The following is a 115,343-nucleotide window of genomic DNA, read 5'->3' on the forward strand; positions in this document are numbered from 1 at the left end:
ATGCTATAGTCCTGCTTCAATTCTTGCACCAATTCCTCGATTTTCAACGTTGAGATCGGGTCAAGTGCTGAAGTCGGTTCATCCATCAAAATCACATCCGGTTCAATCGCCAATGCGCGGGCAATACAAATCCGCTGCTGCTGGCCGCCTGATATGCTATAAGCATTTTCAGTCAAACGGTCTTTTACTTCATCCCAAATAGCTGCGCCGCGCAAACTTTTTTCAACAATTTCATCAAGAATTTTTTTGTTTTTAATGCCATGGATCCGAGGCCCATAAGCGATATTGTCATAAATTGATTTCGGGAACGGATTCGGCTTCTGGAAAACCATGCCGACTCTTGTCCGCAATTCCTCTACCCCGTAGTCCGAATCGAAAATGTTGCGGTCGCGGTACAGGATTTCTCCAGATGTCTTCACTGTCGGCACAAGTTCCACCATACGGTTCAAGGTTTTGATATAGGTAGATTTCCCACAGCCTGATGGCCCGATAATCGCTGTAACTTCATTCTCTTTGATATCCAGGTCAATATTTTTCAACGCATGCTTTTCACCATACCATAAATTCAATTGCTTAGTCAGATATACGGATTTTTTGTTGTCAACCTCTTTAGAGCTTAACCCGTTCCGCGCTTTCTGTATGCTTACTGTTGTCATTGTGAATCCCCTTCCGCATAAATAAAATTAATAACGTTTCTGGAATTTATTTCTGATCAAAGCTGCTACTGTATTCATTAACAGAAGGACAACCATCAATACGATGATTCCCGCGGCCGCTACAACTTGGAATTCCTGCTGCGGTCGGCTTGACCAGTCATAGATCTGCATTGGCAAGGCGGTGAACGTATCCATAACTCCTGATGGCAGGAACTGAATAATGACCGGGATTCCTATAACGATCAGCGGAGCTGTTTCCCCGATTGCACGGGACAAAGCAAGTATGCTCCCTGTTAGTATACCCGGAATTGCTGCCGGTAAAATCACTTTAACGATTGTCTGCCATTTTGTTGCTCCCATGCCGTAAGATGCATCACGCAATTCCCCTGGAATCGAACGAATGGCTTCCTGGGCCGCTACGATGATAACCGGCAAAATCAATAAACTCATTGTAAATCCGGCAGCGAGAACGCTGTTGCCCAGAGATAAGGCACGGACAAAAATAGTTAATCCAAGCAAACCGAATACTACTGAAGGAACACCCGCTAAATTTGAAATGTTCATGCGGATAAAATCGGTCATTCGGTTTTTCTTTGCATACTCTTCCAAATAAATCGCAGATCCAACACCCAGAATGATCGATGTCGGAGCGACAACAGCCATTAGCCATAAAGAACCGACCAGCGCTGCTTTAATACCGGCTTTTTCCGGGAAACGGGAAGCAAAGTTGGTTAGGAATTCCAGCGACAAATGGCTGGCTCCTTGTGTGACGATCCGGTAAAGAAGTATCGCCAGAACCAATAAGGATACTAAAGTCGCCAACATGAAAATGCCTTTGAAAATTGTGTTGACTGCATTTCTTCCATTCATTCGTTTAAGGACTAGTTTTTGATCAATATATCTCATATTAATACTCCTCTCTGAAACGTTTTGAAACGTATCCCGCGAGGATATTCATAGCCATCGTAAAGACGAAAAGTGTAAATCCTACTGCGTAAATGGAATAGTAAATGGTCGTGCCATATCCGGCATCCCCTTTTGAAACTTGGACAATATACGATGTCATTGTCTGGATGGAACCGGTAAAATCTCCGTCCATTCGAGGCGTAGATCCTGCTGCCAACGAAACGATCATCGTTTCTCCAATTGCCCGGGAGATGGCAAGTACAACTGAAGCCATGATTCCGGATAATGCAGCAGGCATTGTCACTTTCATCGCCACTTCAAATTTAGTAGAGCCCATTGCTAATGCACCTTCACGAATTTGTTTCGGTACAGAACTCATGGCATCTTCTGATAAAGAAGCAATCATAGGAATGATCATAATCCCAACCACAATCCCCGGTGATATGGCATTGAAGATCTTAATTTCTGGGAAAAAGCTTTGCAATACAGGTGTGACAAATGTTAACGCGAAGAAGCCGTAAACAATCGTTGGAATGCCGGCAAGAATTTCCAATACCGGTTTTACGATACGACGAACATTTTCGCTGGCGTATTCACTCAAGTAAACTGCAGCTCCGATACCGATTGGCACTGCAACGATAATCGCGATCAATGTTACTTTCAACGTACCGATGATTAATGGCCAAATGCCAAACTGAGCATCTTTATTGGAAAATGGCAGCCATGTTGTGCCGAATAAGAAATCGGTAATTGGCACTCGTGTAAAGAAAGTGATGGTTTCGATAATCAATGTTAAAACAATACCGATTGTTGTCAGTACGGATACTGATGCAATCAAAAATAAAATAATGGGAATGATTTTTTCAATTATTTTTTTGTTCTTTTTACCTTTCGACTGCGCGATCATTTCTTGCACCGATTGACGCATATAGAATCCCCTTTCAACCGCAAAAGGCGAGCAGCGGCTGCTCACCCTTAGATTTGAACTTCAAAAATTATTTTTTCAATGCCTCTAAATCTGCCAAGCCTTTTTCATAATCTGCTTCAGGAAGAGCTACATAGCCGACTGCTTCTGCCATTTCCCCTGCATTTTCCATTGTGTATTTCATGAAATCATAAACTGCTGGATCTTCAGCAACTGCTTTATTGCTTACATATGTGAAGAGTGGGCGTGACAATGGAGCATATTCCCCAGATTCAATTGTTTCGTTTGTCGGTTCAACTCCACCGATTTTCACAGCTTTTAATGTATCTTGGTTAGCCACGTAATAAGCATAACCGAAGAATCCGATGGCATTTGGATCAGCCTGGATTCCTTGCACCAAAACGTTGTCATCTTCCGACAATGTTGCAGAGCTTACTAAATCTTCATCTTCAAGAATAACTTCGTTGAAATAATCGAATGTTCCTGAGTCAGTTCCCGGTGAGTAGAAGATTACTTCTTCATCCGGCCATTCAGGGTTGATGTCCGACCATTTTTTAGTTGTTCCGTCTTCAACCCATAGTTTTTTCAGGTCTTCGACTGTTAAATCTTCCACCCAGTCATTTTCCTTGCTGACTACTACTGTCAACCCGTCAAATGCCAATTGGAGTTCTGTATAGTCAATGCCCGCTTCTTTAAGCTTGGCTGCTTCTTCTTCTTTAATAGGACGTGATGCATTTGAGAAAGCTGTCTCTCCTTGGATGAACTTTTCAAATCCTCCACCAGTACCAGAAACACCTACTGTTACTTGAACATTTGGCTGAACTCCTGCATATTCTTCTACAATTCCTTCCATGATCGGAGCTACTGTAGATGAACCATCGCCTGATACAGACCCTTCTATTTGTGCAGTTTCTTCTCCTGCAGTTTGTGATGACGTTTCTTCTTCGCCATTTCCACATGCTCCAAGAACTAAAGCCGTACCCAGGATAGTTGATGCCAATGCATATTTCCAGATTCTCATTTTGCAGTTCCTCCTAATGTATGTTTGCTTTACACTCTTCACTATAAAGCGGAATTATTGAGGACATATAAAGCAATTGTTAAGAGATTGTAAAGAGGTGATTTTTATCAAAAAATATTATTAAATATTTCATAACACTCGCTGAATTCTTGCAAGAAGTCAGAAAAATAGCCCAAAGCTGAACGCTTTAGGCCTAACCGGAAATTTTCTCCGGTACTAAACTCACAACTACATCGCTGTACTCTTCCTGCCAAATAAAAAAACGGAAACCAGTCATAAGCTGGCGTCCGTTTCTCTTATTGTGCTTCCTCTTCTTCCACTTCTGTGGCATTAAAAGGCGGCAGTATTTCACTCGTTGAATCATTCGTCTTCGAGTTGGTTATTTCAAAATATTTATCAGCTGCAGCCCGTGCGATTTCATTATTCGCTTTTGGCACTCCACGTGCACTGGTGGTGACATAAGGGATAACAACAGCATAAGCAATTTCAGGATTTTCAAACGGGGCAAATCCGACATGTGCAATATTAATGGCATACTTTCCATGGAACGGATGCCCTTTATCATAATAGGTCACCTCTGCCGTTCCGGTTTTCCCAGCCGCTTCATACTTGGCATCACTGAAATAAGCTCTTGCTGATCCATATGCACCCGAGTAAACACGTCTCATCCCTTCTTTGACTTGGTTAATTTCTTCTTGGGTATTGTTGATCCGGTTTAGCACTTGCGGTTCTACAGTCGTTGCGATCGGCCCCAAGGTCATTCCATCTTCAGAAGCTTGGCGGATTTCCTTTACAAGATGCGGTTTTACCCGGTATCCGTCATTGGCTATAGTGGCAATGTATTGTGCTAATTGCAGCGGTGTATAGGTGTCGTACTGCCCTATCGCTAAATCCAGCAAAGAGCCGCCGTTTGAAGACCCGCCGGTATAGCCGGTTGCTTCATTGGGCAAATCAATGCCTGTTTTTACGCCTAAACCAAATTGGGCATATGAATTTCGCATCGCTGTAAAGCTTTCTTCCGGAATTTTAATGCCTCTATTGTATTCGTAAGTGGCTCCAGCAATGCGCAGCGCAATTTTAAACATATACACGTTTGATGAACGCTCGATCGCCTGCAGATCGCTCATTGGAATGCGATTGAATAAAGTCGTATTGAAAACCGAATTTTTTTGTGCTGTGCCCGCAATTTTTAACGGTTCATCAATCATCACTTCGTTCAGCTCAACGGCATCATGTTCATAACCGGCCAGTAAAGTGGCCCCTTTAATAGTAGAGCCCATTTCATGGCTGGCTGTAAATGCGCCGAATGCATTATCGTTTACCACCGTTTTGCCGTTTCGGTCAGTCCCCAATCTTTTGCCCACCAGTGAAATAATATCCCCGTTTTTTGGATCCATCATGACTAGATAAGCATCTTTCACTAATTGGGAATTCGGGCCTTTTTTCAATTCAAGCAATTTATCAGCAACAATTTTTTCCATAGCACTTTGAATTTCACTGTCAATCGTCAAAATTAAATCTTTTCCCGGTTTCCCTTCATCGACAGGAACCGTGTCAATGACCCGGCCGCGGCCATCGGTGATGTTTTTGACCATCGATTTTTGTCCCTGCAGGACTTCTTCGTATTCCTGCTCCAGGAAACTGGTGCCGACCCGGTCATTGCGTGAATAATCCCTTGCCAGATAATAATCCAACTTGTTTGCGGGAATCCCTTGTTCCGGTGTAGTCGTGCTTCCGAGAATCGTCAAGTCACTGGATTTGACGCGCTTCCAGTCTGTTACGGTATTGACGCCTTTTAGTTTCGGGTCCGTCAGGCGTTCCGAAACACGGGCAAATTCTTCATCGGTGACGTTCTCATTTTTGATGATCTGAGGTGACAAAGCATAACCCGAAGTCATTTCCCGGTAGATCGCCAAAATTTCAAGTTCTTCCGGAGTTAAACTGTTCAACTCTTCATCCGTGATTTTTTCCCGGATCAAGGCGTCGAGTTTTCGCTGCTTTTCTTTTTCATCGATGTCTTCATTTTCTATCGCTTGTCTTTCTTCATCTGTCACTTTTGCAGTTGCTTCTTCATTATGCAGCATTATATAGAAATCCTGCTTGTCCCGCAATGTCACTTTATCCAATTCTTTTTCAATCAATTTTGCTAGTTCAGAAGCAACTTCCAGCATCTCTTCCCGCTTGGTTGTCTGCATCTTAGTATATGTAATGGCATTGACTGGATTATTATCAACTTGAACACGGCCTTCACTGTCAAAAATGCGGCCTCTTGGCACACTCGTGTTTACCGGAACTTCTTCTGTTCTGGCTAATGCACGAGTGAAATCCTCGCCTTTTACAATTTGCAGATAGCCGAGACGCAGGATCAATACCGAGAATAATAGGAAGATGGAGAAAAAGAGGATATTCATCCGAAAGACGGTATGTGACTTTAATTTTGCTTTTGCCAGAGAAACACGTCTTTTCTGGGGGGTATTCATTGTTTGCGCACTCCTTCCACCAAATAACCATTTGTAAGTATATCATCGAACATAAAAAAACACACACTTTTTCAGACGAAAAAGTGTGTGTAAGGTTTCATATGTTTTTAATTATTTTGCTGCTTCGAAGCGTTTAGAAACTTCTTCCCAGTTGACTACGTTCCAGAATGCCGCAAGATAGTCAGGGCGTTTGTTTTGATATTTCAAGTAGTAAGCATGCTCCCATACGTCTACTCCTAGAATTGGCGTTTGCCCTTCCATAAGAGGAGAATCCTGGTTAGCAGTGGAAGTCACTTCCAGCTCACCGTTGTTGACAACCAGCCAAGCCCAGCCAGAACCGAAACGTGTTTTGCCAGCGTTTTCGAATTTGGTCTTGAACTCATCAAAGCTGCCGAATTTGCTGTTGATTGCTTCAGCAAGTGCGCCAGATGGAGCACCCGTGCCATTTGGCGTTAGCAATTGCCAGAACAATGAGTGGTTAGCGTGTCCGCCGCCGTTGTTGCGTACTGCTGTGCGGATGTCTTCAGGGACAGCTTGTAAATCAGAAATCAGCTCTTCAACTGATTTTGAAGCAAGGTCTTGGTGGCCTTCTAATGCCGCGTTTACGTTCGTTACATACGTGTTGTGATGTTTCGTGTGGTGAATGTTCATCGTTTCTTTGTCGATGTGTGGTTCAAGTGCGTCATACGCGTAAGGTAATTCTGGTAATTCATATGCCATGGTCAAATTCCTCCTTGAGTCTATTGTTCTACTGTCTTAGCGTAACAAAGTTTTCAAAACCTTACAATTAATATGCACGGTTTGACGACTTAATCAGACTTTCGTCTGATTTAAACCAGGAAAAAGAATAAAGCGACCATAATAATCTGGATAATCCCTTTTGTAAAAACAGAAGTGATAAACCCAACTACCGATCCAATCCCTGATCTGATTGATTGCTTGATGGTCGAACGATTGAAAATCAGTTCCGCGACAATTGCTCCTAAAAATGGTCCAACCAAAATGCCTACAATCGGAATAACAAACGGTCCTATGATCAAACCGATCGTGCTGCCCCACAATCCCGCTTTTGATCCGCCAAACTTTTTCACTCCAAAAGCATTCGCCAATGCGTCTGCTCCAAACAACAGAATAACAAACAGTGATTGAATTACCCAAAACCACCACGGCAAGTCACTGAAATCAAAAAATAAACCATACATCAGAAATCCGCCAAATATGAACAGCACCGCCGGTATGATCGGATACACAAGCCCGATAAAGCCGATGACAAAAAACAGGATAATGACAATCCAGCCGATTACTTCCATCTTTCAGCCTCCTAAATAAAAACTCCCTTTCATCGTGCCTTACATTTTAAAAAATGTAAAGCATGATGAAAGGGAGAGATTTTTATCCCGATAGAAAACGGTCAACCGGAGATGAATTTTTATCTGGTACTATGGAAAGACTTCTTTATGAACGATTGCCCAGGATCGCTTCAGCAATATTCACTGAATGGTCCCCGATGCGTTCCAAGTTACTGATCATATCAACATAGACGATTCCTGCTTGCGCTGAACAAAGACCTTCATTCAAACGCATAATGTGCTTTTTACGGAATTTGCGCTCCATTTTGTCGATCAAGTCTTCTTGTGCCGCTACTTCTCTAGCTAATTCGTGGCTATTGTGGTCCAGAGCATTAAGTGCTTTTTCTACCGTAGCAATGGTCAATGTGAACATTTCAGTCAAATCATCCATTGCATCTCCAGTAATTTTCACTCGATTATTTTCCTGGTAATCAACCAATTCAATAATATTCTCGAAATGGTCACCGATCCGTTCAATGTCGCGGACAGTTTCCATGAGCATCGTATGGCGTGTGGAATCCATTGCTGACAAGGATTCTGCTGAAATCAACACTAAGTAATCCGTGATTTTCTGGTCCAGGTTATTAATAGCATCTTCTATTTGATATCCTGTTTCAGCATGCTTCTTGCTCTTTGTTTTCAAGTATTCATAAGTTTCCTGAAGTCCTTGGACAGAAAATGCACCCATCCGCAACACTTCTTCTTTTGCCTGTCCAAGCGCAATCGAAGGAGACTGTTCGATAAAATGAACATCCAAATGCTTCGGCTTGAATTCAATTGTTACATCCTGGCCTGGGATTGCTTTAGTAACCACGTAAGCCCAAAGCCCGATTAATGGGAATTGGATGATCGTGTTGACTACGTTAAATGTACCGTGAGCAAATGCTATCTGCATTTTCGGTTCCAAATTCAACAATTCTGCAATCCATGACACATATGCTGTAAATGGCGTCAAGAGAATCAAGAAAATAATAGATCCAATCACGTTAAATAGAACGTGGACAGCTGCAGCACGGCGTGCAGCAATTGATGCTCCTAGTGACGCAAGTACTGCAGTGATCGTTGTACCAATGTTATCACCGAATAATACTGGCAATGAAGCTCCTAAAGATAATATATTCTCATCATATAAACCTTGCAGAATCGCAACTGTCGCGCTGGAACTTTGGACGATTAATGTAAATACCGTTCCTACAACTACTCCGAGAATTGGCAATTCACTTAAACTGATCGTTAAGTCGATAAAGGCTGCTGACTCCCGAAGCGGCTTCATGCCGTCACTCATAAGTTCTAGGCCGAAGAAAAGTCCACCAAACCCGAAGATAACTTGTCCCATATTCTGGATATGATTTTTCTTGAAGAAGAAAATCAAAAGTGCACCTAATGCCATTATTGGCAGTGCATAAGCACCGACATCTAATCCGATGATAAACGCTGTAATGGTGGTACCAATATTGGCTCCCATAATAACGCCGATTGCTTGCCGAAGCGTCATAAATCCTGCACTTACTAGACCGACAACAATGACGGTCGTCCCTGAACTTGATTGGATCAAGACAGTTACGACGATACCGACGAGTACCCCCATGAACGGATTGGTCGTAAAGCGGTCCAAAATGCCGCGCAATTTATCTCCTGCAGCTTTTTGCAATGCATCTCCCATATACTTGATTGAAAATAGGAAGATCCCCAACCCGCCAAAGAAAGTAAAGAGCATTTCTTGCCAGTTCGTTTCCACGATGTTCATTCAACTCCTAAATTTACAATTTCACACCTAACCTATTATGAAGACTTTGATAAGCGATTGTAAATACCTTTAATAAAAATTTACATTCCCGTAACAAAGCGTTCTTTTTTAGCCGCTTTTGCATGGTACGATACTTATATAGCTTGAAAGGAAGATTGCTGTGAACATATTTCAATTATTCAAAGCAAGTTTGATGGAACCTAAAAAACAGGCAGCCGTCCGTATTATGACCATCGGAAAAATCCTGCGCTATGTTTTTGCGCTGATTTTGTTGATGACTTTTGTTTCTTTTATCGAACTGGCAACTGGCCTTGGCGACACAGCCAGTGATATGGAAGGACTTTTGGATTTTGTCCAAGAAATTCAGTTCCTGTTGTATCCTTTTGCCTTTATATTTTTGTTTGTATCAACCACGCTTTACCATTTTGTGAAAATCAGCCTTTTCGCATTGATCGGTGTGGCATTGATCCGCCTGAAAAAACGCAAAGGCGAGTACCGCCATCTTTGGCGTACAGCTGCATTAGCGGTCACGGGTCCGACACTTTTGTCGTTTGCCCTCAGCTTTTTCGGTGTTTCGATTTGGATTACATTGGCACTGAGTTTGGTAACAATCCTGTATTTGCATTTGGCGACCAATTATTATCCGAAGCAGCCGCCTGCCAAAAATAAGCCGGCATGACCGTTATTCTTGTCTTTTCCAATAGGAGACTGCTAAAATGGCTATAGGTAAGGGAATATACTAATATTTGAACTAGTTATAGAAATGGGAACTGGCTGCGAAGCAGCAACCATCCCAAAAAGGAGAGAATTTTAATGAGTGAAAGTATTCACCGTACGAAAACACGCCCCGTTAAAGTCGGAGACCTGACAGTTGGCGGAAGCAATGAATTATTCATTCAAAGTATGGCGACAACAAAAACCCATGATGTGGAAGCGACAGTGGCTGAAATCCTGCGCCTTGAAGAAGCGGGCTGCCAAATCGTCCGTGTAGCTTGCCCGGATGAGCGAGCTGCTTATTCAATCGGTGAGATCAAAAAACGCATCAATATCCCGCTTGTTGTTGATATCCATTTTGATTATAAATTGGCATTGATCGCCATTGAGCAAGGAGCGGACAAAATCCGCATCAACCCAGGCAATATCGGACGCCGCGAAAAAGTGGAAGCGGTCGTCAATGCTGCGAAAGCGAAAGGCATTCCGATCCGCATCGGCGTTAACGCCGGTTCTCTTGAACGCAAAATCCTTGAAAAATACGGATACCCAACTGCAGACGGCATGGTTGAAAGTGCCCTTCATCACATCAAAATCCTTGAAGACTTAGACTTCCACGACATCATCGTTTCAATGAAAGCATCGGATGTCAGCCTGGCAATCGAAGCATACGAAAAAGCTTCCAAAGCTTTCGATTACCCTCTGCATTTAGGAATCACTGAATCGGGTACTCTGTTTACTGGTACGGTGAAAAGTTCTGCCGGCCTAGGTGCCCTTCTTGCAAAAGGACTTGGCAACACATTGCGCATCTCGTTAAGCGCGGACCCTGTTGAAGAAATAAAAGTCGCACGCGAATTATTGAAAGTGTTCGGTTTGTCCTCAAACGCAGCTACCTTGATTTCCTGCCCGACTTGCGGGCGCATCGAAATCGATTTAATCAGTATCGCCAACGAAGTGGAAGAATACATCTCCCATATTAAAGCGCCAATCAAAGTAGCGGTGCTCGGCTGTGCGGTAAACGGACCGGGCGAAGCACGTGAAGCGGATATCGGCATTGCAGGTGCCCGCGGTGAAGGTTTGCTGTTCATGCACGGAAAAACAGTACGTAAAGTGCCTGAAGAAACAATGGTAGATGAACTGAAAGTGGAAATTGATAAACTTGCACAAGAATACTTTGACAAACAAGCTGCTGAAAAAGCAGAACAAGAAGCTCTTGAACAACAAGCATAAGGTTGTGAAGCTATGAGATACCGCTTTGGCATCGATATCGATGGAACCGTCACGTCCCCGACGTCGCTGATCCCTCATATCAATGAAGCATTCAACAGTACATTAACGCTCGACGATATAAAAGAATACGATTTGACTGCAGCGCTTCCCCATTTGCCGCAAGGTGAGTTTTACAATTGGTTCCGTGACTCGGAAGCGAAGATCTACGCCGCTTCCCCAGTTTCGGAAAACGCTAAAAACATACTGGACAAATGGAAAGACCAGTACGAACTGTATTTTATATCGGCACGCGGTGAAAACGTCCGGGACATCACATTCGATTGGTTTGCGGAACACGCTATTGCTTATGACCATATCGAATTGATCGGCACACATAAAAAAATCGAAACGGCAAAAAGACATAATGTGCATCTGTTTTTTGAAGACAAGCACGACAACGCCGTTGAAATTTCAGAAGAACTTGATATACCGGTATTGTTATTTGATACACCTTATAACCGCCAGCCCATTCCAAAAAACGTGATCCGCGTTTACAATTGGCTCGAAGCGGAACATTGGGTGAAAAATGAATTTGCACTTCAAAACAGCTTGAATATGAAATAATAACGAAAAAAGCCAACAGCAAAGATTGCTGTTGGCTTTTTTTGCGGCTAACCTCTCTCTTTTTCTGATACGGTTTCATTGAAATGCCGATGTATTTGCGCTTAAATGATTTTATTTGCGTTCAGTCAAGTTTATTTGCGTTCAAATAGTTTTATTTGCGTTCAATCCAGGTTTATTTGTGTTCATCATTTTTCGGCAAAAATAAAAACGCAAGCAGAAGAATATCTGCCTGCGTTTCCGCTTTTCTTTGTCCAGCTGCAACGGCCAGCTCCTCGGGTCATAAGCCGCTCCGGCTGTGTGGCTGTAATGACGCCATTTCACCGCTTCGTCTTATACCAGTCGGAGCTGAACGGCCGTTTCCGCTTTTCTGTCCAGTTACGATGCCTAGTCCCTCGAGGTCGCTTCGGCCTTACAGCAAATGGCTAAAACCCGCCATTTACTGCAACCCCTCCAGCGCTTGTCGGGACTACATAGGCACCTTCACTTTCCTTTGTCCGGCTGCAACGACCAGCTCCTCGGGTTATAAGCCGCCTCGGCTGTGTGGCTGTAATGACGCCACTTCGCCGATTCGTCTTATACCAGTTGGAGCTGAACGGCCGTTTCCGCTTTTCTACTTACACGCCGGGCATTTCCCGTAGATTTCAAATTTATGATTAGCGATTTCGTATGCAGGCAGTGCTGCACCCAACATATCCATCGGGCATACCGGAATTTCTTTGATTTTGCCGCAGTCCATGCAAATGAAATGGTGGTGGTGATGGTCACTTTCGCATTGCATGCGGAAATGGCGTTCACCGGACAACTCGGTTTCTTCCAGAATGCCAAGTGAAACAAAAGTTGCCAGATTGCGGTACACCGTATCAAAACTCATGCTTGGATAATCTTTTTGCATTACGTCCAACAGGTCGCGGGCCGTCAAATAGCGTTCATCATTTGAAAAAAGCTCCAAAATCTGCGTCCGTTTGGATGTTTCCTTATAGCCGTTTTCCTTTAATATCTCCCATGCTTTTGAGATGTTCATGCAACTGCCCCCTTTTTCATTGAAACAGAGATCTTTTTATAGCCAATGACGATTAACAGCAATAAAATCGATGTCACAACAATGGTGCCTCCAGGTGCCAAATTAAAATAGAAAGCCGTTACAAGTCCGGTAATCACCGAGATTTCGCCGAAAAGAATCGATAGCCAAATCGTCTGCTTGAAGCTTTTTGAAACGCGCATCGCTGCAGCTACCGGAATGGTCATCAGCGATGAGACCAATAAAATCCCTACAATCCGCATCGATCCGGAGATGACCAGTGCCGTCACGATCATAAAGAGAAAATGAATCCATTTAGCCGGCAAGCCGGAAGCTTTTGCGTACTCATCATCAAACGACAAGACAAACAGCTCTTTGAAAAACAACAAGATGAACAGCAGCACGACGACGGCGATGCCAGAAACGATCATCAAATCTTCTCTGCTGACTGCGGATACCGAACCAAAAAGGTAACCGAACAAATCATTCGAAAAGCCTTGTGCCAATGAAATAAAAATAGCGCCGAAGCCGATCCCGGCGGAAAGAATAATTGGAATCGCAAGTTCTTCGTAATGTTTGTACAAACTTCTCAGCCGCTCAATTAAAATAGAACCGCCGACCGACGCTGCAATTCCGAGAAACAGCGGATTCAATAAAGCAAACGCAGCGACACTTTGGCTTAAGTACAAACTTCCTGCGATACCGGCTAATGTTACATGGCTTAACGCATCGGCAATCAGGGATAAACGGCGCACCACGATGAAAACGCCGAGGAGCGGTGCAATCACCCCGATAATAACTCCGGATGCAAAAGCGTTTTGCAGAAACTCATACGTAAAAATAGCATTAATCATTGGTATGGACTCCTCCAATATGGTGAATTTTCCGGACGGAATGGCCATACCAGGCTTCGCGCTGTGCATCACTCATCGTATGGAGCTGTTCTTTAAATCCATGGAAATGGATGGTCTGGTTCAAACACGCCACATGTGTAATTTTATCCGTCACTGTATCGACATCATGCGTCACTAGAACAAGTGTAATGCCTTTGTCACGGTTCAGCGACGCCAGCATATTGTAAAATGACTGGACGTTCTGGTGGTCAATGCCGACAGTCGGCTCATCCAGAATCAGCACTTTCGGTTTGGCCACTAAAGCGCGGGCGATAAAAATCCGCTGCTGCTGCCCGCCGGACAACTCGCTGACGCTCCGGCCAGTGAAAGATTCCATGCCGACCGCTACCAAAGCATGATGTACTTCTTCTTTGTAATTTTTCGGCAGCCGATGAAACAATCCGGTCTTTTTCGCAAGGCCGCCTGCCACGATTTCTTCAACGGTCGCTGGAAATCCCGAATTGAAGGAATTCGATTTTTGCGAGACATACCCGATCCATTCCCGGTTTTTAAAGTTTTTCGAGTCCTCACCGAACAGCTCAATGGTGCCTTTTGTCGGCTTGATCAAACCGAGCATAATTTTCAACAACGTTGATTTTCCGGAGCCATTCGGTCCAAGAATCGCCAAAAAATCCCCTTTTTCCACTTTAAGTGAAATATTCTCCAGAGCTTTCGTTTGTTCATATTCAAAACTGATATCTTTAATGTTGATTAATGGCGCGTCCATAAAGCCGCCTCTTTTCTAATTAATAATGATTACGATTTACAACCATTAGAAAAGTATAGATGACTTCGGACTCGTTGTAAATAGAAAAAACTCGAATGCTCTCAATCTCAATAACGTGTGCAGCAATATCTCTCAAACTTCCCATAAAATCAGGTGCAGGATTAAACGGCAAATAAAACTCCCCAGAAACGAGAAGACTGCAGGCATCCCGCGGGCGCCTGCAGCCTAAACTCCCTCGTTATTAAAGCGGAGCTTTCAATTCTTCTATTACGCCTGGAGTGAATATCCCTCTTTTGAACATTTCGATTTCAAAAGCGTAAGGCGGTTTTTTGTTTTTTGCATCGGCGCCGACATAAGGCGTTTCCAGGATTTTAGGCACATGCATTAAATCGGGATGGTGGACAATCCCATTCAACGCTTCAAAGCCAATTTCCCCAAACCCGATATTTTCATGGCGGTCTTTTCCAGCCCCGCGGATGTTCTTGCTGTCGTTGATGTGCAGCACTTGCAGGCGCTCGATGCCAACAAGGCGGTCAAACTCTTCCAGCACTCCGTCAAAATCTTCTTTGATATTGTAGCCTGCATCATGCGTATGGCAAGTATCGAAACAAACAGACAGCCGCTCATTATGGGTGACGCCGTTGATGATGGCAGCGATCTCCTCAAAGCTCCTGCCGCATTCAGTGCCTTTTCCAGCCATTGTTTCCAATGCAATATTAACCGGGAAATCCTGCGTCAGCACTTCGTTCAAGCCTTCGATGATTTTTGCAATGCCAGCTTCAGTTCCCGCTCCCACATGTGCACCAGGATGCAAAACAATCTGTTTGGCCCCCAATGCTGCTGTGCGTTCAATTTCTTTTTGCAGAAATTCCACTCCAAGCCCGAAAGTTTCAGGTTTTAAGGAATTGCCGATATTGATAATATAAGGGGCATGGACAATGATATTCGACAGATTATTCGCAGCCATATGCGCTTGCCCCGCTTCAATATTCAGCTCTTCGATTGGTTTGCGGCGCGTGTTCTGCGGCGCACCGGTATAAATCATGAAAGTGCTGGCACCGTAGGAACTGGCTTCCTCACTGGCTGCCAGCAGCATTTTCTTGCCGCTCATTGATACATGTGATCCTAATAACATGAAAAAAACTCCTTACTTTTTGCGGTTTTTGCGGCGTTCCACTTTTTTGATTTCGTCCATTTTCCACTTCATTTTCTTTTTATATCCCGGTTTAACTGCTTTCGGCTTATGGACCATTGTCTTGGCCTTAGCATCGGCTTCGTTCTGTGTTCTAACTCGGGTTTTACGGCTGTGGCGCTCTTTCAAATCGACAAACTCACCTTTGACGATGTCTTTTTGCTGGAACGGAATGCCCATTTTTTCAACGCGGACGACTGCATCTTCTTCTTCCGGGTTGAAAATCGTAATGGCCAAGCCTTTCATTCCTGCACGTGCCGTACGGCCAACACGGTGGACAAAGAATTCCAGGTCTTCCGGAAACTCGTAGTTGATGACGTGGCTGACACCTTGGATATCAATTCCGCGAGCCGCTAAATCCGTTGCAACGATATATTGGTATTCCAAATCGCGGATTTGTTTCATCATTTTCACACGTTCCCGCGGCGCAAGGTCACCGTGCACGCGTCCGACGCGAATGCCGGCTTTCCCCAGTTCTCCTGCTACATAATCGGCGTTGGTCTTCGTATTGACAAAGATAATGGCCAAATACGGATTGATGATGCCCATAATTTCTTTCAGGCGTTCCACTTTGCGTTTGCTTCGTGCCGGCACCAGATAGAAATCCAAGCCTTCTGCAGTCGGGCGTTTATCACCAATTTTAATGTGGATTGGAGATTCCATGTATTTTTTCAGGAATGGCTTCAATTTCTCAGGAATCGTGGCGGAGAAAACGTACATCTCAAGCTTGTCCTGCATTTTGCCTGCTACTTGGTCGATTTCTTCAATAAATCCGAGGTCGAAAGCTAAATCTGCTTCATCTACAACGAGGATTTTGCCAGTGTGGACCAAAAGCGCGTTTTCTTTTACTAAATCTCTCAAACGCCCTGGCGTACCGATGACGATATGCGGCTGTGTCTTCAGTTTATTGATCGAACGCTGTTTGTCCGTACCGCCGATAAAGCTTTTCACTTCGATGTCTGATCCTTCGACAAGCTTTACCATTTCCGCGTAGATTTGAGCTCCCAGTTCACGTGTCGGCGCGCAGATCACAGCCTGTACTTCCTGTTTGCTCGTATCGATGCGCTCGGCGATCGGGATGATAAAACTATGTGTCTTCCCTGTACCTGTATGGGATTGTCCGATTGCAGAGCTGCCTTTCAATATATGAGGCATGATTTCTCTTTGAATCGGTGTCGGTTCTGTAAATCCTAGTTTTTCTACCGCTTCTAGTATAAACGGCTTTAAGTTAAAATCACTAAATTTTGTCATGGGATTGAATCCCCTCCTTATGCTCTTGACATTATAGCATGAAATTGGCTTTTCCGTATTGCAACTTTTGTAAAGCTGGGCCGTCTCCGTTATAATGAAAGTATGTTTTTGAAAGGAGTGCGGTTATGAAAGTAATGAAAATATCTCCAAGAGGGTACTGCTATGGAGTGGTTGACGCAATGGTTATTGCAAAAAATGCGGCAATGGACGAAACCTTGCCCCGCCCTATCTATATACTGGGCATGATTGTGCACAATAAGCACGTAACGGATGCATTCGAAGCGGATGGCATCATTACATTGGATGGCAAAAACCGGCTTGAAATTCTGGAGAAAGTCGAATCAGGAACCGTCATTTTTACAGCGCATGGTGTCTCTCCTCAAGTGCGTGAACTGGCAAAACGGAAAGGCCTTGTATCCATTGATGCAACTTGCCCGGATGTTACGGTTACCCATGACTTGATCCGTGAAAAGACCGCAGAAGGCTACCAAATTGTCTATATCGGCAAAAGCGGCCACCCGGAACCGGAAGGCGCAATTGGTGTCGCTCCTGATATGGTCCATTTAGTGGAAACGGTTGAAGACGTCAATAAGCTGGAGCTGGATTCCGAAAAAATCATTGTTACCAACCAAACAACGATGAGCCAATGGGACGTTGTTGAGATGATGAAGCGGCTGAAAGAAAAATTCCCGCATTCAGAAGTCCATAAAGAAATTTGCCTTGCTACGCAAGTGCGGCAAGAAGCGGTCGCTACTCAAGCAACAGAGGCTGACTTGCTGATCGTCATCGGGGACCCGATGAGCAATAACTCGAACCGCCTCGCTCAAGTTTCCCAGGATATCGCGGGCACTCCTGCCTACCGGATTTCCGACTTGTCCGAGTTGAAACTGGAATGGCTGGAAGGCATAGAAACTGTGGCAATCACCGCTGGCGCATCAACACCGACGCCGATCGTCAAAGAAGTGATGACATTCCTTGATAAATACGATCCGGAAGACCCAACGACGCATGATTTGGCTCGCAGTGTACCACTCAATAAAATACTGCCAAAAATTAAGCACCCTAAACCTTCTGATCGTATTGAACCGTATCCGGTCAATGAATAAATAGACTCTAGTATATTACCGGATTGGGCATATACTTAAATACAAAACCATACACCATTTGTCCCTGCCTCCGACGACAAGTAAACCGTGAGCTTTCTAAAAAAGTCTCGCGGTTTTTTTGTACATTACATCTTTAATATGGAGTGGATAAGATGAAAAAAATTGCGGTTATCGGTTCCGGAGGCTCCGGCAAATCGACTTTTTCAAGAAAACTGGCTGAAAAACTATCCATTGAAGTATTCCATCTCGATGCGGTGTTATGGAAACCCGATTGGGAAGCTGTTACAAAAGAACAGCAAAAGATGATCCAGCATCAATTGATCGCCAAACCTCAATGGATTATCGACGGAAACTATAATGGAACTCTCGATATTCGCCTTCGGGCGGCTGACTGTATCATTTTCATGGATCTCCCCCGTTCGATTTGCCTGTACCGTGTTCTTTTGCGCATGGTGCTGTACCGCAACAAGCAACGGCCGGATGTGGCTACAGGCTGTGAAGAGCGTTTTAATTTCAGTTTTTTAAAGTGGGTGTGGATGTATCCGATTAACAAACGGCCGGGTGTTATGAAAAAACTTAAACAGTATCATGGGAAAAAAGAAATTATTATCTTAAAATCCCCTAAAGAAGCTCAGCAATTCTTAGACAATATAAAAAGCGAGAGCACCGTTACAATTCCGTAGCCGGTGCACTCGCTTTTTTATTTATTTCATTTAAAACGGAAAGGCTCTGTATGCACTTCCGAAGGCAAGAATTCACATTGCCAATTCTGCTGGTTCGACATATGGTTGACGACGCCTTTGATCATGACTTTTTCAACATGATGGCCCGGGTCGACGACCGCCAGATCCATCGCTTCCGCGTCTTGTGCTACATGGAAATACAAATCGCCTGTGACATAGACATCTGCACCAGAACGTTTGGCTGCCTGAATGTATTTATTGCCATCGCCTCCAAGGACTGCCACTTTCCGGACTTTTTTGGAAAGATCCCCAACAACGCGTGCAGCCGGGACATCGAGCCGTTCTTTGACCCATTCCGTGAACTCGCCCAAAGCCATCTCGGAAGGCAAGTTTCCGACACGCCCGAGGCCCATCGCTTCTTCTTTGTTCTCCAGTGTAAACACATCATAAGCCACTTCTTCGTATGGATGAGCGGCAATCATCGCTTTGATGGCACGGTCTTTCTCGTACTTCCGGATGACCACTTCAATTTTTGATTCTGCTGTGACTTCCATCTTGCCTGCTTCGCCGATATACGGTTCGGCGGCATCGGTCGGGCGAAATCTGCCGGTGCCGGACAATGTATAGCTGCAGAATTCATAATCCCCGATGGCTCCCGCACCTGCTTTTCCAAGCGCCTCGCGCACTTGTTCTTCATGGCTTTCCGGCACAAATACCGCGATTTTAACCAGTTCCGCTTCGTATGTAGGGACCAGCACTTTGGTTTCTGCGAGGCCAAGTGCCTCTGCCAACAAATCATTGACACCGCCTTTAGCGACATCCAGATTGGTATGGGCAGCATATACCGCAATATCATGCTTGATCAGTTTTTCGATCATTCGCCCCTGCGGAAAATCCGTCTGCAGGTTTTTCATCGGACGGTAAATCGGAGGGTGATGGGCAATAATCAAACCAGCGCCTTTTTCAATTGCCTCATCCACCACTTGTTCATTAACGTCCAGCGTGACCAGCACCCGTTCTACTTTTTTGTTCAGCGTTCCGACATGCAAGCCGATGGGGTCGCCTTCCATCGCCAGGAACTTCGGTGACCATTTTTCAAACTCTTCGATGATTTGCTGCCCATTAGGAATTTTCACGATTCAGCACCTCTTCAACCAGTTTTATTTTTTCCACCAATTCGTTTTTCTTTTCGACAATTTCCAACGTCTGTTCCGTCGATTCGATTGAAGCAATGATATTTGTCCACTGCGCACTTTCTCTTTGCCATTTTTCCTGGAAAGCTTCGTGCCTTTCTTTCATAAGCATTGGCCCCATCAGCAGTTCAGCTGGCGTAAATGTTACGGGATAGCGGCTTGGTTCAAGCACGATAATTTCATAAATTTTATTATTTTCCTTGATGATTTCTTCTTCAATAACCGTCCACTGGTTGGCTGCCGCCCATTCACGTATTGCCATCGCATGGACATTTGGCTGAAGAATCAAACGCTGGATTCCTGCTAACCGGTCTTTCCCTTGGTCCAAAATAGAAACAATCAAAGGGCCGCCCATGCCGGCAATGGTCACAGCGGTTATTCCGTCTTCCGGGCGGATCGCTTCTAATCCGCTTGCCAGCCGGACGGCAATTCTATCCTCCAGCTGTTCCTGGATGACTTGCTTTTTCGCTGATTCAAAGGGGCCTTTTACGACTTCCCCGGCAACAGCCCGCAAAGCTAATCCTTGTGAAACCAAATAGCAAGGCAAATACGCATGGTCACTGCCAATATCAGCAACCACCGAACCTTGCGGCACATGGCTTGCTACCCGTGTCAGCCGAGTTGATAATTGTTGAGCATTCATTGAAATCCTCCTAACTTAGAAAAGCGGAAATGGCCATTAAGGTCCCTTAGAGCTAACTTAAGCCCTGAGAACTTGGCTATTGCAGCTGGAAATGAAAAGCGCAGAAGCCTTGTTCAGACAAGTTGCCTTCGTAGACCAACCCTAGAGCGACTCGAGGGTTGAGGCGCCTGTGCTGGATATCTAAAGAAAAACCCTTAGCTCTTGGTGAACTAAGGGTTTTAAATACTATTCGAGCGAAAGTATCCACTCCGCCATTGCTGGGATGTTCTCGCCTTCAACAAGACCACCTGGCATTGCGCCTTTACCATTTGCAATAATATCTTCAAGTCCTGCTTGGTCCAATTGAGTATCTACTAATGATGGCCCTACTCCGCCTTCATAGCTTGAACCGTGGCATGAAACACAGCTTTGCTGTGCTTGCGCTTCAGGATCGAACTCAGCTGATTCAGTGCTGCCACCGTCTTCGCCTTGTGCTTCTCCGCCTGCGCCTTCTTCTTCTGCATGCTCTTCAGCAATTTCAGCTTCGTTATTGACGCCTTCTAATGATAAGAAGAAAATCAGACCAATACCGAACGCCATGATTAAGATATAAGGTACAATTGCATTTTTTTGCATCCGTTACCCCTCCCTCTTTAAGTTCTGCTTTATGATATTGTTCGTATCATTCATTATTGTACTGTATTATTAGCAAAACGAAAAGCCATATCGGGCAACTTTTAATCGTTTGTGACAAATTCAGCAACTTAACTAACAGCCGATTTGACGAGCGATGACCATTCGCTGTATTTCTGACGTGCCTTCGCCGATTTCAAGCAGTTTTGCATCCCGCATATAGCGTTCCACTTCGTATTCTTTCATATAGCCGTATCCGCCATGGATCTGAATGGCTTCATCCGCCACTTCCATTGAAATCTCAGAAGCGTACAGTTTTGCCATTGAGGCTTCTTTAGTAAACGGCCGGCCCTGGTCTTTCAGCCATGCCGCTTTGTATACCATATTGCGGGCCAATTCGATCTTCATTGCCATATCCGCCAATTTGAACTGCGTCACCTGGAATTCAGATAACGGCTTGCCGAACTGCTTGCGTTCTTTAGAATAATTCAATGCTTTATTATATGCCGCCTGAGCGATTCCTACTGCCATTGCAGCGATGCCAATGCGCCCGCCATCCAATGTCACCAAGAATTGCTTGAAGCCTTCTCCGCGCTTCCCTAGAAGGTTTTCTTTTGGCACGCGGACATTCTCCAGCACCAATTCAGTGGTATTGGATGCATGAAGGCCCATTTTCTCATAATTATCAATAATGGTAAATCCTTCAGCATCTGTCGGAACGATAATGGCGCTGATTTCTTTTTTGCCATTTTCGATTCCAGTGATAGCCGTGATGGCCAAATGCTTCGCATAGCTGGCATTCGTAATATATACTTTCGAGCCATTGATGACCCAGTCATCGCCGTCTTCAATTGCACGGGTTTCCGTGCCGCCGGCATCCGATCCTGCATTCGGTTCCGTCAATCCAAATGCTCCGAACGATTCACCGGTACAAATCGGCTTTAAATATTTTTCTTTCTGTTCTTCTGTCCCAAATAAATTCAGCGGTGCTCCGCCAAGCGATATATGCGCTGAATACGTGATGCCTGTCGAAGCGCAAGCGCGGCTCAATTCTTCAGTGACGATGGCGAAACTGGTAGTATCCGCTCCTGCACCGCCATATTTTTCATCAAACGGCAATCCCATCATCCCCATGTCGGAAAGCTGTTTGAAGATTTCTTTCGGAAATTCATTTGTCCGATCGCGGTGGATCGCTCCAGGAGCAACAACCTTATCGGCGAATTCCTTAATCGTCTTTTTGATCATTTGCTGTTCTTGCGTCAAGTCAAAATTCATCTCATTACATCCCCTTTGCATTGAATACGCTTTCAATATTCATTATATAGGAAAAATTTAGATAAACTCAACTGAAAACCCCAAAAACATAAAAAACCGTTCCCTTTGTCGAGCAAGGGAACGGCTTAAGCAGTTTATTTTATTCCAAAAAGTCTTTCAAACGTTTGCTGCGTGAAGGATGGCGAAGCTTGCGCAGCGCTTTAGCTTCAATTTGGCGAATCCGTTCACGGGTCACACCAAATACTTTCCCCACTTCTTCAAGCGTACGCGTCCGTCCGTCATCCAGTCCGAAACGCAGACGAAGCACGTTTTCTTCACGGTCTGTCAGAGTATCCAGCACATCTTCAAGCTGTTCTTTCAATAATTCGTAGGCAGCATGGTCAGATGGTGATTGCGCATCCGAGTCTTCGATAAAATCTCCAAGATGTGAATCGTCTTCTTCCCCGATCGGAGTTTCCAAAGATACCGGTTCTTGGGCTATTTTCAAAATTTCACGGACTTTTTCAGGCAATAAATCCATTTCTTCGCCGATTTCTTCCGGAGAAGGTTCACGTCCCAAATCCTGCAGCAATTGGCGCTGGACACGGATCAATTTGTTGATGGTTTCGACCATATGCACGGGAATACGGATTGTCCGTGCCTGATCGGCAATGGCACGTGTGATCGCCTGGCGAATCCACCAAGTTGCATACGTACTGAATTTAAACCCTTTAGAGTAATCGAATTTCTCAACAGCTTTGATCAAGCCCATATTGCCTTCTTGGATCAAGTCAAGGAACAGCATGCCGCGCCCGACATAACGTTTCGCAATACTGACCACCAGACGCAAGTTGGCTTCTGCCAGGCGTTTTTTCGCTTCTTCATCGCCTTTTTCAATCAGTTTCGCCAAGCGGACTTCTTCTTCCGCTTTCAGAAGGTCCACGCGGCCAATTTCCTTCAAGTACATGCGGACCGGATCGTTGATTTTAACGCCCGGCGGAACACTCAAGTCATTCAAGTCAAACTTCTCTTCGGTAGGCTTCATCAGGCGTTCCAAATGCTCTTCGTCATCTGATTTTCTTTCAAGTTCAATGCCATGGCCTTCCAGTTGATCAATAAATTCCTCTACTTGATCAGATTCCATTTCAAAAACCGCTAATTTATCGGCTATCTGCTCATAGTTAAGTTCACCGGTTTTTTTCCCTGCTTCTATCAATTGGCGCTTTGCTTCTTCAACCGTTACTTCTGGACCTTCTGAACTTAATGAAACATTGCTTGCTTCAACTTCGTTTTGGCGTTCTGATTTCTCAGCCATACGACTTCCTCCTTTTAAAACCGGAATTAACTTACAATGATTTCCGTAAAGCAATCACTTCTTGTGCAAGAAGTAAAGCACGTTTTATATCATGCTGTTTTTCCGCTTCTTTAGATTGCTGGATTTTCAAACTTATCTGCTGCTCAACCCGGTGCTTTTCAAGATGCTTAAGGCAGTCAGCAATTTCTTCATCGCCATGCTCCGGATCGCGTTCGGACAGCGTAGTCTCTAAGACCAATTTCCGGAGTTCGGCATCCTGGAGAGTCTCCAGGAATTTATGGAAGTCTGCTTTGTCCCATTCCTCATAGAAACCAAGCAGCTGAACATACAGAGCTTTAAACTCTTCGCTGATAAAAGGCATTCCGGATGGCACTTCAGCCAATTTTCTCATGACTCCTCGGTCAGCCAAGGCATGCGAGAACAGCAGCCGTTCAGCCCTATGCAGTGAAGTGACCCGTTTAGGCTCGCGTTTTACTGTTTTAGCCACTCTTTCCGGACGGCTGCGTTCAATTGATTTGTTCTCAAGCTTTCGGTACTGCTGGAGAATCGCTTCTTCTGACAAACCGGTTTCATTGGATAATTGCTTGATGTATAAATCGCGTTCAATCGGCGACGAACGGCCGGCTAGCAGCTGCAGCACTTCTTGAACGTATTGCAGAAGATCATTTTCATATTGGAAATTCTTATGCCGGCGTGCATGCATCATAGCAAACGCGATAAACGCATGCGGTTTACCGATAATTTGATCCCGAAAAGCGTCATTGCCATGTTCCCGGACATAATCATCAGGGTCCAGCTTTCCCGGAAGAACGGCAACTTCCACTTTGAAATTTTCTTCATTAAGCGCAATAGCGGCTCTTTTTGCCGCTTCCCAACCCGCATCATCGCCATCAAAACAAATGACGACTTCCTGGGCAAAACGCTTCATCGCTCTGATATGCTGGGAAGTCAATGATGTCCCCATCGTCGCCAGGGCATTGTCCACTCCTGCTTTGCCGGCTGCAATCACGTCCATAAAGCCTTCAAACAACACAATCTTCCGGTTTTTCCTGATGGCATTGCGGGCTTGATGGACATTGTACAGCACTTGGCTTTTTTGAAAAATCGGCGATTCTGGGCTGTTCATATATTTGGCTTCTTGTTTTGTATTTTCAAGAATTCTTCCAGAAAACGCGATGACTTTGCCGTTTTCGTTTGTGATTGGGAAGATGATCCTTCCACGGAAGCGGTCAAAATAGCCATTTCCCTGTTCACGCTGGATCACTAATCCACTCTCGGCCAATTCTTCCTCGCTATATCCTTTTCTTTGCAGAGCCGTAGCCATGTAATTCCATTCAGGAAGCGCCCAGCCGATTCGGAATTTCTCGATCATTTCCCGAGTAAATCCTCTGTTCTCCAAATAATCCAGAGCGGCTTGGCCTTCTTCCGTATTCAATAAAATATGATGGTACATATCAGCTGCAAATTCATGCATCTTAATCAATTGCTGATCGCTTTTTGAAAGTCCGGATGAAGCTTCCGATGAAGCGTTTGTATTTACTTCCACTTCTATGCCGGTCCGGCTTCCAAGCCTTGCTAAAGCATCCTGAAATGTAATATTTTCAATATCCATTAGAAATGTAATGACGTTTCCACCGGCGCCGCATCCGAAACAGTGAAAGATCTGCTTGTCGGAAGTGACGGAAAATGACGGTGTGCTTTCACCATGAAATGGGCAAAGGCCAAACCAATTGCGGCCTCTTTTGGTCAGTTGGACATACTCACCGACTATATCAACAATATCTGCCGTTGACCGGATTTGCTCAATCACTTCTTCAGGAACTCGATTCGACACTTTATCACCATCTTTTTCTGCTTAACATACTTAATTCGTGACATTCAGGCGAATTCCTTCATCTTTTCATAAAAAGATGGGGCCAAAAAAATAGACCTTATTTTAATTTATCCACAATTCTTCATTATAAAACGTTTGTGTCAAAAAATCCACAATTAAAAATAGAAAAACCGCCTTTTCAGGTGGTTTTTCAAACGCCGTCATTTTAATTTATTTAAAATAAGGTTGGCCGTTTCTTCGACTGCCCGGTTCGTCACATCGACGACTTCACAGCCGATTTTGTTGACCACTTTTTGAAAATGATCTATTTCTTCGTGTATTCGATTTATTTTAGCATAATTCGCGTCATCATTTAAGCCTAAAGCAATCAAACGCTCTTTTCGGATATAATTCAATTTTTCAGGCGAAATGACCAAACCGAAACATTTTGCAGGATCTACTTTGAATAGTTCTTCCGGCGGGTCCACTTCCGGAACCAGCGGCACGTTAGCCACTTTCAGCCGTTTATGCGCCAAATACTGGGACAACGGCGTTTTCGAAGTTCTCGAAATGCCAACGAGTACAATATCTGCCATTAAAATGCCCCGCGGATCTCTGCCATCATCGTATTTCACTGCAAATTCGATTGCTTCCACTTTTTTAAAATAGTCATCATCCAATTTCCGGACCAGTCCCGCTTCTTCCAGAGGCACCGCATCCAATTCTTTTTCCAGTGCATCCATCAAAGGCCCCATTAAATCGACAGCTGTCACTTTGTACTTAGCGGTTTCTTTTAAAAGAAAACTTCTCAGTTCCCGCGACACTAGGGTAAAAACGATAAACGCTTTTTGCTGTGCTGCCAATTTGATGATTTCCTGCAAGTGTTCTACGGAATCAATATAAGGGAACCGCTTTAAAACGGCATTCTGATCCGCATATAAATACTGGCTCATTGCCGCTTTGGCGACAAGTTCACCGGTCTCTCCAACAGAATCGGAGACGATGAACAAGCGAAGCTGTTTCAATTCTATGCACCTCACAATTCGTGGCTTTCCGACAAAGATAAAAATGCCCGGGTGATATTCGTTTTGGTTAACCGGCCGATTACTTTGAATCCCTCGGGTTGTTCATCGACCACTGGCAAAGCATCAATTTGCTGATTGATCAACCGATGCGCTGCTTGTATCAATGATTCATTTTTTACGCAGTACGTAATATTCGGCATCCGGGTCATAATAATATGTACAGGGATAGCGGTCAAATCCTGGTTCCCCAGGCTGGCCCGCAGCAGGTCTTTGCGCGACAGCACCCCTGTCAAAAGGGATTTTTGGTCTACGACAAATAAAGTTCCGACATCATCCAAAAACATTTGGCTGATCGCGTCATAAACGCTTACATCTTCCCTCACCACGACAGGAATCGATTGAAAGTCTTTCACTTTCATATTGTTCATCGTATCCGTAATATCCTGCCCTGGTTTTTTTCCGGAATAAAAATAGCCAACACGGGGGCGGGCATCTAAAAAGCCGGCCATAGTCAGGATGGCTAAATCGGGTCTTAATGTTGCTCTTGTCAAATGCAGACGGTCCGCAATTTGTTCACCCGTAATCGGGCCATTGCCTTTAACTATCCGCAATATTTCTTCTTGCCGCTTATTGAGTTCGATCGGACTCACCGCCTCAAAATATGTTATACTCAATGATGATTATTATATACTAATTGGCGCTATATTGCTAAGAAAAGATTGCCATGGTACAATACTAACGAAATGAATATCAGACAATGATGGAGAAAGAAGTACTGTTGCTTTAGCGAACGGGGATAGTGGAAGCCCGTATTGACAGGAAAAGGCACTCTGGAGTCAGTTTCTTTTAAGAGGGCTGCAAGCTGCAGCCAATCGAGGTGGAACCGCGGGTCATAACGTACTCGTCCTCGGACTTTATGTCCGGGACGTGTACGATTTTTTATTTTATGGAGGTTTTTTATATGTCAATGGAAGAAGTAGTATCATTAGCAAAACACAGAGGGTTTGTTTTTCCAGGCTCTGAAATTTATGGCGGCTTGGCAAACACGTGGGATTACGGCCCGCTCGGCGTCGAATTGAAAAACAATATTAAAAAAGCTTGGTGGAAAAAATTCGTCCAGGAATCGGTTCATAACGTGGGGCTTGATGCTGCCATTTTGATGAACCCGAAAACTTGGGTCGCTTCCGGCCATGTCGGCAACTTCAATGATCCAATGATTGACTGCAAAAGCTGCAAGACGCGCCACCGCGCCGATAAATTGATCGAAGACGCACTGGATGCAAAAGGCATCGAAATGATCGTCGATGGTTTGTCTTTTGATCGCATGGCTGAATTAATTCAAGAGCACGAAGTCAAATGCCCGACTTGCGGCGCAAAAGACTTTACAGACATCCGCCAATTCAATTTGATGTTCAAAACTTTTCAGGGTGTTACTGAAGCTTCTACGAACGAAATCTATTTGCGTCCGGAAACGGCTCAAGGGATTTTCGTCAACTATAAAAACGTTCAGCGTTCAATGCGCAAAAAAATGCCATTCGGCATCGCCCAAATCGGCAAAAGCTTCCGCAATGAAATCACACCGGGCAACTTTACATTCCGGACTCGTGAATTCGAACAAATGGAGCTGGAATTCTTCTGCAAGCCAGGCGAAGACCTGGAGTGGTACGCTTACTGGCGCGACTTCTGCAAAAACTGGCTGCTTGAGCTGAATATGACTGAAGACAATATGCGCCTTCGCGAACACGATAAAGACGAATTGTCCCATTACTCGAATGCTACAGTGGACATCGAATACAAATTCCCATTCGGCTGGGGCGAGCTTTGGGGCATCGCTGACCGTACGGATTTCGACTTGAAGCGCCATATGGAGCATTCCGGTGAAGACTTCAATTACATCGATCCGATTACAAATGAGCGTTTTGTGCCATATTGCATCGAACCGTCTTTAGGTGCTGACCGTGTAACACTTGCCTTCTTGGTAGATGCATACAGCGAAGAAGAACTTGAAAACGACGATAAACGCACTGTTATGAGATTCCACCCGGCGCTTGCACCTTATAAAGCGGCTGTGCTTCCATTATCGAAAAAACTTGCTGACGGCGCAACTGAAGTATTCGCTGAACTGTCCAAACATTTCATGGTGGATTACGATGAATCCCAGTCAATCGGCAAGCGCTACCGCCGCCAGGATGAAATCGGCACACCGTTCTGCATCACGTATGATTTTGATTCCGTAGAAGATGGCCAAGTAACTGTGCGCCACCGTGATTCAATGGAGCAAATCCGGATGCCAATCAATGAAGTTCAAGCTTACGTCGCTAAACAGATTGAGTTTTAAATTATAATTTAGAAGCCGGAGCATCTTTATGATGCTCCGGTTTTTTATTTTTGGAGAAAACTTCTGGCGTCCGGCAAGTATTTGAGCACGCTGGGAAAGTATTTACGGCCTAACAGACAGTATTCCCTTCCGAAAAGAAAGTATTTCAGCCCGAAAGGAAAGTAAATGAAAATACTGGAAATAAAAAAAGACCCGCTCAGGTAATTTCATCCTGTTGCGGGTCTTCCACTGTTTTTTTAGGCAAAAATTCAGGTGTTCGTTCCAGCTGTTCCAAGAAACCACGTGACTTCAAGCGAATGCCGGCTTGTTCTTCGTAAATCGTCCGGACAATCCCTTTCAGCAGCGTTTTGGATTCCTTTTTCAGCTTTAAGGAGCCAACACGCTCGATCGGCACAAAATAAAATGTGCGGATCAGTTTCACAAGTGCCGGACTCAGCCGGATGATATAGCGGTCAATATGGAAACAGCGGTGGCATAAGAATCCGAGTTCCTGGAATGAGAAAGCAAACTCCCCATCTGTCGCTCCGCAATGTGCGCATTGATGCAATGTCGGAGTCAACCCGGCATTCGGGAGCATCTTCCATTCCACGAACAGCGAAATCGCTTCCGGGTCATAGCCTTCTTCGATGGCATGAAGCGCCTGGAACAGCATTTCATAAACCGACGGCTGCGGTTCATCCTGTTCCGTAAGCCGGTCAATCAGTTCGACAATATAACTGGCATAGGCCGTCTTCATAATGTCTTCCCGGATATGCCGAAGCGACTCCAGCGGATCTCCGCTTTGCAGCGTCCCCATGCCTTTACCTTTGAAGATTGAATAGCTGCCATGCGTGAACTGCTGCGTCACTGCTGCCAAGCGGCTAGAAGGCTTTTTAGCGCCTCTTGCCATGCAAGTAATTTTGCCGGCTTCACGGGTGAACAATGTGACAATTTTATTGTTTTCGCCGTAAGCCTGCGTCCGAATCACAATACCTTCCAATTGATTCAGCATGAAACCGACTCCTTAGTATTCGTCGTCTCTAAAACCGAAATCACGCAAGTGCACTGCTTTATTGCGCCAATCCTTCTGGACTTTAACCCATAACTCCAAATACACTTTCGATCCCAGCAGATTCTCGATGTCTGCCCGTGCACGGGAGCCAATTTCTTTCAGCAAGGCGCCTTTTTTGCCAATGACAATTCCTTTTTGGGAATCACGTTCAACCATGATAATCGCTTGGACGCGGATCATGTCTTTGTTGTCGCTGTCCGGCGCAATCTTTTCAATGACTACGGCAATTGAATGCGGAATTTCTTCCCGTGTCAGATGCAGCGCCTTTTCGCGGATCAACTCGGAAATGATAAAGCGTTCCGGATGATCCGTCACTTGGTCAGCCGGGTAATATTGCGGCCCTTCCGGCAGGTATTCGGTAATTTTGGCAAGCAAGTTTTCTACGTTATTGCCCTGCAATGCCGAAATTGGAATTGCTTCTTTAAAGTCGAATTCATTGCGGTAACCCTCGAGGATTTTCGGCAAATTATCCGGGTGTACCTGATCAATTTTGTTCAGTACCAAAAAGACCGGCACGTCAATGCCTTTCAGCATGTCCAGGACAAAGCGGTCCTGTTTGCCAATGCGGTCATCTGCACTTGCGACAAACAGCAGTACATCCACTTCGCGGAACGTGTTTTTGGCCACTTTCAGCATAAAGTCCCCCAATTTATGGCGAGGCTCGTTAATGCCGGGTGTATCGATAAAAACCATCTGGCTGTCATTGGTGGTGACGACACCCTGCACTTTGTTTCTGGTTGTTTGCGGCTTATCGCTCATAATGGCGATTTTCTGGCCGACCACGCGGTTTAGAAATGTCGATTTGCCGACATTCGGGCGGCCGATGATGGAAATAAACCCTGATTTAAAGCCGTTATTTTCTTGCTGCATATGCTAAATCCTCCGTTGAAAACGCACCTGGCAACAGTTCGCTGACTGTAGTTTCCTGGACGTCACCATTTAAATTTGTTAAGTAAACCGGCATATCCGGCGCACAGAATTCCGCAATTACTTGGCGGCAGGCACCACAAGGTGAAACTGGTCCTTTTGTTTCTGCCACGACAGCGAGTGCCGTGAATTTTCTATCGCCTTCTGAAACCGCTTTAAACATCGCTGTCCGCTCTGCGCAGTTTGTCATGGAATAGCCTGCATTTTCAATATTGCAGCCGTGGTATACTTTGCCGTCAGCCGTAAGAAGCGCTGCTCCGACCTTGAATTTCGAATAAGGCACGTATGCCCGTTCGCGTGCTGTTTTTGCTTCTTCCATCAATTGTTCTTTCTCCATTACGAATCACCTCTGTAAGTTAAAACCATTTTGGTATAAAGATTAGTAATCCAATTATAGCACTTGCAGCGGCAAATACCAAAACGGCACCTGCCGCCATGTCTTTCGCTTCTTTCGCCAGTGGATGGATTTCCGGTGACGCCAGATCCACAACCCGCTCTATTGCAGAGTTCATGACTTCCAAAGCGATCATTCCACCGACCAGTAAAATAATGATGATCCATTCGCCTTTCGACAGCCCGCTCAAGGCACCAGCTATTAAGACCACAAGGGCCGCTAAAAAATGGATCCGCATGTTCTGCTCTTTTTTCCACGACGACCCAATCCCCTGAACCGCAAACTTGAACGAGTTAAAAAATCTACTCGCCTTCATAATTGTCCCGGGTAATTCCGAACGAAGAAAGTATTTCTTCTTGCTTTGCGAACATTTCCTTCTCGTCTTCTTGATTCATATGGTCATAGCCCAGCAAATGCAAAAATCCATGGACTGCCAAAAAACCCAGTTCCCGTTCGAATGAATGGCCGTAATCGGCGGCCTGTTCTTTAGTCCGGTCAAGGGAAATGATAATATCACCGAGCATGCGCGGTTCCAGGGCTCCGACAATTTCCACTTCCCCTTCTCCCATTTCTTCCATTGCAAATGATATTACATCAGTCGGAGCGTCTTTGCCCCGGTATTCTTTATTGATGCCCTGTATCATCTCGTTCGTCACAAACGTTACGGAAACTTCAGCAGCGCCAATGTTTTCAGCTTTTGCAGCATGCTGCAGTATCTGCTCCACAAATTCCAGCTCACTGTCACTTAATGTGGCTGTTTCATCCATCAAATCGATCGATATCATCGCTGTTTTCTCCTTTCAACTTATTTCTTTCGGATATTCAATGCGTGTATGAAAAATGCCATTCAGTGTTTCGCACATGATGTGCTTTACTGTTTTCAGTTCTTTCATCGTTAAATCGCATTCATCAAATTGCCCATCTTTAAGTTTATCTTCTACAATCGCGTCCACCAATTTTTTTATTTTTTCTGAAGTTGGTTCTTTCATGGACCTAACTGCAGCTTCAATGCTGTCTGCTACTGAAATAATGGCAATTTCCTTGGTCTGCGGCTTAGGTCCGCTATACCGGAATGCCGATTCTTCGATATTCGGATCGTTTTCTTTCGCTTTATGATAGAAAAACTTCAAAAGGCTGGTGCCATGATGCTGCGCCGCCACATCCACAATCTCTTTCGGCATTTTATGCTTTTTCAATAGCTCTGCTCCGTAAGTGCCATGTGCCAAAATAATCGCGCTGCTGGTTTCCACCGGCAATGAGTCATGCGGGTTTGTAATATTGACCTGGTTTTCAATGAAAAACTGCGGCTGCTTTGTCTTCCCGATATCATGGTAATAGCAGCCGACACGGGCAAGGAGGCCGTTCGCGCCGATTGCTTCGCACGAAGCATCCGCCAAGTTCGCAACCATGACGCTGTGATGATAAGTGCCAGGCGTTTCGGTGAGGATTTTCTTCAATAACGGATGGTTCGGATTGGACAGTTCAATCAGTTTCATGGTCGACAATAGCCCGAATGCCGATTCGAAAAATGGCAGCAGACCGATCGTCATGGCTCCTGACAGTAAACCGGAAATGACAGCGGCCGCGAAATAAAAACTGATTTCCGTCCAGTCGTATTGGCTTTGGCCAATCAATAAGTAAAAGCCGATAAACAATGCGTTAACTACTGCGACAGCCAGACTCGTCTGCAATAGGCGGGTGCGCCGGTCTGCCTGCTCAATCAAGTAAACGCCGGTAAGCCCACCGAATATGATATATAACGCGATATCCATCTGAAGCGTTCCCGCGTTTCCTTCTTGCAACATCATACCCCCAATAGCCCCTACTAAAAACGTCAAATAAACTGCAGTCCGTTCGTTTAAAAGCATCCGGGCAATCATGCCAGCCAAAGCTGTAGGAAAAAGAAAAGCGATCATCACGGCAAAATTACCGCTGACGGCACTCAATAATTTCATAATCGTCAAGGAAATTGTGAGCACCGCCATTATAACCAAAAGCGCAGTTGTTTTTTTCTGTTGAGTAGCGTTCGCCCGGTGAGTCACCACAATAAGAATTCCGAGCACAATCAAGACAAATAACAACAACCCGATAAACGGTTTATAGTCCTGCTGTTCTTCGGTCATTCCCGCCAGTTCGAGCTGCCGGTACACTTCTTTATCAACCACTTGGCCTTCCTGCACCAATACTTGCCCCTGCAAAATCCGTGTCGGTTCCACACTGGCTTTTGCCTGCTCAATCTGTGCTTTGGTCAATGTTTCATTGATCACTTCATTCGGAACAATGCTAAAACGGCCGATGGTGATCATTGCTTGAAGGACAGTAGCAGGTATGTTCTGGTTTTCACGCAATTGCTGTTCGACTTTGCTACGGATACTTGAAACGTCTTCTTCTCTGATCGGTTCTTTCAGTTCTCTTTCCACAACGCCGATCAAAACTTGCTCGACTTGAAGTAAAGTTTCTTCAGGCAGCAGCAGCAATGCCTGCAGCATATCATCCGTTAGCCTAAGGCCGTTGTCGCTTGTTTCCATCAGTCTTAGATTTTCACGCAGCGTATCCACCATCTTTGGGATATCTGGTTTTTTGTCCGACTTTTTATCAGCCGGTTGTTTAGCCTCAAGGATATATCCGAATAATGAATTGATAACGGCTGACTGGTTTCCAGCTAAGGAATCGTTGAATTGGTAACTTGGCGGAATTTCAGCTGCCACCCGCTGCCTCTCTTCTTCGGTTTTGATGGGATCTTCCACTGTTTTTGCTGATCGGATCGTTTCTTCGGAAAGCTGAAAAAGGCTTATGGAATATGTTTCGCTTTTTACTGAACTGTATAAGAAAGCATAAGCAATGAGGCCGATCAAAAAGATGATTGCCGCAGCCATCACTTTATAGCCTGCTTTATCGTAAAGTTGCTTTGCCCGCTTTTGCATAGAAACACCCCACTTCTAGTACTTCCATCATACCAATTGTAAGTGGGTATTTCACTGATAATTACAAATTTATTGAAATTATTTACCAGTATTTACAATGTTAATAAAAAAAAACCAGCCTTTAAATAGGCTGGTCTTCGTATGCTTCAATAATTTTTGCCACAAGTGGATGGCGGACGACATCGCCGCGTTCCAAGTATTGAAAATGGATGCCGCGAACTTTCTGCAAGATCGTCTCTGTTGCAATCAAACCGGATTCGACTCCGCGCGGCAAATCAATCTGCGTTTTGTCTCCTGTAATAATCATTTTTGAACCAAACCCCAGACGTGTCAAAAACATTTTCATTTGCGCTTTTGTTGTGTTCTGCGCTTCATCCAAAATGACAAATGCTTCATCCAGCGTGCGGCCTCTCATATAGGCTAGAGGCGCTATTTCAATGGTTCCGCGCTCTATCAAACGATTTGTCTGTTCCAAGCCCAGCACGTCGTGCAGCGCATCGTATAGAGGACGCAGGTAAGGATCTACTTTTTCCTTCAGATCGCCTGGCAGGAACCCTAGACTTTCGCCTGCTTCCACTGCCGGCCGCGTCAAAATAATTTTCTTCACTTGGCCATTTTTTAAAGCCTGTACAGCCATAACCACCGCTAAATAAGTTTTCCCCGTTCCGGCCGGGCCGATTCCGAATACAAGATCTTTGCTTCGCACCGCATGGATATAATGGCGCTGGCCAATTGTTTTTGCACGTATCGCTTTGCCATGGGCGTTGCGGGCAACTTCTTCATCATAAAGTTCAGCGAAATATTCAATAGTCCCGGCTCTCGCCATTTCTATTGCAGAAACGATATCGCGCTGATCAATATTGATTCCCTTGCGGATCACTTTCAATATTTGTTCAATCAGCACTTTTCCTACCTGTTTGCCTTCATCTGAGCCAGACAGCCGGATTACATCGCCGCGAGTAATTATTTGAATTTGAAATGCTTCTTCAATCAATGTCATGTGACTATCAGATATCCCGAGCAGCAGCACCGCTTCATTTGGATCTTTCACATGAAGTTCAAGTAATTGGTTTTCTGTCATGTACTCGCTCCTTGGAATCGCATTTTTACTATAAATTCACTGTATCATTAAGTGTGAATAGTTGTAAAACATTTTATATGGATTAAGTTTACATAATAAAATTATCTAAATAAAACCGGTCAGCATGGGCTGACCGGTTTATCTTATCTTCTTGATTTTGGCGGCGACAGAATTTCTGCCAGTATGATGCCTCGTTGGACATCATTTGCATCAAGCGGCAATAATTCTTCGCTTCCGCTTTCTTTTTCTTTCGCTAGAGGCTGCGGGTTATGAGCCGACAATCTGCCTGGAGACATCATTTCTTTTGCTTGTTTCTGCGCTTTTTTGACCGGTGCTTTCTCAGCTGCTTTTTCTACAGCGCGTTTGACTTGCTGAGTGCGTTCCGGGTGGCCGTTCATCTGGGTCTGCAATTCCCCGTAAATTTCTTTCGCGTAATCTTCAGCCCGTTTGAAAGTCCTTTGTCCAGCCTCTCTTCCGGGCACTTTGCGTTTAGCAGGCGCATCAGAATCTTCCGCCCTTTTTTTATTGTTGAAAAAGGCTCCGATTGCCATCACTATTAAACCGAAGATGAGAGCTTCCATGCTTAAAACCTCCCTTTACTGCCCGGCATTACTTAACGTCTGCTTTTTCAGTACCTGTACGGGCAATTGAATCTCTCATGCCGGTATCGGATTGGATATTCTTATAGTTCACGTAATCCATGACACCCATATTACCGGTGCGAAGGGCTTCTGACAAAGCAAGCGGCACTTCCGCTTCCGCTTCGACCACTTTCGCTCTCATTTCGACCACTTTCGCTTTCATCTCTTGTTCACTTGCCACGGCCATTGCACGGCGTTCTTCCGCTTTTGCCTGAGCAATCTTTTTATCGGCTTCCGCTTGTTCAGTCTGAAGCTCGGCACCGATGTTTTTGCCGATATCCACGTCTGCAATATCGATCGACAGGATTTCAAATGCAGTACCGGAATCCAGCCCTTTGGCCAAAACGGTTTGAGAAATCAAATCCGGATTTTCAAGCACAGTCGCATGGCTTGTACTGGAACCAAGAGTCGAAACAATCCCTTCGCCTACACGGGCAACGATTGTTGCTTCACCGGCACCACCAACCAGACGGTCGATATTGGCCCGAACTGTAATGCGGGCTTTCGCTTTCACTTCAATCCCATTCATTGCCACACCTGCAATAAATGGCGTTTCAATGACTTTCGGGTTAACGGACATCTGAACCGCTTCTAATACGTCACGCCCAGCCAAATCGATTGCAGCTGCGCGTTCAAACGGCAATTCGATGTTTGCCCGATGTGCGGCAATCAAAGCATTCACTACGCGGTCAACGTTACCGCCTGCCAAGTAATGGCTTTCAAGCTGATTAATGGTAACTGTCAATCCCGCTTTTGAAGCCTTGATCAACGGATTTACAATCCGCGACGGAATTACGCGGCGCAGCCGCATCCCAACCAATGTAAAAATACTGACCCGTACGCCAGCCGCCAAAGCGGAAATCCAAAGCGTAATCGGAACAAACGTGAAGAAAATAGCCAATACAACGATGATGGCGATTATTGCAGCGCCTAATCCAAGTGTTTCAATTCCCATTTCTTATTCCTCCCCTTCTTGGTCAATCTCCCGAACAACGATACGAGAACCTTCTACTTTAATGATTTTAACGCTTTTGCCCAAATCCACGAAACGGCCATCTGATACGGCATCAATCCGTTCATCATCCAGTTTGATGGTTCCGGATGGACGTAGCGCGGTTACCGTTACAGCAATCTGCCCCACCAGTTCCGGACGATTGACAGCCGAGACATAGCCGCTTGCCGTATCAGTGGCATCAGTCAAAATTATCCGTTTGAATAAGTGAAGCCGTTTGCCGAAAAATTTCAATATGATCACCATCCCTGCTGTAGCTACAATTAATGCAATAAGTATTGCAATGGCAGTAGTTTTCAGATCTCCTCCTGCCAAGAGCACGCTACCGAGTATAGCGGCAAGCCCTAAAAATCCTATTATACCACTCGGCATAAGAAGTTCGGCGGCCAACAAGGCAAAACCGATTATCAATAAGATGATCGATTCATACCCAGCCAAGCCTGCGACCAGATGCCCGTAAAAGAACAATAATAACGAAGAGAGCCCAAGCAGCCCCGGCACTCCAAGGCCCGGCGTGAACATTTCCAAAAGCAATCCAAGAGCGGCAATCGACAACAAAACCGGCACGACGAATGGATTGGTCAGAAATTCCGCTAATTTTTCTGAGAAAGTTTCATCGGCATTGACGATTTCAGCTTCTCCGGCCTGATACTCCTGCAAATCACTATTGGCATTGGCCATTGCCAAAGCATACTGTGAATCACCGCCGGAAGAAACGGCATCCTTTTCCATTATCAACGGCCAGGCACTGTTCGCTTTGTCAGCGTCCGCATTGCCTGCTTGGTCGATTTCGAATATGACAGCTTCCGTATCGGCTGCTTCCGCTTTAATGGGCACTGCATAAACAGGGCTTCCGGCAGCATGGAGAGCAGGGATCAGCAGCAGAAATGACAATAGAAAAAGACCAAAAGCCGTAAAACCTTTAAGGCTGCGCAAAGGAATCTCTCCTTTCGTTTTACTGTTACTTTATTTACGGATGACTAAGCAAATGGTTTCATAAATATTCGCTCTTTTTATTATAAATGATTTTTTTCCATTAAAGAAAGAATGCGCTTACATTTTCAGCACAGTCTTTTAAGAACTGCTTACCTCTGACACATTTGCCCTTATCTTCAAGGGTCCTATTCATGGTTGAAAATTTGAAGAATCATTGCTGTTCATTCACATTTTATAATAGATATAGTTATTCTTCTCGGATGGCCTTTAAACATTGGCAGTTTCATAAAATAATATAGTTATTTTAAGACAATAAAAAACCGGCTGCACGATTTCTCGTACAGCCGGTTTTAGCTGATCGTTCATATTTTTTAAAAGTCGATTTAAAGTAAAGTCAATTAAAATTTACGTTTACGCGCAGCTTCTGATTTCAGTTTGCGTTTTACGCTTGGCTTATCATAATACTCGCGCTTTCTTACCTCTTGCATTGTTCCGGATTTAGAAACAGTGCGTTTGAAGCGGCGAAGAGCATCTTCAATTGATTCGTTTTTACGAACAGTTGTTTTTGTCATCTCTTTTTCCCTCCCTCCGAACACACGTTGAAACACATAACAACTAGTGTTATATATTAAAAAATTATACCGTATAACCTCTTATAGGTCAACAGTTAATAATCCGTATTTGAAGTTAGCCCCTGCATGATTTGAACACCCGAGCTTGCACCGATGCGAGTAGCTCCCGCTTCGATCATCGCTTCTACATCTTCCAGGCTTCTAACTCCACCGGAAGCTTTCACTCCAAGATCCGGCCCGACTGTTTCGCGCATCAATTTCACATCCGCTACGGTTGCTCCGCCTGTAGAAAATCCTGTTGAAGTCTTGACGAAATCCGCTCCTGCTTCTTTTGAAAGGCGTGAAGCTGCCGCTTTTTCTTCATCAGTCAATAAACTGGTCTCAATGATGACTTTAACAATCGCTTTGCCTTTTGCCGCTTCCACGACTGCAGCAATGTCATTCTTGACCAATTCCATGTCGCCGCTTTTAAGTGCGCCGATATTGATGACCATATCAATTTCGCCAGCGCCTTTGGAAATGGCATCTGTCGTTTCAAATGCTTTTGTTTCTGAAGTCGATGCGCCAAGCGGGAAACCGATGACGGTACAGACTTTTACCGTGCTGTCTGCCAGTTCTTTTGCAGCCGTTGCTACCCATGCAGGATTGACGCAAACAGAAGCGAAGTTGTATTCTGCCGCTTCTTTGCAAAGCTTGACGATTTGTTCTTTTGTTGATTCGGGTTTCAGTAATGTGTGGTCGATATATGAGGCTAAGTTTGCCATGTAGAAAGCTCCATTCTGATTCTAAGTTTATTAAACGGTCAATTCTTCCATAACACGGACAAATTGCCCTTCGTTATATGGATATCCCGCTTTGGTGATTTTCACTTTGACGATTTTGCCAATCAACGATTCGTCTCCTGGAATCACGACTTTTAAATAATTATCCGTATAGCCTTCCAGCAGACCGCTGTCTGGATTTTCTTTAAAACATTCTTCTGGAATAATTTCCAGCAATTCTCCTTCAAAATGCGAAGCGTATTCTTTTGCCAGCTGATCGTTTAAAGCAATCAGCCGGTGAACGCGTTCATTTTTAATTTCTTCATCGATTTGGTCTTCCATCCGGGCAGCCGGTGTGCCCGTGCGTTTCGAATAAGGGAAAACATGAAGTTCTGAAAATTTATGGTCATTGATGAAATTGAATGTTTCCATAAACTCGTCTTCCGTTTCTCCAGGAAAGCCAACGATAACGTCTGAAGTGATGGCAAGGTCCGGCAATGCCTTTCGCAGCTGGACAAGCCGGTCCGCGAAAAATTCCATCGTGTATTTCCGTCTCATGCGTTTTAAGACCGTGTTCGATCCGGATTGGATCGGAATATGCAAATGGCGGACGACAATTTTTGAATCGCGCAGCACTGCAATCACTTCATCCGTCAATTGGCTTGCTTCAATGGACGAGATCCGCAGCCGCTTTAACCCTTTGACTTCCGTCTCCAAATCGCGCAACAGCTGTGCAAGGTTATAGTTTTTCAGGTCTTCCCCGTAACCGCCTGTGTGGATGCCGGTCAGGACGATTTCCAGATAGCCGGCATCGACCAGCTGCTGTGCCTGGCGCACCACTTCTTGCGGGTCACGTGAACGCATAAGGCCGCGGGCCCAGGGAATAATGCAGAAAGTGCAAAAATTATTGCAGCCTTCCTGGATCTTCAATGATGCACGCGTGCGGTCAGTGAAAGCCGGCACATCAAGTTCCTCATATATCCGGTTTTTCATGATATTGCCGACCGCATTGATCGGTTTCCGCTCTTCTTTATATTGTTCGATGTACCCGAGCAGTTTGGTGCGGTCCTGTGTGCCCACCACGATGTCGACGCCCGGAATCGCCATGATTTCAGCCGGGGAAGTCTGGGCATAGCAGCCTGTCACACAAATGACAGCATCGGGATTTTTCCGAACGGCCCGGCGTATCACTTGGCGGCTTTTTTTGTCTCCTGTATTGGTTACAGTGCACGTATTAATGACATAAACATCGGAATGATGATCGAACTCGCCGCGCTCGTAGCCTTGTTCTTTGAACAATTGCCAGATTGCTTCTGTTTCATAATGATTCACTTTACAGCCTAAGGTATGGAACGCCACCGTTGACATAAGTGCCCACCTCTTTCATTCGAATTCATAGGACATTGCAGATAATGCATATAACGGAGCTGTTTCCGTGCGTAAAATTCGCGGCCCAAGAGATGTAAACAGTGCGCCGCTTTCTTTTAACAGCGAAACTTCCGCTTCTGAAATCCCGCCTTCCGGGCCGAATACAAGGAGTATCGAGTCTTTATCATACAATGATTTCAATGTTTCGGCAAACCGCTTCCGGCTGCTATCCCGAGCTTCTTCTTCGTAAGCTACAATGACGGCATCAAAGGATCGTGCCGCTTCCATCAGCTGTTTGAACGTATGGATATTATGTATGTGCGGGATATGTGTCCGATGTGACTGTTCAGCTGCTTCTTTTGCAATTTTTTGAAGCCGAACCCGTTTCTTCTCACTTTTTGATCCATCCCATTTGACGATTGAACGCTCCGCGGCAAAAGGAATCAAGGCATGCATGCCAAGCTCCGTAGATTTTTGTGCAATCAGTTCCAACTTGTCGCCTTTTGGCAACCCGCAAGCAATCGTCACTTGTTTGGGCATTTCGACATCCGCTTCGATTTCGTTTTCGATGTGGACTTCCACATCAAATTCTGCAGACAGAATGGTCGAAAGAAACGCTTTTCCACCTGCCACAACTATCAACTGGTCCCCTTCACTTTGACGCATAACTTTGGCGATGTGCTTCGCATCATCGCCAGTTATGGTCACTTTATGATTTTCGGGTACGTTGCCTTCAATAAAATACCTCTGCATCTCTGCACCCCGTTATTCCGGTTTTTTTGATATGATCGTTACCCAGTCTTCCATCATCATGACATCTTCAACAACAAACCCTGATGCTTCAAGCGCTTGTTTCACATCGTTTTTCTTTGCTGAAATGATGCCTGAAGTAATATAGCGTCCTCCTGGTTTGACTACATTGAACGCATCGTCTGTAAAGGAGATGATGATTTCAGCCAAAATATTGGCTACCACTACATCGCCTGGCTCATCAATCGTATCCAGCAGATTCCCTTGGACTACGTTGATTTTGTCCTGAGCTTTATTCAGTTTGACATTGATGCGGGCAGAACGTACAGCAACTTCATCCAAATCAAGGGCATGGACTTCTTTCGCTCCGAGCAAAGCGGCTCCGATTGCCAATACACCTGATCCAGTCCCTACATCAATCACGCGATGGCCCTGTTTAACCGTTTTTTCCAGCGCTTGTAGGCTCATCACTGTAGTAGGATGGGTACCTGTTCCAAATGCCATGCCTGGATCTAATTCGATAATCAATTCATCGCTTGATACCGGTTTATAAATTTCCCACGTTGGTACAACCGTAAAACGCTGAGAGATTTTAACAGGGTGATAATACTTTTTCCACGCTGTTGCCCATTCTTCTTCGTTCACTTCACTGATCGTCACCACATTGGATCCTATATTGATATCAAATTTTACCAAATTGCTGATGGCCAGTTTAATCGCCTCAACTGTTTCTCCCAAAAAGCTATTGACGGGCAAATAAGCCTTTAAAATAACGCCTTCATTTGGAAAATCATCTGGATCCAGCGCATAAATTTCTCCGAACTGGTCTTCACGTTCTTTCGTCAAATCTTCCGAGTCTTCTATCACAACGCCGCTCGCCCCTGCTTCGTGTAAAATATTCGACACAGGTTCAATCGCTTCGTTTGTCGTACGGACCGCTAGTTCTGACCATTTCATTTAAAACCGGCTCCTTTACTCACCTTTAATTGTTCGTTTAATCTTATCAAACAGCGAACTGCCTTGTTCTTCTGGAATATCTCCACTGATTTCCGCAAATTCACGGAGCAGCTGTTTTTGTTTTTCGTTCAGTTTCGTTGGTGTTTTTACCCGTATGATGATGTGCTGATCGCCTACACCATAGCCATGGACGTTTTTGACGCCTTTTCCTTTCAATCGGAAACGGGCTCCACTCTGAGTTCCGGCTGGTATCTTCAGCTTTACTTTACCCGATACAGTTGGAACTTCGATTTCGTCTCCAAGTGCTGCTTGAGCAAAAGTGATCGGCAAGTCCAGATAAATATCGTCACCTTCACGTTCAAATGTTTTATGCGGTTTTATGCGGAATACTACATATAAATCTCCCGCCGGTCCGCCGTTGACTCCTGGACCACCTTGGCCGCTGACGCGCAATTGCTGGCCATCATCCACTCCTGCCGGAATAGTGACTTTGATTTTTTTGATCTTGCGCACTGTTCCTTCACCGCGGCAAGTTGCACATTTCTCTTCGATGATCTGTCCCGTACCTTGGCAATAATGGCATGCACGGCGGTTAACCATACGCCCGAATGGCGTATCTTGGGTAACATTCAACTGGCCGGAGCCTTCACAATGCGGACATTTTTTCGGTTTGGTTCCCGGTTTTGCACCTGAGCCATGGCAAGTTCCGCACGTTTCATCTTTCGGAATTTCCACTTCTGCTTCTTTTCCGAAAACTGCATCCAAGAAATCAATGGTCATGGAATATTGGAGATCGTCGCCTTTTCTTGGCGCATTCGGATCACGCCGTCTTGTGCCGCCACCAAAAAACGTGCTGAAAATATCTTCAAATCCGAAACCATCAGCGCCGCCTGCGCCAAAACCGCCAAATCCTTGATTCGGATCTTGATGGCCGAATTGATCATATTGTGCTCTTTTTTGGTCGTCGCTCAACACTTCGTATGCTTCTTTTACTTCTTGGAATTTCTCAGAAGCATCTGCAGCTTTATTAATATCCGGATGGAATTGTTTTGACAATGTCCGGTATGCTTTCTTAATTTCTTCTTTAGAAGCGGTCTTGGAAACACCCAGCACTTCATAATAATCTCGCTTGTTCATAAGTCACTCTCCCTCTTACAGTCAACTGTAATTGTACACGGTTTAGAATAGGCTTGCAAAGACTCTAAGAAAAGCGGAAGCGCCCATGTAGATTCGACGGGCATAAGTCACTTTGGCAAAGTGGCGTGTTTTCAGCCACACAGCCAGAGTGGCTTATGACCCAAGGATCTGGGCGCTGGAGTCTAGACAAAAATCCGCTATTATAAAACCGTTTAAACCATCCAAACAAAAACCATTTTTACGCGGGAAAAAGCCAAAGCATGTTGCTTTGCTTTGACTTTTCCCGGTCTTGCTTATTTATCGTCTTTTACTTCTTCGTATTCAGCGTCTACAATATCATCGCTTTCTGGCGCTCCGCCTTCAGCTCCCTGTTGGGCTGCCGCAGCTTGCTCGTAGGCTTTCATTGCCAATCTTTGAAGAATTTCGTTCAATTTATCTTTTTTCTCACGGATTGCATCAATGCTGTCGCTTTCTAAAGCAGCCTTCAATTCATCACGCGCTTCTTCCGCTTGGCGTTTTTCTTCGTCTGTTACAACTTCGCCAAGGTCTTTGATCGTTTTATCTGTTTGGAAGACAGCTTGGTCCGCTTCGTTGCGAAGTTCAACTTCTTCTTTCACTTTCGCATCCGCTTCTGCATTTTCTTCCGCTTCTTTGATCATGCGTTCGATTTCATCTTCAGACAATGATGTGTTGGATTGAATTGTGATTGTCTGTTCTTTTTGTGTTCCAAGGTCTTTCGCTTTAACGCTGACAATACCGTTTTTGTCGATATCGAATGTCACTTCGATTTGCGGAATGCCGCGTGGTGCCGGTGGAATATCCGACAATTGGAAACGTCCAAGCGTTTTGTTGGCTGCTGCCATCGGGCGCTCCCCTTGAAGTACATGGATATCTACAGCTGGCTGGTTGTCAGCAGCAGTTGAGAACGTTTGTGATTTTGAAGTCGGGATTGTCGTATTGCGTTCGATCAATTTCGTGAACACGCCGCCCATTGTTTCAATACCAAGCGATAGTGGAGTTACGTCAAGAAGAACAACGTCTTTCACGTCACCAGTCAAGACAGCGCCTTGTACTGCTGCTCCCATTGCAACGACTTCATCCGGGTTAACGCCTTTATGCGGGTCTTTGCCAGTTTCTTTCTTAACTGCATCTTGTACAGCCGGGATGCGAGTTGAACCACCCACTAAAATTACGCGGTCAAGTTCAGAAGGCGAAATGCCTGCATCTTTGATCGCCTGACGAGTTGGGCCCAATGTACGCTCAACCAGAGAGTGAGTCAATTCATCGAATTTCGCACGAGTCAATGTCACTTCCAAGTGAAGCGGTCCAGCTTCTCCTGCAGTGATGAATGGCAACGAAATTTGTGTAGAAGCAACGCCTGAAAGGTCTTTTTTCGCTTTTTCAGCAGCATCTTTCAAGCGCTGAGTTGCCATTTTGTCTTTCGACAAGTCAATGCCGTTGTCTTTTTTGAATTCCTGCACCAAGTAATCGATGACAAGCTTATCAAAGTCATCTCCGCCTAGACGGTTGTCGCCGGCAGTTGATTTTACTTCAAATACGCCATCACCAAGTTCAAGGATGGAAACGTCGAACGTACCGCCGCCAAGGTCATAAACAAGGATAGTTTCGTCAGTTTCTGTTTTATCCAGGCCGTATGCAAGTGCAGCTGCAGTCGGCTCGTTAATGATGCGTTCCACTTCAAGTCCTGCGATGCGTCCAGCGTCTTTTGTCGCTTGGCGTTGTGCATCATTAAAGTATGCAGGAACTGTGATAACCGCTTTCGTTACTTTTTCACCTAAGTATTCTTCAGCATAGCCTTTAAGATATTGAAGGATCATCGCAGAAACTTCTTGAGGCGTATAGTCTTTGCCTTCAGCTGAAACGGTTTCCTGTGTTCCCATAAGGCGTTTAACCGATTGAATTGTATTCGGGTTTGTGATGGATTGGCGTTTTGCAACTTCGCCGACTTGGCGTTCGCCGTTTTTAAATGCAACGACAGAAGGAGTTGTACGGTTGCCTTCTGGATTTGGAATGATTTTTGGTTCGCCGCCTTCTAGAATTGCGACAGCTGAGTTTGTTGTTCCTAAGTCAATACCAATAATTTTGCTCATTTAAATTCCTCCATTACTCGATTATTCGTTAACTTTTACCATTGATGGACGAAGCACTCTGCCTTTTAGGGTATACCCTTTTTGAAGTTCCATTAACACGGAACCCGACTCGGCGTTTTCGTCTTTTTCCTGCATAACTGCCTGATGGAAGTTCGGGTCGAAAGGTTCTCCAAGCGCCTTAACTTCTTCGAGGCCTTCACGTTTAACAGCTTCCAGCAAGTTATTCCGGACCATTTCCAGCCCTTTCAAAATAGAAGCGGCTTCTTCGCTTTTCGCTTCAACAGCCAATGCGCGGTCAAAGTTATCCATGACAGGCAATAAATCCGTCAACAGCGACTGGGCACGGAATTTTTCTGCATCTTGTTTGTCTTTTTGAGTGCGGCGCTTGAAATTATCATAATCCGCCATAAGACGAAGATACTTGTTTTGTTCCGCTTCTAATTGCTCCCGGAGCGCAGCCGTTTCATCAACTTGTGCTTCTGCCGCTTCTTCGGACGCTTGCCTTCTGGCAGTTTCTGTTTCAGAATCTGTTTGCGCCTGGAATTCCTCGTCTACTTCCACTTCGCTGACAACATCTTCAGTTTGTTGAGGTTCTTTTTCTTTAGACAAATCTGTTCCTCCTTTATTTCACTTACCCTGGATCATTCGGGTCAATTGTTTCGATAATTCGCCGCTTAGTGTATCCAATAAAGTAACGACACGTTTATAATCCATGCGTTTTGGACCTACTATAGCGATTGAACCCGTCTGTTCTTCTCCGATATCGTATGAAACGGTGATTACGCTGCAGTCTTCCATTGCAGACAAAGCGTTTTCTGAGCCAATCCGTATATGAAGCCCTTGGCTGCCGACAGGCAAAATCATCGGAATGTGCTTGGATTCTTCCATGACATTCATCAGATCCCTGATTTTGTGAAGATCATGGAAATCAGGCTGTCTCAGAATGTTCAGCTTGCCGCCGTAATAGACATTATCCTCATGAGGGGAAATGACCGCTTTCCGGAAAGTGGAAAACAATTCGCCATAACGATTGACATGCTGTTTGAAAACAGTCAACGTTTCTTGTTCCAAGCGCAGATGCAGCTCGTTCAGCGACACACCGACAAGACGGTCATTCAAAATATTGACCATCTTTTCGATATCTGCAGGATCAAGCCCCTCAGGTATCGTGAAGACCCGATTTTCCACATGCCCATTGTCAGTGACGATGATAGCCACTGCGGTATCCATGGTCAACGGGACAATCGACAGTTTTTTTACGGTATGCTTCCGGACATCCGGACCTAGCAGGATGGACGTATAATTCGTCAATTCTGACAAAATCATCGCCGACCGTTTGATGATTTCTTCGGTCTCCGCAATTTTATCTTCAAAAATAGACTGAAGCTGCTGGATGTCTTGTTTCGGAAGCGGCCGCGGCGTCAGCATATGGTCAACATAATAACGGTACCCTTTTTCAGAAGGGATGCGTCCGGATGAAGTGTGGGTTTTTTCTAAAAAACCCAACCCTTCGAGGTCAGCCATTTCATTGCGAATCGTTGCCGGACTAAATGGAAGTTCGGATTTTTTTGATAGTTGGTTCGATCCGACCGGCTGAGCTGATTGAATGTAATCATCTACTGTCACTTTTAAAATGAGTAACTGCCGTTCTGTTAACATGATCATCACCTCTGTTAGCACTCTATGTGTGCGAGTGCTAATACTATATTAAAATTAACAAATTCCATTTCCCTTGTCAACGGATGCGCCTTTTTTTGTGTAGACTTATTTACCTATCGAAAAGGCATGCTGCTTTCCCTTTCGTTTAGCCCAGAAGAAATTGTTCGAACACTTCATTGCCCACAAAGCGCCCTTTCTTGGTCAGCTTTACTCTGTCGCCTTCAATAGCCAGATTTTCATTGGCCACTTCTTTAGCCAATATCGCTCCATATACTTGTTCCAGAGATTGCTGGAATTTCTCTTCAAAGCCGCTGATGGAAACACCGGCTGTCTTGCGCAAGCCAAGAAACATTTCTTCTTCCATTTTTTCATTGACCGGCACTTCGTGTGTATTTAAAATTGGACGGATTCCTTCGTCAAGCGGTGCCATGTATTTTTTTAACGGCCCTGCATTTGAATAGCGCACGCCATTTACATAGCCGTGGGCTCCTGCTCCGACTCCGATATATTCAGCATTGTCCCAGTACAATAAATTATGGCGCGACTCGAAACCGGGAAGCCCGAAATTGGAAATTTCATATTGCTGCAGCCCTCTGGCTTCCATTTCATGCATCAACTTTTCGTACATATCCGCTTCCAGATCCTCGGTTACTGTATTGAGCTTCCCTTTCGTCATCAAGTTGTAAAAGACGGTCTTCGGCTCGATGATCAACGAATAGGCAGAGAAATGCGGCAAACCGAATTCAAACGCCTGCGTTAATGTATCTTCCCATTGCGCCATCGTCTGGCCAGGCAATCCATACATCAAATCAAAGCTCAAGTTCGTAAAGCCGACTTCCCGTGCTTCTTTCACTGCTCTTTTGACGTCGCCATTGCTATGGGTACGGCCCAGGCGTTTTAAAAGGTCCGCATCAAATGACTGGACGCCCATCGAAAGGCGGTTGACGCCGCCATTGAACAAGACCTGCATTTTCTCTTTTGTCAATTCATCTGGATTTGCTTCAGACGTCCATTCCAGGTTTTCTGCCATCGGCACGTATTGATGAATATACGCGAGCAATTTCTGTAATTGTTCCGGGGTCAAAGACGTAGGTGTCCCGCCTCCAAGAAAAATGGTTTCAAGCGGATGATCGAGCGCACCTTCCTGTTTCCAAAGTGCCAGTTCTTTTCCGAGGGAATCGATATAGGCATCCACCGGCTGGTCTTTGAAGAATACTTTATTGAAATCACAATAATGACAAATCTGATGGCAGAATGGGATATGGATATACAATCCTTTAACCATGCTATTCCTTCTTTCTAATAAGAAAAGGAGGCGCAAAGTCGGCCTCCTCTTTTTGTTTATTTTGATTGGTCATCCATTTTCAGGATGGCCATGAACGCTTCCTGAGGAACTTCTACAGAGCCCACTTGCTTCATGCGCTTCTTGCCTTCTTTTTGTTTATCAAGAAGTTTCCGTTTACGGGAGATGTCTCCGCCGTAACATTTAGCAAGAACGTTTTTGCGCATAGCACTGATGGTTTGACGCGCAACGATTTTTTGTCCGATCGCTGCTTGGATCGGCACTTCAAATTGCTGGCGCGGGATTAAATTTCTTAATTTATCAACAATGGCTTTTCCGCGCTCATATGCAAAGTCTCTATGGACGATGAAGCTTAGCGCATCCACTTGTTCACTATTCAATAGGATATCCATTTTAACCAGTCTGGATTCTTTGTAGCCAATCAGTTCATAGTCAAATGAAGCATAGCCTTTAGTGCCGGATTTCAGCTGATCAAAGAAATCATAAACAATTTCAGCCAGCGGCAATTCGTAGATGATGCTGACACGCGTCGCATCGATATAGTCCATTGTCATGAAATTGCCGCGTTTCTTCTGGCAGATTTCCATAACCGCTCCGACATAGTCGTTCGGAACCATTACAGTCGCTTTGACATAAGGTTCATTTACTTTTTCAATTTTTTGTGCATCCGGCATCATTGCCGGGTTATCGATTTTCAGCACTTCACCGTCGGTCATATGAACATCATAAATAACGCTTGGTGCCGTGGTAATCAAATCAATATTAAATTCACGTTCGATCCGCTCCTGGATAATTTCCATATGCAAGAGGCCTAAGAATCCACAGCGGTAGCCAAAGCCCAGCGCCTGGGAAGATTCCGGTTCGAATTGAAGTGCGGCGTCATTAAGCTCCAATTTTTCCAATGCATCACGAAGATCATTGTATTTGGATGTATCAATCGGATACAAGCCGCAGTACACCATTGGATTTAAACGACGATAACCTGGCAAAGCTTCAGCCGCCGGATTATTAGCCAGTGTAATAGTATCGCCAACAGTGGAATCGCCGACGTTTTTGATGGCGGCAGTGATAAAGCCGACATCCCCAACAGTCAATTCTTCCTGAAGCGCTGCATGCGGCGTGAAAACTCCCGCTTCGATGACATCGAATTCTTTGCCGGATGCCATCATTTTGATGCGGTCGCCCGGTTTGATTGTCCCTTCCATAATGCGGATGTAGGCAACTACACCGCGGTACGGATCGTAAAGCGAGTCGAAAATCAGCGCTTTTAAAGGTGCGCTTGGATCGCCGGTTGGTGCAGGAACTTTTTCAACAACTTGTTCCAAGATTTCTTCGATGCCAATGCCTGCTTTTGCAGAGGCAAGAACGGCTTCCGAAGCATCCAATCCGATCACTTCTTCGATTTCGCCTCTCACGCGTTCCGGATCTGCAGCCGGCAAATCGATTTTATTGATGACTGGAAGAATTTCAAGTTCGTTGTCCAGCGCCAGGTAGACGTTTGCAAGCGTCTGCGCTTCAATTCCTTGTGCAGCATCCACGACCAGGACAGCGCCTTCACAAGCTGCGAGACTGCGGGATACTTCATAAGTGAAATCGACATGTCCCGGAGTATCGATCAAGTGCATAATATAGGTTTCCCCGTCTTTTGCTTTATAATGCAATTGAACAGCATTCAATTTGATCGTAATGCCGCGTTCCCGTTCAAGGTCCATGGAATCCAAAGATTGAGCTTTCATTTCCCGGGAAGTCAGAGCTTCTGTTTTCTCCAAAATGCGGTCGGCAAGCGTAGACTTTCCGTGGTCAATGTGCGCAATGATGGAAAAGTTGCGTATTTTGCTTTGGCGTGCTAATCGTTCCTCATGATTCATTCTCTTCACTCCTATATAAACTACTCTGAATTATAACAGCACCGCTTCTAATGAGCAATCGTGGGCTGTTTAAAACGTTTCGCTGTCAAGGGAAACTTCTTTGCACATATCTATTGCATTCTTTTCCATGATTTGATAAAATAACTGATGTTGTATAGAGACATAAAAGAGTTGAGATGACTCCATCTCTGTTCCTATTTGTCTAGGAGGTGAAATACATGCCAAACATTAAATCTGCAATCAAACGTGTTCGCACGAATGAATCGAAAAACGCTCAAAACTCACACGTGAGATCGACTATGCGTTCTGCTGTCAGAAAAGCTGACCAAGCTCTTTTGAGCAACGAAGAAAACGCTAGCGATACAGTAAAAGCGGCAATCAAACAAGTGGAAAAAGCGGCTTCTAAAGGGCTTATCCACAAGAACACTGCAGCTCGCAAAAAATCTCGCTTGATGAAAAAACAAGCGTAAAACGCAAAAGGCCGATTCCTTAATGGAATCGGCCTTTTTACTTTGTATTTATGGTTTTGGTTTGTTCGGGACAAGTTGGTGACGTTAATTTTCATCACTTTATGATATTCCGCCAACCAGCTGCGCTTGCCGCGGGCGAGCGCCAATCCGCTTCGTCGCTGCGCTCCTGCAGGGTCTCGGCTGTCTCGCTATCCCGCAGGCGTCTCCGCCGGTTGGCTCCATATCTAGAGAGCAAGCACAAACATTCGAGAGCTTTCCGAAATAATTACATTTTTAGAGAGTCTCTAGAAGTGGCAAAAGGAAGCTGAATGCAGCGGAAGGCGGCGACTTCTGCGGGAATAGGGCGAGTCCTGAGACCCCGCAGAGAGCGCCAGCGAGCGAGGAGGCTTAGGCCGCCCCCCGCGAAAAGCGTCCGCCCTGGAGCGAAATGAATAAGCAAAACTTAATTTATAACCTAAAAAGTATAGCGATCGCTTGAAACTTATTTTTTCCCTCTTGCCGCTAGACCGGCGTATTCGTTTTCCTTCCCTGTTTCCGTTTCATCAAAAAGAATTCGAGAATCCGTTCACGGTTGCCGCTTTGGGTTTTCAGCTGCAGATCAATTTCCGCCAAATCGTTGAGCACTTCAAGCAAACGCTGTTCAGGAATTTGCTGGCGTTTTTCAACCAGAAGCTTAACCCGGTAAGGATGCGCTTTTAATTGTTTGGAAATCTGCTGGGCATGGTAGCCTTTCTTCTGCAGATAATAAACGTGCACCATAAAACGGATTTGCGACGCAAGCAATGCCGTCAAGGCGACCGGCTCTTCTTTTTGGCGGATCAAATCATAATAGACGCTCAACGCTTCACTGATATTCCCGTCCAGATAAGCCTGCAGCATTTTAAAGGCATCCTGCTCAAGTGTCCGGGCGGTCATCTGTTCAATCAGCTGTTCTGTAATTTCTTCTTCGGAACCCAAGTAAAGCGACATCTTTTCTATTTCTGAAGACAATAAAGTCAAATTCGTGCCAGCTACCTCAATCAAGCGCTGTGCTGCCAGCTTTTCGATATGCTTGCCGAAGCTTTTCGCTTCGTGCTGCACCCAAACTTCCAAATCATTGGCTGGCAATGCCTTCGCTTCCACCATTACTGCATGCTGCTTGATCAGCTTGGTGATTTTTTTGCGCTCATCCAGCTTTTCATAAGGCGCTACAAAAATCGTGACCGAACTTGAAGGCGGATTTTCCAGCCAGGCCTCCAGGGCTTTTAAATTATGGTCAATTTTTTCTTTTCCGCGTTCAGCCGCTTTCAAGAAAGAAGCATTTTTGGCGATAATCAATTTTCTGTCACTGAAAAACGGAATGGTATCCGCTTCTTCTATCACATAATCGACAGGAACCTCTTCCAAATCAAAATTGATGAATTCCGGTTCCCCATCCGTCATTTTCGACTTCAACAAATCCAGCGTTTTCTCAATAAAATAACTTTCCGTTCCGGTAATAACATAGACAGGGTCTATTTGTCCGTTGCGAATGGCTTTCCATACTGAAGTGATCATGAAACGCACCTCCTCTCTCTACTATATCGGATTTCGCCGCTGTTTGGTATTTCGACATTTTTGTGTCAGTCCTTAATATCCCCGGATAATATTCAGTTCAATCTAGATTTTTAACTTTCATTCGCTTATAATAAGAGGGAATTAGGAGGGATAGCAATGAATGAATTTGAACAGAATGTACAGTCGAAGCGCAATGACGCTATCGACGCAGGAATGGGATTTGTTGTATCATTCGTATTTTTTGCAGCTATCTTTATTATTGCGGCAGTAGTGCAATTTGTAGCTCGCTAAATAGAAAAAAAGGTTCCCGCCTAATGGCAGGAACTTTTTTTTGTTTAGCGCATGGTTTGAAACTTTACGCCTTCATCTTGAAATTGAAATTTAATCGTCCCGGTTTCTGCAGTATTCAAAGTCGGAAGCCCCAATTCTTCAAACCTCTCCACAACTTCTTCACTCGGATGGCCGTACCGGTTGTCAATGCCGGTTGAAAAAATCGATACTTCGGGCTGCACAAGCGATAGAAATTCTTTGCTGCTGGAAGTCTTGCTGCCATGGTGCCCCACTTTCAAAACACTTAAAGTTGCCAGGCTGGTACCGAAAGTTTCTACCAAGTCCTGCTCTCCAGCCGTCTCTAAATCTCCTGTAAATAAAACGCGGAAATCTCTGCTCTCCACAAACAAAACCAAAGAATCATTATTGCCTTCATATTCAGCATCGCTCGGTGATAAATAACTGAAGCTGACGCCACTTTCCTTCCATCCTGCACCTTTTCCTGGAAACAGCACTGACGCTTCTCCTGCAAAAGGAGCGAGCGCCTGCATGATATCCGTAACCGCTGAGCCAGGCGATAAATGCAGTTCATTGATTCTAAAAAGCGGAAACAATTCTTCCGCCCCTTCTGCATGGTCAGCATCTGCATGGCTCAGTACCAATATATCGATAGTTGAAATGCCGTTGCCTTTTAAATAAGGAGCCACTACTTGCCTGCCGACTTCATACGGCTTATCCCGTTTTTTGAATGCTTCTGTGTCAAAGCGGAGCAGACCACCGCTGTCAATCAGATAAACGCCTCTGCGGTAAGGCAGTTCAATCACCGCACTGTCTCCTTGGCCGACATCCAAAAAAGTCACTTTAAGCGCCGGATCCAAATAAGGCAATGCACTGAAACAAATCGCAGGAACCAATAATACCAGCAATTGCCTGAGCCGAAATCCGCGTTCTGCTAAACTGTAAAAAGCCATCACACTTGTAAATAAGGCAAGCATCATTAAAGGACCAGGCTTTCCCGGATTCCACATTTGATAAGGAAGGCTTGACAGCCAATGCATGACTGTTTCAATAAACCCGCGCACTGGCACATAAAAATAAAAAACAAAATCAGCTGCAGGCTGAAACAAAAACGTCAAGCCGAGCAAAACCAAATTTACCGGCAAAATGAACAAAGTGTAGAGCGGCACGAATAAGCTGTTTACCAGGAAGGCAGACAGTGAAATTTCATAGAAATGATGCAATAGCAAAGGATAAAGAGTCAATTGGGATATGGCAGTAATGATGAGTCCGTTTTTAACGGCTGACCCTTCTCCCGATAGAAAACGGGTTGAGTAAATGATGCCAAAAGAAGCCCCGTATGATAATTGAAAGCCGATATCGTACATCATATAAGGATCCCATAAAATGAACATGGTAAAGCTGGCTAACAGGATATGAGCAATCGATAGCCGGATTCGGAAAAGCTGAAAAAACATAACGGCGCTCACCATACAGATTGACCGCAAAACCGACGGCGCTCCTCCTGCAAGCACGCCATACATCGGGAGAATGGCTAATAGCAGCAGTAAAGCCGTTTCTTTTCGAATATGCAAGCGGACCAGAATAAAATAACCAATACCGACGATAATGGCGACATGAAGACCTGAAATGGCAAATAAATGGGTGATGCCAAGCGTTTGATACATTAAGCGATCTTCATTTGTCATGTTTTCCTGTTCGCCAATCAGCAATGCCTCCGCTTCAGCCGCCAAAGCTGGAGGAAAAGAAGCTTGTATATGGCACTTAAGCCATTGTCTGCGCTCATATAGCTTACTGAGTACTGTTGGGGCCGGCTCTACCCCTTTAACCGTCTGGATGGCTAAAATAAAGCGGGAACCGTTATGATCTAAATACTTCTGCATATCAAAAGAAAATTCATGGGACGGCGGATACGGCTCTTCAAAAACACCTTCAATATAAAGCGTGGATTCATACAAACTTTCTTCCATAGCCGCTTTTTCTTCCGGAGATTTCAGCTGGTACTTTGCATAAACGACCGTACCGTCTGACAAGCGGGCAAAACCTCTCAATCCGTCTCCATCAATCACATAATTCCCATCAAATTTCAATTCACCTGCATAAGGCTTTGCGTAATCAAATACATCCTGAGCTCTTATTTCCTGCAATAGAAAGCAGCTTCCGGCAATCAAAGCAATGATCGCCATATGATGATACGACTCCCTTTTCCAGCTCATCCAACAAAAAAGCAGCGCCATGAACACGAGCTGAACCGCTGTATCATGCGCTGCAAAAGTGGCAATTACGATTGCCGCTGCTATATAAATCCAACTATTTTCGTTTAAACTTCTACTTCTCCGAATAATTGATCCACCCGCTTAGTGTAATAGGCCAATTCTTCTTCAGTGCCGCCTTTTTCCCGCAGCGTCTCCAGCATTTCCATGTACAGATTGGCTTTTTCAGCGCTTAAAAAGTCGATTTTGCGCTCATCAAATATGACTTGGACCACTTCGACTCCTGCCTGTTCAAACAATTCGATGGCATAGGCATGATTTTTATAGTCCGCCGCGTAATAAAGCCGCGAAATACCTGCTTGGATAATCGATTTCGAACATTGCAGGCATGGAAAATGGCTGACGTACATATCCGCCCCATTAACGCTAACGCCGTATTTAGCACATTGCAAAAGAGCATTCATCTCTGCATGGATGGTCCGGACGCAATGGCCGTCGACAACGTAACAGCCTTTATCGATGCAATGGTCGCCGCCGGAGATAGAGCCGTTATAGCCGCCTGCCATAATCCGCCGGTCACGTACAATGGTCGCGCCTACCGCAAGCCGTGTACAGGTGCTTCTGAGTGCTAGTAAATGGCTTTGCGCCATGAAGAATTGGTCCCAAGTTATTCGCTTCATCTAATTGCCTCCTGCTATTTTGTCTAAAATAAGTGTAGCAGAGGGGGAATATTCGTCAACCGTCCGTTCGGCTCATCTGCCGGTCAGTTGACAGTGATGCTGTCTTTCAGTTTTTCAAAGGTTTTATCGCCAATGCCGGTAACATTGGTGAGGTCCTCCACTTTTTGAAAATTGCCGGTTTCCGTACGGTAAGCGATAATCGCTGCCGCTTTGGATGGGCCGATTCCCGGCAATGTCATCAAATCGACATCGGTAGCAGTGTTTAAATTCACCAAAGCTTCTGCAGCGCCGGCAGAAGCGGCGGCGCCTGGCAGAATCGCGGGCAGAACGGCTTCTTCTCCAACTGCCGGTACATAAATCACCATTTCATCTTGAACTTTCATGGCCAGATTAATGGCTTTGGGTTCTGCCGTGCCCAAAAAACCGCCCGCTGCATCGATGGCGTCTTTCATTCGGGAATCTGGTGGCAGCTCATAAACGCCAGGTTTTTCAACTTGTCCTTTAATATCAACCATTAAAATTGTTGGAACTGGATTTTGAGTGGGGGTTTCCGTCTGCTGAGGGGGTTCAGCTTGGATTAATTCAAGAGATGTTTCCAGATCAGAATCTGTTTCTTGTTGAGGAAATAAAAAATAAACAGCTAATAAGCCAATGGCAACCGCCGGAATTAGCAGCCAGCCAAATTTGCTTCGAAGTTCTGAAAAATTCAGCGGGCATTCCTCTTTTCTTCAGAAGGCAATTAGATCAGAAGCTGTCTGAATTGTACATTAATTAAAGATGCTTGTCTAATTGATTTTTTGTCAAGGATTTGCTTGATTCGGATAATAGGCTTAATCCAAAAAAGCCGCCCGCAAAAATTGCGGACAGCTTCTGGTTTAATTTAGTTTTTCTTCGCGTGGAAAAAGATCCGTTCGCTTTCTTCATCCGGTGCTTCACCCGTAAAATCGGCTGTGACCGATTCCACTTGGAACCCAGCCGCTTCCAGCCAAGCTACATAATCAGAAACTTTAAAAGTGCGCTGTTCATGCGTTTCCTCGAAGCGTTCAAACATTTGGCCTTGCTGAATGAAAAACGTAATATCGTGGATCACGCTATGGGCATAATTGCCAGGTTCAGTATGCCAAATATAGGCAATGTCTTCCCCATCGTAAACAAACGGACTGTCCATATAAACATGGTCCACTTTGTAGACAGAATGGACATCAAAGAAAAAATGCCCACCTTCATTCAAGGCTGCGAAAACTTCCTTGAATGTCTGCTGCACCTGTTTTTCAGTCTCCAAATAATTGAGAGAATCGATAGCGATAGTGACCGCGTCAAAGCCTGACAGCCCTTCCAGGTTATCCATCGACAGCTGAAGCACAGGGATGTGCTGGCCTGCTTCCTGAAATCGCTGGCTGGCAATCGTCAGCATTTCTTCTGATAAATCGCTCGCCGTCACTTCAAAGCCCATTTCGCTGAAAAGCTGGGAAAGGGTTCCTGTCCCGCAAGCCAAATCCAGAATTTTTCCGGACTGGATCTGGGAAGCAACCCATTCTACCCATTTTTCATACGGAATATCTTCCATCAGTTCATCATAAACTGATGCAAACTTCCCGTATCTCATATTTCCATTGTCGGCGCTTCTCTCCATAGGCGCTCTAAATTATAATATGAACGCTCATCTTTGTGGAAAATGTGAGCCACAACGTCTCCTAAATCGACCAATATCCAGCGTGCCGCGTCGAATCCTTCTACGCTTTTCACCGTATTGCCGGCTTTGTTGGACTGATCGATCAACTCTCTGGCAATTGCCTGCACTTGGCGATCGGAATTACCGCTGCAAATTATGAAATAGTCAGCAAGCAATGAAATGCCTTCCATATTCAAGACAACGATATCTTCAGCTTTTTTATCCTCGGCAGCATTGTATGCCATTTGTAATAATGTTTGTTTAGTCATTCTTTCACTTTCCCTTTCTGTTGCACGAAGTATTGGTAACACTTCAGTGAATCCGGATAAACCGGTTGATTTTTTGATACCAGGAATTCGATGGTATGTTTAACGCTGGCTTCCATCATAACATTCAATCCCTGATCTGCTAATTGTCGCAATTCTTCAACTCCTGAAAATTTGCGGGTCGGTTCGATAAGATCAGCAATATAGATGATTTTCTCCAGATCTGACATTCCCGGGCGGCCGGTCGTATGGTATTTGATGGCATTCAGCACATCTTCATCGTCAATGCCGAATTCCGTTCGAGCCATATACGCTCCAACAGGGGCATGCCATAATTCGGCATGGTATTCAAGCAATAATGGATCCATGTTTTCGGAAATAAGGATCGATTTCATCCATTCCCGGTCCGAAAATTTCGCTACATCGTGTAAAATAGCAGCGACACGCGCTTTCTCCACCGGCACATTGAATTTTTCCGCCAAGACAGTTGCCGTCTCGACTACCCCTCTCACATGGTTATAGCGATTTTCAGGCAGCCGTTCCTTCACTTTCTCAATCATCATACTTTGATCCATATAACCGCTCCTTTCGAATAAAAGCTTCCACTTTTTCAGGTACTAAAAAAGAGATGGTTCCACCTTCTGCGACGCGGTCCCTGAGCATTGTCGATGATAGATGCAGCTCCGGCGAGTCGATCAAAAGCACCGGATAAATGGTATCGTGCAAGTAGCCAGGGCGCCTGATGCCGATGAAACGGATAATTTTAGCCAAGTCATCGATGCGGTACCAAGTCGGCAGCCCTTCGATACTGTCTCCGCCAATAATAAAATAAAATTCAGTATCCGGTTCCCGTTCAATCATTTTTTTTACCGTATCAAATGTATAAGATACGCCGCCTTGCCTGATTTCAAAATCCTCTATCAGAAACTTATCATGTCCCATGACGGCAAGCCGTGTCATTTCAAGACGATGTTCTGCAGTGGCGCCGCTGACTTCTTTATGGGGGGCAATATAATTGGGCATAAAGCGGACTTCATCCAACCCTGTCGAATGGAGCGCTTCATTGGCCATAATAAGATGGCCGAGATGAGGAGGATTGAATGTTCCGCCTAAAATCCCGACTTTCTTCATCTTTTTACCGGCAGCACAATCTTCTTATTATTGACTGATGGTTTATATAGAACCACTGTGTGGCCGATTAACTGGACAAGTTCCGCATAAGTGCCTTCGGCCAGTCGCTTGGCAACGTCGTGTTTGTCATCTTCGTTATTCTGCAGGATGCTGATTTTCACTAATTCTCTTGCTTCCAACGCTTCTTCGATCTGGCGCAGCATCGTTCCGCTAACCCCACCTTTACCGACTTGGAAGATTGGGTCTAGATGATGAGCTTCGCTTCGCAAAAAGCGTTTTTGTTTACCTGTTAACATAATTGCCTCCTAATTTTTCTGTAATGATTTCAATCATTTTTTCAGTGTCCGGTTTAATTCCTGTCCATTTTTCAAAAGCAATCGCGCCTTGGTAGACAAACATTCCCACACCGTTCATAATTGTACAGTTTTTTTCTTGTGCCGCTTTCAAAAACGGCGTCTCAAGCGGATTGTAGATAATATCCGCGACAAGTGATCCTGTGCTTAAATTTTCCAATGAAATCGGCAAAGCTTCGTCTTTCGCTAAGCCGACAGAAGTGGTCTGGATAATAATGCTGAAGTCCGCAAGCGACAATTCCGCATCTTTTATCGTCAATGCAGAACTGCCGGACGCTTCCGCCAGTTCTTTTGCCCGGCGATACGTTCGGTTCGTGATGGTGACATCTTTATAATTGGCACGTTTTAAAGCAAAAGCAATGCCTCTTGCGGCTCCGCCAGCACCAATAATTAACACTTTTTCATTCAAGGTGACCGGCTGTGCAGACAATGACTGTACAAAACCATCGCCATCTGTATTCCAGCCGATGTATTGGCGGCCGTTAAAAGTGACCGTATTGACCGCATTCATCACGACCGCCGTTTCATCGAGTTTACTTAAAAAAGGAATAATGGACTGTTTATGCGGCAATGTGATGTTAAAGCCGCTGACTCCTAAAGTTTTCATCGCATTAAAGGCATTTTCCAGTTCAAAAGGCTGAACATGAACCGGTATATACGTGGCGTCAATGCCATGTTCTTCAAACCAATAATCGTGCATGAAAGGCGACAGGGAATGCGCAATCGGGTCGCCTATTACCGCATACCATTTCTTCATCAAAATCCCCCTAGATCAGTGATGGTCTTAAAAACACTTCTACTCCTCTAGGAGCATATGCAGCGACGACTACATTCGGATGCTGAACGGTAATCCAGCCTAAGCCTGAATAGACAATATCTGTCTTACCTTCTTTTACCCGAAATTCGTGCCGCACTAACTCTGGAAAATCATCTTTATACTGAGTAGTTGGCGGTGACAGCATTTCACCAAGATGCTGTTCATAAAGTGCATCTGCATTTTCCAGTTTGGTGCGGTGAATCTGCAAGTCGTTCGCTACATGAACGGTGAACGAAGAGCGGTCCCCGTGGATAAAGTCGAAACGGGCAAGGCCGCCGATAAATAAGGTCTGTTCGGCGTTCAATTGGAACACCCGCGGCTTCAATTCTTTTTTCGGCATGATCATTTTCAACTCTGAAGAATGCAAATGATGAGCTAATTGATGATGATTGATGATTCCCGGTGTATCAAAAAGTGATTTTTCATCATCCAATGGAATCTCGATCAAATCGAGTGTTGTTCCAGGAAAATGGGAAGTGGTGATGATATCCGATTGGCCAGTCGCTTGTTTAATGATGCGGTTGATGAACGTCGATTTGCCGACATTTGTCGAACCCACCACATAAACGTCCTGTCCTTTGCGGTACTTGTCAATCGCTTCCATCGCTTCTACGACGCCCGTTCCTTTATGCGCACTAACCGTCAAAACGTCAATCGGCTTTAAGCCCAGTTTTTTCGCTTCTTGCTTCATCCAATTGATGAGCTTCGCCTGTTTGACTGATTTTGGCAGCAAGTCGGCTTTATTGGCAATCAATAAAATATCGTTGTTGCCTACAAAACGGTGCAGCCCTGGAATCCAGCTGCCGTTGAAGTCAAAAATATCGACGATTTTCACAATCAGCCCTTTGCGTTCTCCAAGCCCGTTTAAAATCCTTAAAAAATCGTCGTCAGTCAAAGATACCGGCTGAAGCTCGTTGTAATTCTTCAAACGGAAGCAGCGCTGGCAAATAATTTCTTCTTTATCTAAAGATGATACCGGTGCGTAGCCAAGTTCCCCTGGCCGTTCTGTCTGGATCTGTGCTCCGCAGCCGATGCATGTTGGCATTTCGTTCAATTTTCTTCCTCCCATGTCAATTGTCCTTTTTCTTTTAACTTCTTCATGATGCGGCGTTCCATTAGTCGGTTAAAACGGGTAAAGAACCCGTCTGACTGGGCGACCGGCAAAACTAATATCGTGTGCAGTTTATTTAAATTCCCGCCAAAAATGTCTGTCATCATTTGGTCACCGATAACCACGACTTGATTGCGTTTCACATTCATCAATTTTAACGCTTTGCGGAACGCCCTGCCCATTGGTTTGCGCGCTTGATAAATAAACGGGATGCCAAGCGGATCGGCAAATGCTTTAACACGCAGCTCATTGTTGTTTGATACAATGATCACCTGGATTCCTGCTAATTTCATCGATCTTAGCCAATCGATCAGTTTGGGCGTCGCATCCGGACGATCCCATTCAACCAATGTATTATCTAAATCCGTAATAATTCCCCGGACTCCTTTATCAAGCAGCGCTTCAGGGGAAATTTCAAAAACGCTTTTTACGTACTGACTCGGTATAAAATATCGATACATCACAAACCACTCCTGTTTTCCGAACTTAAGTCTATTGATTATACCATATGTGCAAGGGCTTCTCCCACCTTGATCTGTTCTCCGCTTTTCACATTTCCACAAAAATCAATGCGATTTTCTTCAAAGAACAGCACAACGGTGGAACCAAAACTGAAATAAGCCACTTCTTCGCCTTTATCCCATGAGTTTTGATTGTTCGTCAATTTAATGGAATTGATGAACATAGCACCGACTTTCACTACCAGCATGCTGCCGAAGGCCGTTTCCAGCTCTGTGATCATGCGGTAATTGCCGCTGATCGGAGACTTGCCGTACATAAGCCCTGGACCATTGACAGGATAAGATTTTTTTCCCAGAACATATTGTTTGAGGATATTCCCGGATGCGGGGCTATGGATTCGGTGATAATCGGCAGGTGAAAGATAAAGCACAATGTATTTGCCGTTTTGGTACGCATCAGCCAGTCCGTTATTGCCCAAAAGATCAGCTAATGAATATTGCTGGTTTTTCACCAGAAAACGGATCCCTTCGTGCATGTCCCCTAAGATTTCAATTTTGCCGTCTACCGGGGAAACAACCGGCAGTCCGGCGGTTGGCCTGCTTTCTGCTTTTAGCTTACGGATAAAAAAATCATGCAGCGTCGGAAAAGAATTTATTTGATTTTCAATATCTGCCGTAGCTATTTTGTAAGTTTTGATATAATTTGGAATCACCCATCGGCTTGCCGAAGATTGGGCGAAAGAGCGGATTAAGCTTGATGTGACTGGTCCATTCGTCAATTCAATCGATCGCTGATAAAGCTTTTTCTTCACACGGACACCTCCATTGCTTAAAATAGTCTACCATTTTTTGTTCTTTCACAGTATAATGAAGTGAAGAAGTTTACAAAAAAAAGGAGTGTCTTCCATTGCTGATACTAGAACGAATGGATCACACAATTAAAAAACTAAGATCACAAGCAGCAAATGTGCTGACGATAGGCAATATGGCTTTCGGCGGTGCCTCGCTAATGGCGGCACTCAATGAATTCTACAGCTATAGTGTGCTATTTATTTTTATTGCTGCATTTTTGGATCGTTTTGATGGCATGGTTGCCAGGAAATTCAATCAGGAGTCGGAACTCGGCAAACAATTGGATTCCATGAGCGACATTATATCGTTCGGCATTGCACCGGCTATTTTAATTTATGAGCTTGTGCTGGTTGATTTCGGAGTCACCGGAATGGTATTCACGGTCATTTATATTGCGAGCGGCGCTTTTCGTCTTGCACGCTTTAATATTTCTGAAGCGAACGGCTACTTTACCGGCTTGCCGATCACGGCAGCAGGAACTGTTGTAACTTTGTCATATTTCGGTATTTCAACTATTCCGCCCGTTGCCTATATGTTTCTCTTTATATTATGTTCTTTATTAATGATCAGCACTTTTACACTACGAAAAGTATAAAAGCTGGAAGCGTTCAATACAACGCTTCCAGCTTTTTTATTTTGCAGCGAGACGTTCTACGACATTCAAAACAATTTCCGTAGAATGTTTGGCAGCTACAGGCAAAAATTCGTCAAAAGAAATATTCGATTCTTTGCCGGCAATGTCAGATAATGCCCGGATGACAACAAATGGCACATTAAATTGATGGCATACTTGCGCCACGGCTGCTGCTTCCATTTCAGAGGCCTTCATGTCCGGGAAGAATCCGCGCACTTTCTCTACGCGTTCCGCATCATTCATGAAAGAATCTCCGGTAGCGATCAGTCCGACTGCATAAGGATGCTCTCCCAGTTCTTCAACCGCTTTAACTGCAATGGAAACAAGGTTTTCATCTGACCGGAAAGCGGCAGGCAATTGCGGCACTTGGCCCATTTCATAACCGAAGACCGTAACGTCAACATCGTGGTGGCGGACTTCATCTGAAATAACAATGGCACCGACTTCAAGCTCTTGATCGAATCCTCCAGCCGATCCCGTATTGATCACCATATCCGGTTTATATTGCTGAAGCAAAAGAGTCGTCGACATTGCTGCATTTACTTTGCCGATGCCGCTTTTTAAAAGAACGACTTCTTGTCCTTTGTATGTACCTGAGGTAAATTCACAGTTTGCAATTTCCTCCACTCGAGCGTTTTCCAGGCTTCCTCTTAATAATTCCACTTCTTCTTCCATTGCACCGATTACACCGATTTTCATCTGTCCATCTTCCTCTCGCCTATGAATTTTATTCATAAAAAAAGACGCCTTTTAATAGGCGCCTTCCAGTGTTTTCAATACATCCATCTTCACGGGTTTCCAGCCTTTTCCGTCAATCCATTCCAAATGGACACGGTATTTTTCTGATTGATCTTTAGACTGGACGACACCGATCGACTTTTGAGGGCCACCGCCATTTTTTATCATCATAACATACATATTGTCTTCAGCTAGACCCGTTGCATATGTAATAGCTTTGATTTTTTCTTTCCAATCAACTGAATCTTTTTCATAAACCGAAACATGCTTGCCCTTTTGAGTAGTGCCTACCGGCTCCCAGCTCGTATTGATGATCGACTCTGCCACGATGGGATCATTTGAAGCTTCCCGGGTAATCGTGCCGCCAACAGTTACTTTGCCTTCTTTTGTTTTTTCGGCTTCTTCAGCTTTTTCTTTTTCTTCTTTAGCAGCTTCTTCCGCTTTTTTTGCTTCTTCGGCTTCAGCTTCAGCTTCAGAATCCTTTTCTGAGTCTTCAGCAGCGTCTGCTTCTTCAGTGTTGCTTTCTTCTCCACTCGTTTGCTGTTCAGTATCTGTTGTGATTTGGACAGATTCCGGTTCCTGGGCGCTTTGTTCGCCATTATCAAGGAATATAAAAGCTCCGGTAATAATAACTAAAGTAAACACCAACCCAATCATCATATTTAGAATGGAATTCGACCGGTTCTTTTTATTCAAACGAGAAGGATAAGGTTTTTTTTCATCATTCATATTCTTGCCTCCTCTTCAAATTATTTTAGCATAATGCTATGTTACAAATTTGACGTTTTAGCAAAAGAAATGTTTCATTATCGGCCTTTTTTAAAAAAACAGCCATTCTAACTAAGAATGGCTGTCCGAATTAGGTAATTGAAACTATCTTAATTTCCATTTCGCCACCTGGAGTCAAAACTTTAACATTTTCACCAATTGAACGTCCAATCATGCTTTTGGCAATAGGTGAATCATTGGAGATGCGGCCTTCAAGAGGATCCGCTTCTGCCGAACCAACGATTGTATATGATTCTTCTTCGCCGTCCGGAACTTCCACAAAAGTTACGGTTGTGCCTAAACGGACGATATCTCTATCTAATTCATTTTCATTTATGATAACTGCATTCCGGACCATCGATTCCAACGTAGAAATACGGCCTTCCACAAATGCTTGGTCTTCTTTAGCCGAATCATACTCAGAGTTCTCGGATAAATCCCCAAAACTGCGAGCTACTTTAATCCGCTCAACGACTTCTTTCCGTTTTACAGTTTTTAAGAAATCCAGTTCTTCCTCCAACTTCTGCTTTCCTGCAGCTGTCATTGGAAATTGTTTCTCGTTCGCCATTATTCCCCACTCCTTAAACTGCTGACTTTGGATGATTTTTGGTAAACACCCGCCAGTCTGGTCTCATCATATTATAAACTGTCAATCTATTCAAGAATTGTTTTAATTTTTGTAACCATTAAATCAATTGCTACTTCGTTTTGCCCGCCTTCCGGGATAATCACATCAGCATATCGTTTTGTCGGCTCGATAAACTGGTTATGCATAGGGCGCACAACGCTCAAATATTGATCAATTACGGAATCGATGGTCCGTCCCCGTTCGTTGATGTCGCGCAGCAAACGGCGAATTATGCGCAAATCCGCATCCGTATCCACAAACAATTTAATATCCATCAAATCGCGGAGGCGCTGGTCTTCTAGAACCAGGATGCCTTCAAGAATGATGACGTCTTTCGGCTCAATCAATACAGTTTCATCAGAACGCGTATGTAGCGCATAATTATAAACCGGTTTTTCTATCGGCTGCCGTTGCAGCAATTTGTTGATGTGTTCAATCAGTAAATCTGTATCAAATGCCAGCGGATGGTCATAGTTCGTTTTCAAACGTTCTTCAAACGCTAAATGGCTTTGATCTCTATAATAATAATCTTGTTCAATCACCACTACTGAGTGATCTTTGAATACTTCATAAATGGAATGCGTCACGCTCGTTTTACCTGAGCCCGAACCACCTGCAATTCCGATTACAACCGGACGGTTTTTAGACATGCTTTCAAGCTCCTTGCAAACTTCATTATTTTTCCTGCGCCTTTTTTCTGCAAATCATGATTCCATCTCCTGCAGACAGCAGCGTCGTTTCGTAAGACGGGTGATTTAACATATGTTCTTTAAATTTTCTTAAATTCCGGATCATCGTCCGTTTTCTTCTCGGAACCTCCGAAATTTCCTGCTCTGACAAACCGTGCATATGCATATTATCACAATAAATAATTCCGCGTTCAGACAAAAGCTTCTCATATTTTTCGAAAAACCGTTCATATTGCCCTTTAGCGGCATCTATAAAAATAGCGTCATACGCCGGTTTTAACATGTCCAAATCCAGCTCAAGCGCATCTCCATGAAAAATCCGTATTTGGTTTTCAAGACCGGATTGCCCGATGAATTCCACTGCTTTATCATACCTGCTGTCATCACGTTCGATAGTATCAACTGTGCAATCCGGCAATTCAGAAGCCATTTTGATGGCTGAAAACCCAATTGCTGCTCCAATTTCCAGAATCGATTTCGGCTGCTGGCTTTTCAAAAGCTCGATGAGTTCGCTGATTCCTTGTTCTTCCATGATCGGGACATGATGCTGTTCCGCGTAGCTTTTTAATGCCGCCAATATTTCCGGCAGTTGTAGATGATGTTCCATTCTAAAAGCTCCTTTTTACCTGCAGCAAAAATTACTTCCTATACTAACATAAAACAAGAAGGAAAGCGAGACCGCCTCCTTCTTGTTTTATTCACCTTGCGTAAGCAGGTCCTTATAACTGCCATGCAGCAGAAACAAAAGACCCGGCTTCTTTATCCCGCTTTTCAAGCGGCAGATCCACTAAAGTCCGATTGGTTCAACTAGCACTCTGCGGGGACGTAGCCCCGCTGAGTGAGTTTCACTTTATCCCGCTTTAACGGCCAGTACGACTCCCGCTTTTCCAAGCGGCAAGTCTACTGTCCATAAAAGTCCGATTGGTTCAACTAGCACTCTGCGGGGACGTAGCCCCGCTGAGTGAGTTTCACTTTATTGGCCGATGTATTTGTCGCGGTTCGCTAAATGCTCGTCATAAGTTATAGCAAAATGATTTTTGCCGGTAGAATCAGCAAGGAAATATAAATATTTTGTATTGGCTGGGTCTAATACGGCCTGGATGGACGACGCTCCGGCTGAAGCAATCGGGCCAGGCGGCAAGCCTTTATTGGTGTAAGTGCTGTAAGGATGCTCAAATTGGTAGTCTTTATTGAACAGACGTTCTTTGTGTTCTCCCATCGCATAAATGACGGTCGGGTCTGTCTGCAGCGGCATATCCGCTTCCAGACGGTTATAGAACACGCTGGCAATCGTCTGCCGGTCGGACTGTGCTGTGGCTTCTTCTTCCAGCAGCGACGCGAATGTCAGGAGCCAATGCGGCGTTTTTCCCATCTCTTCGAGTACCGCTTGATATTGTACGACATTTGCCTCTGTCGCTTCAAGCATTTGCTCGATTATTAAGTTCAGCGATGGATCTTCTTCATAAAATTCGTAAGTGGCAGGGAACAAATAGCCTTCTAACGCATAACGGACATTCTCGCCTTTGATTTCATCCGTCAGCAATGTCGGGTACTTGACCATCAATTCATCAATGTATTGTGGATCCTGCACTTTAGCCAAAAATTCTTCAGCAGTGAATTTTGTCTTTTTGGCAATGACATTTTCAGCGATCTGGTCTATTGTCAGGCCTTCAGGCACCGTAATATTGAACAGCGGTTCACGGTAGACTTTTCCGGTTTTCAAGCTTTCAGTAATTTCATCAAGAGTCATAGAAGGCAGCAGCCCGTATGTCCCGGCTTGGAAATCAGCCTGGTTCTTGAATTTCACGTAATACTTGTAAATGCGCGCATCGGCGATAAGACCGTTTTCTTCCAGCAGTGCTGAGATGCTGTCCAAATTCGAGCCGATCGGCACTTCTATGTTCACAACTTTTTCTGAATCCGGGTCTACCGGCTTCAATGCATCAGTCACATAATTATAGGCTTGAAATCCTGCAATGCCCACAACGATCAAAAGGACCAATGTGATGATAAACACAATGCGACGGACGATTTTCACTTCTTTTTTCTTTTCACTCATCCGTTCGAACATTATTTCTTTTTTCGACTGCTTGTCCACGGGTTCCCCCCCTTAGCTTTTTGCTTTCCCCCGTTTCAAAGGCCAGTATGCCCCCCTTTTAAAGTCGGAGGTCCACTGGCCGTTAAAACCCGATTTGTTCATCTAATCTGCGTAAAGATAAAGAAGCGCCACTGAGTGAAGTTTCTCATTATCAGTATACCTAATTCCTGACAAAAGAAAAAGGCGGAATCTGCTTTCAATTCCGCCCCTTGCTTCATTAGATTAAAGCTCTTCGTTCTCTTCTTCTTCGTCAAGGAACGTGTTCAGCATTTCTTCGATCATGTCCCATTCTTCGTCAGTTTCAACAGGGCGAAGTTCGCCGCCAGCAATTTTGCCGTCTGTGTCTTCGTTTTCAGTGAATGAAGAAGCTTGGATTTCAATTTCACCATCTTCATCTTCTTCAGCACCTACCGGGTAATACAATACATATGATTTCCCGAATTGTTCTGAGTCAAATGTGAATAGTACTTCAAATAGCTGCTCGTTGCCGTTTTCATCAACGACTGTAATGTGTTCTTGTCCGTGTTCCATTTGCGTCACCTCATTATTTTTTAAAATCAAGATAGCCTTGCAAAATCATGACCGCTGCCATCTTGTCGATCACTTTTTTGCGGTTTTTCCGACTGACGTCAGCTGAAATCAGCATCTTCTCCGCCGCCATTGTCGTCAGACGTTCATCCCAAAGGACCACCGGTATAGCATACGCTTCTTCCAGCAAAGCTGCAAACTTTTCCGATGCTTCGGCTCGCGGGCCAATGGAATTGTTCATGTTTTTCGGATATCCAACTACGACTTGGGTGACTTCATAAGATTTGATCAATTCGCCTAAGCGCTCAAATCCATACTCTCCTACAGCCTCGTTGATTTTCACCGTCTCGATGCCTTGGGCTGTCCAGCCAAGCGCATCACTGATGGCAACTCCGATTGTTTTTGAACCGACATCCAGTCCCATTATTCTCATGCTTATTCCTCATTATTCTTTTTGATATAGAACTTTACAAGCTCTTCCAGAATTTCATCCCGTTCGAGTTTGCGGATCATATTGCGTGCATCCTGATGGCGAGGAATATAAGCCGGATCACCTGATAATAAATATCCGACAATCTGATTGATCGGGTTATAGCCTTTTTCCTCAAGTGCAGCATGGACTTGAAGCATCACTTGCTTCACTTCCTGCTCCATCGATTCATCAGACGGATTGAATTTCATAGTTTGATCAAATGAACTCACGACAAGCACCTCGCTTTCGGATCTAGATAGGAGAAAACCGCTCTCGCTGTCTGAATTATATTATATACGATTTTAGGTATTTATTAAACCTATTTGAGCAAGTTGTAGACAGATTCCAAAGCTTCGCCCAGTTTTTCCGGGTTTTTCGCACCTGCCATCGCCATATCGGGACGGCCGCCGCCCTTGCCGCCGCACTGTTCTGCTACGTGTTTGACGATTTGTCCGGCATGATAGTTCCCGCCTGCCAAATCTTTTGTGACGCCGGCGATCAGCATCACTTTTTCGCCGTCTGTCGCACCGAGAACGATGACCGCTTTTTCAAACTTTTGCTTCAAGTCATCCATAATCTGGCGCAGCTGATTATTGTCTTTCGCTTCCACTTTCGTAGAAAGAACTGTAATATCGCCGACTTGGCGTGCAGAACTCAACAATTCGGAAGACTGTGCATTTGAAATTTTCGCCATCAGCGACTCGTTTTCACGCTGCAGCCCTTTCATTTCCTGCTGGAACGTCTGCACTTTCTGGACCATGTCTTTTGGAGATGTTTTCATCAGGCTTGCCGCTTCCTCAAGCGTCCGCTCGCTGTCTTTCAAGTTCTCATATGCCCCTTTGCCGGTGACCGCTTCGATGCGGCGGATGCCGGCACCAATGCCGCTTTCTGAAACAACCTTGAAGACGCCGATTTCTGAAGTGTTGACGACATGGACGCCGCCGCAAAGTTCCAGTGAGTAGCCGCCGATTTCAACCACACGGACAACATCGCCGTATTTCTCGCCGAATAACGCCATCGCTCCCATGTCTTTTGCTTCCTGCAAGTTATGGTAGCCGGTTTGGACGTCAATGCCGCTCCAAATTTTCTCGTTGACGATTTGTTCAATCTGCTCGAGCTCTTCTTTTGTTACTTGCCCGAAATGTGAGAAGTCAAAACGCAGACGGTCTGGTCCAACGTATGATCCTGCTTGGTTAACATGCGTTCCAAGAATATCTTTAAGCGCTTGGTGCAATAAGTGTGTCGCTGTATGATTTTTCACCGTATGGCGGCGTTCGCTTGCGTCAACTTCTGCAAAAACAGCTGACTTTGTCAATTCACCGGAATCAACACGCACCGAATGCAGGTTTTGGCCGTTTGGCGCTTTTTTGACGTCAAGCACAGATACCTGCACCAAATCATTGCTCAAGGTTCCGCGGTCGGCAATCTGCCCGCCGCTTTCAGCATAAAATGGCGTTTGGTCCAAAATCACTTGAACTTCTTCGCCTTCTTGGGCACTGTCAGCCAGTTCGCCGTCTTTGATGATTACCAGCACATTCGCTTCAGCTGCCGTTAAGCTATAGCCGATAAATTCGCTTGGCTCTGTAATGCTGCCCAGCACTTCGGATTGCGTCTGCATCGAATTGACGCTGTGGCGCGCTTTTCGTGCCCGGTCACGCTGTGCCTGCATTGCCGCTTCGAAGCCCGCATGGTCGATTGCCATGCCGCTTTCTTCCGCATACTCTTCCGTCAGTTCCACCGGGAAGCCGTACGTATCATAAAGGCGGAAAGCATCTTCACCCGGAATTTCCGTATGGCCTGCCGCTTTTTGCTGTTCGACAACCGACGATAAAATCGCCAGTCCGTCGTGAAGCGTTTCGTGGAAGCGTTCTTCTTCCAATTTCATGACGCGGATAATAAAATCCTGCTTTTCATTGACTTCAGGATAAAAGTCTTTCATGATATCACCCACAACCGGCACCAATTCATACATGAACGGTTTTTCAATGCCCAGTTTTTTCGCATAGCGGACAGCGCGGCGCAGCAGTCTTCTTAACACATAGCCGCGGCCCTCGTTCGATGGCAAGGCGCCGTCGCCGATTGCAAAAGCAACGGTGCGGACATGGTCAGCGATGACTTTGAATGCCATGTCGGCTTCCCCGCCTTCCCCGTATTTCTTGCCGGAAATCTGTTCGGTTTTCTGGATAATCGGCATGAACAAATCGGTATCGTAGTTAGTCGGAACGTCCTGCACAACCGAAGCCATGCGCTCAAGCCCCATTCCGGTATCGATGTTCTGCTTCGGCAGCGGCGTGTAAGTATTGTCCGGGTTGTGGTTAAACTGCGAGAACACCAAGTTCCAGACTTCCAGGTAACGGTCATTCTCGCCGCCCGGATACAATTCAGGATCGTTCGAGTCGCTGCCATAGGATTCACCGCGGTCATAGAAAATCTCAGAGTTCGGGCCGCTTGGACCTTCGCCGATATCCCAGAAATTCCCTTCCAAGCGGATGATGCGTTCAGCCGGCACACCGACTTCATTTAGCCAGATATCATATGCTTCTTCATCTTCCGGGTGGATCGTCACGGACAATTTCTCCGGTTCGAAGCCCATCCAGCGATCGTCGGTCAAGAATTCCCAAGCCCAGTGGATCGCTTCTTTTTTGAAATAATCGCCGATCGAAAAGTTCCCGAGCATTTCAAAAAATGTATGGTGGCGGGCTGTTTTCCCGACGTTCTCGATATCGTTTGTCCGGATCGATTTTTGGGCGTTGACGATTCTCGGGTTTTCCGGAATCACACGGCCGTCAAAATATTTTTTCAGTGTTGCCACGCCGCTGTTGATCCACAGCAAAGAAGGATCTTCAAATGGCACAAGCGGTGCACTCGGCTCCTGGTCATGGCCTTTTTCTTTAAAGAATTCGAGATACAATCTTCTGATGTCTGCAGCTTTCATCGTCTTCATGGTTTTCATCTATCTTCCTCCTTAAGCATAATAAAAAGCCTTCATCTCTTGCGCTTGCGCAAGGGACGAAGGCTTTATTTCGCGGTACCACCCTAATTACACAGGCAGCTTTCACCCATGTCTCTCATTACGCCTTAACGCGGCTTTACGGCAGGGATTAGCTGCACTCCGGAGTAGCTTTCTAAAAATGCATGGCGAAGGTTCTTTCAGCCCGGGAACCTCTTTCTAAGCGGATGCGAATTTTATACTGTCTCCATCTGAGTGTTGTTTATTGATATAGATTGAATTATATAGAAAAATGCTTGGCTGTGTCAATAGAGACGATTGTTTGAGCTTTTTCTGTAAAGTTATCTGGATTTTGTAATACGACCAATAAAGTTTAGAATACGGCCAGTAGAGTAAAAAATACGACCAGCAACAAAATAAATACGACCAATTAAAGCGAAAATACGATTCTAATTAAAAAAAGCGCCCGTGACGGACGCTTGTTTTACGCTTCGAGAAAATCCTGCGGCTTGATGCCTTCCATGCCGATCAGCGGATGGATCGTGTTGGCGTTTTCCGCAGTCAAGCTCACCGGGCCGGCCGGTTCTTTAACTTTTTCCACCGGCTCTTTGGTTTCGGCGGCGGCGATTGATTCCGCTTCCGCGGCAGCCGTTTCTTCTTCAGGCAGCTGCAGCCGTTCTCTTAATGTGGTCATGCGCTGGACATCATCTGTCCGTTCAACGCCGTAGCGGAACACCTGCGGATCGCCGCAAAGAATCAAGAAATCTTTGCTTCGTGTGATTCCCGTATACAATAAATTGCGCCGCAGCATTTTCATATAGCTGCGGACGACGGGCATGATGACCGTCGGAAATTCCGAGCCTTGCGCTTTATGGATCGAGCAGCAATACGCGAGCGTCAGCTGGTTCAAGTCGCTGCGCTGGTATTCCACTTCAATGCCGTCAAAAGAAGCCACCAGCATGTCCTGCTTCTCGACCGTTTCTTTCGCTTTCATGATGGCGACCACTTCACCCATGTCACCGTTAAAGACATTGCTTTCCGGCTGGTTGACGAGCTGCAGAACTTTATCTCCGATGCGGTATGAGATGTCGCCGAAAACCAGCTCTTTCCGTTTGCCGTCCGGATTCGGATTGACCATTTCCTGGATCATGCGGTTAAGTGCATCGATGCCGGCCGGCCCTTTGTACATCGGTGCGAGCACTTGGATGTCCTTGATGGAATGGCCTTTGGCAAGAGCACTCTTCACCACTTTTTCAACCACTTCCGGTACTTGTTCAGGTCCCGCTTTGATGAACGATCGGTCCGCTGTTTTCGCGGTGATATCGGCCGGCAGCTGGCCAACTTTCATTTGGTGGGCCAGTTCAATAATCGAAGATCCGGAAGACTGCCGGTAGATATCAGTCAGTTCGACGGTCGGGATGCGTTTTGATTCCAATAAATCACGTAGCACTTGCCCCGGCCCGACTGGTGGCAATTGATCTTGGTCCCCGACGAAAATGATTTGGGCATCTTCAGGCACGGCTTTCAGCAATTGATGCGCCAGCCACGTATCGACCATCGACATTTCATCAATGATAATCAAACGGCCTTCAATATCCCGTTCGGTTTCTTCTTCTTTTTCCTGTCCATTAAAGCCGAGCAAACGGTGGATCGTCATCGCCGGCAGGTCCGTCGATTCACTGAGCCGTTTCGCTGCCCGCCCTGTTGGCGCCGCCAAAATGATGGGGAACGGCTCTTTTTTCTTGGCATAGTCTTTCGGATCGAGCGACAAGCCATGAAGTTCGGCATACACTTCGACCAAGCCGCGGACGACCGTCGTTTTGCCGGTTCCCGGTCCACCGGTCAAGATCATGACTGACGAGTTGATGCTGTTTTCGATGGCTTCCACTTGCGTTTCCGCATAATTGACCTCGAGCCGTTCTTCCGCTTCACCAAGCGCCCGCCGCACTTCCGATGCAGGAAAACGTTCGCGTTTCGCTTGGGAAGCCAGCATCGTTTCCAGCTTCGTCGCAATGCCCAGTTCTGAATAATAAAGCGACGGCAAATAAAGCCGGGTTTTTTCCCCTGCCACTTTGCCTTCTTCATTCAATTCAATCATCGCTTTTGAAATCAATTCAATCGGTATTTCATCTCGCGGATTGATTTCAAGCATTTCTTTAACCAGCGGAATCAGCGTTTTGGCATCGACATAAACATGGCCTTCCGACAGCGAAGCCTGGTTCAATAAATGCAGAATCGAAGCTTTGATGCGGTCCGGATGGCTTCCGGTAATGCCGAGTTTCGCGCCAAGTTCATCGGCGCGCTGGAACCCGATCCCTTCAATTTCTTCGATCAACCGGTAAGGGTTCTTCGTTAAAATATCAATCGTTTCTTCCCGGTACGCCTGGTAAATGCGCATGCCGACTTGAGGGCCGAATCCCCAGTCATTCAACTGAATCATGACTCGCTCCAGCCCCAGGTTCATCTGCAGCGTCGAGCGGATCGTATCTTTTTTGTCATCGGACAAACGCGGCACCGCATCGAGCGCTTCCGGGTCTTCCAGAATCTTTTTGATGGCCTCTTTACCGAGTTTTTTGACAATCGTCTCCGCTGTTTTGCGGCCGATACCGTTGAACATATCACTCGACAAATAATGGATGATCCCTTGTTCGGTTTCTGGAACTTCTTTTGTAAAAGTTTTCACTTGGAACTGGACACCATATTTCGGATGATTTTTCACAGCCCCCGTAAAACGGTATTGTTCCTCAAGCGACAGTTTCGGGAAATAGCCAGAAACGATGATTTCCTTTTCTGGATAGGAGGTGTTGGTTTCCTGGATTTTCACTTTGGCGATGGAAAATAAATTTTGGGGATTGTGAAAAATCGAGACGACGGGCCGGCCTAACACGAATTGTGCTTCTTCATGGAATAAATCAATTTGTCCGGTCATATCTGCCGTCTCCTTTCACAGTTTTATTGTAGTTTTGTAGCAATCATATCATACGCATAACGCGCCATTTCATTGCGGTCATCGAGTGTATAAGCTTGTTTCAAATGATGCATGGCATCTTGGACGCGGTCTGTGGATACCGCGTAAAGAACACCGAGGTTATAATGCGCATCCGCGTGGTTTGGATCTTGCTCCAGAACCTGCAAAAACTGCGGTTCCGCCAGCTCGAACAATTCCATCGAAGCAAGCGTTATGCCGTAGCTCAATCGCGCTTGCACATCAGCCGGGTCTAATTCAACCGCTCGCTGAAGATACGGAAGCGCCAGTTTCGGCTGCTCCAATTTCTCGAAGCATTTGCCGATCATGAAATGCGCGTCCGCTCCTTCAAGGCCGTATTGCACTGCTTTTTCATACAATTTCAATGCTTCCGCATATCGCTCCCCATTGAAATACAAATTGGCCAGGCCGTAATATGCGGTAGCCGAAGTTTCATCCAGCACAAGCGCTTTTTGGAAAAAACGCTCTGCCCGCTCTACATCGTCCATAGACGTCAATACATGGCCGAAGTTGATATAGCCCAGCGGATTGTTCGGTTCTTCTTCAATCGCCTGCGTAAATGCTTTGATCGCTTCTTCGGTATTTCCTTCTTGAAGGGCTTGAATGCCGATTTCGTTATAATTCATCATTGTCTCTCCTATTAACCTACATATTCCAGGCGAGCGCCGTTTTTAAAGACGCGGTCAATGGTTCCGCCGCCCAGGCATTCTTCGCCGTCATAAAAAACAACCGCTTGTCCTGGTGTAATAGCTCGAACGGGCTCGTCAAATGTCACAATGGCTTCTTCGCCTTTAAATTCAACTGTTACGCCAACATCTGCTTGGCGGTAACGGAATTTCGCTGTGCATTTCAATGTGCCAGTCGGTGCCGTATCCGCAGTGAAACTCAAGTTCACTGCAGTCAAGCTGTCGGAGAACAGCGCTTCATGGTTGATATTCTGGCCGACAAATAAAATATTCTTTTCCAAATCTTTGCCGATCACAAACCACGGATCTCCTGCTCCACCAATGCCCAGGCCTTGGCGCTGGCCAATTGTGTAATACATCAAGCCGTCATGGCTTCCTTTTTTCACGCCGTCAAGCGTTTCCATTGAGCCTGGCTGTGCCGGAAGATATTGGCCAAGGAATTCCTTGAAATTGCGTTCGCCAATAAAGCAGATGCCGGTTGAGTCTTTTTTCGTAGCTGTGGCAAGCCCTGCTTCAAGTGCGATTTCACGCACTTTCTTTTTTTCCATATGGCCGATCGGGAACATGACTTTAGACAATTGCTCCTGGTTTAATTGGTTCAGGAAATACGTTTGGTCTTTGTTATTGTCTTTGCCGCGCAGCATTTTTGTTTCGCCATTTTCCATATGCTCGACTTGTGCGTAATGGCCGGTCGCCAAATAATCCGCACCGAGGCTAAGGGCATGCTCGAGGAATGCCTTGAACTTGATTTCTTTATTGCACATCACGTCCGGGTTCGGTGTGCGCCCTGCTTTGTATTCTTCCAGGAAATAAGTGAACACTTTATCCCAATACTGTTTTTCAAAGTTGACCGCATAATACGGAATGCCGATCTGGTTGCAGACGCGGATCACGTCTTCATAATCTTCCGTCGCAGTGCAGACGCCGTTTTCATCGGTGTCATCCCAGTTTTTCATAAAGATTCCGATGACGTCATAGCCTTGTTCTTTCAATAAATACGCGGCAACCGAAGAGTCGACCCCTCCGGACATGCCGACGACAACACGTATATCTTGTGGTGCTTTCGCAGTCATTTATAATCACCTTTTCATTTTAGCGCCAAGCGCTTACTGATTTGAGCTGTTTTTTCAGCAGCTTCTGTTATTTGTGCTTCGGTCAAGCCGATGCCGAAACTGAAGCGAATCGAATTCCGCAATTCTTCAGCCTGTTCGCCGTACATGGCGACCAGAACATGCGACGGATCGATGGAACCCGCTGTACAGGCCGATCCGCTCGATGCCGAAATTCCGGCAAGGTCCAAGTTCACAAGGAACGACTCGATTTCGATCCCGGGCAGGCTGAGATTCAGGATATGCGGCAAAGGGTTGATGCCGTTTTCCTTGAATTCCACGCCTTCCTCCCGGAGAACGTTTTTGAAGATTTTTTTATATCCCTGATAGGCAGCTTGTTTCTGCTCCATCGTTGCTAGTGAAATTTCCACCGCTTTGGCGAACGCCGTGATCGCCGGAACATTTTCGGTTCCTGCGCGGCGCTTCCGTTCCTGTTCCCCGCCATATAATAACGGGGCGAGCGGCGTGCCTTTGCGCTGGTATAAAAAGCCGATGCCTTTCGGTCCATTCAGCTTATGGGCGGATACGGACAATAAATCCACGTGCAGCCCCTCCACGTCAATCGGCAAAACGCCATACGCCTGAACGGCATCGGTATGGAATGTGACATCGGTGTCTTTCAAAAGCTCCCCGATTTCCGCAATGGGCTGGATGGTCCCAATTTCATTATTGCCCAGCATGATGGTCACTAAAATTGTATCGTCCCTCAAAGCATTTTTCACGTCTTCTGCTCGCACTAAGCCGTTTTTGTCAACCGGCAAATACGTGACGTCATAGCCGTCGCTTTCCAATTTAGCACAGGCATGGAGAACAGCATGGTGCTCAATCGTAGAAGTGATAATGTGCTTTCCCTGCTTTTTGGCAGCCGTACCGAAAATCGCGAAGTTATCCGCTTCCGTCCCGCCGCTCGTGAAAATGATTTCCGGGTCGTTGGCGTTGATGCTTTTCGCAAAAATGCGGCGTGCATCATCCAGCGCTTTTCGTGCGATTCTTCCCGTTCCGTGGATGCTCGAAGGATTGCCGAATACAGTCCCGAGCGCTTGTGAAAATACATCAGCCACTTCCGGATGCATCGGAGAAGTGGCCGCATGGTCCAAATAAATTCGATTCATTTTGACTGACTCCTTATATATAGAACATATAGTTTTCGTTATCGGTGTCTTGCGTTTTGGTTAAATCTTCAATCGTCGTGGTATCCAGCACATTTTTTACCGCGTCCCGGATGCGGACCCATAATTCCCGCTGCGGCTGGGCTTCGTCTTCAATGCCTTCAACCGGCTGAATCGGCCCTTCAAGGACACGGATCACATCACCGGCTGAAATTTCTTTCGGCGAACGCGTCAGCATATAGCCGCCGTATGCGCCGCGCACACTTTTGACCAGTCCGGAATTTCGAAGCGGCCCGACAAGCTGCTCTAAATACGCTTCAGACAAATCATAGTCCGCTGCAATTTTACGGAGCGGAATGGGCCCTTCTCCGTAATGTTTTCCTAACGCGATCATAATGGTTAAGCCGTAACGGCCTTTTGTTGATATTTTCATCATTACACCCCTGAATCAGATTCCAATTATTCTTCAAAATAGTATATCATACGTTACATGAAATGGACTTGCAATGACTTTTATTTGTCGAAACGATATACTGATAGAACGAATGTACGGAAGGAGTTTTTGATTTGCAGAACGAACCTTTAGCTTTCCGTATGCGTCCGCGGACAATCGATGAAGTTGTCGGACAACAGCACGTCATCGGACCGCATACGGCATTATATAAAATGATACAGAACGGCCATGTGCCGTCGATCCTGCTTTACGGCGAGCCAGGAATCGGCAAAACATCCATTGCCCACGCCATCGCCGGAACTTCCAAACTGCCGTTCATCGCCCTGAACGCGACGACGTCCGGCAAGAAAGACGTCGAAGAAGTAGTCGCTGAAGCGCGCATCACCGGCAAAGTCCTGCTGTTTCTGGACGAAATCCATCGTTTCAATAAACTCCAGCAAGACGCGCTATTGCCGCATGTCGAAAGCGGTGCCATCGTGCTGATCGGCGCCACGACGGAAAATCCCTTTCATGACGTCAACCCGGCCATCCGTTCCCGCTGCGGCGAAATCAAGCAGCTGAAACGGCTGAAGCATGAAGACATCGTCCAGCTCTTGAACAATGCTTTGTCAGATTCGAAACGCGGGCTGGGCAATTACGACATTGAAATCTCACTGGCCCAAGTCGAACGCATCGCGGAAGGCACAAACGGAGATGCCCGCAAAGCGTTGACGATGCTCGAATCGATCGTTGTCGCATCGGATGAGCGTGACGGTAAATATATCGTCGAAGACCAAATGGTTGAACAAATGATCAAACGCGTCGGCGTCTTCGGCGATAAAAAAGGCTCCCACTTTTATAACCTGCTTTCGGCGCTGCAAAAATCAGTGCGCGGCAGTGACGTCAATGCCGCCATGTATTATTTGGGGCATTTACTCGAGAACGGCGATCTTACAGCTGTGACGCGCCGTTTGCTGGTCATGGCTTATGAAGACATCGGTCTCGCTAACCCGCAAGTCGGCGGCCATGTGCTGGCTGCCTGCCAAGCGGCAGACCGGCTCGGCTTGCCGGAAGCCCGCATTCCACTGGCGCAAGCGGTTGCCGAGATGTGCTTATCGGAAAAATCCAATTCTGCCTACAAAGCAATCGACGCAGCCATGGCGGCGATCAATAAAGGCGACACAGGCGATATCCCGATGCATCTGCGCGACGGCCATTATGCCGGTGCAGCCGAACTCGGCCACGGCGGCTATAAATATCCGCACGACACGCCGCTTGGATCTTACGGCGGCTGGGTCGACCAGGATTATTTGCCGAAAGAAGTGAAGTCCGCGGAGTATTACCAGCCGGTCATCGCCGGTGCAGAGAAGAAATACGCTGGAATCTACGAGAAATTGAAATCGTTCCGGAAGAAAAAATAAATAGTCGAAGCCATTTCCGTCCGTGAAATGGCTTTTTTCTTTATTTATTTGCGCTTAGCTAATTTTATTTGCGATCGTGGATGGTTTATTTGCGTTTAAAAACTTTTATTTGCGTTCGTGCGGAGCTTATTTGCGTTCATTAAAATTCGACATCCAGAACCTAACTCTACGACCGGTTTTGATGCTTTTCGCCAGCGAAAAGCGCTCTTTCTTTTGGCATCCGTCTTTTTAAATTCCCCACACAAAAGCCGGCTCAACTTGCGAGCCGGCTTTTCTTTAATTATTTCTGACGCGTTCGATGGGAATCGAGCGGGTGATATCGTTGACTACCCAGCTGGCGCAGATCAAGCCGACAGTTGACGGTGTAAAGGCGTTCGAACTTGGCGGCATTTTCGCTTTGCGGATGGCTGCATCCGGCTTGCCGACTGTTTCTACCACGTCTTGGCGGATCACGATCGGGCTTTCGTCCGAAAACACGACTGGAATGCCTTTTCGGATGCCCGCTTCGCGCAATTTTTTGCGGATGATTTTTGCCAGTGGATCCGTATGAGTTTTGGAGATATCAGCAATCTGGAAACGCGTCGGATCGGTTTTATTGGCAGCACCCATGCTTGAAATGATTTTAACTCCGCGTTTATAGCATTCCTGCATCAAATGAACTTTATAAATCATCGTATCCGATGCATCAATGACATAATCCGGTTCGTAGCTGAAAAATTCTTCATATGTTTCTTCAGTATAGAACATATGTAAAGAAATCACTTCACATTCCGTATTGATATCCGCGATCCGGTCTTTCATGACGCCGGCTTTCGATTTGCCGACGGTCGATAAATTGGCGACCAACTGGCGGTTGATATTGGTGATGTCGACATCGTCTTTATCGACCAGTATAATCCGTCCTACGCCGCTTCTGGCACATGCTTCAGCAGCAAAAGAACCTACTCCGCCAACGCCCAGTATAGCGACGGTTGTACCTTTCAACAATTCGATTCCTTCTTTGCCTACTGCTAATTCATTTCGTGAAAATTGATGTAACATGATTTCCCTGCCCTTCACATTCAAAGATGATACGTCTGTCTAATAGGAATTATACACAAATAAAAACCCTCCGACAAATTGCCGAAGGGCGTAAAGTTAAAATAATGGAGAATCCCGATCGTGCCGTCCTTGTGTTGCATATCGTTTTTGAACCCGCTTCAAGCAGGTGGGTGACCGCTTTATCACTTATAACTTCCCGCTAAAGAGGCATGTTAGCCATGATAAAATTTGGTCTCCCGACGACAAAATGTTGGGTCAAAACTGAATAGCTTAAAACGAACACATCAGGATTCTCTACTACTTGTATGTTAGCATACCTTATTTATTTGCACAAGATATTTACTCTGGTACTTTTTCATTATTCTGAATATTGACAGATAGGCTCAATTCTTCAAGTTGTGCTTGTGAAACCGGACTTGGTGCATCCGTCAATAAATCGCTGGCGCTCGCTGTTTTCGGGAATGCAATCGTATCACGCAAGTTCGTGCGCCCAGCCAATAACATTACGAGACGGTCCAGGCCGAAAGCAATTCCGCCGTGCGGAGGCGTGCCGTATTCAAAAGCATCCATCAGGAAGCCGAACTGCGCACGCGCTTCTTCTTCAGTGAATCCAAGCATCTGGAACATTTTCTCCTGGATGTCGCGGCGGTAAATACGCAATGACCCTCCGCCCAGTTCATAGCCGTTCAATACAAGGTCATACGCTTGTGCACGGACTTTTTGAGGTTCTGTCGTCAAGATCTCAAGGTCTTCTTCAAACGGCATTGTGAACGGATGGTGAGCTGCATAATAGCGCCCTTCTTTTTCATCGTATTCAAACAACGGCCAGTCTGTGATCCATAGGAACTTAAACTGTGTATTGTCGATCAAGCCGAGTTCCTTGCCGAACTTCAAACGTAAAGCGCCAAGTGCATCCGCGACTACCGATGAAGAATCCGCTACGAATAAAAGAAGATCTCCCGCTTCAGCTTCTGCACGTTCAGTTAAAGCAGCCGCTGCTTCGCCTTCAAAAAATTTCGCAATCGGTCCTTTAATGCCTTCTGCTTCCACTTTCAACCAAGCCAAACCTTTTGCTCCGTATACGGCAGCGAACTCACCAAGCGCGTCGATATCTTTGCGTGAATAATTTGCCGCTTGCCCTTTGACGTTGATCAATTTCACTTGTCCACCGTTTTGAACTGCTCCGGAGAACACTTTGAACGAAGAATCTTTCACCAAATCGGAAACGTTGACCAATTCCAGTCCGAAACGCACATCCGGCTTATCCGAACCATAACGGTCCATCGCTTCGGTATAGTTCATGCGCTGGAATTTCGGTTCAATGTCGATGCCTTTAACATCGCTCATCATCTGAACCATCAATCGTTCGTTCATCTCGATGATTTCTTCCATTGATTTAAAGCTCATTTCCATATCAATTTGTGTGAATTCCGGCTGGCGGTCAGCACGCAAATCCTCATCACGGAAACAGCGGGCGATTTGATAATATTTATCAAAACCGGAAACCATCAGCATCTGCTTGAACAATTGCGGTGATTGAGGAAGCGCATAAAATTCACCATCATGTACACGGCTTGGCACCAAATAATCGCGCGCGCCTTCAGGAGTCGATTTCGTCAAAATCGGCGTTTCCACTTCCAGGAAGCCTTCTTCATCCAGGAATCGGCGAACCGATTTTGTAATGTCCGAACGCATTTTGAACGTTTCAAACATTGCCGGCCGGCGAAGGTCCAAATAGCGGTATTTCAAGCGCAAGTCTTCACTGACCTCTGTGTTGTCGTCAATTGCAAAGGGCGGGTTTTTCGCTGCGTTGATAATCGTCGCATGGTCCACTTGCACTTCCACTGTTCCGGTTTTCATCGTTGGATTGACTTGGCCTTCTGATCTGGCAACGACCAGCCCTTCAATATGCACCACAAATTCGTTGCGCAATGTTTCGCCGATTTTTGCTGCTTGTTCGGAAATTTCAGGGTTGAACACCACTTGGACAATGCCGCTTCTGTCGCGGACATCGACAAAGATCAAGCCGCCTAAATCGCGTCGCTTTTGCACCCATCCTTTTAATGATACGCGCTGGCCAATGGCCGATTCGTTGACTTCTCCACTATAATGCGATCTCGACATATCTATTCCTCCAAAATTTATAATCGTTATTCTTTATTTAATTCATTGATATGTTAAATACATTTATTAAGTTGAAAAAAATATTTTTCACCAGTCGATATTCCGCTAAACAGCTACGCTTTCCTGCGGGCGAGCGCCAAGCCTCCTCGGTCGCTTTCGCTCCCTGCGGGGTCTTGGCTGTCTCGTCGCTACGCTGCCCCGCGGGAGTCTCCGCTGTTTTGCTCCATATCTAAGTGAGCAATCACCAAAGAGCTCTCTCAATAATTCTTTCTTTTCTAAAAAGCTTATCCAGCGAAGAGCTTGCGCGAGAGCACAAGTCTTTGCCTTACCCAAAGCGGCCGAAGCGGGTAAAAATGGCGGACCACTTATTTTTTCTTAATCGTTTCAGCAATATCTGCGAATGAAACTTGTTGCTGTTCACCAGTCGCCATTTCTTTTAAAGCAACTTGGCCGCTTTCCATTTCCGTCTCGCCGATGACAATCACATAGCTTGCGCCTTTGCGGTCAGCGGATTTCATCTGGGCTTTCAGTTTCCGGCCGGTATAGTCCATATCTGCAGAAATGCCCGTAGAGCGCAGCTCTTGGATAATGCTGAATGCTTTTTTCTTGGATGCATCGTCCATGGCGATTACATAAACTTCGAGGTTCTGTGACTGGCCAATTTCGACTTTTTCCATTTCCAAAGCCAATAATAAGCGCTCGATGCTCATTGCAAAGCCGATTCCCGGTGATTCCGGTCCGCCCAAATCTTCAACGAGCCCGTTGTAACGCCCTCCGCCGCAAAGTGTGGTAATGGCGCCAAAGCCTTCTGCATCGCTCATGATTTCAAAAGCGGTGTGGTTGTAATAATCCAGCCCGCGCACCAAGTTCGGGTCCACGACATATTCAATGCCCAGCTCATCCAGGTACATTTTGACTTGGTCAAAGTATTGCTGGGATTCTTCGTTCAAATAATCCGCCAAAGAAGGTGCAGTCGCCATCAACGGGTGGTTGCGGTCCACTTTGCAGTCAAGGATGCGCAACGGGTTTTTCTCAAGGCGCGTCTGGCAATCGCTGCAGAACTCCTCAATGCGCGGTTCGAAATGCTGCACAAGCGCTTCTCTGTGTGCAATGCGGCTTTCTGTATCTCCAAGAGAATTCAGGACTAGGCGCAGCCGTTTCAAGCCGACTGAACGGTAAAGTTCCATCGCCAATGAAATCACTTCGGCATCGATTGCCGGATCTTTGGACCCGATCGCTTCCACGCCGAATTGGACAAATTGGCGCATGCGGCCAGCTTGCGGACGCTCGTAACGGAACATCGGGCCTGTATAGAAAAGTTTAACCGGCTGGTCCGGCAAGCCGAATAATTTATTTTCTACAAAAGAACGGACTACAGAAGCCGTGCCTTCCGGACGAAGCGTCAAGCTGCGGTCGCCGCGATCCTGGAAGGTATACATTTCTTTTTGTACGATATCAGTTGTGTCGCCGACACTGCGCTGGAACAATTCCGTGTGCTCGAAAATCGGCGTGCGGATTTCCTTGTATTGATAAAGCCGGCATAGCTCATTGATTTTCTGTTCGACTTCCTGCCATTTGGCGGACTGGTCCGGCAATACATCGTAAGTGCCTCTTGGTGCTTGAATATTCATCGATTTCACTCCTTTATTTTTCCATACAAAAAAGCCCCCGCCCCTTGCTTACGCAAGGGACGAGAGCTTTTATATCAGCTTCCGCGGTTCCACCCTAGTTGATGCCAAAAATTCCGGCATCCTCTCATTCCGGGTAACGGCCGGTTCCGTTTTTTCCTAATAAGCGAGAAACTGCGCCTTTCAGAAAAAAGCCTCTAAAGTGTTTTTCATTACAGATCCCTGCAGGAAAGTTTACAGCCCAGGACTTCCCTTCTCTTTTCAGCCAATCTTGCAATTACTTTCTTCGTCATCAGCAAATTTATATAAGTATAATAAACTTAATCTTAAGGACTCCCCCAAAACTTGTCAACCTTTTTTGACAAATGGCCGGATTTTTTTAATAATACAAATAGAGCTACTTTTAAGGAGGTGCATAATGAACCGCAAATGGCTTATTGCTCTTATTTTATTTATTTTATTGGCATCGGGATTGTTTCCTGCCCCTGCTGCCGATGAAGCTCTTGCGGCAACCGAGAATGTTGAAATTACAGGATCGACCGTCAACATACGGTCAGGGCCTGGACTTTCGTATAGCGTTTCAGGTTCACTTGCAAAAGGTGAAAAGGTTTCTGTTGTGTCCCAGAGCGGCGACTGGCTTGAAGTGAAAGCCGATGGCGAACAAGGATGGATTGCTTCTTGGCTGACTGCCAGTGCTGAAGCCGGCAATGCTGAATCTGAAGCTGCAGGAAAAACCGCCGTTTCTGCCGTTGACCGCTTGAATGTCCGGTCACAGCCCGACCTTTCCGCTTCTGTCCTCGGACAAATGAATGCTGGAGACCAAGCGGTGGTGATCAGTGAAGCAGGTGAATGGATTGAAGTTGATTTCCGGAATACACGTGGATTTGTGTCAAAACAATACATAAGCACTTCCGAACAAACAGCCGAAAAACCGGCTCCGGCAACAAGCAGCGTTTCTTCTTTTGAAATTGCCGTGGATGCCTTGAACGTCCGAGAGAAACCGGATCTCAGCTCGTCAGTCGAAGCGACCGTCCAAAAAGGCGAGGTTTTCACTGTGGAGTCAATGGATGGCAACTGGGTGGAAATCCGGATTTCCAGCGATCAAACCGGCTGGGTATATTCTTTTCACGGACATCTGTCCGACCAATCCGCTCAAGCAGTGGAAAAAACTTCGGCAGAATCGGGAAATACTGTAACGGTCATTACCAATGGCACGAATTTGCGTGCTGAACCGTCAACCGCCTCCAGCGTAGTCAGCCGTGCGGATGCCGGCGACGAGCTGGCGGTCGTCCAGCAAAACGGGGACTGGTACCAGGTTTCATTGCCTGATGGCAATTCCGCTTATATCGCAACTTGGGTTGTGACAAAAGGTGAAACTGCAGCCGAGGAAAGTGAAGAAAAAGAACTGCCCGCCCGTAAAAAAGGCACTTTGAACGGATTGACGATTGTCCTTGATCCGGGCCACGGCGGCAATGACGGCGGCACAGTTGGCGCCCGAAAGACGAAAGAAAAAGATTTGACGCTGCAAACGGCCGAGACGCTGTCGCATCATCTGCGTTCCGCAGGTGCTGACGTCATCTTGACCAGACAATCCGATACTTATGTCGATTTGCGGAAACGGGTCTCCGCCGGGCATCAAGTAGCAGCTGATGCATTTATCAGCCTCCACTACGATGCTACGGAAGACAATAGCGTCTCCGGGTTTACTGCATACTATATGCACGATTTCCAGGAACCATTAGCTGAATCCATCAATTCAGGGCTCAGCCGAAAAATCGATTTGCGCAACCGCGGCGTCCAGCAAGGAAATTACTTGGTGCTGCGCGAGAACCATCAACCGGCCGTCTTGATCGAACTCGGTTATTTGAGCAATTACAACGACGAGCGCATTGTGACGACAACGAAATTCCAGGAACAAGCAGCACTCGGTTTGTATACCGGAATTGTCAATTATTTTGATGGACAAGTAGAATAGTAAAATAAAGCAGCACGGGAGGATTCGTTCTCTCGTGTTGCTAGGCTGTCGAGAAATTCTCGGCAGCCTTTTCCATTTCGCTCCAGGGCGGACGCTTTCCGCGGGGTGCGGCCTGAGCCTCCACGCTCGCTGGCGAAGACCGTGTACTCCTGCGCCGCCTTCCGCTGCATTCAACTTCCTTCTATTACTTTTAGAAATTCTCTAAAATCATGAATGTTTGAGAAAATACTCTTTTATTATTTCCTGCTCTCTCGATATGGAGCCAAACAGCGGAGACGCCTGCGGGAAAGCGAGACAGCCGAGACCCTGCAGGAGCGTAAGCGACGAAGCGGCTTGGCGCTCGCCCGCGGCAAGCGCAGCTGGTTGGCGAAATATCGGTTAAGGAAGGATCACCAATACAAGTTTTATCTTTCTCAGTTTGTGATGTCCGCTTAATGCTTATTTCCAAAAAATAAAAATAGAAACGCAAAAAACCGGCACAGGAAACCACTTTCCTGTGCCGGTTTTATTATTATGATTCAACTAAGATCGTAACAGGCCCGTCGTTGACCAGCTCGACGTCCATCATGGCGCCAAACACGCCGGTTTCAACCGTAAGCCCGTTGCCGCGCAAAGCATCGTTAAACATATGCCAAAGCGGTTCTGCAGCTTCCGGCCGTGCGGCTGATGTAAAACTAGGGCGGCGCCCTTTTTTAACATCGCCGTAAAGCGTAAACTGGGAAATCGACAAGATGTCGCCGCCATTTTCCAGAATGGACCAGTTCATCTTGCCTTCTTCGTCTTCAAACAGCCTGAGGCCGGCAATTTTATCCGCCACATACTTGGCGTCTTTTTCTGTATCTTCATGTGTGATGCCGACAAGCAGGACGTAGCCGGAATCGATGGCTCCCGTCACATTGCCTTCCACGGTCACACTTGCTTTTTTTGAACGCTGTAATACGACTCGCATAGCTCCTCCTTAATTCGTCACACGTTTGACCGAATAGACATCCGGTATTTGCTTGATCCGCTCGACAACCCGGTTCAAATGTGAGATATGCGGAATCATGATCGTCATATTGATGGTCGCGATTTTATCCGAGTTTGCCCGGCCGCTGACCGCCGTAATGGTGGTTTTCGTCTCGCTGACCATATGCATGACTTCGTTGATCAAGCCGGTGCGGTCGAAAGCTTCCACTTCAATATCGATATGGTAATCCTTTTTATCCGGAGCACCGGCGTTTTCCCATTCCACCGGAATCAGGCGGTCGGTCTGGTTGGACTGGACATTCGGACAATCCGCACGGTGTACGGAAACTCCGCGCCCTTTTGTAATAAACCCGATGATGCTGTCGCCGGGAACCGGATTGCAGCAGCGGGACAGGCGGATCATCATATTGTCGATGCCTCGGACTATCACACCGGATTCGGTTTGTTTAGCTGGGGTGTTCGTTTTCATTTCCACCGTCAGTTTTTCAAGGGCTTCTTCTTGTTCACGTTTTTTGCGCTGTCTTTCTGCCAGGCGGTTCACCACTTGCTGGGCGGTGATGCCTTGGAATCCGACTGCTGCGTACATATCGTCTTCTCCAGCAAAATTGAATTTCTCACAGACGCGTTTGATGTTCTCGTTTGTCAGTATTTCTTTCACCGGGAATTCCTGGGATTTGATTTCTTTTTCAATCAATTCTTTGCCTTTTTGGACATTGTCGACGCGCAATTGCTTTTTAAAGAATTGCTTGATTTTGTTTTTCGTCTGCGTCGATTTGGCGATTTTCAGCCAGTCGCGGCTTGGGCCGAATGATTGTTTCGAAGTCAGAATTTCGACAATGTCACCGGTCTTCAATTCGGTATCAAGCGGCACCATCTTGCCGTTCACTTTGGCGCCGATGGTTTTATTGCCGATTTCCGAGTGGACACGGTAAGCGAAATCGATTGGCACCGAACCCGCCGGCATCTCGATGACATCGCCTTTTGGCGAGAATACATAAACCATATCCGAGAATAAATCGTATTTCAGCGATTCCATGAATTCTTCCGCATTGTCTGATTCGTTCTGGAAATCCAGGATTTCACGGAACCAAGTCAGACGGGAATCCACTGTATTTTTCGGCATATCGACTTTTCTGCCTTCTTTATAAGCCCAGTGGGCGGCTACGCCGTATTCCGCGAGTCGGTGCATTTCTTCTGTGCGGATCTGCACTTCAAGGGGGTCGCCCTGCGGCCCGATAACAGTCGTATGCAGCGATTGATACAGATTTTGTTTCGGCATGGCAATATAATCCTTGAAGCGGCCAGGCATCGGCTTCCATGTCGAATGGATAATGCCGAGTACAGCGTAGCAGTCTTTAATGCTTTCGACCGTAACCCGCACTGCCAACAAGTCATAAATTTCGTTGAACTGCTTATTTTGCAGGACCATTTTTCGGTAAATACTGTAAATATGTTTCGGACGCCCAAAAAGATCCGCATTTATGCCAACTTCGTCGAGCTGTGTGCGAATTTCACCCATCACATTATTCAAGTATTCTTCCCGTTCCGTACGCTTCTTTTTCATGAGATTAACGATGCGGTAATATTGCTGCGGATTCAAATAGCGGAGAGCCGTATCTTCCAGCTCCCATTTGATCGTATTGATTCCGAGGCGATGTGCAATTGGCGCAAAAATTTCAAGCGTCTCGTTCGCTTTCATGCGCTGTTTCTCAACCGACTGGTATTTCAAAGTCCGAAGATTATGCAGACGGTCTGCCAATTTGATCAAAATGACGCGGATATCCTGTGCCATTGCGACAAACATCTTGCGGTGATTTTCAGCCTGCTGTTCTTCTTTTGACATATACTTGATTTTGCTCAATTTGGTGACGCCGTCAACCAGCATCGCCACTTCTTCATCAAAATCACGGACAATGTCTTCCCGGCTTACTTTTGTATCTTCCACGACATCATGCAAAAAACCGGCTGCAACTGTTGCAGGGTCCATTTGCAATTCAGCCAGGATTCCGGCAACTTGAACAGGATGGACAATATAAGGTTCACCGGATTTCCGGAATTGTCCCTCGTGGGCCTCCAATGCTACTTGGTATGCCTTTTTTATCGTTTCAACATGATCGGCATTCATATAAGACGCAACCATTTCGAATACGTCTTCAGGTGTCCTAACTAGATCTTTCGCCATAATTGCCCACCTTGCTTCTAATTTTTCGAAAAGTATATCTTATTATTATAAAAAACAATAGCCATAAAAGTAAAGCTTTGTTACTGCTGCTCCATCACTTTAATAAACGCCCGCATATAGTCAGGCAGATCCGGTGGACGCTGGCTGGATACTAAATGGCCGTCCACGACTACCGCGCTATCCACCCATTCGGCACCGGCATTCATCATATCGTCTTTGATGCCCGGCGTGCTTGTCACTTTTTTGCCAGTTAAAATCCCGGCGGAAATGAGCACCCAGCCGGCATGGCAAATCTGTCCGATCGGCTTTTTATGCTCGTCCATAAATTGGACAATATTCAGCACTTCCGGAAAACGGCGGATCTTATCAGGCGCCCATCCGCCCGGCACCAAAATCGCATCGTAATCTTTGGGGCTGATGTCTCCGTAAGAAAAATCCGATTCTGCCGGCACTCCGTACTTGCCGATATATTTTACATGGGCTTCTTCTCCAGCCAAATCCACTTGGGCACCTTCTTCACGGAGCCTCAGAATCGGGTACCATAATTCCAAATCTTCAAAATCATGATGGACAAAACTTAGAATTTTCTTGCCTTCTAATGCCACCGCCGACTCCCCCTTTATGGTCTGTTATCTTATATTTTAACGTTATTTACAGTAAATTGCTGATTTTACAGCTTATTTTGTTGAATAAATGGCGGAAATTCGACATTTTTCTCCATTAATTCGACAATCCTCCATTGCTTTCCTTTGTTTATTTATATAAAACTTGTATTCTTTTGCAGGCTGGCGAATCCGCTCAAAATATCAAGCCTGGTAAACTTTTTCCCGCTCGACGTTTTCCACAACCACTGACGTATGGCCTTGGCCGATTTTCACCGGCTTTTCCGCAGAACCGATGCACCGGATATTTTGTATGACTACCCGGTCTGCCCCTTGTTTGCCGCCTGCCACATAAATATCAGCAGAGGACTTTTTAAAGCCCACCACTTGGCCATTCGCCACTAAAACTCTTGCCGCTTTATACTGGATAGCTGCAACCGGGTTGCCTTGATACTCGTAATCCGGGTCACCGATAAACAAAAAGCGGTTGATCGCCACGTTTTTGAATCCCGAAACCACGAGCGCACGCGGCGCCGAGCCCGCATACATATCCGTAAACACCGGCGCCACTGATACCAGCCGCTGGGCAGCAATATTAAAAGCCGACAGCGACTGCGGATCTTCTGCCAAATGATGGCCGATATGGCGGAAATTGAACGACCGGTTGTCATTGACCGACAAATGGCCGGATATGAAAACGCCCGTTGCAGCGGAGCTGGTGGCATGCGCTTTGATTTCTACACCGCCGAAACAGCGTGCCGTCGAATTATTGAGCAGCCAGACAAAACGTGAGCCGTCATCGATTTCAATGCCGTTCGAATTGGAAAAGCCTTTCTTATGCGACCGTCCGCTCGGGTCGCAGAAATGCGAATTGGAGATGAATATGTAATCGCTGTGATGGGTCGTAATGCCGTCATCTCCAAAGCCGTAGCCGTTCACCTGATCAAGCCAGACGTAGCGGCTGCCACCACGTGCCCGCCGGCCATCACCGCCGTAATTGTAAATGGTGGAAGAGATATCAAAGCAATGCAGCCCCGGATTAACCGCGGCCACTTGTTTTACCCAGCCATATGTCACATTGGCAAATGTCAGACAGCTGGAGAAATTGTTGCCGGTACTCGTATTAGCCACATTGCCCAGCCGTTCGACGTTCCAGTCCAGCCCTAAATTTTCCACAGAAATATGATGGTTGCCTTTCACAAAGTTTTGGTTCGCCATCAAGCGCTGCCTTTTTGGAGCGTGGCCGTGCAGTTTTATCACAGTGGCGCCTTTTCCGACGCCGGCAATACGGGTCCAAGAAGGCAGTTCGAGTTTTCGCACGACATAAACCCCCGCCGGTACAAACACATCAACCCGGCCGCTGCCAAGGGCTTTTTGGAATGCCGCCGTACAATCTGTCGCACCGTCTCCGACCGCTCCGAAATCCTCGACATTCACCCGTCGCACCATCGCTGCTTCAAGTTCTTCATACTGCCTGTCAAGCCCTGGCTTCCATTCCGGCACAACGTCATCGCCTTCAACCCGTTCTAAATACTGGTATGGATCTTCAATCGAATGGTCTTCTGAAAGCAGCGACCACAACCGCTCCAGCCAGTTCTTTTTGTAGACCGTATTTTTTTCCGGAGCTTCTTCCTGTTTTATTTGGCGAAAAAGCCCTTGGGTTTCTTTTGTTGTTTCCTCGATTGACAACGAATCGTTTAAAATCGCTGCCAGCAATTCTTTGTTTTTCACAGGATCGTGGTACTTGCTTAACTGCATTTTCCATCACCTCTCCTATCCATACCCACCGGACAATAAAAAAATCCCTCCGCCTGGAAAAGCGGAGGGAAGGATTTAATACTGCATAAGAGTCATAACATCATAGCCGTCCAAATTCTTGCGGCCGTCCAAGTAAGTCAGCTCGATCAAGAATGCACAGCCGACTACAACGCCGCCCAGCTGTTCCACCAAATTGATGGTAGCGCCGATTGTGCCGCCAGTTGCCAATAAGTCATCTGTGATGAGCACTTTCTGGCCAGGTTTAATCGCATCTTTGTGCATCGTCAATACATCTGTGCCGTACTCAAGGCCGTATTCAGCGCGAATCACTTCACGCGGCAATTTGCCTTCTTTGCGGACAGGCGCAAAGCCGATTCCAAGCGCATATGCTACCGGGCAGCCGATGATAAATCCACGGGCTTCAGGTCCGACAATAATTTCAGCGCCGACTTGCTTCGCATATTCCACCATTTGGTCTGTCGCGTATTTATACGCTTCGCCGTTGTCCATGATGGTCGTGATGTCTTTAAATTGAATGCCTGGTTTTGGCCAGTCTTCAACAATTGTTACGAACTGCTTTAAATCCATAATTCTTCCTCCTTGGCAGATACCTTCGCATCAAACCACTCTTTTAAGTCTTTATAAGATGCATACAAGAGCTTCTGTTCCAAAGCGATTTGCTGCTGGCGCTTTTTATAAATCGGCGCTTCCGACAAATCACGTTTACTTGGAGTTTCCGCAATCTCTGTAAGTCCATTGTTAAGTGTAACAAAACCGAGTTCAAAAAACACCTGAAGCATGAAAAATAATGCTTCGCGCGTCCAGCCTTTATGTTTCGCCAGCTCATCACAATGCTTTTTAAAATCAAACGAACCTCGTTTTTTTATGAAAGAAAACAGCCATGCGAATTGGTCGCGCGTCGGAATCTGCTCAAAATACTGCGATTCTTTTGCATAGAAATGTGCATAAATCCGTTTCGGTTTGATATGCGCCAAGACGCTTGCCAGCTGTTCTTCCGATTCCGGCAAATCAAGCAGCACCAGATGGTGTTTCAGTGCCTCCTGATCTTTCAGCGTCTCCAGATTATGGATCGGCTGCTGCAGAAGCGTTTGGAAAACTGCAATTGTTTCCGGCTTGAACGCCAAATACACTTGATCTTTTTCTGGAATCAATTTTGACCAGCGCGATACTTGCCGGATGCCTCGGATATCGAAGAGCTGCCATTCGTCGGTCCGGACGTCCTCAATCATCAATTGCGGCTTTTTGCGGCCGTTCCATTCATTGATCTGCAAATCACCGATGACATCAATTTTTACGTCCGGCGTCAGTTCATCTCCGATCGAGCCAATGCCGAATCCGACCGCATCAATCGTTGCCGCGTTTTGAGCCAATTCCATTTTCAGGTGATTTTGAGCGGATCCGATTTTCCGGATTGACGCCACCGTCACTTCATCCAGGAAAAACTTCGGTTTGGCAAAACCCATGCCGAACGGCGCCAAATAACGCATCGATTCAATCGTCTCGATATCGATTTCCTCCAAGCGGACCGGAATATCGATTTCCACCACCGGCACCAAATCCTCTTCCGTCAAACTCGTTTCCGCTTGTTTGTTCAAACGTTCGCGCAGTTCATCGACGTCATCCATTTCAAGTGTCATGCCGGCTGCCATCGGATGTCCGCCGAAATGCGGCAGGATATCGCGGTTCGCCGCCAGTTCATTATACAAATGGAAGCCTTCGATGCTCCGAGCTGAGCCTTTCGCTTTGCCGGTTTCCGGATCCAGCGACAACACAATCGTTGGCCGGTAATATTTCTCCACTAATTTTGACGCCACGATTCCGACGACGCCCGGATTCCAGCCTTCCTGCGCAACCACAATGACGCGCGGCGCACCTTCCGGATAGCGCTGTTCCACTTGCGCTGCCGCTTCCTCGGAAATCTGTTTGACGATGCCTTGCCGCTCTTTATTGAGTACATCGAGCCCGCTGGCCAGACTCCGCGCTTCAGCTGCATCGTCCGTCAAAAACATTTGGACAGCAGGATCCGCATCCTGCAAGCGTCCGATGGCATTGATGCGGGGGCCGAACATAAAGCCGATTGTCTCTTCCGTAATTTCCCGCTGTTTGACTCCCGATACTTCCGACAATGCATTGATTGCCGGCCGCGGCGAATCACGGAGCGCTTCAAGGCCCGTTTTTACGAAAATGCGGTTTTCATCATGCAGCGGCACCAAGTCGGCAATTGTGCCGATGGCTACCAGTTCCAGAAGATGATCCGGCATTTCTTCATAAAGCGCCTGAGCGATTTTAAAAGCGACTCCGACACCTGCCAATTCACCGAAAGGATAATTCCCTTCCGGATGGCGCGGGTGGACAATCGCCAAAGCATTCGGCATGACTTCCCCGATGTCATGGTGATCGCTAATGATTACATCCATGCCTAAGCTATTGGCAAAATCGACTGCTTCCATGCCGGAAATCCCGTTGTCGACAGTGACGATCAATTTCGCGCCTTCGTCATAAGCTTGTTGGAACAACTCTTTATTCGGGCCGTAGCCATGCTTAAAACGGTTCGGAATTTTAAATGAGACAAGAGCCCCTAAATCTTCCAGAACCGTCATCATGACGGTTGTGCTCGTTACTCCATCTGCATCATAATCTCCGTAGACAACGATTTTCTGCTGCTCTTCAATTGCCTGGCGGATGCGCTGGACGGCTACATCCATGTCTTTCATCAAATAAGGATTATGTATTCCTTGTGCGTCCATGTTCATAAAATTGCGTGCTTCTTCAGCGGTCGTGATGCCCCGCGTCACTAATATTTTGGCCAAAACGGATGAAATGGATAATTCTTTCTGGATGGCTTGTACCAATCCCATATCAGGAGTTGTTAAGCGCCATCTCTTTTTGGATTCTATCATCAGCATTCACTTCCTTACCCGTTCATTATACAGAATTTCCGCGCAGACAAAAACCTTTCGGATTATTCTCCGAAAGGTTTGTTTTTTATCGTATCTGCCGATCATCCGTAACCACCATCGGTTCAGGGTGTACGTCGGCTTTTTGGTATTCCGCGATTTCATTTTGCTGAGTGGCGATCAATGATTCTTTTACGGCAATTTCTTTTTGGAGCGCTTTGACTTTTCGCTGCAAAGTGAATGTCCGGATAATGGCGACTGTACCGCTGAGAAGGAAACCTAAAAGAGCTGAGACAAGAATAACGAGAATTAGCGGCCACCGGTCTTGCCCGAAAATATAGTTGACCGGCACCGGATCTACGTTGGCGACAGCAAAAACCGCAATAATTACCGCGAAAACAAAACCTAATATAGCAAGCCATTGGTATTTCATGTTGTTCATCTCCTTTCGGTTAAATAAAATAATGAAACAGAAATATGGGCGAGGCGGCCAAATGCTTCCTCCGCCGCTGCATTCAAGACTTCGATTTCTTTCGGGTTAAATTCTTCCACGCATTAAGCAACGCTGATATAAGAAAACCTAAAAGAGCCGAGCCAAGAATAACCAGAATAAGCGGCCACTGGGCTTCCCCGAACAAGTAATTTACCGGTACAGGATCGATGTTAGCTACGGCAAAAACAATAATAATTACCGCAAAAATCAAGCTCAGTATAGCGAACGCGCGATACTTCATATTGCACATCTCCCTCCGTGTAAATAAAAAAAATGGAACAAGGTCATAAATTCTATACCCTGTTCCATTTCCTTTATAAACTTATCCCACTGAGTGAAGTTTTCTCTTTAAACAACAGGCTCGTCAGAACCCCATTTGTTCTTCTCTTCCAGTTTTTCGATATCGATCGGGCCTTTTTTCTTCAATTCGCGTTTTTTCAGCACAAACCACAACTGGGCAGCGATGAAAATAGAAGAATACGTACCGGCCACTAAACCGATTAACAAGGCAAGCGAGAAGTTAGTGATTGACGGCGCACCCCAGATTAGTAACGCAATAACAACCAGTACAACCGTTAGAACAGTGTTTACTGAGCGCCCAAGCGTCTGGCGGAGCGACTTGTTGACGATAATTGCCAATTGCTCCGATGAATCCACTTTTTTCATGCGCTTCAAGTTTTCACGGATCCGGTCAAACGTTACGATCGTATCGTTGATGGAATACCCGACGATGGTCAGCACAGCCGCGATAAATGTGATATCCACTTCAAGCCGCAGCAAGCTGAATACGGCAACGATGAAGAAGGCATCGTGCACCAGGGCCACAATGGATGCAACACCCATGCGCCATTCGAACCGGAGCGCGACATAAAGAATGATGCCGATGGAGGCAATTGCTAGCGCATATACTGCGTTTTTAGCCAATTCCTGTCCGACAGTCGGCGACACGGTCGAAATATTCGGTTCGTTGCCGAACTCGTCCATTGCCGCAGCTTTCAAGTTATTGATTTCTTCCTGGCTGAATTCCTCCACATAGCGGGTTACCCCGATATTGGATTGGTCACCCGAAATGACAACATCATCTGTCGGGTAGCCGTTTTCTGTCAGGAAGGTTTCGACTTGCTGTTTGGTAACCGCTGAATCCGACGTGATTTCAACGCGCGTACCGCTCGAGAAATCAATGCCGAGATTCAAACGGAAAATTCCGATGACAGCCATCCCCGCAATGATCAAGGCAATCGAAGCAATAAAGAATTTTTTGCGGTGCTTTACAAAATCATAACGGTCAAAACGAGTGGAAAGATCCAGGATCTCCAGATTCTCTTCCGGTTTATGGACAAGTGATTTTCTTAAGCCGAACAACCCTACTTTACCGTCCAAGATACCGCTATTGACCAATAATCCCAACAATAAGCGTGAACCCCAAATCGCTGTCAGGAATGAAACTAGAATTGAAATGATCAATAAAGTCGCAAACCCTTTAACGGAACTGGTACCGAAGATGAACAAGACGATTGCTGCAATCAGCGTCGTCACGTTGGCATCCAGAATCGCTGAGAACGAAGAAGCTGCCCCGGCTTTAAAGGAATCTTTGACGCTGCGGCCAATACGCAGCTCTTCACGGATCCGTTCATAGGTGATGATATTGGCATCGACTGCCATACCGACACCGAGCACAATCGAAGCAATACCTGGCAGCGTCAGAACGCCGCCGATCATTTCAAATGTCAGCAGTATCAGGTAAATGAAGACAGCAAGTGTAATTGCCGCAATGATACCCGGCAAACGGTAATAAATGATCATGAACAGCAACACAAGCCCAATACCAATGATTGCTGCCAGAATCGTCTGGTCAAGTGCCTGGGCACCAAATTGCGCTCCAACAGAAGTGGAGTAGATTTCTTCCAGGCTGACCGGTAAAGCACCGGCGTTCAAAATACCAGCCAAGTTCTGAGTTTCTTCTACTGTGAAAGAACCAGAAATTTCAACAGAAGAAGAGTTGATGCGTTCGTTCACTTGCGGAGCAGAAACGAATTTCGGATCCGGCTTCATGAGTTCCTCAGCATATGAATCGACGCCTTCTTCAAAATCCAGCCAAATGACCAGCACATTAGCAGGCGGCGGCAATTGAGAAATCTCACCGGTGATTTCCGCGAATTTCCCCGGATCATTCAATTCCAGAGTCACGACCGGCTGGCCGTTCTGGTCAAATGTCCCTGTCGCTCCGCCTTGCTTTAAGTCGCTGCCGTCCAGCATGACTTCGTCTTCCGCGTTGCGGAATGTCAAATTGGCTTCCGTAGACAATAGCTCACGGGCAGACGCCTGATCTTCAACGCCAGCCAGCTGCACACGGATGCGATCGTCCCCTTCAATCTGGATGACCGGTTCGCTGACGCCAAGAACGTCAATTCGGCTCATCAAAGCTTGAGAGGTATCCGCCAGAACTTCTTCCGTGATTTCCATCTCCGTGCCTTCAAGCGGCTTGACTTCATAGAGAACTTCGAATCCGCCCTGCAGATCCAATCCCAGTCTGATGTCTTTTGCAATGGGTAAACTCGTGGGAGCCATAATTCCTATTAATGCAATGATGATTAGGAAAAAGGCGATTATACGGCCTCTTGCTTTCATATGTAACTATTCCTCCTCAGTGTGAAAAACACAGCACTATCATTATGAAACAGCATCTTTATAGTGTCAAATAGAAGTAGGCTTTTTAGGAGAAGGCCTCAGCAGCTGCTCAAGTTCAGCCAAGTTCGCTTCTGAAAAGAAGTTGGCTCCCCGCAGTCCCTCGATTTGATGGAAAGCCACGAATTCCGAAGCAGTCATTTCCATGATGTCGTTGACCATTTCATGGAGCCTCATTTCGCCGATGTTTTTTTTCTTCCACTTTTTCTTGATGCAGTATTGCCACAATTCTTCAGGAGTCACAGTGTCGTATTGCAGGTAATGAAATTCTGAGCATTTGCTTTCCAACGCTGGCAAAACGATGTCGTATTGATCGGTAAAATTTAACATATATTAACTCCTTCCAAGCGTTCTTTTCCATTGTATCCCATTGCAGGAAAATTGAGAACAACGGCTATTTTTTTATTCCGGTTATTTTTCGTTGGAAATTTAAAGTTAGTGTTAAGATTCCTAAAGCTTTTGATAAATTTTCTTTACTAGATATATTGAGCTTATCTAATAAAAGCTAATTAATTTAAATAAGTGAAAAGCCTAACGGTGGATTTCTATTTATCTTCTCATAAATTAATGTTTTTTTCTAAGATATGGAGCAAAACAGCGGAGAAAACCGTACTGCTCCTGCGCAAGCTCGTCGCAAAGACTTAGCCTCGCAGGCTTCGGCTAATGTCTTGCCTGCGGGATAGCGAGACAGCCGAGACCCCGCAAGGAGCGAAGCGGCTGAGGAGGCTTGGCGCTCGCCCGCGGCAAGCGTAGCTGTTTTGCGGAATATCGTCATTAGAACTCAATGTCATTTACATTCCTCATTTTTATTCAAAAAAAATCGCCTTCAAAGTCGAAGGCGAGCTTTTCTTTAGACAGTTGTTTTAGATGAATCGATTACGCGTGCAATTGCCTGGCGTTCGAACTGCAGGCGAGTTCCGTCAGCAACAGTCAGGTAGATTGTTGTGTCATCCACAGCATCTACTTGGCCATGAAGGCCTCCGATTGTTACTACGCGGTCTCCACGGCGTAATTCCGATTGCATTGTAGCTGTCGCTTTTTGACGCTTTTGTGCAGGACGGATGATGAAAAACCACATTAACAAGAACATTAATAGTAAAGGTGATAATGCTACCAAAGTATCCATTTTTCAAATTCCCCCTTTCACTGTCTCTTTGTCTTTTAGAAATTCTTAGCGTTAGGCTTATTGAAACCATAAGCTTCAAAAAATTCTTCGCGGAAATCTCCCAGGCGGTCCTCACGAATCGCTTGGCGTACCTGTCCCATTAAGTTTAACAGAAAACGGAGATTATGATAACTAGTAAGTCTGATTCCGAACGTTTCATCTGCACGAATCAAGTGATGGACGTATGCGCGCGTATAATTTGTGCATGTATAGCAGTCGCATTTTTCATCGATCGGACCAAAATCACGTTTGAAAGCGGCGTTTTTGATGTTCAAACGGCCGGTGCTCGTCATCAGCGTGCCGTTTCGTGCAATGCGGGTCGGCAGCACGCAGTCGAACATGTCGATGCCGCGGATCGCTCCGTCAATCAATGAATCCGGAGAACCGACGCCCATTAAATAACGCGGTTTGTCTGCTGGCAGCAGCGGCGTAGTAAATTCCAATGCGCGGTTCATGACGTCTTTCGGTTCACCGACAGACAAGCCGCCGATTGCGTATCCGGGGAAATCAAGTGAAACCAGATCCCGCGCGCTTTGTTGGCGGAGGTCTTCGTACTCGCCGCCTTGGATAATGCCGAACAAGCCTTGGTCGTTTTTGCGCGCATGCGCTTCCAGGCAGCGTTCTGCCCAGCGGGACGTGCGTTCGACGCTTGACTTCATGTATTCATGCGATGCCGGGTAAGGCGGGCATTCATCAAACGCCATCATGATGTCAGAACCGAGATCGTTTTGGATCTCCATCGCTTTTTCAGGGCTCAAGAACAATTTGTCGCCGTTCATATGGTTGCGGAAATGGACGCCTTCTTCTTTGATGTTGCGGAATTCGCTCAGTGAAAATACTTGGAAACCGCCGGAATCCGTCAAAATCGGACGGTCCCAGTTCATGAATTTATGCAAGCCGCCTGCTTCCCGGATGACGTCATTGCCGGGACGCAGCCATAAATGATACGTATTGCTCAAAATAATACCGGCTTCCATCGATATCAGTTCTTCCGGCGACATCGTTTTGACAGTCGCCTGCGTGCCGACCGGCATAAAAGCAGGTGTTTCAAATGAACCGTGCGGCGTGTGGACAATCCCTAAACGCGCACCTGTTTGTTTACAAGTTTTAATGTGTTCATACCATACTGCTTCAGTCATTGGTGAGTCTCCTTTTTCTGTGGTTCAATGAACATCGCATCTCCAAATGAGAAGAAACGGTAGCGTTCATTCACTGCTTCGTTATAGGCGTTCAAAATCGCATCTCGGTTTGACAGCGCACTGACCAGCATGACCAATGTCGATTTCGGCAAATGGAAATTGGTGATCAAGCCGTCAATGGCTTTAAATTCATAGCCCGGGAAAATGAAAATATCAGTCCAGCCGCTGTCTTCCTGCAGCTCGCCGCCGAATTTATCCGCCACGGATTCAAGTGTCCGTGTGGAAGTGGTGCCGACAGAAATCACACGGCCGCCTTGTTTTTTCGTGTCATTGATCAACTCAGCCGTTTCTTGCGTAATGCGGTAAAATTCCGCGTGCATTTTATGGTCATCGATGGAATCAACCGATACCGGGCGGAACGTGCCAAGTCCGACATGCAGCGTGATAAACGCGATCTTGACGCCTTTGGCACGGATTTCATCCAGCAGTTCCTCGGTAAAATGAAGGCCGGCAGTCGGAGCCGCCGCACTGCCCCGTTCTTTGGCAAAAACGGTCTGGTAGCGGTCCTGGTCTTCCAGTTTCTCGCGGATATATGGAGGCAACGGCATTTCGCCCAGTTGGTCCAGTATTTCGTAAAAGATGCCGTCATAAATCATTTTAAAATGGCGTCCGCCGTGGTCAAGAATACCCGTACATTCCGCTTTCAAAAGTCCGTCGCCGAATGAAATCACAGTGCCGACTTTGACTTTTTTCGCGGGTTTCACGAGCGTTTCCCAGACGTCTTCCTCGATCTGCTTCAATAGCAGCAATTCGATATGGGCGCCGGTTTCTTCCTTGACACCCATCAAACGCGCCGGCAAGACGCGTGTATCGTTCAATACGAGCGTATCCCCTGCATGCAGGTAGTCTTTAATGTCGCGGAAATGGCGGTGTGTGACATCGCCTGTTTCTTTATTCATCACAAGCAGCCGGCTCGACGTACGGTCAAGCAGCGGTGTTTGTGCAATCAATTCTTCCGGTAAGTGAAAATCAAAATCGTTAACGTTCATGTCTAAAAACTTCCTTTATTTAGAATCATTCCGGCATTTCCATATTGAAATGCTCATAGGCCATCTGCGTTACGACACGGCCTCTAGGGGTCCGCTGAATAAAGCCGATTTGCAGCAAATACGGTTCGTAGACGTCTTCGATCGTCGTCGACTCTTCGCCGATGCTTGCCGCAATGGTATCCAGTCCGACCGGGCCGCCGCGGAAACGCGTCATCATGCCGGTCATCAATTTATGGTCAATATGGTCAAGCCCGAGCGGATCGACTTGCAGCATCTCAAGCGCTTGGCTGGCAATGTCTTCCGTTATGGTGCCGTTGCCGCGCACTTGTGCAAAATCACGGACACGCTTCAATAAGCGGTTTGCAATACGCGGAGTCCCGCGAGACCGGCGCGCGATTTCAACAGCCGCAATCGGGTCGATTTCCGCTTCAAACAGCTTTGAACTGCGCACCACGATTTCCGTCAGCGATTCAGTATCATAATAATCGAGCCGTGCATGGACGCCGAAGCGGTCGCGCAGCGGCGCTGATAACGCACCAGCGCGCGTCGTCGCCCCGATCAATGTAAATGGCGGCAAATCGAGCCGCACCGAACGCGCGGTCGGCCCTTTGCCGACCACGATATCCAAAGAGAAATCTTCCATCGCCGGATACAGCACTTCTTCAATCGAGCGGTTCAAACGGTGGATTTCATCGATGAACAACACATCCCCCGGCTCCAGTGACGACACAATAGCCGCCAAGTCGCCCGGGCGCTCAATCGCCGGTCCGCTCGTCATTTTCACGTTGACTTCCATTTCATTGGCGATCACCGTTGCCAATGTCGTTTTACCGAGTCCGGGAGGCCCGTACAAAAGTACATGGTCCAAGCTCTCCTGGCGCATCTTTGCCGCTTCGATAAAGATTTCCAAATTATGCTTCACTTTCTGCTGGCCGATGTACTGCGCCAAAAATTGCGGCCGCAGCGACTGCTCAAAGCGCTCGTCAAATTCAGAAATCTCGCCTCCGATTACCCGTTCCTCCATGCCGTTCGCCTCCTTTTCATCAGTTTTGTTTCAATAATAATTGCAAGGCTTTTTTCATATAGCCTTCCGTATTCAAATCGAGATCTTTCAATTTCGGCTTCACTTTCGCTATTTCACGTTCAGAATAGCCAAGTGCGCCAAGCGCGAGCATCGCTTCTTCAAGCTCCACCTCGTCATGCGCCAACAAGCCATGCGCCACGTCGGTTTCGAACGGTTCGCCGAAAAACTCCGACAGCTTGCCTTTCAAATCGAGAATCATCTGGCGTGCCGTCTTTTTGCCGACGCCCGGGAATTTCACGAGATACGACTCGTCTTCCCGCTCAATCGCTTCAATGACGTGCTGCGGCTGCCCGCTTGCTAAAATCGCGAGCGCCCCTTTCGGCCCGATGCCGGATACCGAGATGAGCTTGCGGAACAATTCCCGCTGCTCAAGTGTCGGAAAACCGAACAGCAGATGTGCGTCTTCTCTTACGTGATAATGGACAAAGACTTGCAGTTCCTCTGTTCCAAATGAGTATGGATTCGGGGCAAAAATCTGCCAGCCGATCCCTTGCTGTTCCACTACTAAATATTCAGGCGTCACTCGTGTGACAACCCCTTTTATGTAATCGTACATGTACGTCGCCCCTTCAATTTAACCTATTGATTATAGCATATTTGTTCGCCTTATACGAAATAAACCCGTTTGGAAAATAGGCATGTTAAAATAGAAATAACATTTAAGAAAGCTGGGATTCCACTATGACAAAACTCTACGGCGAACAACGCCGGCAAATCCTTCTGGAAAAATTAAAATTCTCGAGTGATCCATTGACCGGCGGCGAGCTGGCGGCCTTCGCCGGCGTGTCGCGGCAAGTGATTGTCAGCGACATGACGCTCTTAAAAGCCCGCAATGAACCGATCATCGCGACGAGCCAAGGCTATCTGTATCTCCGCGAACGCGGCACCGAAACGATCAGCCGCCGCATCGCCTGCCGCCATCAGCCGGAAGAAACCGAACGTGAATTAAAAATTCTCGTTGCAGCAAGCGTCACCGTCAAAGATGTATCGGTCGAGCATCCGGTATACGGCGAATTGACAGCCGGCATCCATGTTTCAAATGAAAAAGAAGTCGAATCGTTCATGCAGCGCGTCCACGACACCGGAGCGAGTTTTTTGCTGGAGTTGACAGAAGGCACCCACCTGCACACGATTACCGCGCCAAACGTCGCAATGCTGGAAAGCGCGATAGCCGCCATGCGGGAAAACGGCTTTTTGCTGGAAGACAGCGAATAAAATATGTGAAAAAACCCTGAAACCGGATGGCGGTTTCAGGGTTTTTATTGGGTTAGAGCGTTTATGCGCGTTTGGCATTTTTTCTTTAATAAATAAGCTTTTCGCTGGCGAAAAGTTCCATAGTACTCTTAAAGAAAGCCATTCGCAGTAGCGAATGGCTTTTACGCTGTTAAGTTATTTAAATTCAAACCCTTGAATGCATGCTTTTCGCCTGCGAAAAGCGGACTTTCTATACTTAGTTTGCTGTTAAAAACTTTTATTTGCGTTTAGATTTTTTTATTTGCGCTCATTCGAATTTATTTGCGTTCAAAAAGTTTTATTTGCGTTCAGCGACTGTTTATTTGCGTTCACCATTTTTCGACACTCCTCCAGACAAAAAAATCCCGCAGCACGCATGCTGCGGAATTTCTTTACTCGCTTCGGTACGTAAAATACGAGCCCAGCGTCTTCACTTCACAGCCGATGGCGGCCAGCTCTTCGAACGCACCGCGCATCATTGTGTCGCTTTCATCTTCCAAAACGTCGATGATGAAGAAATAATTGCCGAGTCCGGTTTTCAACGGACGCGATTCGATTTTGCTTAAGTTCAGCTGTCGCCATGCAAACACAGACAGCACTTGATGAAGCACACCTGACCGGTCGTCTTTCGGCGGCGAAATCATCAAAGTCGTTTTGACTTGGCCTTCGTGATTCGCCACTTCCAGTTTATGATCGGTTTTCGACAGCACAAAAAAGCGTGTGTGGTTGAAATGGAAATCATGGATGTCCCGATGCAGAATCGTCAAACCATATTTCTGTGCCGAGAATTCATTGCCAATGGCCGCAATCGGGCGCTCCGGCAGTTCAGATACCATCTTCGCCGCCGCTGATGTTGAGCTGTATTGCTCAAGCGGTGTGTTTTTATATGTATAATATAAAAATTTATGGCTCTGTGCCAAAGCCTGCGGATGCGAATAAATCGCTTCGAATGAATCGGCATCGGCATTTTCCGGATGCACCAAAAAATGCTGCCCGATCGGCGAAAGCACTTCAGCCGTGACATATAATTGCACTTCATGGAACAGGTAATCAACCGTCAGCGAGACCGACCCTTCCAATGCATTTTCAATCGGCACGACAGCATAATCGACGCTGCCTTCCGCCACTGCTTCTATGCATTCCGGGATTGTTGCGAACGGAACTTGCTTGCCTTCCGGGAATACTCGGAGCGCCGCCAAATGAGTAAACGACGCTTCCGGCCCCAAATATGAAATACGGTTCTTAGCAGTTTGTCCAGCCATCCAACCACTCCTCTATTTATGATGATCCACTTGATACAACTTCAGCTGACTCGACAAAATCGAGTTTTTTCAACTGTTGCAGAAAAGTATCCAAATCCATTTCCATCGCCGTTACGTCCAAAGACAATGTCACATTGGCACGGCCTTGGATCGGAATCGTCTGATGGATGGTCAAAATATTACAGCGGGCTTCAGCAACTGTTTGAAGAAGTGTCGCAAGCGTGCCTGAGCGGTCTTCCAATTGCAGGAATACCGTCAGAATCCGCTCTCTGACGATTGAATGGAATGGAAATACCGCATCTCGATATTTATAAAACGCAGATCGTGACAGACCGGTCTTATTGACCGCATCCAAAATCGACATGCGGTCGCGCTGCAGAAGCCGTTTGACTTCAAGCGTCTTCACCATGGCCTCGGTCAAAACGTCCTCCCGCACCAAATAAAACCGTTGTTCCGATATATCCTTCATTCATCAGCCCTCCAGATAAAGTGAAACTAAGGCTAACAGGGGTTCAACTCCCTATTAGTCCATAAATTCGAATTCAAACTCAAGCAAACGGACCGTGTCGCCGTTTTCCGCTCCACGTTCGCGCAAAGCGTCATCAATGCCCATGCCGCGCATTTGGCGGGCAAATCGGCGAATCGAATCTTCCCGTGAGAAATCGGTCATTTTGAATAAACGCTCAATCGCATAGCCGCTCAATACAAACGCACCGTCCGGATCGCGTGTAATGTCGAATCCATCCGCATCCGATTCGTGTTTGTAAAGAACCGCGTTTTCTGATTCTTCGTCCACTTCGTCGATTAATGGGAATTCCGGCGTTACTTCCAATAGATCTGCAATCGCGAATAAAAGATTCGACAAACCTTGGCGGCTTAACGCAGAAATCGGGAAAATGCGTGCATCTTCCGGCATTTTCTTGCGGAATGCTTCCAAGTTTTCTTCCGCATCCGGCATGTCCATTTTATTGGCCACAATCAATTGCGGGCGTTCAGTTAGACGCATATTGTATTGTTTCAATTCTTCGTTGATCGTTACATAATCCTCGTACGGGTCGCGGCCTTCCATGCCGGACATATCAATAACGTGGATAATGACGCGTGTGCGTTCAATATGGCGCAGGAATTGATGGCCAAGCCCGACACCTTGGTGTGCGCCTTCAATCAATCCAGGTAAATCGGCCATAACGAAACTGCGCTGGTCATCTGTTTCCACCATGCCGAGATTCGGAACGATTGTCGTGAAATGATATTCTGCAATTTTCGGTTTTGCAGCGGAAACGACTGACAAAAGAGTCGACTTTCCGACACTCGGGAATCCGACTAAACCGGCATCCGCCAATACTTTCAGTTCCATAATGACATTGCGTTCAAATCCTGGTTCGCCTTTTTCCGACAGTTCCGGAGCCGGGTTTTGAGGAGTGGCAAAACGGGAGTTCCCGCGCCCTCCGCGTCCACCGCGTGCGATGACTGCTGTTTGGCCATGTTCCACCAAATCGGCAATCGTTTCACCCGTATCGGCATCTTTTACGACAGTGCCAGGCGGAACTTTGATGAACGTATCGGTCGCTTTCGCACCATGCTGGTTTTTGCTCATTCCGTGCGTACCACGGTCTGCTTTAAAAATCCGTTTGTAGCGGAAATCCATTAGCGTGCGCAAGCCTTCTTCAACGATAAATACGACATCGCCGCCCTTACCGCCGTCGCCGCCTGCAGGACCGCCATTTGGTACATATTTTTCGCGGCGGAACGCAACCATACCGTCCCCGCCGTCGCCACCTCTAACATAAACTTTTACGTGATCGACAAACATAATTATCCCTCCATCTGTGCGCGTACAGTCAGTTTCATACTGTCCGAATCGCACTCTTTTACTGCATATAAACCTGAAACTTCCGGAAACTCAATCTCCGTCCAATTTCCGTTCAATGTTATTTCCATCATCAATGACTCTTCCTCATTCGCTAACCTGACGCAACATTCATGCTCCGCATACGGGTCCATTTGCGGCAGCGCCGTCTTCACAAAAAGCTCTAGCAGACGGGTAAAAGCTGCATCCAGTTCCACCGGCGCCCGGTGTGCCAAACATTCCACTTGAAAACGAAACTCCGGATGCTGCCATTTTGCGAGCAGCAGCCATTCCTCTGTCAAGGGCATCTTCAAACCGGCAAGCCGGCTGAGATGCACAGCCGCTTCGGCATGCGAGCGAATAATCGCTTGAGCCTCTTCCTGCCGACCAAGATCCAAATACATATTGATCAACTGCAATTCATTCAAGAAGTCATGGCGCGCATGCCGCAGCGATTGTGCCACCGTTTTCGTTTCTTTCATAAGTCACGTCCCGTGTCAGCTTCTTTGATCCCGCGTAAACGGTCAGTTCGACCTCCGCTTTTCAGCGGAGTTCTACTGTCCATAAAAGCCCGATTGGATCAACTAGCCATCACCGGATAATGCCCGGTGATGGCAGTTTCTCTTTATCCCGCTTTAACGGTCAGTTCGACCTCCGCTTTTCCAGCGGAGATCTACTGCCCCTAAAAGCCCGATTGGATCAACTAGCCATCACCGGATAGTGCCCGGTGATGACAGTTTCTCTTTATCCCAGTATACCAATATTTCGTTGGAATTTCTCGAAAAAGAAAAAGGGCTGCAAGCGCAGCCCTTTTCGTTTTGTATTAAGCTTCTTGTGCTACAGGGTATACGCTCACTTTTTTTCTGTCGCGTCCGTAACGTTCGAAACGTACGATTCCGTCAACTTTTGCAAAAAGTGTATCGTCTCCACCGCGTCCTACGTTTTCGCCTGGGTAAATTTTAGTACCGCGTTGACGGTATAAAATTGAGCCGCCAGAAACGAGTTGGCCGTCTGCACGTTTTGCGCCAAGGCGTTTAGATTCTGAGTCACGTCCGTTTCTCGTTGAACCTACACCTTTTTTGGATGCAAAAAACTGAAGATCTAATCTTAACATTCTGTTCCACCTCCTAAGCTGTGAAGGTTATTTTGATATATTTTCCGTAATCATGTTCAATCGTTTTTAAGGAAACGATCATGGCACGCACAAGCAATTGAACTTGCTCTTCTGTTTTCTCATCAAGGCCTTCGGGAAACACGACTTTCAAAAAGCCGCTGCTTTCCTGCTGGATTTGGGGTTCGATTTTCGTCAGCTCCATAATGGCATTCACCGCTCCAAATGAGACAGCGGATGCTCCAGCACATACGAGGTCTTGCCCGTGTTCAGCAAAATCCGCATGACCCGACATTTCGAAAGACAAAATGCGGTTAGATGTTTCTTTTACGTTTACTCGTATCATTTCTTACAGGTTGATCGCGTCGACAGTCAATTTCGTGTATGGCTGACGATGACCTTGTTTTTTATGGTAGTTCTTTTTCGCTTTGTATTTGAAGACCGTGATTTTTTTCTGTTTGCCGTGTTTTTCAACTTTAGCTGTAACAGTAGCTCCTTCAACAAAAGGAACACCCACTTTAGCGTCTTCTCCACCTACGAATAAAACTTTGTCAAATGTGATTACGTCACCAGCTTCTCCGTTCAATTTCTCAACGTAGATCTCTTGGCCCGCTTCAACTTTGATTTGTTTACCACCAGTTTCAATAATTGCGTACATATCCTTGCACCTCCTCTTAGACTAAGACTCGCCTATTCAGGTGATCGCATTGCTGCAGATTCTTACATGACCTGATTCGAGCGGTTGTAGCACAGGTGCGCTACAAACATAACATTAGAATAATACCATATGCTCAGTGCTGCGTCAACTGATATTGAAAACTTGTTCGCATTATTCGCCAAGATGCGGAAATTTCAGTTTGAGGTGCGAAAACTCTAGTGTGAGGTGTGAAAAATTATTGCCGAGATGCGAAACTTCCGGACCCAGGTGCGTTCAGCGATAAATCCTCCCGAAATATGTCTGGAGCAGCTCTCTTCGCGGCACAACCCAGCGCTTTCCGCGTTCATTGCCCTGGAGTGCTGAGTTTTCAAGCAATCGGTACAATAAATACTTGTCTTCGACACCAAGTAAGCGGTAAGCGAAATGCGTCGGAAGCTCTTCGCCGAACAACACCGCATATTCCTGAAGCGTCACTTCATGCGCATCTTTGAAAAAGCCGCCGCATCCTGTGCAATGCCATTTCCTGCTGGCTCTTTCCAAAGACCGATTCCGACATTCGGGACAAGTGACGCCTAGCCGGATGGAATCTACCGTGATTTGATGACGCTCCAATAAATTTTTTTGAAAACTCTTTTTCGGCAATGATTTCAATTTGTGTTCAAGAGAGCGGCAATCAAAGAAATTTTCGCTATGCGCCAACTCTTCCAGATGAAACGGCAGATAATCCATCGATACAATCGGATATTTCTTCGGGCCTTCCACCACTCTTCCGGAACGGCTCGCCAGCACCATCACTCCTTGAACCGGAACGTCCAGAAATTTCCCCACTGCCTTAACAGCGCGATGCAATTGTGATTCTGGATTTCTCATCCCTTCCATGCGGCCTTCCATCATCCGATGAAATTGAAAATTGGCCGAATCAAAAAAGAACTCCCCTTTCATGTTTTTCACTTCAAGCACACAAATAAACGCTTTATGCAATAAAAGAATGTCGATTTGCGCGAAACCGTCTTTGTATGGCACTGATAAATCCGCCAGGAAAATCGGCGCTTCTTCCAAATCGAGCTCTCTTTTTAAAAGAGCAAGAGTGCGGGACTCTCCGCCCGCACCAGCAAGCGAGTTTTTCAAGTCGTTTGAAATCGGATGCCAGGATCGATGGACTTTCGGAATCCGCTCCACCAATATCATTTGGACCAGCACGTAATCGTTCAATAAGCACCTCCTAAGGTTTAAAAAAACCCCCGCATCTCTGCGGGAGCTAAGCTATCAGGATTTCGCGAAAATCGCTTTGATTTTTGAAAAGACGCCTTGGTTCTTTTTATCCATCGTCATCAGCGGCACGGATTCACCCAGAATCCGGCGGGCGATGTTGCGGTAGCCAAGAGCGGCACGGTTGGTCGGATCCATTACAACCGGCTCGCCGCGGTTCGAGCTTGAGATGACGGTTTCGTCATCAGCTACGATTCCCAGCAAGTCGATGGAAAGATGCGTCGTGATTTCATTGATATCCATTGAATCTCCGGCATTCATCAAATGCTGGCGAATGCGATTGATGATCAATTTCGGCGGTTCGATTCCTTCTTCAAGTTCCAAAAGGCCGATGATGCGGTCGGCGTCGCGCACTGCTGAAATTTCAGGAGTGGTTACGACAATTGCTTTGTCCGCACCAGCAACGGCATTTTTATAGCCTTGCTCGATACCTGCCGGGCAGTCGATGATGACGAAATCGTACTCTTTTTTCAGTTCAGTAACGAGTTCCTTCATCTGCTCCGGATTGATCGCGTTTTTATCTGTCGTCTGCGCAGCAGGCAGCAAATACAGCATATCATCAAAACGTTTATCTTTAACAAGCGCTTGATGCACTTTGCAGCGGCCATCGAGGACGTCCACCAAATCGTAAATGATCCGGTTTTCAAGCCCAAGAATAACATCTAAATTCCGTAAACCTATATCCGTATCGATCAAGCATACCTTTTTCCCTTGAAGAGCCAATGCAGTGCCGAGATTGGCGGTTGTCGTCGTCTTTCCGACGCCTCCCTTACCTGATGTAATCACTATTGCTTCTCCCACATTAGCTTCCTCCTTTAAACGTTGAAATTTCAGGCCGCAAGAATCGCAATTCCTGCAAACGGTCGATAATGATGCTGCCATTTTTATGTAAATAAGCACATTCCATTTCCGGCTGTTCCGATAAAACTGTCAACTCATCTGTCATGATTTCCAATTCGTCGTCGATCTGCAAATGCGTGGCTTCGAGCCACGAAGCGGCAATGACCGCTTCGCGGTTGCCATTCGCCCCGGCATGCGCGATGCCTTTCAAACGGCCCAATACATAAATATTGCCACCGGCGACGACGCGGCCGTTCGGATTGACATCCCCGACAACGACGAGGTCGCCTTCCGCTTTGACGATTTGGCCAGAGCGTACGATGCCGACATACGTTTCGGACTGGCGCTCCAGAATACGGCGATTGCTTTCTTCAACCGTAATCACCTCGCTTTTCACGCTGATGACGCGCAACTCCGTGTCTTTTTGCGTGATGTTGGTAATTTCTTTGATTTGGGCTTCCGTGCAATACCGGTTGCCAAGGTTAATCTGTACTTCTGCACTGCCTTCAAGCGCAGGGTCCGACACCTTTGCCTGCAGCTCTTTTAGCAGATCGGTGTAAGAACACTGGTCGTCGAGCTGCAGCACAAGCCCCTGTTTCGTCCCTTTGATATAGACAAGATTCTTCAAAAATGTGTCACCTGCGCTTCCATTATAATAAATTAAAACTTGAACCACCAAGTTTTACCGCTTTTAAATAGTTATCCGTTAAAGCGTGATAAACTCGGATTTTTCCGCCGCGCTTCAAACCGGCCGACAATCATCGATCTGAATGCCCAGCCAAGAATGACCAAAAACATCGAGTTCGCAATCATCGTCGGCATCAGCCGTGTATCGAAAAATGTGCCTATCGGAATCGACGTCAACGAGATCAAGGAGAAAAACTGATACAGGATAAATTCAAATGCAGCAGTCAATACCAAGGTCACCATCGTTGTGATGTATAAATTCCGTTGCAGGTTTTTCACGATGTATCCAGCCAGCACACAAATCGCCGGATACAAAAAAGAATATAGACCAATTATATCGATGAAAAAGACATCATACAAGAGGCCGAAAAATAATCCGTAAAACATTGCGTGTTTTGTGTCGAAATAAACCGACACAAAAATCAAAAACATAATCAGAAAACGGGGGACGACATAATAATATTCCCCGCCGATCTGTAATGGCGAAAACAAGCCGAATACCGGTTCCAAGTAAAACAGGAAAAGCCCGATCAACGGAATCAGAAATCTCATCATGATTCCTCATCTCCGACTTCTCCATTATCTTCCCCATCTACTTCCGGTAAAACCCGATCCGCAATCACGACATGATTCAGCAGCGAAAAATCAGCCGCCGGTTTAACATACACCAGCTTCGTCAAACCGAATTCATCAATGGCGATTTCCGTAATTTCCCCGATGACGATGCCTTTCGGGAAAATGCCGCCGAGTCCGCTCGAAATGACTTGCTGGCCAACTTTCAAGTCGATATCCGCATCAATCCGTTTCAGCAGCAATTCGCGGCGTTCCACGTCATAGCCTTCGATCAAGCCGAAAACATCTTTTTTGCCGCCGATCACCATGGCCGATACCCGGTAATTCGGATTCTGAGTCGAAATCAATTCAACAGTGGAAGTGAACGGCGTAGTCAGGACCACTTTGCCGATAAGGCCTTGAGCAGTCATAACAGCCATATTTTCCTTGACCCCGTTCGTCGATCCTTCATTGATGATGATTTTCTCTTCCCATTGATCCGGATTGCGGGCAATGACGGTGGCATGGATCGGGTTGTAGCTGCGCAAATCTTCTTCTTTGCCGACGAGCGCTTTCAGTTCGTCGTTCTCAGAACGCAGATTGGTCGCTTCCGCTTGCACGCTTGCAAACTCTTCTAAACGCGATTTCAAATACTTATTTTCTTCATATGTATTTAAAAGAGAATCTACGCTGTCAAAAATCCCAGTGACGAAATGAGCGGGCCCGGAAAAGATCATTTGGCCGGCTCCGACGCCATCCTTGATAATTTGCTCCGGCAGCGACACATTGTCGCGGTCCCGGAGAGAAAAAGAAATTAAAGCAACAAGCAGGATGACGCCCAACAGCAGCAAAATAAGCCGCTTGTTTGTAAAAAAATGGAACATTACGGCAATCCTCCTTATTTATGTGATTGCTGGCGTCGAACCTGTTCTATATTATCTAAAGCTTTACCAGTTCCAATCGCTACGCAGTCCAGTGGATTTTCTGCGATGATCACTGGCATACCCGTTTCATCCGCAATCACTTTGTCCAGGTTCTTAAGCAAAGCTCCGCCTCCTGTTAACACGATGCCGCGCTCCATGACATCCGCTGACAGTTCAGGCGGCGTCTTTTCAAGCGTGGATTTGATGGCATCCATAATCGATTCAATCGCTTCTTTCAGCGCTTCAGAGATTTCTGCTGCATTGATTTCAATCGTTTTCGGCAGCCCAGTAAGCATATCACGTCCACGGATTTCCATTTTAGCATTTTTCTCTTCTTCTGTTACAGTGCTGGCAGAACCAATTTCCATTTTAATCGCTTCTGCTGTCCGTTCGCCGATCATGACGTTATATGTTTTGCGGATATGCTGGGTAACCGCAATATCCAGTGCATCCCCAGCAACGCGGACAGACTGGCTAGAGACAATTCCGCCAAGTGAAATGACGGCCACTTCAGTCGTTCCGCCACCAATATCGACGACCATACTGCCGGTAGGTTCCCAAACAGGCAGATTTGCGCCGATTGCAGCTGCAAACGGCTCTTCAATAGTATAAGCTTCGCGGGCTCCAGCCTGGCGAGCGGCATTAATGATAGCACGGCTTTCCACAGAAGTGATGCCATAAGGCACACAAATCATGATGTTCGGTTTTTGCCAGTTGCGGCCGGACGTTTTCAGCGCTTCCTGCAAATAGTATTGGATCATCGCTGCAGTCGTATCGAAATCAGCGATTACCCCCTCTTTCATCGGACGGATCGCGACGATTGACCCAGGTGTGCGGCCCATCATTTTGCGTGCTTCGTTCCCGACTGCAAGGATCTCACCCGTAATGGTGTTCTTAACAACAACAGACGGTTCACGAAGAACAATCCCTTTATCTTTAATAAAAACCAGCGTATTAGCCGTACCTAAATCTATACCTACATCTTTCGATCCAATTCCAAACACGTAAATTCTTCCCTTCTTTATATGCCAAAGTGCCATAGAGTCAATACAATACCTTTCATTATAGCCGAAATGAAGAAAAAGTAACAGTCCTACATAAATCCCTTTTCGTTCAAGGAAGTGAACTGATGGTCGCCTATAATTATATGATCCAATAGCTCTATGCCGATGATGCTTCCCGCTTCCATCAAACGCTTGGTAACAGCGATGTCTTCAGGGGATGGTGCCGGGTTGCCGGACGGGTGATTGTGGGCACAGACTATTGACGCAGAAGAGCGCCTCACCGCTTCCCGGAAAATTTCGCGCGGATGGACGATGCTGGCGTTCAAACTGCCGACAAATATGGTCTGTTTATGCATGACCTGGTTTTTGATATTGAGGAACAGCACGACGAAATGTTCCTGTTTAAGCGAAGTCATATCCGCCATCAAATACGAAGCGGCATCTTTCGGGGAACGGATGGTGAATTTCGTATCGGTTTGTTTCGAGGACAAGCGCCGGCCAAGTTCAACCGCAGCGAGGAGCTGCACCGCTTTTGCTTGGCCGATGCCTTTGATGGAAGTCATTTCCTCAATCGTCGCGTCTTTCAATCCCTGGATCTGTTCAAAATAAGTCAGGACCCGGTTCGCCAAATGCAAAACGGATTCCTGTTTCGTGCCGGTGCGCAGCAAAATCGCGATGAGCTCCTGGTTCGATAAGCTCATCGCGCCTTGGTTGACCAGCCGCTCTCTCGGGCGGTCAGCGGCATGGACGTCCCGGATCATCAATGCCTGTTCAATCTGCATGGACGCGGCTCCCTTCTAAAACAACATAACCCGACAGCACCAGCTTTTGCGTCAGACTCGCAATCGGCAAACCGACGACCGTATTGTAATCGCCGTCAATTTTTCTGACGAATAAGCCGGACATTGTCTGGATGCCGTATGCGCCCGCTTTATCGTACGGGTCATCGGTGCTGGTATAAGCCTCGATCCAGTCTTCAGGCAAGTCGTAGAACGTCACACGGGTCATTTCATGGAACGACTGCTCGCTGTTCCCTTTCATAATCGTAATCGCTGTGATGACGTCGTGCGTCTGGCCCGACAGGCGGCGGAGATATTCCTGTGCTTGCTGTTTGTTCTGCGGCTTGCGCAAAATCTCACCGTCCAGCACGACGACCGTATCCGAGCCGATGACGACCGCTTCTGGATGTGTTTTCGCGACATCTTTTGCTTTTTGCATGGCGCATTCAATAACGTAGCCCATTGCCGTCTGGAACTCGGACGGGTCCGGCTCTTCTTTCAAACTCGGGATGATCGAAAAGCCGATTCCGATGCCTTCCAATAATTCTTTTCTGCGCGGTGATGCTGAAGCCAGGATGACCGGATGAGTGGCTTTGAATTTCATAACTAAATTCCTCCCTTTTTTAGCATCATACCCAAAATCCAAAAAGATGAAAATTGTAGGCAAATTCGCAAAAATTATTTTTGCCGGGAAATGTGGATATCAAAAATGAGATTTGGTGTTGGTTTTCTCCGAGAAGCGATTAGCTGCACCGTTCAAATTAATATTTTAATGAAATATTGTTTGTAAAGTAAGTGCTTTAAAATCGAATTCGCTCCAGGCGGACGCTTTCCGCGGGAGGCCCGCGAGCCTCCTCGAGCTTCGCTCTCCGGGGTCTCGCCTGGACCTCTTTTCCCGCTGGAGTCGCCGCCTTCTGCTAATTCAATAGGTTATCTGTTTGTATATCGCAAATAAAATTTAATCTACTCTTAATCATTTCCACTTTGGATCAAATCAAAAAGAATATGTATCTTGATCAAACTAGATAAAGGAAATTACAGATGCATGCAAAGCCTGACATGAAATTTTTAATCAATAAAAAAAGATGAAGCCATTAGCTTCATCCCCAGAAATTCATATAC

116 protein-coding genes, 1 other RNA gene and 2 other annotated features (2 of these 119 cut by a window edge) are annotated in these 115,343 nt (G+C 46.1%); of the genes, 12 read left to right on the forward strand and 105 right to left on the reverse strand.

The genetic code is table 11. The annotated features are described in order from the left end of the window. The 8 genes from pstB to ACSFXN_RS08040 all read right to left on the reverse strand — a co-directional run. A protein-coding gene (gene pstB / locus ACSFXN_RS08005; RefSeq protein WP_437149622.1) for a phosphate ABC transporter ATP-binding protein PstB crosses the window boundary here: on the reverse strand, nucleotides 1–656 show its 5' portion. It extends 160 nt beyond the left edge of the window; 656 of the gene's 816 nt are visible here — the first part of the coding sequence; the start codon lies at nucleotides 654–656; the stop codon falls past the left edge of the window. A 27-nt stretch (nucleotides 657–683) separates the two neighbouring features. Next, the gene (gene pstA, locus ACSFXN_RS08010; protein WP_301856372.1) at nucleotides 684–1,562 is read right to left on the reverse strand and encodes a phosphate ABC transporter permease PstA; all 879 of its coding nucleotides are present in this window, start codon (nucleotides 1,560–1,562) and stop codon (nucleotides 684–686) included. Between the two features lies 1 nt (nucleotide 1,563). After that, nucleotides 1,564–2,490 (reverse strand): phosphate ABC transporter permease subunit PstC, encoded by a 927-nt coding sequence (gene pstC, locus ACSFXN_RS08015; RefSeq protein ID WP_300992661.1) that lies wholly within the window; start codon nucleotides 2,488–2,490, stop codon nucleotides 1,564–1,566. Nucleotides 2,491–2,557: 67 nt separating this feature from the next. Beyond that, the gene (locus tag ACSFXN_RS08020) at nucleotides 2,558–3,508 is read right to left on the reverse strand and encodes a PstS family phosphate ABC transporter substrate-binding protein (RefSeq protein WP_437149623.1); all 951 of its coding nucleotides are present in this window, start codon (nucleotides 3,506–3,508) and stop codon (nucleotides 2,558–2,560) included. Between the two features lie 296 nt (nucleotides 3,509–3,804). After that, a complete protein-coding gene (locus ACSFXN_RS08025; protein WP_437149624.1) occupies nucleotides 3,805–5,988 on the reverse strand; it encodes a peptidoglycan D,D-transpeptidase FtsI family protein in 2,184 nt (727 codons plus the stop codon). 111 nt (nucleotides 5,989–6,099) lie between these two features. Beyond that, nucleotides 6,100–6,708, reverse strand: coding sequence for a superoxide dismutase (locus tag ACSFXN_RS08030; protein ID WP_300992655.1), 609 nt, complete (start codon nucleotides 6,706–6,708; stop codon nucleotides 6,100–6,102). A gap of 110 nt (nucleotides 6,709–6,818) precedes the next feature. Then, nucleotides 6,819–7,298 (reverse strand): DUF456 domain-containing protein, encoded by a 480-nt coding sequence (locus tag ACSFXN_RS08035; RefSeq protein WP_437149625.1) that lies wholly within the window; start codon nucleotides 7,296–7,298, stop codon nucleotides 6,819–6,821. A 145-nt stretch (nucleotides 7,299–7,443) separates the two neighbouring features. Further along, complete coding sequence (locus ACSFXN_RS08040; RefSeq protein ID WP_437149914.1) at nucleotides 7,444–9,075, reverse strand: Na/Pi cotransporter family protein; 1,632 nt, start codon at nucleotides 9,073–9,075, stop codon at nucleotides 7,444–7,446. Between the two features lie 169 nt (nucleotides 9,076–9,244). Between ACSFXN_RS08040 and ACSFXN_RS08045 the strand changes: the two genes are divergently transcribed. The 3 genes from ACSFXN_RS08045 (at nucleotide 9,245) to ACSFXN_RS08055 (ending at nucleotide 11,628) form a co-directional block, all read left to right on the forward strand. Further along, complete coding sequence (locus ACSFXN_RS08045) at nucleotides 9,245–9,763, forward strand: DUF1189 family protein (RefSeq protein WP_437149626.1); 519 nt, start codon at nucleotides 9,245–9,247, stop codon at nucleotides 9,761–9,763. A gap of 134 nt (nucleotides 9,764–9,897) precedes the next feature. After that, nucleotides 9,898–11,025 carry a flavodoxin-dependent (E)-4-hydroxy-3-methylbut-2-enyl-diphosphate synthase gene (gene ispG / locus ACSFXN_RS08050; RefSeq protein WP_300992646.1) on the forward strand — a complete coding sequence of 376 codons (1,128 nt, stop codon included), beginning with the start codon at nucleotides 9,898–9,900 and terminating at the stop codon, nucleotides 11,023–11,025. Between the two features lie 12 nt (nucleotides 11,026–11,037). Then, nucleotides 11,038–11,628 (forward strand): hypothetical protein, encoded by a 591-nt coding sequence (locus tag ACSFXN_RS08055; protein WP_437149627.1) that lies wholly within the window; start codon nucleotides 11,038–11,040, stop codon nucleotides 11,626–11,628. Nucleotides 11,629–12,238: 610 nt separating this feature from the next. Here the strand turns inward: ACSFXN_RS08055 and ACSFXN_RS08060 are convergent. The 5 genes from ACSFXN_RS08060 to ACSFXN_RS08080 all read right to left on the reverse strand — a co-directional run bounded on the left by ACSFXN_RS08060 (nucleotide 12,239) and on the right by ACSFXN_RS08080 (nucleotide 16,709). Next, the gene (locus tag ACSFXN_RS08060) at nucleotides 12,239–12,649 is read right to left on the reverse strand and encodes a Fur family transcriptional regulator (protein WP_300992640.1); all 411 of its coding nucleotides are present in this window, start codon (nucleotides 12,647–12,649) and stop codon (nucleotides 12,239–12,241) included. Continuing rightward, nucleotides 12,646–13,500, reverse strand: a complete 855-nt coding sequence (locus ACSFXN_RS08065) for a metal ABC transporter permease (RefSeq protein ID WP_437149628.1) — start codon at nucleotides 13,498–13,500, stop codon at nucleotides 12,646–12,648. Before ACSFXN_RS08065 ends, ACSFXN_RS08060 begins: the two co-directional genes overlap by 4 nt. Further along, entirely contained in the window at nucleotides 13,493–14,266 is a 774-nt protein-coding gene (locus ACSFXN_RS08070) for a metal ABC transporter ATP-binding protein (protein WP_437149629.1), read from the reverse strand. The genes ACSFXN_RS08065 and ACSFXN_RS08070 overlap by 8 nt, the downstream gene beginning before the upstream one ends. A gap of 241 nt (nucleotides 14,267–14,507) precedes the next feature. Continuing rightward, nucleotides 14,508–15,401: a deoxyribonuclease IV gene (locus tag ACSFXN_RS08075; RefSeq protein WP_301856379.1), complete on the reverse strand. Its 894-nt coding sequence runs from the start codon at nucleotides 15,399–15,401 to the stop codon at nucleotides 14,508–14,510. A 12-nt stretch (nucleotides 15,402–15,413) separates the two neighbouring features. Continuing rightward, the gene (locus tag ACSFXN_RS08080; protein ID WP_437149630.1) at nucleotides 15,414–16,709 is read right to left on the reverse strand and encodes a DEAD/DEAH box helicase; all 1,296 of its coding nucleotides are present in this window, start codon (nucleotides 16,707–16,709) and stop codon (nucleotides 15,414–15,416) included. A 125-nt stretch (nucleotides 16,710–16,834) separates the two neighbouring features. Here ACSFXN_RS08080 and ACSFXN_RS08085 point away from each other — a divergent pair, with 125 nt between their 5' ends. Both ACSFXN_RS08085 and ACSFXN_RS08090 read left to right on the forward strand, forming a co-directional pair. Then, nucleotides 16,835–17,815, forward strand: coding sequence for a 4-hydroxy-3-methylbut-2-enyl diphosphate reductase (locus ACSFXN_RS08085; RefSeq protein ID WP_437149631.1), 981 nt, complete (start codon nucleotides 16,835–16,837; stop codon nucleotides 17,813–17,815). A gap of 152 nt (nucleotides 17,816–17,967) precedes the next feature. After that, the gene (locus tag ACSFXN_RS08090; protein WP_437149632.1) at nucleotides 17,968–18,498 is read left to right on the forward strand and encodes a DNA topology modulation protein; all 531 of its coding nucleotides are present in this window, start codon (nucleotides 17,968–17,970) and stop codon (nucleotides 18,496–18,498) included. A gap of 26 nt (nucleotides 18,499–18,524) precedes the next feature. Here ACSFXN_RS08090 and ACSFXN_RS08095 read toward each other — a convergent pair whose 3' ends face one another. The 8 genes from ACSFXN_RS08095 to ACSFXN_RS08130 form a co-directional block, all read right to left on the reverse strand. Next, entirely contained in the window at nucleotides 18,525–19,634 is a 1,110-nt protein-coding gene (locus tag ACSFXN_RS08095) for a Nif3-like dinuclear metal center hexameric protein (RefSeq protein ID WP_437149633.1), read from the reverse strand. Then, entirely contained in the window at nucleotides 19,621–20,334 is a 714-nt protein-coding gene (locus ACSFXN_RS08100; RefSeq protein ID WP_437149634.1) for a tRNA (adenine(22)-N(1))-methyltransferase, read from the reverse strand. Before ACSFXN_RS08100 ends, ACSFXN_RS08095 begins: the two co-directional genes overlap by 14 nt. Before the next feature lie 225 nt (nucleotides 20,335–20,559). Continuing rightward, entirely contained in the window at nucleotides 20,560–20,949 is a 390-nt protein-coding gene (gene cccA, locus ACSFXN_RS08105) for a cytochrome c550 (RefSeq protein WP_437149635.1), read from the reverse strand. A gap of 132 nt (nucleotides 20,950–21,081) precedes the next feature. Continuing rightward, nucleotides 21,082–22,221 carry an acyl-CoA dehydrogenase gene (locus ACSFXN_RS08110; protein ID WP_437149636.1) on the reverse strand — a complete coding sequence of 380 codons (1,140 nt, stop codon included), beginning with the start codon at nucleotides 22,219–22,221 and terminating at the stop codon, nucleotides 21,082–21,084. 139 nt (nucleotides 22,222–22,360) lie between these two features. After that, the gene (gene rpoD / locus ACSFXN_RS08115) at nucleotides 22,361–23,515 is read right to left on the reverse strand and encodes an RNA polymerase sigma factor RpoD (protein WP_437149637.1); all 1,155 of its coding nucleotides are present in this window, start codon (nucleotides 23,513–23,515) and stop codon (nucleotides 22,361–22,363) included. 31 nt (nucleotides 23,516–23,546) lie between these two features. Next, nucleotides 23,547–25,349, reverse strand: coding sequence for a DNA primase (dnaG, locus tag ACSFXN_RS08120; RefSeq protein WP_437149638.1), 1,803 nt, complete (start codon nucleotides 25,347–25,349; stop codon nucleotides 23,547–23,549). A 200-nt stretch (nucleotides 25,350–25,549) separates the two neighbouring features. Next, nucleotides 25,550–26,353 carry a pyruvate, water dikinase regulatory protein gene (locus tag ACSFXN_RS08125; protein WP_437149639.1) on the reverse strand — a complete coding sequence of 268 codons (804 nt, stop codon included), beginning with the start codon at nucleotides 26,351–26,353 and terminating at the stop codon, nucleotides 25,550–25,552. An 11-nt stretch (nucleotides 26,354–26,364) separates the two neighbouring features. Further along, on the reverse strand, nucleotides 26,365–27,003 hold the full coding sequence (locus ACSFXN_RS08130; RefSeq protein WP_300992609.1) for a helix-turn-helix transcriptional regulator: 639 nt from the start codon (nucleotides 27,001–27,003) through the stop codon (nucleotides 26,365–26,367). A 311-nt stretch (nucleotides 27,004–27,314) separates the two neighbouring features. Here ACSFXN_RS08130 and ACSFXN_RS08135 point away from each other — a divergent pair, with 311 nt between their 5' ends. Continuing rightward, nucleotides 27,315–28,691, forward strand: coding sequence for a glycine--tRNA ligase (locus ACSFXN_RS08135; RefSeq protein WP_437149640.1), 1,377 nt, complete (start codon nucleotides 27,315–27,317; stop codon nucleotides 28,689–28,691). Nucleotides 28,692–28,887: 196 nt separating this feature from the next. Here ACSFXN_RS08135 and recO read toward each other — a convergent pair whose 3' ends face one another. The 21 genes from recO to lepA form a co-directional block, all read right to left on the reverse strand. Next, complete coding sequence (recO, locus tag ACSFXN_RS08140) at nucleotides 28,888–29,682, reverse strand: DNA repair protein RecO (protein WP_437149641.1); 795 nt, start codon at nucleotides 29,680–29,682, stop codon at nucleotides 28,888–28,890. 12 nt (nucleotides 29,683–29,694) lie between these two features. Further along, nucleotides 29,695–30,612 carry a GTPase Era gene (gene era, locus ACSFXN_RS08145; protein WP_437149642.1) on the reverse strand — a complete coding sequence of 306 codons (918 nt, stop codon included), beginning with the start codon at nucleotides 30,610–30,612 and terminating at the stop codon, nucleotides 29,695–29,697. Beyond that, nucleotides 30,596–31,006, reverse strand: coding sequence for a cytidine deaminase (locus ACSFXN_RS08150; RefSeq protein WP_437149643.1), 411 nt, complete (start codon nucleotides 31,004–31,006; stop codon nucleotides 30,596–30,598). Before ACSFXN_RS08150 ends, era begins: the two co-directional genes overlap by 17 nt. Before the next feature lie 19 nt (nucleotides 31,007–31,025). Beyond that, a complete protein-coding gene (locus ACSFXN_RS08155) occupies nucleotides 31,026–31,379 on the reverse strand; it encodes a diacylglycerol kinase family protein (RefSeq protein ID WP_300992598.1) in 354 nt (117 codons plus the stop codon). Then, nucleotides 31,366–31,848 (reverse strand): rRNA maturation RNase YbeY, encoded by a 483-nt coding sequence (gene ybeY / locus ACSFXN_RS08160; RefSeq protein WP_437149644.1) that lies wholly within the window; start codon nucleotides 31,846–31,848, stop codon nucleotides 31,366–31,368. Before ybeY ends, ACSFXN_RS08155 begins: the two co-directional genes overlap by 14 nt. A gap of 15 nt (nucleotides 31,849–31,863) precedes the next feature. After that, a complete protein-coding gene (locus ACSFXN_RS08165) occupies nucleotides 31,864–33,987 on the reverse strand; it encodes an HD family phosphohydrolase (protein WP_437149645.1) in 2,124 nt (707 codons plus the stop codon). Nucleotides 33,988–34,108: 121 nt separating this feature from the next. After that, the gene (locus tag ACSFXN_RS08170; protein WP_300992593.1) at nucleotides 34,109–35,068 is read right to left on the reverse strand and encodes a PhoH family protein; all 960 of its coding nucleotides are present in this window, start codon (nucleotides 35,066–35,068) and stop codon (nucleotides 34,109–34,111) included. 143 nt (nucleotides 35,069–35,211) lie between these two features. Then, nucleotides 35,212–35,649: a hypothetical protein gene (locus tag ACSFXN_RS08175; protein WP_437149646.1), complete on the reverse strand. Its 438-nt coding sequence runs from the start codon at nucleotides 35,647–35,649 to the stop codon at nucleotides 35,212–35,214. Nucleotides 35,650–35,677: 28 nt separating this feature from the next. Next, nucleotides 35,678–36,664, reverse strand: a complete 987-nt coding sequence (gene floA, locus ACSFXN_RS08180) for a flotillin-like protein FloA (RefSeq protein WP_437149647.1) — start codon at nucleotides 36,662–36,664, stop codon at nucleotides 35,678–35,680. Nucleotides 36,665–36,667: 3 nt separating this feature from the next. Further along, nucleotides 36,668–37,657: an NfeD family protein gene (locus ACSFXN_RS08185; protein ID WP_437149648.1), complete on the reverse strand. Its 990-nt coding sequence runs from the start codon at nucleotides 37,655–37,657 to the stop codon at nucleotides 36,668–36,670. A gap of 398 nt (nucleotides 37,658–38,055) precedes the next feature. Next, nucleotides 38,056–38,229, reverse strand: a complete 174-nt coding sequence (gene rpsU / locus ACSFXN_RS08190) for a 30S ribosomal protein S21 (RefSeq protein ID WP_008431605.1) — start codon at nucleotides 38,227–38,229, stop codon at nucleotides 38,056–38,058. A 95-nt stretch (nucleotides 38,230–38,324) separates the two neighbouring features. After that, nucleotides 38,325–38,993 (reverse strand): deoxyribose-phosphate aldolase, encoded by a 669-nt coding sequence (deoC, locus tag ACSFXN_RS08195; protein WP_437149649.1) that lies wholly within the window; start codon nucleotides 38,991–38,993, stop codon nucleotides 38,325–38,327. 30 nt (nucleotides 38,994–39,023) lie between these two features. Further along, entirely contained in the window at nucleotides 39,024–40,358 is a 1,335-nt protein-coding gene (gene mtaB / locus ACSFXN_RS08200) for a tRNA (N(6)-L-threonylcarbamoyladenosine(37)-C(2))-methylthiotransferase MtaB (RefSeq protein WP_437149650.1), read from the reverse strand. Nucleotides 40,359–40,373: 15 nt separating this feature from the next. Then, complete coding sequence (locus ACSFXN_RS08205; protein WP_437149651.1) at nucleotides 40,374–41,111, reverse strand: 16S rRNA (uracil(1498)-N(3))-methyltransferase; 738 nt, start codon at nucleotides 41,109–41,111, stop codon at nucleotides 40,374–40,376. Between the two features lie 12 nt (nucleotides 41,112–41,123). Next, on the reverse strand, nucleotides 41,124–42,065 hold the full coding sequence (gene prmA, locus ACSFXN_RS08210) for a 50S ribosomal protein L11 methyltransferase (protein ID WP_437149652.1): 942 nt from the start codon (nucleotides 42,063–42,065) through the stop codon (nucleotides 41,124–41,126). A 15-nt stretch (nucleotides 42,066–42,080) separates the two neighbouring features. Beyond that, nucleotides 42,081–43,202: a molecular chaperone DnaJ gene (gene dnaJ, locus ACSFXN_RS08215; RefSeq protein ID WP_437149653.1), complete on the reverse strand. Its 1,122-nt coding sequence runs from the start codon at nucleotides 43,200–43,202 to the stop codon at nucleotides 42,081–42,083. Nucleotides 43,203–43,495: 293 nt separating this feature from the next. Further along, entirely contained in the window at nucleotides 43,496–45,313 is a 1,818-nt protein-coding gene (dnaK, locus tag ACSFXN_RS08220) for a molecular chaperone DnaK (RefSeq protein ID WP_437149654.1), read from the reverse strand. A 21-nt stretch (nucleotides 45,314–45,334) separates the two neighbouring features. Next, on the reverse strand, nucleotides 45,335–45,922 hold the full coding sequence (gene grpE, locus ACSFXN_RS08225) for a nucleotide exchange factor GrpE (RefSeq protein WP_437149655.1): 588 nt from the start codon (nucleotides 45,920–45,922) through the stop codon (nucleotides 45,335–45,337). Nucleotides 45,923–45,940: 18 nt separating this feature from the next. After that, the gene (gene hrcA / locus ACSFXN_RS08230) at nucleotides 45,941–46,972 is read right to left on the reverse strand and encodes a heat-inducible transcriptional repressor HrcA (protein ID WP_300992570.1); all 1,032 of its coding nucleotides are present in this window, start codon (nucleotides 46,970–46,972) and stop codon (nucleotides 45,941–45,943) included. A 145-nt stretch (nucleotides 46,973–47,117) separates the two neighbouring features. Further along, a complete protein-coding gene (gene hemW, locus ACSFXN_RS08235; RefSeq protein WP_300992568.1) occupies nucleotides 47,118–48,257 on the reverse strand; it encodes a radical SAM family heme chaperone HemW in 1,140 nt (379 codons plus the stop codon). A gap of 56 nt (nucleotides 48,258–48,313) precedes the next feature. Then, nucleotides 48,314–50,143, reverse strand: coding sequence for a translation elongation factor 4 (lepA, locus tag ACSFXN_RS08240; protein ID WP_437149656.1), 1,830 nt, complete (start codon nucleotides 50,141–50,143; stop codon nucleotides 48,314–48,316). Nucleotides 50,144–50,361: 218 nt separating this feature from the next. Here lepA and rpsT point away from each other — a divergent pair, with 218 nt between their 5' ends. Continuing rightward, a complete protein-coding gene (gene rpsT, locus ACSFXN_RS08245; protein WP_300992564.1) occupies nucleotides 50,362–50,613 on the forward strand; it encodes a 30S ribosomal protein S20 in 252 nt (83 codons plus the stop codon). A 501-nt stretch (nucleotides 50,614–51,114) separates the two neighbouring features. On the opposite strand, the gene holA is transcribed toward rpsT, so the two are convergent. Beyond that, complete coding sequence (gene holA, locus ACSFXN_RS08250; protein WP_437149657.1) at nucleotides 51,115–52,149, reverse strand: DNA polymerase III subunit delta; 1,035 nt, start codon at nucleotides 52,147–52,149, stop codon at nucleotides 51,115–51,117. Nucleotides 52,150–52,305: 156 nt separating this feature from the next. Between holA and ACSFXN_RS08255 the strand changes: the two genes are divergently transcribed. Beyond that, nucleotides 52,306–52,440, forward strand: coding sequence for a YqzM family protein (locus ACSFXN_RS08255; protein ID WP_036806444.1), 135 nt, complete (start codon nucleotides 52,306–52,308; stop codon nucleotides 52,438–52,440). Between the two features lie 44 nt (nucleotides 52,441–52,484). Here ACSFXN_RS08255 and ACSFXN_RS08260 read toward each other — a convergent pair whose 3' ends face one another. From ACSFXN_RS08260 to ACSFXN_RS08315, 12 genes are all read right to left on the reverse strand, one after another. Next, a complete protein-coding gene (locus ACSFXN_RS08260; RefSeq protein ID WP_437149658.1) occupies nucleotides 52,485–54,623 on the reverse strand; it encodes a DNA internalization-related competence protein ComEC/Rec2 in 2,139 nt (712 codons plus the stop codon). A 134-nt stretch (nucleotides 54,624–54,757) separates the two neighbouring features. Then, nucleotides 54,758–55,330: a ComE operon protein 2 gene (locus tag ACSFXN_RS08265; protein ID WP_300992558.1), complete on the reverse strand. Its 573-nt coding sequence runs from the start codon at nucleotides 55,328–55,330 to the stop codon at nucleotides 54,758–54,760. Nucleotides 55,331–55,413: 83 nt separating this feature from the next. Continuing rightward, nucleotides 55,414–55,845, reverse strand: a complete 432-nt coding sequence (locus tag ACSFXN_RS08270) for a helix-hairpin-helix domain-containing protein (RefSeq protein ID WP_437149659.1) — start codon at nucleotides 55,843–55,845, stop codon at nucleotides 55,414–55,416. Nucleotides 55,846–56,210: 365 nt separating this feature from the next. Beyond that, entirely contained in the window at nucleotides 56,211–56,936 is a 726-nt protein-coding gene (locus tag ACSFXN_RS08275; RefSeq protein ID WP_437149660.1) for a class I SAM-dependent DNA methyltransferase, read from the reverse strand. Continuing rightward, complete coding sequence (rsfS, locus tag ACSFXN_RS08280; RefSeq protein WP_437149661.1) at nucleotides 56,933–57,271, reverse strand: ribosome silencing factor; 339 nt, start codon at nucleotides 57,269–57,271, stop codon at nucleotides 56,933–56,935. Before rsfS ends, ACSFXN_RS08275 begins: the two co-directional genes overlap by 4 nt. Continuing rightward, a complete protein-coding gene (gene yqeK, locus ACSFXN_RS08285) occupies nucleotides 57,268–57,843 on the reverse strand; it encodes a bis(5'-nucleosyl)-tetraphosphatase (symmetrical) YqeK (protein ID WP_437149662.1) in 576 nt (191 codons plus the stop codon). Before yqeK ends, rsfS begins: the two co-directional genes overlap by 4 nt. Beyond that, nucleotides 57,821–58,399 (reverse strand): nicotinate-nucleotide adenylyltransferase, encoded by a 579-nt coding sequence (locus ACSFXN_RS08290; RefSeq protein WP_437149663.1) that lies wholly within the window; start codon nucleotides 58,397–58,399, stop codon nucleotides 57,821–57,823. The genes yqeK and ACSFXN_RS08290 overlap by 23 nt, the downstream gene beginning before the upstream one ends. Then, nucleotides 58,396–58,695, reverse strand: coding sequence for a ribosome assembly RNA-binding protein YhbY (yhbY, locus tag ACSFXN_RS08295; protein ID WP_437149664.1), 300 nt, complete (start codon nucleotides 58,693–58,695; stop codon nucleotides 58,396–58,398). Before yhbY ends, ACSFXN_RS08290 begins: the two co-directional genes overlap by 4 nt. After that, complete coding sequence (gene aroE / locus ACSFXN_RS08300; protein ID WP_437149665.1) at nucleotides 58,682–59,509, reverse strand: shikimate dehydrogenase; 828 nt, start codon at nucleotides 59,507–59,509, stop codon at nucleotides 58,682–58,684. Before aroE ends, yhbY begins: the two co-directional genes overlap by 14 nt. A 10-nt stretch (nucleotides 59,510–59,519) precedes the next feature. Beyond that, nucleotides 59,520–60,623: a ribosome biogenesis GTPase YqeH gene (gene yqeH / locus ACSFXN_RS08305; protein WP_437149666.1), complete on the reverse strand. Its 1,104-nt coding sequence runs from the start codon at nucleotides 60,621–60,623 to the stop codon at nucleotides 59,520–59,522. Continuing rightward, nucleotides 60,620–61,141, reverse strand: a complete 522-nt coding sequence (locus ACSFXN_RS08310) for a YqeG family HAD IIIA-type phosphatase (protein WP_437149667.1) — start codon at nucleotides 61,139–61,141, stop codon at nucleotides 60,620–60,622. The genes yqeH and ACSFXN_RS08310 overlap by 4 nt, the downstream gene beginning before the upstream one ends. Before the next feature lie 38 nt (nucleotides 61,142–61,179). Further along, nucleotides 61,180–61,953 (reverse strand): phosphatidylserine decarboxylase, encoded by a 774-nt coding sequence (locus ACSFXN_RS08315; RefSeq protein WP_437149668.1) that lies wholly within the window; start codon nucleotides 61,951–61,953, stop codon nucleotides 61,180–61,182. Nucleotides 61,954–62,048: 95 nt separating this feature from the next. On the opposite strand from ACSFXN_RS08315, the gene pssA reads away from it, so the two are divergent. Further along, nucleotides 62,049–62,588, forward strand: coding sequence for a CDP-diacylglycerol--serine O-phosphatidyltransferase (pssA, locus tag ACSFXN_RS08320; protein ID WP_300992537.1), 540 nt, complete (start codon nucleotides 62,049–62,051; stop codon nucleotides 62,586–62,588). Between the two features lie 36 nt (nucleotides 62,589–62,624). Here the strand turns inward: pssA and mtnN are convergent, their stop codons facing one another. The 15 genes from mtnN to cymR all read right to left on the reverse strand — a co-directional run bounded on the left by mtnN (nucleotide 62,625) and on the right by cymR (nucleotide 77,821). Next, entirely contained in the window at nucleotides 62,625–63,326 is a 702-nt protein-coding gene (gene mtnN, locus ACSFXN_RS08325) for a 5'-methylthioadenosine/S-adenosylhomocysteine nucleosidase (RefSeq protein WP_437149669.1), read from the reverse strand. Nucleotides 63,327–63,377: 51 nt separating this feature from the next. Next, a complete protein-coding gene (locus tag ACSFXN_RS08330; protein WP_437149670.1) occupies nucleotides 63,378–64,094 on the reverse strand; it encodes a YrrS family protein in 717 nt (238 codons plus the stop codon). Nucleotides 64,095–64,224: 130 nt separating this feature from the next. Further along, nucleotides 64,225–64,701 (reverse strand): transcription elongation factor GreA, encoded by a 477-nt coding sequence (gene greA, locus ACSFXN_RS08335; protein ID WP_300992531.1) that lies wholly within the window; start codon nucleotides 64,699–64,701, stop codon nucleotides 64,225–64,227. Between the two features lie 86 nt (nucleotides 64,702–64,787). Continuing rightward, nucleotides 64,788–65,411: a uridine kinase gene (gene udk, locus ACSFXN_RS08340; protein ID WP_437149671.1), complete on the reverse strand. Its 624-nt coding sequence runs from the start codon at nucleotides 65,409–65,411 to the stop codon at nucleotides 64,788–64,790. Nucleotides 65,412–65,436: 25 nt separating this feature from the next. Beyond that, nucleotides 65,437–66,057, reverse strand: a complete 621-nt coding sequence (locus ACSFXN_RS08345; protein ID WP_437149672.1) for an O-methyltransferase — start codon at nucleotides 66,055–66,057, stop codon at nucleotides 65,437–65,439. A gap of 366 nt (nucleotides 66,058–66,423) precedes the next feature. Next, nucleotides 66,424–67,548 (reverse strand): endolytic transglycosylase MltG, encoded by a 1,125-nt coding sequence (gene mltG, locus ACSFXN_RS08350; protein WP_437149673.1) that lies wholly within the window; start codon nucleotides 67,546–67,548, stop codon nucleotides 66,424–66,426. 222 nt (nucleotides 67,549–67,770) lie between these two features. Next, nucleotides 67,771–68,079 carry a DUF1292 domain-containing protein gene (locus ACSFXN_RS08355; protein WP_300992525.1) on the reverse strand — a complete coding sequence of 103 codons (309 nt, stop codon included), beginning with the start codon at nucleotides 68,077–68,079 and terminating at the stop codon, nucleotides 67,771–67,773. Nucleotides 68,080–68,092: 13 nt separating this feature from the next. After that, nucleotides 68,093–68,509, reverse strand: a complete 417-nt coding sequence (gene ruvX, locus ACSFXN_RS08360; protein WP_300992523.1) for a Holliday junction resolvase RuvX — start codon at nucleotides 68,507–68,509, stop codon at nucleotides 68,093–68,095. Nucleotides 68,510–68,511: 2 nt separating this feature from the next. Next, entirely contained in the window at nucleotides 68,512–68,778 is a 267-nt protein-coding gene (locus ACSFXN_RS08365) for an IreB family regulatory phosphoprotein (RefSeq protein WP_300992522.1), read from the reverse strand. A gap of 89 nt (nucleotides 68,779–68,867) precedes the next feature. Then, a complete protein-coding gene (gene alaS, locus ACSFXN_RS08370; RefSeq protein ID WP_437149915.1) occupies nucleotides 68,868–71,492 on the reverse strand; it encodes an alanine--tRNA ligase in 2,625 nt (874 codons plus the stop codon). A gap of 490 nt (nucleotides 71,493–71,982) precedes the next feature. Next, nucleotides 71,983–74,427: an SF1B family DNA helicase RecD2 gene (gene recD2, locus ACSFXN_RS08375; protein WP_437149674.1), complete on the reverse strand. Its 2,445-nt coding sequence runs from the start codon at nucleotides 74,425–74,427 to the stop codon at nucleotides 71,983–71,985. A 23-nt stretch (nucleotides 74,428–74,450) separates the two neighbouring features. Beyond that, nucleotides 74,451–75,110, reverse strand: coding sequence for a tetratricopeptide repeat protein (locus ACSFXN_RS08380; protein ID WP_437149675.1), 660 nt, complete (start codon nucleotides 75,108–75,110; stop codon nucleotides 74,451–74,453). A gap of 14 nt (nucleotides 75,111–75,124) precedes the next feature. Then, on the reverse strand, nucleotides 75,125–76,243 hold the full coding sequence (mnmA, locus tag ACSFXN_RS08385) for a tRNA 2-thiouridine(34) synthase MnmA (RefSeq protein ID WP_437149676.1): 1,119 nt from the start codon (nucleotides 76,241–76,243) through the stop codon (nucleotides 75,125–75,127). Nucleotides 76,244–76,257: 14 nt separating this feature from the next. Continuing rightward, on the reverse strand, nucleotides 76,258–77,391 hold the full coding sequence (locus tag ACSFXN_RS08390) for a cysteine desulfurase family protein (RefSeq protein ID WP_437149677.1): 1,134 nt from the start codon (nucleotides 77,389–77,391) through the stop codon (nucleotides 76,258–76,260). Nucleotides 77,392–77,404: 13 nt separating this feature from the next. Beyond that, nucleotides 77,405–77,821, reverse strand: coding sequence for a cysteine metabolism transcriptional regulator CymR (gene cymR, locus ACSFXN_RS08395; protein WP_300993342.1), 417 nt, complete (start codon nucleotides 77,819–77,821; stop codon nucleotides 77,405–77,407). Between the two features lie 134 nt (nucleotides 77,822–77,955). Here cymR and ACSFXN_RS08400 point away from each other — a divergent pair, with 134 nt between their 5' ends. Then, nucleotides 77,956–79,242, forward strand: coding sequence for a replication-associated recombination protein A (locus ACSFXN_RS08400; protein ID WP_437149678.1), 1,287 nt, complete (start codon nucleotides 77,956–77,958; stop codon nucleotides 79,240–79,242). Nucleotides 79,243–79,518: 276 nt separating this feature from the next. Here ACSFXN_RS08400 and ACSFXN_RS08405 read toward each other — a convergent pair whose 3' ends face one another. The 4 genes from ACSFXN_RS08405 to hisS form a co-directional block, all read right to left on the reverse strand. Then, entirely contained in the window at nucleotides 79,519–80,283 is a 765-nt protein-coding gene (locus ACSFXN_RS08405) for a tRNA threonylcarbamoyladenosine dehydratase (RefSeq protein WP_300992514.1), read from the reverse strand. Nucleotides 80,284–80,390: 107 nt separating this feature from the next. Next, a non-coding RNA gene (gene ssrS, locus ACSFXN_RS08410) (6S RNA) lies at nucleotides 80,391–80,577 on the reverse strand. 45 nt (nucleotides 80,578–80,622) lie between these two features. Then, nucleotides 80,623–82,407: an aspartate--tRNA ligase gene (gene aspS, locus ACSFXN_RS08415; RefSeq protein ID WP_437149679.1), complete on the reverse strand. Its 1,785-nt coding sequence runs from the start codon at nucleotides 82,405–82,407 to the stop codon at nucleotides 80,623–80,625. Between the two features lie 365 nt (nucleotides 82,408–82,772). Continuing rightward, nucleotides 82,773–84,038 (reverse strand): histidine--tRNA ligase, encoded by a 1,266-nt coding sequence (gene hisS / locus ACSFXN_RS08420; protein WP_437149680.1) that lies wholly within the window; start codon nucleotides 84,036–84,038, stop codon nucleotides 82,773–82,775. A 52-nt stretch (nucleotides 84,039–84,090) separates the two neighbouring features. Next, nucleotides 84,091–84,337 (reverse strand) — a binding site (T-box leader). Between the two features lie 116 nt (nucleotides 84,338–84,453). Here hisS and ACSFXN_RS08425 point away from each other — a divergent pair. Continuing rightward, complete coding sequence (locus tag ACSFXN_RS08425; RefSeq protein WP_437149681.1) at nucleotides 84,454–86,010, forward strand: SH3 domain-containing protein; 1,557 nt, start codon at nucleotides 84,454–84,456, stop codon at nucleotides 86,008–86,010. Nucleotides 86,011–86,521: 511 nt separating this feature from the next. Here ACSFXN_RS08425 and dtd read toward each other — a convergent pair. From dtd to ruvA, 15 genes are all read right to left on the reverse strand, one after another. After that, nucleotides 86,522–86,959 (reverse strand): D-aminoacyl-tRNA deacylase, encoded by a 438-nt coding sequence (gene dtd, locus ACSFXN_RS08430; RefSeq protein WP_437149682.1) that lies wholly within the window; start codon nucleotides 86,957–86,959, stop codon nucleotides 86,522–86,524. A gap of 9 nt (nucleotides 86,960–86,968) precedes the next feature. Next, nucleotides 86,969–89,161: a RelA/SpoT family protein gene (locus ACSFXN_RS08435; protein ID WP_437149683.1), complete on the reverse strand. Its 2,193-nt coding sequence runs from the start codon at nucleotides 89,159–89,161 to the stop codon at nucleotides 86,969–86,971. 80 nt (nucleotides 89,162–89,241) lie between these two features. Further along, entirely contained in the window at nucleotides 89,242–89,766 is a 525-nt protein-coding gene (locus tag ACSFXN_RS08440) for a type 1 glutamine amidotransferase domain-containing protein (RefSeq protein ID WP_437149684.1), read from the reverse strand. A gap of 201 nt (nucleotides 89,767–89,967) precedes the next feature. Beyond that, nucleotides 89,968–91,521, reverse strand: coding sequence for a glycosyl hydrolase family 28-related protein (locus tag ACSFXN_RS08445; protein ID WP_437149685.1), 1,554 nt, complete (start codon nucleotides 91,519–91,521; stop codon nucleotides 89,968–89,970). 75 nt (nucleotides 91,522–91,596) lie between these two features. Next, complete coding sequence (locus tag ACSFXN_RS08450) at nucleotides 91,597–92,109, reverse strand: adenine phosphoribosyltransferase (protein WP_300992500.1); 513 nt, start codon at nucleotides 92,107–92,109, stop codon at nucleotides 91,597–91,599. Beyond that, nucleotides 92,100–94,442 (reverse strand): single-stranded-DNA-specific exonuclease RecJ, encoded by a 2,343-nt coding sequence (recJ, locus tag ACSFXN_RS08455; protein WP_437149686.1) that lies wholly within the window; start codon nucleotides 94,440–94,442, stop codon nucleotides 92,100–92,102. Before recJ ends, ACSFXN_RS08450 begins: the two co-directional genes overlap by 10 nt. An 85-nt stretch (nucleotides 94,443–94,527) precedes the next feature. Continuing rightward, complete coding sequence (locus ACSFXN_RS08460; protein WP_300992496.1) at nucleotides 94,528–94,872, reverse strand: LapA family protein; 345 nt, start codon at nucleotides 94,870–94,872, stop codon at nucleotides 94,528–94,530. Nucleotides 94,873–94,954: 82 nt separating this feature from the next. After that, complete coding sequence (locus ACSFXN_RS08465; RefSeq protein WP_437149687.1) at nucleotides 94,955–95,173, reverse strand: LapA family protein; 219 nt, start codon at nucleotides 95,171–95,173, stop codon at nucleotides 94,955–94,957. Nucleotides 95,174–95,280: 107 nt separating this feature from the next. Next, entirely contained in the window at nucleotides 95,281–97,560 is a 2,280-nt protein-coding gene (secDF, locus tag ACSFXN_RS08470) for a protein translocase subunit SecDF (RefSeq protein WP_437149688.1), read from the reverse strand. Between the two features lie 66 nt (nucleotides 97,561–97,626). Then, a complete protein-coding gene (locus ACSFXN_RS08475) occupies nucleotides 97,627–97,947 on the reverse strand; it encodes a post-transcriptional regulator (protein WP_437149689.1) in 321 nt (106 codons plus the stop codon). A 520-nt stretch (nucleotides 97,948–98,467) separates the two neighbouring features. Then, a complete protein-coding gene (gene yajC, locus ACSFXN_RS08480) occupies nucleotides 98,468–98,743 on the reverse strand; it encodes a preprotein translocase subunit YajC (RefSeq protein ID WP_437149690.1) in 276 nt (91 codons plus the stop codon). Between the two features lie 35 nt (nucleotides 98,744–98,778). Then, on the reverse strand, nucleotides 98,779–99,921 hold the full coding sequence (gene tgt, locus ACSFXN_RS08485; RefSeq protein ID WP_437149691.1) for a tRNA guanosine(34) transglycosylase Tgt: 1,143 nt from the start codon (nucleotides 99,919–99,921) through the stop codon (nucleotides 98,779–98,781). Then, nucleotides 99,918–100,970, reverse strand: coding sequence for a tRNA preQ1(34) S-adenosylmethionine ribosyltransferase-isomerase QueA (gene queA / locus ACSFXN_RS08490; RefSeq protein ID WP_437149692.1), 1,053 nt, complete (start codon nucleotides 100,968–100,970; stop codon nucleotides 99,918–99,920). Before queA ends, tgt begins: the two co-directional genes overlap by 4 nt. A gap of 25 nt (nucleotides 100,971–100,995) precedes the next feature. Beyond that, the gene (gene ruvB / locus ACSFXN_RS08495) at nucleotides 100,996–101,994 is read right to left on the reverse strand and encodes a Holliday junction branch migration DNA helicase RuvB (RefSeq protein WP_300992480.1); all 999 of its coding nucleotides are present in this window, start codon (nucleotides 101,992–101,994) and stop codon (nucleotides 100,996–100,998) included. Nucleotides 101,995–102,013: 19 nt separating this feature from the next. After that, nucleotides 102,014–102,610, reverse strand: a complete 597-nt coding sequence (gene ruvA / locus ACSFXN_RS08500; protein WP_437149693.1) for a Holliday junction branch migration protein RuvA — start codon at nucleotides 102,608–102,610, stop codon at nucleotides 102,014–102,016. 125 nt (nucleotides 102,611–102,735) lie between these two features. Between ruvA and ACSFXN_RS08505 the strand changes: the two genes are divergently transcribed. Then, nucleotides 102,736–103,269 carry a transcription repressor NadR gene (locus tag ACSFXN_RS08505; protein ID WP_437149694.1) on the forward strand — a complete coding sequence of 178 codons (534 nt, stop codon included), beginning with the start codon at nucleotides 102,736–102,738 and terminating at the stop codon, nucleotides 103,267–103,269. A 410-nt stretch (nucleotides 103,270–103,679) separates the two neighbouring features. Here ACSFXN_RS08505 and pheA read toward each other — a convergent pair whose 3' ends face one another. From pheA to ACSFXN_RS08585, 16 genes are all read right to left on the reverse strand, one after another. After that, a complete protein-coding gene (pheA, locus tag ACSFXN_RS08510; protein WP_437149695.1) occupies nucleotides 103,680–104,549 on the reverse strand; it encodes a prephenate dehydratase in 870 nt (289 codons plus the stop codon). 16 nt (nucleotides 104,550–104,565) lie between these two features. Next, nucleotides 104,566–105,018 (reverse strand): ACT domain-containing protein, encoded by a 453-nt coding sequence (locus tag ACSFXN_RS08515; RefSeq protein ID WP_437149696.1) that lies wholly within the window; start codon nucleotides 105,016–105,018, stop codon nucleotides 104,566–104,568. A 54-nt stretch (nucleotides 105,019–105,072) separates the two neighbouring features. Then, entirely contained in the window at nucleotides 105,073–106,362 is a 1,290-nt protein-coding gene (obgE, locus tag ACSFXN_RS08520; protein ID WP_437149697.1) for a GTPase ObgE, read from the reverse strand. A 2-nt stretch (nucleotides 106,363–106,364) separates the two neighbouring features. Then, nucleotides 106,365–106,880 (reverse strand): Spo0B domain-containing protein, encoded by a 516-nt coding sequence (locus tag ACSFXN_RS08525; protein ID WP_437149698.1) that lies wholly within the window; start codon nucleotides 106,878–106,880, stop codon nucleotides 106,365–106,367. A 341-nt stretch (nucleotides 106,881–107,221) separates the two neighbouring features. Then, nucleotides 107,222–107,512, reverse strand: coding sequence for a 50S ribosomal protein L27 (gene rpmA, locus ACSFXN_RS08530; RefSeq protein ID WP_204890370.1), 291 nt, complete (start codon nucleotides 107,510–107,512; stop codon nucleotides 107,222–107,224). A gap of 13 nt (nucleotides 107,513–107,525) precedes the next feature. Further along, nucleotides 107,526–107,855: a ribosomal-processing cysteine protease Prp gene (locus ACSFXN_RS08535; protein ID WP_300992471.1), complete on the reverse strand. Its 330-nt coding sequence runs from the start codon at nucleotides 107,853–107,855 to the stop codon at nucleotides 107,526–107,528. A 3-nt stretch (nucleotides 107,856–107,858) separates the two neighbouring features. Next, entirely contained in the window at nucleotides 107,859–108,167 is a 309-nt protein-coding gene (gene rplU, locus ACSFXN_RS08540; RefSeq protein ID WP_300992469.1) for a 50S ribosomal protein L21, read from the reverse strand. Between the two features lie 14 nt (nucleotides 108,168–108,181). Then, nucleotides 108,182–108,263 (reverse strand) — a sequence feature (ribosomal protein L21 leader region). Nucleotides 108,264–108,440: 177 nt separating this feature from the next. Continuing rightward, nucleotides 108,441–109,379 carry a nuclease-related domain-containing protein gene (locus ACSFXN_RS08545; protein ID WP_437149699.1) on the reverse strand — a complete coding sequence of 313 codons (939 nt, stop codon included), beginning with the start codon at nucleotides 109,377–109,379 and terminating at the stop codon, nucleotides 108,441–108,443. Nucleotides 109,380–109,433: 54 nt separating this feature from the next. Then, nucleotides 109,434–110,237 carry a septum site-determining protein MinD gene (minD, locus tag ACSFXN_RS08550; RefSeq protein WP_300992467.1) on the reverse strand — a complete coding sequence of 268 codons (804 nt, stop codon included), beginning with the start codon at nucleotides 110,235–110,237 and terminating at the stop codon, nucleotides 109,434–109,436. 1 nt (nucleotide 110,238) lies between these two features. Next, the gene (gene minC, locus ACSFXN_RS08555) at nucleotides 110,239–110,904 is read right to left on the reverse strand and encodes a septum site-determining protein MinC (RefSeq protein WP_437149700.1); all 666 of its coding nucleotides are present in this window, start codon (nucleotides 110,902–110,904) and stop codon (nucleotides 110,239–110,241) included. A 71-nt stretch (nucleotides 110,905–110,975) separates the two neighbouring features. Next, nucleotides 110,976–111,518, reverse strand: a complete 543-nt coding sequence (gene mreD / locus ACSFXN_RS08560) for a rod shape-determining protein MreD (RefSeq protein ID WP_300992464.1) — start codon at nucleotides 111,516–111,518, stop codon at nucleotides 110,976–110,978. After that, the gene (gene mreC / locus ACSFXN_RS08565) at nucleotides 111,515–112,399 is read right to left on the reverse strand and encodes a rod shape-determining protein MreC (RefSeq protein ID WP_437149701.1); all 885 of its coding nucleotides are present in this window, start codon (nucleotides 112,397–112,399) and stop codon (nucleotides 111,515–111,517) included. The genes mreD and mreC overlap by 4 nt, the downstream gene beginning before the upstream one ends. A gap of 14 nt (nucleotides 112,400–112,413) precedes the next feature. Continuing rightward, on the reverse strand, nucleotides 112,414–113,442 hold the full coding sequence (locus ACSFXN_RS08570) for a rod shape-determining protein (RefSeq protein ID WP_437149702.1): 1,029 nt from the start codon (nucleotides 113,440–113,442) through the stop codon (nucleotides 112,414–112,416). 89 nt (nucleotides 113,443–113,531) lie between these two features. After that, nucleotides 113,532–114,224: a RadC family protein gene (gene radC, locus ACSFXN_RS08575; protein ID WP_437149703.1), complete on the reverse strand. Its 693-nt coding sequence runs from the start codon at nucleotides 114,222–114,224 to the stop codon at nucleotides 113,532–113,534. Next, nucleotides 114,214–114,825 carry a Maf family protein gene (locus tag ACSFXN_RS08580; protein ID WP_437149704.1) on the reverse strand — a complete coding sequence of 204 codons (612 nt, stop codon included), beginning with the start codon at nucleotides 114,823–114,825 and terminating at the stop codon, nucleotides 114,214–114,216. The genes radC and ACSFXN_RS08580 overlap by 11 nt, the downstream gene beginning before the upstream one ends. 496 nt (nucleotides 114,826–115,321) lie before the next feature. Continuing rightward, on the reverse strand, nucleotides 115,322–115,343 hold the end of the coding sequence (locus tag ACSFXN_RS08585; RefSeq protein WP_437149705.1) for a prepilin peptidase. Its footprint extends 734 nt past the window's final position; only the last 22 of its 756 coding nucleotides appear in the window; its start codon lies off the right edge, out of view — the gene reads right to left on this strand; it ends in the stop codon at nucleotides 115,322–115,324.

Origin of the sequence: Planococcus sp. 1R117A, assembly GCF_051417975.1 — a bacterium.
Taxonomy (GTDB): domain Bacteria; phylum Bacillota; class Bacilli; order Bacillales_A; family Planococcaceae; genus Planococcus; species Planococcus shenhongbingii.

Excerpts from the sequence above, each read along its gene's own strand:
- alaS (WP_437149915.1), bottom strand. The coding sequence starts at position 71,492 with ATGAAGACGATGAAAGCTGCAGACATCAGAAGATTGTATCTCGAATTC.
- tgt (WP_437149691.1), bottom strand. The coding sequence starts at position 99,921 with ATGACTGAAGCAGTATGGTATGAACACATTAAAACTTGTAAACAAACA.
- ACSFXN_RS08465 (WP_437149687.1), bottom strand. The coding sequence starts at position 95,173 with ATGAAGTATCGCGCGTTCGCTATACTGAGCTTGATTTTTGCGGTAATT.
- aroE (WP_437149665.1), bottom strand. The coding sequence starts at position 59,509 with ATGAAGAAATGGTATGCGGTAATAGGCGACCCGATTGCGCATTCCCTG.
- ruvX (WP_300992523.1), bottom strand. The coding sequence starts at position 68,509 with ATGAGAATAATGGGACTGGATGTCGGTTCAAAAACAATCGGAGTTGCC.
- ACSFXN_RS08060 (WP_300992640.1), bottom strand. The coding sequence starts at position 12,649 with ATGAACATCTCAAAAGCATGGGAGATATTAAAGGAAAACGGCTATAAG.
- pheA (WP_437149695.1), bottom strand. The coding sequence starts at position 104,549 with ATGGCTGGACAAACTGCTAAGAACCGTATTTCATATTTGGGGCCGGAA.
- mtnN (WP_437149669.1), bottom strand. The coding sequence starts at position 63,326 with ATGAAAATCGGTGTAATCGGTGCAATGGAAGAAGAAGTGGAATTATTA.
- ACSFXN_RS08290 (WP_437149663.1), bottom strand. The coding sequence starts at position 58,399 with ATGAAGAAAGTCGGGATTTTAGGCGGAACATTCAATCCTCCTCATCTC.
- ACSFXN_RS08275 (WP_437149660.1), bottom strand. The coding sequence starts at position 56,936 with ATGAGATACGGGAAGTTTGCATCAGTTTATGATGAACTGATGGAAGAT.
- era (WP_437149642.1), bottom strand. The coding sequence starts at position 30,612 with ATGCAGCAAGAAAATAACGGCTTTAAATCAGGGTTTATTTCCATCATC.
- ACSFXN_RS08435 (WP_437149683.1), bottom strand. The coding sequence starts at position 89,161 with ATGGCGAAAGATCTAGTTAGGACACCTGAAGACGTATTCGAAATGGTT.
- prmA (WP_437149652.1), bottom strand. The coding sequence starts at position 42,065 with ATGAAATGGTCAGAACTAGCGGTCCGTACGACAAACGAAGCGATTGAA.
- ACSFXN_RS08390 (WP_437149677.1), bottom strand. The coding sequence starts at position 77,391 with ATGAATCGAATTTATTTGGACCATGCGGCCACTTCTCCGATGCATCCG.
- ACSFXN_RS08205 (WP_437149651.1), bottom strand. The coding sequence starts at position 41,111 with ATGCAGAGGTATTTTATTGAAGGCAACGTACCCGAAAATCATAAAGTG.
- ybeY (WP_437149644.1), bottom strand. The coding sequence starts at position 31,848 with ATGATATCGATCGATTTGATGGATGAAACAGCCACATTAAGTGACAGT.
- ACSFXN_RS08310 (WP_437149667.1), bottom strand. The coding sequence starts at position 61,141 with ATGTATCGATATTTTATACCGAGTCAGTACGTAAAAAGCGTTTTTGAA.
- ACSFXN_RS08525 (WP_437149698.1), bottom strand. The coding sequence starts at position 106,880 with ATGAAAGAAACGAAAACGGTGGCACAATCGCTGCGGCATGCGCGCCAT.
- rpsT (WP_300992564.1), top strand. The coding sequence starts at position 50,362 with ATGCCAAACATTAAATCTGCAATCAAACGTGTTCGCACGAATGAATCG.
- ACSFXN_RS08380 (WP_437149675.1), bottom strand. The coding sequence starts at position 75,110 with ATGAATTATAACGAAATCGGCATTCAAGCCCTTCAAGAAGGAAATACC.
- mnmA (WP_437149676.1), bottom strand. The coding sequence starts at position 76,243 with ATGACTGCGAAAGCACCACAAGATATACGTGTTGTCGTCGGCATGTCC.
- ACSFXN_RS08150 (WP_437149643.1), bottom strand. The coding sequence starts at position 31,006 with ATGGAGAAAGAACAATTGATGGAAGAAGCAAAAACAGCACGCGAACGG.
- ACSFXN_RS08265 (WP_300992558.1), bottom strand. The coding sequence starts at position 55,330 with ATGAAGCGAATAACTTGGGACCAATTCTTCATGGCGCAAAGCCATTTA.
- ACSFXN_RS08445 (WP_437149685.1), bottom strand. The coding sequence starts at position 91,521 with ATGCAGTTAAGCAAGTACCACGATCCTGTGAAAAACAAAGAATTGCTG.
- floA (WP_437149647.1), bottom strand. The coding sequence starts at position 36,664 with ATGGGAATTGAAACACTTGGATTAGGCGCTGCAATAATCGCCATCATC.
- ACSFXN_RS08030 (WP_300992655.1), bottom strand. The coding sequence starts at position 6,708 with ATGGCATATGAATTACCAGAATTACCTTACGCGTATGACGCACTTGAA.
- ACSFXN_RS08355 (WP_300992525.1), bottom strand. The coding sequence starts at position 68,079 with ATGGAACACGGACAAGAACACATTACAGTCGTTGATGAAAACGGCAAC.
- hisS (WP_437149680.1), bottom strand. The coding sequence starts at position 84,038 with ATGAATATTCAAGCACCAAGAGGCACTTACGATGTATTGCCGGACCAG.
- ACSFXN_RS08035 (WP_437149625.1), bottom strand. The coding sequence starts at position 7,298 with ATGGAAGTAATCGGCTGGATTGTCATTATCCTGTTTTTTGTCATCGGC.
- hrcA (WP_300992570.1), bottom strand. The coding sequence starts at position 46,972 with ATGTTAACAGAACGGCAGTTACTCATTTTAAAAGTGACAGTAGATGAT.
- holA (WP_437149657.1), bottom strand. The coding sequence starts at position 52,149 with ATGATCACTTCAGTATGGAAAGCCATTCGCAACGGACAAATAGACCCT.
- pstA (WP_301856372.1), bottom strand. The coding sequence starts at position 1,562 with ATGAGATATATTGATCAAAAACTAGTCCTTAAACGAATGAATGGAAGA.
- ACSFXN_RS08020 (WP_437149623.1), bottom strand. The coding sequence starts at position 3,508 with ATGAGAATCTGGAAATATGCATTGGCATCAACTATCCTGGGTACGGCT.
- ACSFXN_RS08255 (WP_036806444.1), top strand. The coding sequence starts at position 52,306 with ATGAATGAATTTGAACAGAATGTACAGTCGAAGCGCAATGACGCTATC.
- ACSFXN_RS08505 (WP_437149694.1), top strand. The coding sequence starts at position 102,736 with ATGACAAAACTCTACGGCGAACAACGCCGGCAAATCCTTCTGGAAAAA.
- ruvB (WP_300992480.1), bottom strand. The coding sequence starts at position 101,994 with ATGGAGGAACGGGTAATCGGAGGCGAGATTTCTGAATTTGACGAGCGC.
- ACSFXN_RS08175 (WP_437149646.1), bottom strand. The coding sequence starts at position 35,649 with ATGGAAGCTCTCATCTTCGGTTTAATAGTGATGGCAATCGGAGCCTTT.
- dtd (WP_437149682.1), bottom strand. The coding sequence starts at position 86,959 with ATGCGAGTCGTATTACAGCGTTCAAAAAAAGCAAGTGTGACCGTGGAA.
- obgE (WP_437149697.1), bottom strand. The coding sequence starts at position 106,362 with ATGTTTGTCGATCACGTAAAAGTTTATGTTAGAGGTGGCGACGGCGGG.
- mreD (WP_300992464.1), bottom strand. The coding sequence starts at position 111,518 with ATGATGAGATTTCTGATTCCGTTGATCGGGCTTTTCCTGTTTTACTTG.
- hemW (WP_300992568.1), bottom strand. The coding sequence starts at position 48,257 with ATGGTTAAAGGATTGTATATCCATATCCCATTCTGCCATCAGATTTGT.
- lepA (WP_437149656.1), bottom strand. The coding sequence starts at position 50,143 with ATGAATCATGAGGAACGATTAGCACGCCAAAGCAAAATACGCAACTTT.
- ispG (WP_300992646.1), top strand. The coding sequence starts at position 9,898 with ATGAGTGAAAGTATTCACCGTACGAAAACACGCCCCGTTAAAGTCGGA.
- ACSFXN_RS08025 (WP_437149624.1), bottom strand. The coding sequence starts at position 5,988 with ATGAATACCCCCCAGAAAAGACGTGTTTCTCTGGCAAAAGCAAAATTA.
- rpmA (WP_204890370.1), bottom strand. The coding sequence starts at position 107,512 with ATGTTAAGATTAGATCTTCAGTTTTTTGCATCCAAAAAAGGTGTAGGT.
- yajC (WP_437149690.1), bottom strand. The coding sequence starts at position 98,743 with ATGGATACTTTGGTAGCATTATCACCTTTACTATTAATGTTCTTGTTA.
- dnaK (WP_437149654.1), bottom strand. The coding sequence starts at position 45,313 with ATGAGCAAAATTATTGGTATTGACTTAGGAACAACAAACTCAGCTGTC.
- mreC (WP_437149701.1), bottom strand. The coding sequence starts at position 112,399 with ATGTTCCATTTTTTTACAAACAAGCGGCTTATTTTGCTGCTGTTGGGC.
- ACSFXN_RS08135 (WP_437149640.1), top strand. The coding sequence starts at position 27,315 with ATGTCAATGGAAGAAGTAGTATCATTAGCAAAACACAGAGGGTTTGTT.
- ACSFXN_RS08405 (WP_300992514.1), bottom strand. The coding sequence starts at position 80,283 with ATGTTACATCAATTTTCACGAAATGAATTAGCAGTAGGCAAAGAAGGA.
- ACSFXN_RS08535 (WP_300992471.1), bottom strand. The coding sequence starts at position 107,855 with ATGATACGAGTAAACGTAAAAGAAACATCTAACCGCATTTTGTCTTTC.
- ACSFXN_RS08260 (WP_437149658.1), bottom strand. The coding sequence starts at position 54,623 with ATGGCGATCATTGCTTTGATTGCCGGAAGCTGCTTTCTATTGCAGGAA.
- ACSFXN_RS08065 (WP_437149628.1), bottom strand. The coding sequence starts at position 13,500 with ATGATTAATGCTATTTTTACGTATGAGTTTCTGCAAAACGCTTTTGCA.
- recJ (WP_437149686.1), bottom strand. The coding sequence starts at position 94,442 with ATGATAGAATCCAAAAAGAGATGGCGCTTAACAACTCCTGATATGGGA.
- rsfS (WP_437149661.1), bottom strand. The coding sequence starts at position 57,271 with ATGACTAAACAAACATTATTACAAATGGCATACAATGCTGCCGAGGAT.
- radC (WP_437149703.1), bottom strand. The coding sequence starts at position 114,224 with ATGCAGATTGAACAGGCATTGATGATCCGGGACGTCCATGCCGCTGAC.
- udk (WP_437149671.1), bottom strand. The coding sequence starts at position 65,411 with ATGTCTAAAAACCGTCCGGTTGTAATCGGAATTGCAGGTGGTTCGGGC.
- ACSFXN_RS08165 (WP_437149645.1), bottom strand. The coding sequence starts at position 33,987 with ATGCAAAAGCGGGCAAAGCAACTTTACGATAAAGCAGGCTATAAAGTG.
- ACSFXN_RS08515 (WP_437149696.1), bottom strand. The coding sequence starts at position 105,018 with ATGAAGGATATATCGGAACAACGGTTTTATTTGGTGCGGGAGGACGTT.
- yhbY (WP_437149664.1), bottom strand. The coding sequence starts at position 58,695 with ATGTTAACAGGTAAACAAAAACGCTTTTTGCGAAGCGAAGCTCATCAT.
- greA (WP_300992531.1), bottom strand. The coding sequence starts at position 64,701 with ATGGCGAACGAGAAACAATTTCCAATGACAGCTGCAGGAAAGCAGAAG.
- deoC (WP_437149649.1), bottom strand. The coding sequence starts at position 38,993 with ATGGCAAACTTAGCCTCATATATCGACCACACATTACTGAAACCCGAA.
- ACSFXN_RS08425 (WP_437149681.1), top strand. The coding sequence starts at position 84,454 with ATGAACCGCAAATGGCTTATTGCTCTTATTTTATTTATTTTATTGGCA.
- ACSFXN_RS08345 (WP_437149672.1), bottom strand. The coding sequence starts at position 66,057 with ATGGAACATCATCTACAACTGCCGGAAATATTGGCGGCATTAAAAAGC.
- ACSFXN_RS08075 (WP_301856379.1), bottom strand. The coding sequence starts at position 15,401 with ATGTTATTAGGATCACATGTATCAATGAGCGGCAAGAAAATGCTGCTG.
- rpoD (WP_437149637.1), bottom strand. The coding sequence starts at position 23,515 with ATGGCTGAGAAATCAGAACGCCAAAACGAAGTTGAAGCAAGCAATGTT.
- dnaJ (WP_437149653.1), bottom strand. The coding sequence starts at position 43,202 with ATGAACAAGCGAGATTATTATGAAGTGCTGGGTGTTTCCAAGACCGCT.
- recD2 (WP_437149674.1), bottom strand. The coding sequence starts at position 74,427 with ATGACCGGACAAATTGATTTATTCCATGAAGAAGCACAATTCGTGTTA.
- rpsU (WP_008431605.1), bottom strand. The coding sequence starts at position 38,229 with ATGACAAAAACAACTGTTCGTAAAAACGAATCAATTGAAGATGCTCTT.
- aspS (WP_437149679.1), bottom strand. The coding sequence starts at position 82,407 with ATGTCGAGATCGCATTATAGTGGAGAAGTCAACGAATCGGCCATTGGC.
- yqeK (WP_437149662.1), bottom strand. The coding sequence starts at position 57,843 with ATGGATCAAAGTATGATGATTGAGAAAGTGAAGGAACGGCTGCCTGAA.
- ACSFXN_RS08085 (WP_437149631.1), top strand. The coding sequence starts at position 16,835 with ATGAAAGTAATGAAAATATCTCCAAGAGGGTACTGCTATGGAGTGGTT.
- ACSFXN_RS08330 (WP_437149670.1), bottom strand. The coding sequence starts at position 64,094 with ATGAATGATGAAAAAAAACCTTATCCTTCTCGTTTGAATAAAAAGAAC.
- pstC (WP_300992661.1), bottom strand. The coding sequence starts at position 2,490 with ATGCGTCAATCGGTGCAAGAAATGATCGCGCAGTCGAAAGGTAAAAAG.
- rplU (WP_300992469.1), bottom strand. The coding sequence starts at position 108,167 with ATGTACGCAATTATTGAAACTGGTGGTAAACAAATCAAAGTTGAAGCG.
- ACSFXN_RS08450 (WP_300992500.1), bottom strand. The coding sequence starts at position 92,109 with ATGGATTTAAAGCAGTTCGTAACAATTGTTGAAGACTGGCCAAAACCA.
- ACSFXN_RS08270 (WP_437149659.1), bottom strand. The coding sequence starts at position 55,845 with ATGGTTGATATTAAAGGACAAGTTGAAAAACCTGGCGTTTATGAGCTG.
- ACSFXN_RS08100 (WP_437149634.1), bottom strand. The coding sequence starts at position 20,334 with ATGAATGCTCAACAATTATCAACTCGGCTGACACGGGTAGCAAGCCAT.
- cccA (WP_437149635.1), bottom strand. The coding sequence starts at position 20,949 with ATGCAAAAAAATGCAATTGTACCTTATATCTTAATCATGGCGTTCGGT.
- ACSFXN_RS08155 (WP_300992598.1), bottom strand. The coding sequence starts at position 31,379 with ATGAAGGCGAGTAGATTTTTTAACTCGTTCAAGTTTGCGGTTCAGGGG.
- ACSFXN_RS08580 (WP_437149704.1), bottom strand. The coding sequence starts at position 114,825 with ATGAAATTCAAAGCCACTCATCCGGTCATCCTGGCTTCAGCATCACCG.
- ACSFXN_RS08170 (WP_300992593.1), bottom strand. The coding sequence starts at position 35,068 with ATGACAGAAAACCAATTACTTGAACTTCATGTGAAAGATCCAAATGAA.
- ACSFXN_RS08460 (WP_300992496.1), bottom strand. The coding sequence starts at position 94,872 with ATGAAATACCAATGGCTTGCTATATTAGGTTTTGTTTTCGCGGTAATT.
- recO (WP_437149641.1), bottom strand. The coding sequence starts at position 29,682 with ATGCTGAATCAATTGGAAGGTATTGTGATTCGGACGCAGGCTTACGGC.
- ACSFXN_RS08110 (WP_437149636.1), bottom strand. The coding sequence starts at position 22,221 with ATGAATTTTGACTTGACGCAAGAACAGCAAATGATCAAAAAGACGATT.
- ACSFXN_RS08080 (WP_437149630.1), bottom strand. The coding sequence starts at position 16,709 with ATGACAAAATTTAGTGATTTTAACTTAAAGCCGTTTATACTAGAAGCG.
- ruvA (WP_437149693.1), bottom strand. The coding sequence starts at position 102,610 with ATGTACGATTACATAAAAGGGGTTGTCACACGAGTGACGCCTGAATAT.
- ACSFXN_RS08090 (WP_437149632.1), top strand. The coding sequence starts at position 17,968 with ATGAAAAAAATTGCGGTTATCGGTTCCGGAGGCTCCGGCAAATCGACT.
- ACSFXN_RS08070 (WP_437149629.1), bottom strand. The coding sequence starts at position 14,266 with ATGGACGCGCCATTAATCAACATTAAAGATATCAGTTTTGAATATGAA.
- ACSFXN_RS08055 (WP_437149627.1), top strand. The coding sequence starts at position 11,038 with ATGAGATACCGCTTTGGCATCGATATCGATGGAACCGTCACGTCCCCG.
- cymR (WP_300993342.1), bottom strand. The coding sequence starts at position 77,821 with ATGAAAATATCAACAAAAGGCCGTTACGGCTTAACCATTATGATCGCG.
- secDF (WP_437149688.1), bottom strand. The coding sequence starts at position 97,560 with ATGAAAGCAAGAGGCCGTATAATCGCCTTTTTCCTAATCATCATTGCA.
- mtaB (WP_437149650.1), bottom strand. The coding sequence starts at position 40,358 with ATGTCAACGGTGGCGTTCCATACCTTAGGCTGTAAAGTGAATCATTAT.
- queA (WP_437149692.1), bottom strand. The coding sequence starts at position 100,970 with ATGAACGTTAACGATTTTGATTTTCACTTACCGGAAGAATTGATTGCA.
- ACSFXN_RS08475 (WP_437149689.1), bottom strand. The coding sequence starts at position 97,947 with ATGTTAAATTTTACCGATCAATACGACATCGTTTTGCCAGCGTTGGAA.